Origin of the sequence: Streptomyces sp. NPDC008121 (assembly GCF_042957155.1) — a bacterium.
Classification (GTDB): domain Bacteria; phylum Actinomycetota; class Actinomycetes; order Streptomycetales; family Streptomycetaceae; genus Streptomyces.
Map to the genome: position 1 here is coordinate 56,752 of NZ_JBIBHT010000007.1, position 111,664 is coordinate 168,415.

The 111,664-nt window shown below is 72.6% G+C and carries 107 protein-coding genes and 2 tRNA genes (2 of these 109 running past the window's edge); 38 read left to right on the plus strand and 71 right to left on the minus strand.

Annotated elements, in window-relative coordinates; translation table 11 throughout:
• A protein-coding gene (locus ACFZBD_RS22955) for a molybdopterin-dependent oxidoreductase (protein WP_391142362.1) crosses the window boundary here: on the plus strand, positions 1 to 1,818 show its 3' portion. 312 nt of this gene lie to the left of the window's left edge; the window shows 1,818 of its 2,130 coding nt (coding positions 313-2,130); its start codon lies off the left edge, out of view; its stop codon occupies positions 1,816 to 1,818.
• On the opposite strand, the gene ACFZBD_RS22960 is transcribed toward ACFZBD_RS22955, so the two are convergent.
• The 5 genes from ACFZBD_RS22960 to ACFZBD_RS22980 form a co-directional block, all read right to left on the minus strand.
• Complete coding sequence (locus tag ACFZBD_RS22960) at positions 1,772 to 2,242, minus strand: gamma-glutamylcyclotransferase (protein ID WP_391142365.1); 471 nt, start codon at positions 2,240 to 2,242, stop codon at positions 1,772 to 1,774. The two genes, ACFZBD_RS22955 and ACFZBD_RS22960, sit on opposite strands and share 47 nt — an antisense overlap.
• The gene (gene cutA / locus ACFZBD_RS22965; protein ID WP_391142367.1) at positions 2,239 to 2,562 is read right to left on the minus strand and encodes a divalent cation tolerance protein CutA; all 324 of its coding nucleotides are present in this window, start codon (positions 2,560 to 2,562) and stop codon (positions 2,239 to 2,241) included. The genes ACFZBD_RS22960 and cutA overlap by 4 nt, the downstream gene beginning before the upstream one ends.
• Positions 2,563 to 2,669: 107 nt before the next feature.
• Positions 2,670 to 4,646 (minus strand): ABC transporter transmembrane domain-containing protein, encoded by a 1,977-nt coding sequence (locus tag ACFZBD_RS22970; protein WP_391142380.1) that lies wholly within the window; start codon positions 4,644 to 4,646, stop codon positions 2,670 to 2,672.
• On the minus strand, positions 4,643 to 6,376 hold the full coding sequence (locus ACFZBD_RS22975) for an ABC transporter transmembrane domain-containing protein (protein WP_391142382.1): 1,734 nt from the start codon (positions 6,374 to 6,376) through the stop codon (positions 4,643 to 4,645). Before ACFZBD_RS22975 ends, ACFZBD_RS22970 begins: the two co-directional genes overlap by 4 nt.
• Before the next feature lie 16 nt (positions 6,377 to 6,392).
• The gene (locus tag ACFZBD_RS22980) at positions 6,393 to 7,007 is read right to left on the minus strand and encodes an NAD(P)H-dependent oxidoreductase (RefSeq protein ID WP_391142384.1); all 615 of its coding nucleotides are present in this window, start codon (positions 7,005 to 7,007) and stop codon (positions 6,393 to 6,395) included.
• Between the two features lie 90 nt (positions 7,008 to 7,097).
• Between ACFZBD_RS22980 and ACFZBD_RS22985 the strand changes: the two genes are divergently transcribed.
• From ACFZBD_RS22985 to ACFZBD_RS22995, 3 genes are all read left to right on the plus strand, one after another.
• Positions 7,098 to 7,856 (plus strand): aminotransferase class IV, encoded by a 759-nt coding sequence (locus ACFZBD_RS22985; protein ID WP_391142386.1) that lies wholly within the window; start codon positions 7,098 to 7,100, stop codon positions 7,854 to 7,856.
• A gap of 231 nt (positions 7,857 to 8,087) precedes the next feature.
• Entirely contained in the window at positions 8,088 to 8,594 is a 507-nt protein-coding gene (locus ACFZBD_RS22990) for a hypothetical protein (RefSeq protein WP_391142388.1), read from the plus strand.
• A 211-nt stretch (positions 8,595 to 8,805) separates the two neighbouring features.
• Positions 8,806 to 9,435, plus strand: a complete 630-nt coding sequence (locus tag ACFZBD_RS22995; RefSeq protein ID WP_391142391.1) for a class F sortase — start codon at positions 8,806 to 8,808, stop codon at positions 9,433 to 9,435.
• Here ACFZBD_RS22995 and ACFZBD_RS23000 read toward each other — a convergent pair.
• Complete coding sequence (locus tag ACFZBD_RS23000) at positions 9,430 to 10,209, minus strand: TSUP family transporter (protein WP_391142394.1); 780 nt, start codon at positions 10,207 to 10,209, stop codon at positions 9,430 to 9,432. The two genes, ACFZBD_RS22995 and ACFZBD_RS23000, sit on opposite strands and share 6 nt — an antisense overlap.
• Before the next feature lie 187 nt (positions 10,210 to 10,396).
• On the opposite strand from ACFZBD_RS23000, the gene ACFZBD_RS23005 reads away from it, so the two are divergent.
• The 5 genes from ACFZBD_RS23005 to ACFZBD_RS23025 all read left to right on the plus strand — a co-directional run bounded on the left by ACFZBD_RS23005 (position 10,397) and on the right by ACFZBD_RS23025 (position 16,057).
• The gene (locus tag ACFZBD_RS23005; RefSeq protein ID WP_391142397.1) at positions 10,397 to 11,650 is read left to right on the plus strand and encodes an FAD-dependent oxidoreductase; all 1,254 of its coding nucleotides are present in this window, start codon (positions 10,397 to 10,399) and stop codon (positions 11,648 to 11,650) included.
• 1 nt (position 11,651) lies between these two features.
• Entirely contained in the window at positions 11,652 to 14,189 is a 2,538-nt protein-coding gene (gene nirB / locus ACFZBD_RS23010) for a nitrite reductase large subunit NirB (protein WP_391142399.1), read from the plus strand.
• Between the two features lie 5 nt (positions 14,190 to 14,194).
• Positions 14,195 to 14,572: a nitrite reductase small subunit NirD gene (nirD, locus tag ACFZBD_RS23015; RefSeq protein WP_391142402.1), complete on the plus strand. Its 378-nt coding sequence runs from the start codon at positions 14,195 to 14,197 to the stop codon at positions 14,570 to 14,572.
• 37 nt (positions 14,573 to 14,609) lie between these two features.
• Positions 14,610 to 15,194, plus strand: a complete 585-nt coding sequence (locus tag ACFZBD_RS23020) for a TetR family transcriptional regulator (protein ID WP_391142404.1) — start codon at positions 14,610 to 14,612, stop codon at positions 15,192 to 15,194.
• Between the two features lie 101 nt (positions 15,195 to 15,295).
• Positions 15,296 to 16,057: a glucose 1-dehydrogenase gene (locus ACFZBD_RS23025; RefSeq protein ID WP_391142407.1), complete on the plus strand. Its 762-nt coding sequence runs from the start codon at positions 15,296 to 15,298 to the stop codon at positions 16,055 to 16,057.
• Positions 16,058 to 16,119: 62 nt separating this feature from the next.
• Here ACFZBD_RS23025 and ACFZBD_RS23030 read toward each other — a convergent pair whose 3' ends face one another.
• Positions 16,120 to 16,530, minus strand: coding sequence for a VOC family protein (locus ACFZBD_RS23030; RefSeq protein ID WP_391142410.1), 411 nt, complete (start codon positions 16,528 to 16,530; stop codon positions 16,120 to 16,122).
• A 327-nt stretch (positions 16,531 to 16,857) separates the two neighbouring features.
• Between ACFZBD_RS23030 and ACFZBD_RS23035 the strand changes: the two genes are divergently transcribed.
• Positions 16,858 to 18,015, plus strand: a complete 1,158-nt coding sequence (locus ACFZBD_RS23035; protein ID WP_391142413.1) for an alkaline phosphatase PhoX — start codon at positions 16,858 to 16,860, stop codon at positions 18,013 to 18,015.
• Here the strand turns inward: ACFZBD_RS23035 and ACFZBD_RS23040 are convergent.
• From ACFZBD_RS23040 to ACFZBD_RS23060, 5 genes are all read right to left on the minus strand, one after another.
• The gene (locus ACFZBD_RS23040) at positions 17,985 to 19,007 is read right to left on the minus strand and encodes a helix-turn-helix domain-containing protein (protein WP_391142415.1); all 1,023 of its coding nucleotides are present in this window, start codon (positions 19,005 to 19,007) and stop codon (positions 17,985 to 17,987) included. The two genes, ACFZBD_RS23035 and ACFZBD_RS23040, sit on opposite strands and share 31 nt — an antisense overlap.
• Before the next feature lie 540 nt (positions 19,008 to 19,547).
• Positions 19,548 to 22,259 carry a pyruvate, phosphate dikinase gene (gene ppdK / locus ACFZBD_RS23045; protein WP_391142418.1) on the minus strand — a complete coding sequence of 904 codons (2,712 nt, stop codon included), beginning with the start codon at positions 22,257 to 22,259 and terminating at the stop codon, positions 19,548 to 19,550.
• A gap of 419 nt (positions 22,260 to 22,678) precedes the next feature.
• Complete coding sequence (gene dusB, locus ACFZBD_RS23050) at positions 22,679 to 23,815, minus strand: tRNA dihydrouridine synthase DusB (protein ID WP_391142421.1); 1,137 nt, start codon at positions 23,813 to 23,815, stop codon at positions 22,679 to 22,681.
• Positions 23,816 to 24,379, minus strand: a complete 564-nt coding sequence (locus ACFZBD_RS23055; RefSeq protein ID WP_391142423.1) for a hypothetical protein — start codon at positions 24,377 to 24,379, stop codon at positions 23,816 to 23,818.
• Between the two features lie 139 nt (positions 24,380 to 24,518).
• Complete coding sequence (locus ACFZBD_RS23060) at positions 24,519 to 24,719, minus strand: DUF6243 family protein (protein WP_391142426.1); 201 nt, start codon at positions 24,717 to 24,719, stop codon at positions 24,519 to 24,521.
• A 269-nt stretch (positions 24,720 to 24,988) separates the two neighbouring features.
• Here ACFZBD_RS23060 and ACFZBD_RS23065 point away from each other — a divergent pair, with 269 nt between their 5' ends.
• Positions 24,989 to 26,023, plus strand: a complete 1,035-nt coding sequence (locus ACFZBD_RS23065; RefSeq protein WP_391142429.1) for an aldo/keto reductase — start codon at positions 24,989 to 24,991, stop codon at positions 26,021 to 26,023.
• 31 nt (positions 26,024 to 26,054) lie between these two features.
• Positions 26,055 to 26,645 (plus strand): TetR family transcriptional regulator, encoded by a 591-nt coding sequence (locus ACFZBD_RS23070; RefSeq protein WP_391142431.1) that lies wholly within the window; start codon positions 26,055 to 26,057, stop codon positions 26,643 to 26,645.
• Positions 26,646 to 26,714: 69 nt separating this feature from the next.
• On the opposite strand, the gene ACFZBD_RS23075 is transcribed toward ACFZBD_RS23070, so the two are convergent.
• Positions 26,715 to 28,097, minus strand: a complete 1,383-nt coding sequence (locus ACFZBD_RS23075; RefSeq protein WP_391142433.1) for a glycine--tRNA ligase — start codon at positions 28,095 to 28,097, stop codon at positions 26,715 to 26,717.
• Positions 28,098 to 28,284: 187 nt separating this feature from the next.
• Between ACFZBD_RS23075 and ACFZBD_RS23080 the strand changes: the two genes are divergently transcribed.
• From ACFZBD_RS23080 to ACFZBD_RS23095, 4 genes are read left to right on the plus strand one after another with little or no spacing between them, the layout of a single operon-like run.
• Positions 28,285 to 29,286 carry a metal ABC transporter solute-binding protein, Zn/Mn family gene (locus ACFZBD_RS23080; RefSeq protein WP_391142435.1) on the plus strand — a complete coding sequence of 334 codons (1,002 nt, stop codon included), beginning with the start codon at positions 28,285 to 28,287 and terminating at the stop codon, positions 29,284 to 29,286.
• Positions 29,287 to 29,315: 29 nt separating this feature from the next.
• Positions 29,316 to 30,080 carry an ATP-binding cassette domain-containing protein gene (locus tag ACFZBD_RS23085; RefSeq protein ID WP_391142438.1) on the plus strand — a complete coding sequence of 255 codons (765 nt, stop codon included), beginning with the start codon at positions 29,316 to 29,318 and terminating at the stop codon, positions 30,078 to 30,080.
• Between the two features lie 10 nt (positions 30,081 to 30,090).
• Positions 30,091 to 30,990, plus strand: a complete 900-nt coding sequence (locus tag ACFZBD_RS23090; protein WP_391143313.1) for an iron chelate uptake ABC transporter family permease subunit — start codon at positions 30,091 to 30,093, stop codon at positions 30,988 to 30,990.
• A gap of 47 nt (positions 30,991 to 31,037) precedes the next feature.
• Positions 31,038 to 31,448: a transcriptional repressor gene (locus ACFZBD_RS23095; protein ID WP_391142441.1), complete on the plus strand. Its 411-nt coding sequence runs from the start codon at positions 31,038 to 31,040 to the stop codon at positions 31,446 to 31,448.
• A 94-nt stretch (positions 31,449 to 31,542) separates the two neighbouring features.
• Here ACFZBD_RS23095 and ACFZBD_RS23100 read toward each other — a convergent pair whose 3' ends face one another.
• The 4 genes from ACFZBD_RS23100 to ACFZBD_RS23115 all read right to left on the minus strand — a co-directional run bounded on the left by ACFZBD_RS23100 (position 31,543) and on the right by ACFZBD_RS23115 (position 33,681).
• Positions 31,543 to 32,388, minus strand: coding sequence for an isoprenyl transferase (locus tag ACFZBD_RS23100; RefSeq protein ID WP_391143317.1), 846 nt, complete (start codon positions 32,386 to 32,388; stop codon positions 31,543 to 31,545).
• A gap of 19 nt (positions 32,389 to 32,407) precedes the next feature.
• Complete coding sequence (gene recO, locus ACFZBD_RS23105) at positions 32,408 to 33,157, minus strand: DNA repair protein RecO (RefSeq protein WP_391142444.1); 750 nt, start codon at positions 33,155 to 33,157, stop codon at positions 32,408 to 32,410.
• A 132-nt stretch (positions 33,158 to 33,289) separates the two neighbouring features.
• Complete coding sequence (locus tag ACFZBD_RS23110; protein ID WP_391142446.1) at positions 33,290 to 33,505, minus strand: hypothetical protein; 216 nt, start codon at positions 33,503 to 33,505, stop codon at positions 33,290 to 33,292.
• Positions 33,502 to 33,681, minus strand: a complete 180-nt coding sequence (locus tag ACFZBD_RS23115) for a hypothetical protein (protein ID WP_391143321.1) — start codon at positions 33,679 to 33,681, stop codon at positions 33,502 to 33,504. The genes ACFZBD_RS23110 and ACFZBD_RS23115 overlap by 4 nt, the downstream gene beginning before the upstream one ends.
• A gap of 171 nt (positions 33,682 to 33,852) precedes the next feature.
• Here ACFZBD_RS23115 and ACFZBD_RS23120 point away from each other — a divergent pair, with 171 nt between their 5' ends.
• The 4 genes from ACFZBD_RS23120 to ACFZBD_RS23135 all read left to right on the plus strand — a co-directional run bounded on the left by ACFZBD_RS23120 (position 33,853) and on the right by ACFZBD_RS23135 (position 38,101).
• Positions 33,853 to 34,686 (plus strand): Scr1 family TA system antitoxin-like transcriptional regulator, encoded by an 834-nt coding sequence (locus tag ACFZBD_RS23120; protein WP_391142448.1) that lies wholly within the window; start codon positions 33,853 to 33,855, stop codon positions 34,684 to 34,686.
• A complete protein-coding gene (locus ACFZBD_RS23125; protein WP_391142450.1) occupies positions 34,668 to 34,937 on the plus strand; it encodes a DUF397 domain-containing protein in 270 nt (89 codons plus the stop codon). The genes ACFZBD_RS23120 and ACFZBD_RS23125 overlap by 19 nt, the downstream gene beginning before the upstream one ends.
• 158 nt (positions 34,938 to 35,095) lie before the next feature.
• Positions 35,096 to 36,475, plus strand: coding sequence for an FAD-dependent oxidoreductase (locus tag ACFZBD_RS23130; RefSeq protein WP_391142453.1), 1,380 nt, complete (start codon positions 35,096 to 35,098; stop codon positions 36,473 to 36,475).
• Between the two features lie 132 nt (positions 36,476 to 36,607).
• Positions 36,608 to 38,101: a LuxR family transcriptional regulator gene (locus ACFZBD_RS23135; RefSeq protein WP_391142456.1), complete on the plus strand. Its 1,494-nt coding sequence runs from the start codon at positions 36,608 to 36,610 to the stop codon at positions 38,099 to 38,101.
• Positions 38,102 to 38,103: 2 nt separating this feature from the next.
• Here the strand turns inward: ACFZBD_RS23135 and ACFZBD_RS23140 are convergent, their stop codons facing one another.
• On the minus strand, positions 38,104 to 38,796 hold the full coding sequence (locus tag ACFZBD_RS23140) for a TerB family tellurite resistance protein (RefSeq protein WP_391142459.1): 693 nt from the start codon (positions 38,794 to 38,796) through the stop codon (positions 38,104 to 38,106).
• Between the two features lie 287 nt (positions 38,797 to 39,083).
• A complete protein-coding gene (gene leuA, locus ACFZBD_RS23145; protein WP_391142462.1) occupies positions 39,084 to 40,841 on the minus strand; it encodes a 2-isopropylmalate synthase in 1,758 nt (585 codons plus the stop codon).
• Positions 40,842 to 41,133: 292 nt separating this feature from the next.
• Between leuA and ACFZBD_RS23150 the strand changes: the two genes are divergently transcribed.
• Together ACFZBD_RS23150 and ACFZBD_RS23155 are read left to right on the plus strand one after the other, a co-directional pair.
• A complete protein-coding gene (locus ACFZBD_RS23150) occupies positions 41,134 to 42,228 on the plus strand; it encodes a M4 family metallopeptidase (RefSeq protein ID WP_391142465.1) in 1,095 nt (364 codons plus the stop codon).
• A 47-nt stretch (positions 42,229 to 42,275) separates the two neighbouring features.
• Positions 42,276 to 42,539, plus strand: a complete 264-nt coding sequence (locus ACFZBD_RS23155) for a protealysin inhibitor emfourin (RefSeq protein ID WP_391142467.1) — start codon at positions 42,276 to 42,278, stop codon at positions 42,537 to 42,539.
• A 29-nt stretch (positions 42,540 to 42,568) separates the two neighbouring features.
• Here ACFZBD_RS23155 and era read toward each other — a convergent pair whose 3' ends face one another.
• The 7 genes from era to ACFZBD_RS23190 all read right to left on the minus strand — a co-directional run bounded on the left by era (position 42,569) and on the right by ACFZBD_RS23190 (position 48,818).
• Positions 42,569 to 43,519, minus strand: a complete 951-nt coding sequence (era, locus tag ACFZBD_RS23160) for a GTPase Era (RefSeq protein ID WP_391142470.1) — start codon at positions 43,517 to 43,519, stop codon at positions 42,569 to 42,571.
• A gap of 21 nt (positions 43,520 to 43,540) precedes the next feature.
• The gene (locus ACFZBD_RS23165; protein WP_391142472.1) at positions 43,541 to 44,482 is read right to left on the minus strand and encodes a WxL protein peptidoglycan domain-containing protein; all 942 of its coding nucleotides are present in this window, start codon (positions 44,480 to 44,482) and stop codon (positions 43,541 to 43,543) included.
• 28 nt (positions 44,483 to 44,510) lie between these two features.
• Positions 44,511 to 45,845: a beta-xylosidase gene (locus ACFZBD_RS23170; RefSeq protein WP_391142474.1), complete on the minus strand. Its 1,335-nt coding sequence runs from the start codon at positions 45,843 to 45,845 to the stop codon at positions 44,511 to 44,513.
• Positions 45,846 to 46,086: 241 nt separating this feature from the next.
• Positions 46,087 to 46,560 (minus strand): hypothetical protein, encoded by a 474-nt coding sequence (locus ACFZBD_RS23175; RefSeq protein ID WP_391142476.1) that lies wholly within the window; start codon positions 46,558 to 46,560, stop codon positions 46,087 to 46,089.
• 196 nt (positions 46,561 to 46,756) lie between these two features.
• The gene (locus ACFZBD_RS23180) at positions 46,757 to 47,119 is read right to left on the minus strand and encodes a cytidine deaminase (protein ID WP_391142479.1); all 363 of its coding nucleotides are present in this window, start codon (positions 47,117 to 47,119) and stop codon (positions 46,757 to 46,759) included.
• Positions 47,120 to 47,146: 27 nt separating this feature from the next.
• On the minus strand, positions 47,147 to 47,878 hold the full coding sequence (locus tag ACFZBD_RS23185; RefSeq protein WP_391142481.1) for a hypothetical protein: 732 nt from the start codon (positions 47,876 to 47,878) through the stop codon (positions 47,147 to 47,149).
• 118 nt (positions 47,879 to 47,996) lie between these two features.
• Entirely contained in the window at positions 47,997 to 48,818 is an 822-nt protein-coding gene (locus ACFZBD_RS23190) for a helix-turn-helix domain-containing protein (RefSeq protein ID WP_391143324.1), read from the minus strand.
• A gap of 157 nt (positions 48,819 to 48,975) precedes the next feature.
• Between ACFZBD_RS23190 and ACFZBD_RS23195 the strand changes: the two genes are divergently transcribed.
• Positions 48,976 to 50,382, plus strand: a complete 1,407-nt coding sequence (locus ACFZBD_RS23195) for an MFS transporter (protein WP_391142484.1) — start codon at positions 48,976 to 48,978, stop codon at positions 50,380 to 50,382.
• A 98-nt stretch (positions 50,383 to 50,480) separates the two neighbouring features.
• Here the strand turns inward: ACFZBD_RS23195 and ACFZBD_RS23200 are convergent, their stop codons facing one another.
• The 5 genes from ACFZBD_RS23200 to ACFZBD_RS23220 all read right to left on the minus strand — a co-directional run bounded on the left by ACFZBD_RS23200 (position 50,481) and on the right by ACFZBD_RS23220 (position 54,944).
• Positions 50,481 to 50,834, minus strand: a complete 354-nt coding sequence (locus ACFZBD_RS23200) for an MmcQ/YjbR family DNA-binding protein (protein ID WP_391142487.1) — start codon at positions 50,832 to 50,834, stop codon at positions 50,481 to 50,483.
• Positions 50,831 to 52,117 carry a CNNM domain-containing protein gene (locus tag ACFZBD_RS23205; protein ID WP_391142489.1) on the minus strand — a complete coding sequence of 429 codons (1,287 nt, stop codon included), beginning with the start codon at positions 52,115 to 52,117 and terminating at the stop codon, positions 50,831 to 50,833. Before ACFZBD_RS23205 ends, ACFZBD_RS23200 begins: the two co-directional genes overlap by 4 nt.
• 16 nt (positions 52,118 to 52,133) lie before the next feature.
• On the minus strand, positions 52,134 to 52,631 hold the full coding sequence (gene ybeY, locus ACFZBD_RS23210) for an rRNA maturation RNase YbeY (protein ID WP_391142500.1): 498 nt from the start codon (positions 52,629 to 52,631) through the stop codon (positions 52,134 to 52,136).
• Positions 52,632 to 52,643: 12 nt separating this feature from the next.
• On the minus strand, positions 52,644 to 53,666 hold the full coding sequence (locus ACFZBD_RS23215; protein ID WP_391142502.1) for a PhoH family protein: 1,023 nt from the start codon (positions 53,664 to 53,666) through the stop codon (positions 52,644 to 52,646).
• A gap of 165 nt (positions 53,667 to 53,831) precedes the next feature.
• Positions 53,832 to 54,944 carry a PfkB family carbohydrate kinase gene (locus ACFZBD_RS23220; RefSeq protein ID WP_391142505.1) on the minus strand — a complete coding sequence of 371 codons (1,113 nt, stop codon included), beginning with the start codon at positions 54,942 to 54,944 and terminating at the stop codon, positions 53,832 to 53,834.
• 321 nt (positions 54,945 to 55,265) lie between these two features.
• Between ACFZBD_RS23220 and ACFZBD_RS23225 the strand changes: the two genes are divergently transcribed.
• Both ACFZBD_RS23225 and ACFZBD_RS23230 read left to right on the plus strand, forming a co-directional pair.
• Positions 55,266 to 56,603 (plus strand): MFS transporter, encoded by a 1,338-nt coding sequence (locus tag ACFZBD_RS23225; RefSeq protein ID WP_391142508.1) that lies wholly within the window; start codon positions 55,266 to 55,268, stop codon positions 56,601 to 56,603.
• Between the two features lie 128 nt (positions 56,604 to 56,731).
• On the plus strand, positions 56,732 to 57,070 hold the full coding sequence (locus tag ACFZBD_RS23230; RefSeq protein ID WP_391142510.1) for a hypothetical protein: 339 nt from the start codon (positions 56,732 to 56,734) through the stop codon (positions 57,068 to 57,070).
• A gap of 36 nt (positions 57,071 to 57,106) precedes the next feature.
• Here ACFZBD_RS23230 and ACFZBD_RS23235 read toward each other — a convergent pair whose 3' ends face one another.
• The 11 genes from ACFZBD_RS23235 to hrcA all read right to left on the minus strand — a co-directional run bounded on the left by ACFZBD_RS23235 (position 57,107) and on the right by hrcA (position 68,512).
• Positions 57,107 to 57,835 carry a DUF4232 domain-containing protein gene (locus ACFZBD_RS23235; protein WP_391142511.1) on the minus strand — a complete coding sequence of 243 codons (729 nt, stop codon included), beginning with the start codon at positions 57,833 to 57,835 and terminating at the stop codon, positions 57,107 to 57,109.
• Between the two features lie 228 nt (positions 57,836 to 58,063).
• On the minus strand, positions 58,064 to 59,068 hold the full coding sequence (locus tag ACFZBD_RS23240) for an adenosine deaminase (RefSeq protein WP_391142513.1): 1,005 nt from the start codon (positions 59,066 to 59,068) through the stop codon (positions 58,064 to 58,066).
• A gap of 4 nt (positions 59,069 to 59,072) precedes the next feature.
• Positions 59,073 to 59,975, minus strand: a complete 903-nt coding sequence (locus tag ACFZBD_RS23245) for a ribonuclease Z (protein ID WP_391142515.1) — start codon at positions 59,973 to 59,975, stop codon at positions 59,073 to 59,075.
• A gap of 12 nt (positions 59,976 to 59,987) precedes the next feature.
• Complete coding sequence (locus ACFZBD_RS23250) at positions 59,988 to 60,347, minus strand: HIT domain-containing protein (protein WP_391142517.1); 360 nt, start codon at positions 60,345 to 60,347, stop codon at positions 59,988 to 59,990.
• A gap of 98 nt (positions 60,348 to 60,445) precedes the next feature.
• Complete coding sequence (locus ACFZBD_RS23255; RefSeq protein ID WP_391142520.1) at positions 60,446 to 61,762, minus strand: low temperature requirement protein A; 1,317 nt, start codon at positions 61,760 to 61,762, stop codon at positions 60,446 to 60,448.
• A 63-nt stretch (positions 61,763 to 61,825) separates the two neighbouring features.
• The gene (locus ACFZBD_RS23260) at positions 61,826 to 62,914 is read right to left on the minus strand and encodes a tetratricopeptide repeat protein (RefSeq protein ID WP_391142522.1); all 1,089 of its coding nucleotides are present in this window, start codon (positions 62,912 to 62,914) and stop codon (positions 61,826 to 61,828) included.
• Positions 62,911 to 64,305, minus strand: coding sequence for an AAA family ATPase (locus ACFZBD_RS23265; protein WP_391142526.1), 1,395 nt, complete (start codon positions 64,303 to 64,305; stop codon positions 62,911 to 62,913). Before ACFZBD_RS23265 ends, ACFZBD_RS23260 begins: the two co-directional genes overlap by 4 nt.
• 88 nt (positions 64,306 to 64,393) lie before the next feature.
• Positions 64,394 to 65,137, minus strand: a complete 744-nt coding sequence (locus ACFZBD_RS23270) for a 16S rRNA (uracil(1498)-N(3))-methyltransferase (protein WP_391142529.1) — start codon at positions 65,135 to 65,137, stop codon at positions 64,394 to 64,396.
• Entirely contained in the window at positions 65,134 to 66,219 is a 1,086-nt protein-coding gene (locus ACFZBD_RS23275; RefSeq protein WP_391142532.1) for a nitronate monooxygenase, read from the minus strand. Before ACFZBD_RS23275 ends, ACFZBD_RS23270 begins: the two co-directional genes overlap by 4 nt.
• A 133-nt stretch (positions 66,220 to 66,352) precedes the next feature.
• A complete protein-coding gene (gene dnaJ / locus ACFZBD_RS23280; protein ID WP_391142535.1) occupies positions 66,353 to 67,492 on the minus strand; it encodes a molecular chaperone DnaJ in 1,140 nt (379 codons plus the stop codon).
• Complete coding sequence (gene hrcA / locus ACFZBD_RS23285) at positions 67,493 to 68,512, minus strand: heat-inducible transcriptional repressor HrcA (protein ID WP_391142538.1); 1,020 nt, start codon at positions 68,510 to 68,512, stop codon at positions 67,493 to 67,495.
• Positions 68,513 to 68,826: 314 nt separating this feature from the next.
• Between hrcA and ACFZBD_RS23290 the strand changes: the two genes are divergently transcribed.
• Together ACFZBD_RS23290 and ACFZBD_RS23295 are read left to right on the plus strand one after the other, a co-directional pair.
• Complete coding sequence (locus ACFZBD_RS23290) at positions 68,827 to 69,552, plus strand: MBL fold metallo-hydrolase (RefSeq protein ID WP_391142540.1); 726 nt, start codon at positions 68,827 to 68,829, stop codon at positions 69,550 to 69,552.
• 10 nt (positions 69,553 to 69,562) lie between these two features.
• Complete coding sequence (locus ACFZBD_RS23295; protein ID WP_391142542.1) at positions 69,563 to 70,366, plus strand: DUF3097 family protein; 804 nt, start codon at positions 69,563 to 69,565, stop codon at positions 70,364 to 70,366.
• 28 nt (positions 70,367 to 70,394) lie between these two features.
• On the opposite strand, the gene hemW is transcribed toward ACFZBD_RS23295, so the two are convergent.
• The 3 genes from hemW to lepA form a co-directional block, all read right to left on the minus strand.
• Complete coding sequence (gene hemW, locus ACFZBD_RS23300; RefSeq protein ID WP_391142545.1) at positions 70,395 to 71,627, minus strand: radical SAM family heme chaperone HemW; 1,233 nt, start codon at positions 71,625 to 71,627, stop codon at positions 70,395 to 70,397.
• A gap of 66 nt (positions 71,628 to 71,693) precedes the next feature.
• Positions 71,694 to 73,568, minus strand: coding sequence for an AMP-binding protein (locus tag ACFZBD_RS23305; RefSeq protein ID WP_391142548.1), 1,875 nt, complete (start codon positions 73,566 to 73,568; stop codon positions 71,694 to 71,696).
• A gap of 304 nt (positions 73,569 to 73,872) precedes the next feature.
• Complete coding sequence (lepA, locus tag ACFZBD_RS23310; protein ID WP_391142550.1) at positions 73,873 to 75,744, minus strand: translation elongation factor 4; 1,872 nt, start codon at positions 75,742 to 75,744, stop codon at positions 73,873 to 73,875.
• Positions 75,745 to 75,930: 186 nt separating this feature from the next.
• Between lepA and rpsT the strand changes: the two genes are divergently transcribed.
• Entirely contained in the window at positions 75,931 to 76,197 is a 267-nt protein-coding gene (gene rpsT, locus ACFZBD_RS23315; protein ID WP_391142553.1) for a 30S ribosomal protein S20, read from the plus strand.
• A 299-nt stretch (positions 76,198 to 76,496) separates the two neighbouring features.
• Here the strand turns inward: rpsT and holA are convergent, their stop codons facing one another.
• Positions 76,497 to 77,483 (minus strand): DNA polymerase III subunit delta, encoded by a 987-nt coding sequence (gene holA, locus ACFZBD_RS23320; protein WP_391142555.1) that lies wholly within the window; start codon positions 77,481 to 77,483, stop codon positions 76,497 to 76,499.
• A 71-nt stretch (positions 77,484 to 77,554) separates the two neighbouring features.
• Between holA and ACFZBD_RS23325 the strand changes: the two genes are divergently transcribed.
• A complete protein-coding gene (locus tag ACFZBD_RS23325) occupies positions 77,555 to 77,797 on the plus strand; it encodes a hypothetical protein (protein WP_391142557.1) in 243 nt (80 codons plus the stop codon).
• 52 nt (positions 77,798 to 77,849) lie between these two features.
• Here ACFZBD_RS23325 and ACFZBD_RS23330 read toward each other — a convergent pair whose 3' ends face one another.
• From ACFZBD_RS23330 to leuS, 8 genes are all read right to left on the minus strand, one after another.
• Complete coding sequence (locus ACFZBD_RS23330) at positions 77,850 to 79,118, minus strand: MFS transporter (protein ID WP_391142559.1); 1,269 nt, start codon at positions 79,116 to 79,118, stop codon at positions 77,850 to 77,852.
• Positions 79,119 to 79,121: 3 nt separating this feature from the next.
• Positions 79,122 to 79,814, minus strand: a complete 693-nt coding sequence (locus ACFZBD_RS23335; RefSeq protein WP_391142561.1) for a helix-turn-helix domain-containing protein — start codon at positions 79,812 to 79,814, stop codon at positions 79,122 to 79,124.
• Positions 79,815 to 79,857: 43 nt separating this feature from the next.
• Positions 79,858 to 82,407, minus strand: coding sequence for a ComEC/Rec2 family competence protein (locus tag ACFZBD_RS23340; protein WP_391142564.1), 2,550 nt, complete (start codon positions 82,405 to 82,407; stop codon positions 79,858 to 79,860).
• The gene (locus ACFZBD_RS23345; protein ID WP_391142566.1) at positions 82,404 to 83,261 is read right to left on the minus strand and encodes a helix-hairpin-helix domain-containing protein; all 858 of its coding nucleotides are present in this window, start codon (positions 83,259 to 83,261) and stop codon (positions 82,404 to 82,406) included. The genes ACFZBD_RS23340 and ACFZBD_RS23345 overlap by 4 nt, the downstream gene beginning before the upstream one ends.
• Before the next feature lie 208 nt (positions 83,262 to 83,469).
• On the minus strand, positions 83,470 to 83,637 hold the full coding sequence (locus ACFZBD_RS23350) for a hypothetical protein (RefSeq protein WP_391142567.1): 168 nt from the start codon (positions 83,635 to 83,637) through the stop codon (positions 83,470 to 83,472).
• Between the two features lie 150 nt (positions 83,638 to 83,787).
• Positions 83,788 to 84,633: a DegV family protein gene (locus ACFZBD_RS23355; RefSeq protein ID WP_391142569.1), complete on the minus strand. Its 846-nt coding sequence runs from the start codon at positions 84,631 to 84,633 to the stop codon at positions 83,788 to 83,790.
• Between the two features lie 202 nt (positions 84,634 to 84,835).
• Entirely contained in the window at positions 84,836 to 85,666 is an 831-nt protein-coding gene (locus tag ACFZBD_RS23360) for a hypothetical protein (RefSeq protein WP_391142571.1), read from the minus strand.
• Positions 85,667 to 85,832: 166 nt separating this feature from the next.
• Positions 85,833 to 88,721, minus strand: coding sequence for a leucine--tRNA ligase (gene leuS, locus ACFZBD_RS23365; RefSeq protein WP_391142573.1), 2,889 nt, complete (start codon positions 88,719 to 88,721; stop codon positions 85,833 to 85,835).
• 594 nt (positions 88,722 to 89,315) lie between these two features.
• Here leuS and ACFZBD_RS23370 point away from each other — a divergent pair.
• Both ACFZBD_RS23370 and ACFZBD_RS23375 read left to right on the plus strand, forming a co-directional pair.
• Positions 89,316 to 90,587, plus strand: a complete 1,272-nt coding sequence (locus ACFZBD_RS23370; protein WP_391142575.1) for a hypothetical protein — start codon at positions 89,316 to 89,318, stop codon at positions 90,585 to 90,587.
• Positions 90,584 to 92,161, plus strand: a complete 1,578-nt coding sequence (locus ACFZBD_RS23375; RefSeq protein WP_391142577.1) for a ferredoxin — start codon at positions 90,584 to 90,586, stop codon at positions 92,159 to 92,161. The genes ACFZBD_RS23370 and ACFZBD_RS23375 overlap by 4 nt, the downstream gene beginning before the upstream one ends.
• Before the next feature lie 124 nt (positions 92,162 to 92,285).
• Here the strand turns inward: ACFZBD_RS23375 and ACFZBD_RS23380 are convergent.
• Positions 92,286 to 92,358, minus strand: a tRNA-Ala gene (locus tag ACFZBD_RS23380).
• 121 nt (positions 92,359 to 92,479) lie between these two features.
• Between ACFZBD_RS23380 and ACFZBD_RS23385 the strand changes: the two genes are divergently transcribed.
• The gene (locus ACFZBD_RS23385; protein WP_391142579.1) at positions 92,480 to 93,697 is read left to right on the plus strand and encodes a glycosyltransferase 87 family protein; all 1,218 of its coding nucleotides are present in this window, start codon (positions 92,480 to 92,482) and stop codon (positions 93,695 to 93,697) included.
• Here ACFZBD_RS23385 and ACFZBD_RS23390 read toward each other — a convergent pair.
• The 8 genes from ACFZBD_RS23390 to ACFZBD_RS23425 all read right to left on the minus strand — a co-directional run bounded on the left by ACFZBD_RS23390 (position 93,666) and on the right by ACFZBD_RS23425 (position 98,324).
• Positions 93,666 to 93,899, minus strand: coding sequence for a hypothetical protein (locus tag ACFZBD_RS23390; protein ID WP_391142581.1), 234 nt, complete (start codon positions 93,897 to 93,899; stop codon positions 93,666 to 93,668). The two genes, ACFZBD_RS23385 and ACFZBD_RS23390, sit on opposite strands and share 32 nt — an antisense overlap.
• A gap of 3 nt (positions 93,900 to 93,902) precedes the next feature.
• The gene (locus ACFZBD_RS23395) at positions 93,903 to 94,094 is read right to left on the minus strand and encodes a hypothetical protein (protein ID WP_391142583.1); all 192 of its coding nucleotides are present in this window, start codon (positions 94,092 to 94,094) and stop codon (positions 93,903 to 93,905) included.
• A gap of 165 nt (positions 94,095 to 94,259) precedes the next feature.
• Positions 94,260 to 94,332 (minus strand) — tRNA-Ala (locus tag ACFZBD_RS23400).
• A gap of 95 nt (positions 94,333 to 94,427) precedes the next feature.
• Positions 94,428 to 95,081 (minus strand): histidine phosphatase family protein, encoded by a 654-nt coding sequence (locus ACFZBD_RS23405; RefSeq protein ID WP_391143327.1) that lies wholly within the window; start codon positions 95,079 to 95,081, stop codon positions 94,428 to 94,430.
• Positions 95,078 to 95,515 carry a ribosome silencing factor gene (rsfS, locus tag ACFZBD_RS23410; RefSeq protein WP_391142586.1) on the minus strand — a complete coding sequence of 146 codons (438 nt, stop codon included), beginning with the start codon at positions 95,513 to 95,515 and terminating at the stop codon, positions 95,078 to 95,080. The genes ACFZBD_RS23405 and rsfS overlap by 4 nt, the downstream gene beginning before the upstream one ends.
• Before the next feature lie 114 nt (positions 95,516 to 95,629).
• Positions 95,630 to 97,432, minus strand: a complete 1,803-nt coding sequence (locus tag ACFZBD_RS23415; protein WP_391142589.1) for a LytR C-terminal domain-containing protein — start codon at positions 97,430 to 97,432, stop codon at positions 95,630 to 95,632.
• A 19-nt stretch (positions 97,433 to 97,451) separates the two neighbouring features.
• The gene (nadD, locus tag ACFZBD_RS23420) at positions 97,452 to 98,072 is read right to left on the minus strand and encodes a nicotinate-nucleotide adenylyltransferase (protein WP_391142592.1); all 621 of its coding nucleotides are present in this window, start codon (positions 98,070 to 98,072) and stop codon (positions 97,452 to 97,454) included.
• Between the two features lie 90 nt (positions 98,073 to 98,162).
• Positions 98,163 to 98,324, minus strand: a complete 162-nt coding sequence (locus ACFZBD_RS23425) for a hypothetical protein (RefSeq protein ID WP_391142595.1) — start codon at positions 98,322 to 98,324, stop codon at positions 98,163 to 98,165.
• A 203-nt stretch (positions 98,325 to 98,527) separates the two neighbouring features.
• Here ACFZBD_RS23425 and ACFZBD_RS23430 point away from each other — a divergent pair, with 203 nt between their 5' ends.
• The gene (locus ACFZBD_RS23430; protein ID WP_391142598.1) at positions 98,528 to 99,676 is read left to right on the plus strand and encodes a M48 family metalloprotease; all 1,149 of its coding nucleotides are present in this window, start codon (positions 98,528 to 98,530) and stop codon (positions 99,674 to 99,676) included.
• Positions 99,677 to 99,805: 129 nt separating this feature from the next.
• Here ACFZBD_RS23430 and ACFZBD_RS23435 read toward each other — a convergent pair whose 3' ends face one another.
• The 8 genes from ACFZBD_RS23435 to rfbA form a co-directional block, all read right to left on the minus strand.
• On the minus strand, positions 99,806 to 100,894 hold the full coding sequence (locus ACFZBD_RS23435; RefSeq protein WP_391142600.1) for a hypothetical protein: 1,089 nt from the start codon (positions 100,892 to 100,894) through the stop codon (positions 99,806 to 99,808).
• A 115-nt stretch (positions 100,895 to 101,009) separates the two neighbouring features.
• Complete coding sequence (locus ACFZBD_RS23440) at positions 101,010 to 101,600, minus strand: hypothetical protein (RefSeq protein WP_391142603.1); 591 nt, start codon at positions 101,598 to 101,600, stop codon at positions 101,010 to 101,012.
• A 147-nt stretch (positions 101,601 to 101,747) separates the two neighbouring features.
• Entirely contained in the window at positions 101,748 to 103,031 is a 1,284-nt protein-coding gene (locus tag ACFZBD_RS23445; protein ID WP_391142606.1) for a glutamate-5-semialdehyde dehydrogenase, read from the minus strand.
• Positions 103,032 to 103,118: 87 nt separating this feature from the next.
• A complete protein-coding gene (locus ACFZBD_RS23450) occupies positions 103,119 to 103,616 on the minus strand; it encodes a hypothetical protein (RefSeq protein WP_391142609.1) in 498 nt (165 codons plus the stop codon).
• Positions 103,617 to 103,777: 161 nt separating this feature from the next.
• The gene (proB, locus tag ACFZBD_RS23455; RefSeq protein ID WP_391143330.1) at positions 103,778 to 104,884 is read right to left on the minus strand and encodes a glutamate 5-kinase; all 1,107 of its coding nucleotides are present in this window, start codon (positions 104,882 to 104,884) and stop codon (positions 103,778 to 103,780) included.
• A gap of 176 nt (positions 104,885 to 105,060) precedes the next feature.
• A complete protein-coding gene (gene galE / locus ACFZBD_RS23460; RefSeq protein ID WP_391142611.1) occupies positions 105,061 to 106,038 on the minus strand; it encodes a UDP-glucose 4-epimerase GalE in 978 nt (325 codons plus the stop codon).
• A gap of 120 nt (positions 106,039 to 106,158) precedes the next feature.
• Positions 106,159 to 106,767 carry a dTDP-4-dehydrorhamnose 3,5-epimerase gene (gene rfbC, locus ACFZBD_RS23465; protein ID WP_391142614.1) on the minus strand — a complete coding sequence of 203 codons (609 nt, stop codon included), beginning with the start codon at positions 106,765 to 106,767 and terminating at the stop codon, positions 106,159 to 106,161.
• A gap of 58 nt (positions 106,768 to 106,825) precedes the next feature.
• Complete coding sequence (gene rfbA / locus ACFZBD_RS23470) at positions 106,826 to 107,695, minus strand: glucose-1-phosphate thymidylyltransferase RfbA (RefSeq protein WP_391142617.1); 870 nt, start codon at positions 107,693 to 107,695, stop codon at positions 106,826 to 106,828.
• Between the two features lie 103 nt (positions 107,696 to 107,798).
• On the opposite strand from rfbA, the gene rfbB reads away from it, so the two are divergent.
• From rfbB to ACFZBD_RS23495, 5 genes are all read left to right on the plus strand, one after another.
• Positions 107,799 to 108,788 (plus strand): dTDP-glucose 4,6-dehydratase, encoded by a 990-nt coding sequence (gene rfbB / locus ACFZBD_RS23475; protein ID WP_391142620.1) that lies wholly within the window; start codon positions 107,799 to 107,801, stop codon positions 108,786 to 108,788.
• Positions 108,785 to 109,669, plus strand: a complete 885-nt coding sequence (gene rfbD / locus ACFZBD_RS23480) for a dTDP-4-dehydrorhamnose reductase (protein ID WP_391142622.1) — start codon at positions 108,785 to 108,787, stop codon at positions 109,667 to 109,669. The genes rfbB and rfbD overlap by 4 nt, the downstream gene beginning before the upstream one ends.
• A complete protein-coding gene (locus tag ACFZBD_RS23485) occupies positions 109,666 to 110,934 on the plus strand; it encodes a lipopolysaccharide biosynthesis protein (RefSeq protein WP_391142624.1) in 1,269 nt (422 codons plus the stop codon). The genes rfbD and ACFZBD_RS23485 overlap by 4 nt, the downstream gene beginning before the upstream one ends.
• A gap of 155 nt (positions 110,935 to 111,089) precedes the next feature.
• Positions 111,090 to 111,503: a DUF2304 family protein gene (locus ACFZBD_RS23490; RefSeq protein WP_391142626.1), complete on the plus strand. Its 414-nt coding sequence runs from the start codon at positions 111,090 to 111,092 to the stop codon at positions 111,501 to 111,503.
• Positions 111,500 to 111,664, plus strand: partial view of a glycosyltransferase gene (locus tag ACFZBD_RS23495; protein WP_391142628.1) — the beginning only. 567 nt of this gene lie beyond the right edge of the window; only the first 165 of its 732 coding nucleotides appear in the window; its start codon is at positions 111,500 to 111,502; its stop codon lies off the right edge, out of view. The genes ACFZBD_RS23490 and ACFZBD_RS23495 overlap by 4 nt, the downstream gene beginning before the upstream one ends.

The window sequence follows — 111,664 nt, forward strand, 5'->3', positions numbered from 1 at the left end:
GGGCCGGACGCCGTGGGCGTCTTCGGCGGTGGCGGCCTCACCAACGAGAAGGCGTACACCCTCGGCAAGTTCGCCCGGCTCGTCCTCGGCACCTCGCAGATCGACTACAACGGCCGCTTCTGCATGTCGTCGGCCGCGGCCGCCCACACCAGGGCGTTCGGGCTCGACCGGGGCCTGCCCTTCCCGCTGGAGGACGTCCCGCGCACCGGCTGCGTCATCCTGGTCGGCTCCAACCTCGCCGAGACCATGCCGCCGGCGCTGCGCTACCTCACCGAGCTGAAGGAGAACGGCGGGAAGCTGATCGTCGTCGACCCGCGCCGCACCAGGACCGCCGAGCAGGCCGACCTCCACCTCGCGCCCCGCCCCGGGACCGACCTCGCGCTCGCGCTCGGGCTCCTCCACCTCGTCGTGGCCGAGGGCCGCACGGACGAGGCGTTCATCCGGGACCGTACGCAGGGGTGGGAGGCCGCGCGGGCCGGGGCGATGGCCCACTGGCCGGAGCTGGTCGAGCGGATCACCGGAGTGCCGGTGCCGCTGCTGCGGGACGCCATGCGGATGTTCTGCGACGCCGAGAACGGGATGGTGCTGACGGCGCGCGGACCCGAGCAGCAGTCCAAGGGCACCGACACGGTCGGCGCGTGGATCAACCTGTGCCTGGCGACCGGTCGGGCCGGGCGCCCGCTGAGCGGTTACGGCTGCCTCACCGGCCAGGGCAACGGCCAGGGCGGCCGCGAGCACGGCCAGAAGGCCGACCAGCTCCCCGGCTACCGCAAGCTGGACGACCCCGCCGCCCGGGAGCACGTCGCCCGGGTGTGGGGCGTGGAGCCGGAGTCGCTGCCCGCGCCGGGCCGCAGTGCGTACGAACTCCTCGACGCGCTCGGCGGTGACGTGCGGTCCCTGCTCGTCATGGCCTCCAACCCGGTGGTCTCCGCCCCGCGCGCCGCCCATGTCGAGGAGCGCCTGCGCTCGCTCGACTTCCTGGCCGTCGCGGACGTGGTCCTGTCCGAGACCGCCGCCCTGGCCGACGTGGTGCTGCCCGTCACGCAGTGGGCGGAGGAGACCGGGACGATGACCAACCTGGAGGGCAGGGTGCTGCTGCGGCAGCGGGCGATCACCCCGCCGCCCGGGGTCCGCAGCGATCTGGACGTGCTGCACGCGCTGGCCGGGCTGCTCGGCTGGGAGAAGGGCTTCCCGACGGACCCGGAGGAGGTCTTCGACGAGCTCCGCCGCGCGTCGGCGGGCGGGCCCGCGGACTACTCGGGCATCAGCTACCGGCGCATCCGGGAGGAGGACGGCGTCTTCTGGCCGTGCCCGGACCTCACCGGGAGCGCCGGCCCGGAGGGCGTCCACCCCGGGACGCCGCGGCTCTTCCTCGACCGGTTCGCCACCCCCGACGGGCGGGCGCGGTTCGCCGCCGTCGTCCACCGGGAGGCCGCCGAGGAGACGGACGAGGCGTACCCGATCGTGCTGACGACCGGGCGGGTCGTCGCCCACTACCAGTCGGGGGCCCAGACCCGGCGCGTCGACGAGCTGAACGCCGCCGCTCCCGGCTCCTTCGTGGAGCTCCACCCGCGGCTCGCCGAGCGGCTGGGGGTGGCCGAGGGCGAGCGGGTCGCGGTGGTCTCGCGGCGCGGCAGGTCGGTGGTGCCCGCGCGGATCACCGCGGCCATCCGGCCCGACACCGTCTTCATGCCCTTCCACTGGGCGGGCGAGGGCCGGGCCAACACGCTCACCAATCCGGCGCTCGACCCGGTCTCGCGGATGCCGGAGTTCAAGGTGTGCGCTGTGCGTCTCGAAAGGGAGCGGCCGTCCGCGTGACCCAGTCGCCGCCCGGGATGAGCGGCCCGGGCAGGGCGGCCGGCGCGGCGAGATAGACCCAGGCCGGCACGGCGGCCCCGTCCCGGACGCGGACGACCGGCCGCTCCACCCGCTCGTAGAGGTTGCGCGGGTGCCCGGGCCCTTCGTACTCCTCCAGGCGGTCCAGTACGCCGAGCAGTTCGCCGTACGCGCCGGGCGCCGCGGTCACCAGTTCGCCGACGATCCCGCTCCCGGCCTTCCCGGCGTACGGGCCGGGGTCCTGCACCGCGTACGGATAGCCGGGCCCGTCGTGCAGCCGCGTGCCCGGCAGGAGGGCGGGTTCCTCCCGTGCCGTGCGGCCGCGCAGGAAGAGGTCGTGGTTGTACTGGCCGGGGCGCAGCGTCCCGTACACGAAGAACGGCAGCTCGGGCGGGGTCGCGGTCATGGCGCGATCGTCTCCTGCGCGAGCCAGGCGAGATAGCCGGCCGTGCCCCGGACGACCGGGGTGGCGATGATCTCCGGCGTCGCGTAGTCGTGCGCGGCCAGGAGATGGGCTTCGAGGGCGGTGTAACAGGCGTCCGTCGTCTTGAAGAGCACCTGCCACTCCTCGCTCGTCTCGATCGCCCCCTGCCAGTGGTAGACGGAGGTCACCGGCCCGGAGACCTGGGCGCAGGCGGCGAGCCGCGCCTCGACGGCTCCGCGGGCGAGCGCCTCGGCCTTCTCGGCGCTGTCGGTGGTGGTGAGTACGGTGAGTGCGAGGGTCACTCCCTCACCGTACCGACGCTCCCGGCGCTCCGGGGCCGCCGTCCGCACCGGCCTTGTGCGGCTCGGTTCGCCTCCGGGGCGCTTCGTGCGGCCCTTCGGCTCACTCGTCAGGCGGCGGGGGCGAACTGCGCGGCGTGCAGCCGGGCGTAGGCGCCGTCCCCGGCCAGCAGCTCGGTGTGGGTGCCCTGTTCGACGATCGAGCCGTCCTCCATCACCAGGATCACGTCCGCGTCCCGGATGGTGGAGAGCCGGTGCGCGATGACGAAACTCGTCCTGCCCTCGCGGAGCGAGGACATGGCGCGCTGGATCAGGAGCTCCGTGCGGGTGTCGACGGAGCTGGTCGCCTCGTCCAGGACCAGGATCCGCGGCTCGGACAGGAACGCCCGGGCGATGGTGATCAGCTGCTTCTCGCCGGCGCTCAGTCCGGCGCCGTCCTCGTCGAGCACGGTGTCGTAGCCGTCGGGGAGGGTGCGGATGAACCGGTCGGCGTGCGCGGCCATGGCGGCTTCGACGATCCGTTCGCGGGTGGCCTCGCCGGGCGCGCCGTAGGCGATGTTGTCGGCGATGGTCCCGCCGAAGAGCCAGGTGTCCTGGAGGACCATGCCGATCCCGGAGCGCAGCTCGTCCCGGGACATGCGGGCCACGTCGACACCGTCGAGGGTGATCCGGCCGCCGGTCACTTCGTAGAACCGCATCAGCAGGTTCACCAGCGTCGTCTTCCCGGCGCCGGTCGGGCCGACGATCGCGACCGTCCGGCCGGGCTCCACCGTCAGCGACAGATCCTCGACGAGCGGCCTGTCCGGCTCGTAGCGGAAGGAGACCTTCTCGAAGGAGACGCGTCCGGCCCGTCCGGTGGCCCTCCCCCGGCCTCCGGCGCGCTGCTGCTCCGTCCCGTCCGGCCGCGTCCCGCGGTCGGCGGCGGACGGGGCGGGGGACTCCTCGTCCGCGTCGAGCAGGTCGAAGACGCGCTCGGCGGAGGCGACTCCGGACTGGAGCAGGTTCGCCATGGCGGCGATCTGGGTGACCGGGCCGTTGAAGTCGTAGGAGTACTGGATGAACGCCTGGACGTCGCCGATCGACAGCGTGCCCGACGCCACCCGCAGACCGCCGACGACCGCGATCAGGACGTAGTTGAGGTTCCCGACGAGGGTGAGGGCCGGCTGGATGAAGCCGGACATGAACTGGGCGCGGAAGCTCGCCGCGTACAGCTCCTCGCCCAGTTCGTCGAAGCGCGCCACGGCCTCCTCGCGCCGCCCGAAGGCGACGACCTCGGCGTGGCCGGTGAACATCTCCTCGACGTGGCTGTTGAGACGCCCGGTGACGGCCCACTGCCGGACGAACTGCGGCTGGGCGCGCTTGCCGATCCGCGCCGCGACGAGCACGGACACCGGCACGGTCGCCAGCGCGACGAGCGCGAGGAGCGGGGAGATCCAGAACATCATCAGCAGTACGCCGACGAGGGTGAGGAGCGCCCGGACCATCTGTCCGAAGGCCTGCTGGAGGGTCTGGGTGATGTTGTCGATGTCGTTGGTGGTGCGGCTGAGGATCTCGCCGCGGGCCTGCCTGTCGACGTACGACAGGGGCAGCCGGGAGAGCTTTCCCTGGGCGCCGGCTCGCAGCCGGTGGCCGGCCCGTTGCACGACCGTCGTCGCGAGCCGCTGCTGGAGCCAGTTCAGCGCGGCGGAGCCGACGACCAGGGCCATCGCCAGGGTCAGGGCCCGGGCGACCGCGGGGAAGTCGACGCCCGCCTGGCTCGCCGCGCCGGAGACGACGAGGTCGGTGGCGCGGCCCAGGATCAGGGGGCTGAGGACGGCGAGGGAGACGGCGCCGATGGCGGCGACGAGCATGCCGAGGAGCAGCGGGCGTTCGGGCGCCATCGTGCGCAGCAGGCGCAGGCCCGAGGAGCGGAAGTCCAGGGACCGTTCGAGGGCCGGGGTGTTCAGTCCGGGCCCGCGCTGCGGGAGCGCGGGCCCCCGGCGCTCGGGGGTACGGGCGGGGGCGGTGCGGGAGGCGCCCCGGAAGCGGTGGCGGGCGGGGGCCGGGTCGCCGGGAGCGACCTCGTTCGTCGGCCGGGTGTCGCTCATGCCGCTTCCTCCTCGGTGAGCTGGGAGAGGACGATCTCCCGGTAGGTGGGGTTGTCCCGCATGAGTTCCTCGTGGGTGCCGCTGCCGACGGCCCGGCCCTGGTCGAGGACGACGATCCGGTCGGCGCCGCGGATGGTGGAGACGCGCTGGGCGACGATGACGACGGTCGCCCCGGCCGTCTCCCGTGCCAGTGCCTCCCTGAGTCGCGCGTCGGTGGCGGGGTCGAGGGCGGAGAAGGAGTCGTCGAAGAGGTAGAGCCGGGGGCGGGCGACGAGGACCCGGGCGATCGCGAGCCGTTGGCGCTGGCCGCCGGAGAGGTTGGTGCCGCCCTGGGCGACCGGGGCGTCGAGCCCCTCGGGGAGGGCGCGGACGAAGTCGGCCGCCTGGGCCACCTCCAGCGCCTGCCACAGCTCCTCGTCTCTCGCCTCGGGCCTTCCGTACCGCAGGTTGTCCGCCACCGTGCCGGAGAAGAGGTACGGCTTCTGGGGGACGATGCCGACCGTGCGGGAGAGCAGGGTGCGGTCCATGGCGCGGACGTCGACGCCTCCGACGCGGACCTCGCCGCCGGTCGCGTCGAAGAGGCGCGGGACGAGCCCGAGGAGGGTGGTCTTGCCGCTGCCGGTGGAGCCGACGACGGCGGTGGTACGGCCGGGCAGGGCGGTGAGGTCCACCCCGCGCAGGACGGGTTCCTCGGCGCCGGGGTAGCTGAAGTCGACGCCCCGGATGTCGAGCCGGCCGGGTCCCGCCAGCTCCCGGACGGGGTCGGCGGGCGCGGTGACGGAGGGTTCGGTGGTGAGGATCTCCTGGATGCGTTCGGCGCTGACCTCGGCGCGGGGCATGTGCATCAGCAGGAACAGGACCATCATCACCGCCATGAAGATCTGGAGCAGATAGCCGAGGAAGGCGATCAGCGAACCGGCCTGGATCGCCCCGGAGTCGAGCCGGTGGGCGCCGACCCACAGGATGCCGACGGTGGCCAGCTCCCAGACGATCAGGACGATCGGGAACATCAGGGCCTGCAGGCGTCCGGCGCGCATGCCCACCGCGCGCAGTTCGTCGTTGGCGGCGGCGAACCGGCGCTGCTCGTGCCGGTCGCGGACGAAGGCCCGGACGACCCGGATGCCGGTGATCTGCTCGCGCATCACGCGGTTGACCCCGTCCACGCGCTCCTGCATGCCGCGGAAGAGGGGCCGCATCCGCACCACGACCGCGCCGACGGCGCCGGCGATCAGCGGGATGAAGACGAGCAGCAGCAGGGCGAGCGGGAGGTCCTGGTCGAGGGCCATGACGATGCCGCCGACGCACATCAGGGGCGCGGCCACCAGCAGCGTCAGGACGAGGACGGCGAAGGTCTGGATCTGCTGGACGTCGTTGGTGGTCCGGGTGATCAGGGAGGCGGTGCCGAAGCGGCTCATTTCCCGGGCGGAGAAGTCCTGGACGCGGCGGAAGACGGTGGCGCGCAGGTCGCGGCCGACGCCCATGGCGATCGTGGCGCCGACGTAGACGGCGCCCGCCGCCGCGGCGGCCTGGAGAAGGGTGACGGCGATCATCAGGCCGCCGCCGGAGAGGACGTGCGCGGTGTCGCCGCGCAGGACGCCGTTGTCGATGACGTCGGCGTTGAGGGTGGGCAGGGTGAGGGAGGCGAGGCTCTGGAGGAGCTGGAGGAGGATGACCAGGGCGAGGGTGCGCCGGTGGGGCCGGAGCCGGCCGGCGACGAGCCGCAGCAGCATGGGTGGGCGCTCCCGCTCAACCGGTGTAGGCGCGGACGGACTTGGCGTCGCGCAGGGCGCGCGCCCACCAGGCGGTCTGGTCGAGCATGGTCTTGGCGGCGGTGTCGGGGCCGGTGGGGTCCTTGTGCCGGCCGTCCTCGCCGAACTGTCCGTGCACGTAGGGGAAGGCGACCGAGTCGCGCATCGTGACCGCGTGCAACTCGGCGTAGATCTGCCGCAGTTGCTCGACGGCCCGCAGGCCGCCGGAGATCCCGCCGTAGGAGACGAATCCGACCGGCTTGGCCTGCCATTCGACGTAGTGCCAGTCGATGAGGTTCTTGAGGGCGGCGGGGAAGGAGTGGTTGTACTCGGGGGTGAGGACGACGAAGGCGTCGGCGGCGGCCAGGACCGGGGAGACCTTGGCGAGTTCGGCGCGCACCTCGGGGCCCGGGGAGTGCGAGAGGGAGGTGGGCAGGTCGGTCTCGGCCAGGTCCACGACGTCGACGGTGAAGTCCTCGCGCTCGGCGACCCTGGCGAGGAACCAGTCGGCGACGACGGGGCCGAACCGGCCTTCACGGTTGGAGGCGATGACGACGGCGAGCTTGAGCGGCATGACGGAGTCGGTGGACTCCGTGGAGTTCGTGATGTCCATGCCGATGATCGTGGTACCTCAAGTTTGGTTGAGGTCAAGCGCCGTTCCGCGGCCCGTTCCGCGGTCCGTCCCCGGCATACGGTGGGGGCCATGACGACGGCCCCCGTACACGTCGAGACCGACGGCGTCCCCGCACCCGACCCGGAAGCCCTCGCCGCCCTGATGAGCGGCTACGGCCACTTCACCGCCGCGCAGGTGCGCGACGGGCGGGTGCGCGGTCTCGGACTCCATCTGGACCGGCTCGACCGCGCGACCCGCGAGCTGTTCGGCCGGCCGCTCGACGGCGGGCACGTCCGCACCCTGCTCGCCGGCGCCCTGCGGACGGCGGGGCGGCGGGACGCGGCGGTCCGCGTCCACGTCCACGAGGGCGCGCGCGTCACCGTGACCGTCCGGGCGCCGGCCCCGATGCCCCGCACCCCGCAGAGCCTGATGGCGGTCGACTATCTGCGCCCGGCCGCCCACATCAAGCACCTGGGCGGCTTCGGCCAGCGCTTCCACGGCGACGCGGCCCGCCGGGCCGGCTTCGACGAGGCCCTGCTGACGGGTCCGGACGGCGAGATCGCCGAGGGGGCGGTCACCAACATCGCCTTCTGGGACGGCGCGGCGCTGGTCTGGCCGTCGGCGCCGAGCCTGACCGGGATCACGATGGCCCTGCTGGAGGCGCGGCTGGACTCGCTGCGGCGCCGGGTCACGCGGGCGGACCTGCCGGAGTTCCGCGCGGCCTTCGTGACGAACTCGCGCGGCATCGCCCCGGTGGAGCGGATCGACGCGGTCCGGTTCGAGGTGGACGAGGAGCTGATGGAGCGGGTGTACGCGGCGTACGGATCCGTGCCCTGGGAGACCGTCTGACCCGTCCGGCCCGGACGCCGTCACCCGTTCGGCGCGGAGCCCGAGCTGACGCCTCGTAACCCACTCTGACCTGCGCGAACGCGGCCCGCACAAGCCGACACACCGCACCGGACGGCGTAATTCTGACCCCCCATCAGCAGGCGCGTGGCGCGCCACGGCTCTTACCTCGGACAAGAGGAGACGGCTCGCAACGGCCGCTCGGAAGACCGCTCGCGCGCCACGGAGGACCCCATGCGCACCACTGCCCGCCTGCTCACCGGTACCGCGTTGTCGGTCGTCGCGATCGGCGCCTTCGCCGTACCGGCGGCGTACGCCGGGGACTACCACACCCTGGAGGTGTACCCGTCCTCCGCGACGCCCGGCACGACCATCACCGTCAACACCCTCGCGTGCGGCCACAAGGGCCACGGCATCGGCGACGCGCAGTCCCTCGGGGCGGGCGACTTCCAGCTGAACCCGAGCACGCACAAGGAGGTCGTGGTCGGTCAGTTCACGGTCCCCCACCACGCCAGGCCCGGCACCTACGGCATCAGCGTGGCCTGTGACAACGGCAAGACGGCCCGCGGTGACCTCGTCGTCAAGCACCGCAGCCCGAGCGGGCACGTCCAGACCGGCGTCGGGGGCAGCGTGGGCCCCGACACCGCCCAGGTCGCGGCGGGCGCGGCGGTGCTGGCCGCTACCGCCGTCGGCGGTACCTGGCTCCTGCGCCGCCGGGCGAGCGGCGCGCAGGGCCGCTAGGCCGTGTCCGGAAAGCCCCGGCCCTCCCCTGCGGGCGGACGGCGCTGCTTTCCGGACCCGACCTGGGCGTACCGCACGTCCTGCCCCCGCCGCGCGCCCGCATACGGCCCGGCGGGGGCAGGGCCACATCCGGCCCCGGCCCCGCTCCGCGCGGGCGCACCGGGGCCCGCGCACCGTCCCCCACGCAGCCGAGAAGGGAGACCCGAGCACCGTGAGCAACAGGAGCAAGGGCTGGGGCATCGCGATCGCCGCGTGCGTCGGCGTCTGGCTCGTCCAGAACGGGTCGGAGAACATCACCCCGCCCGTCCCCTCCGCCGCGCAGGCCTTCGCCGCGGGACCCAACGCGTACACCGACGCCGCCGCCGACCCGCTGCCCCCCTCCGCGCCGGTCCGGCTGCGCATCCCCGAGATCGACGTCGACACCCCGATGACCGGGCTCGGCCTGAGTGCGAAGGGCACGCTGGAGGTGCCGCCCGCGAGCGACCGCAATCTCGCCGGCTGGTTCCGGGAGGGCACCACGCCCGGCGCCGAGGGCACCGCGATCGTGGCCGGCCACGTCGACAACGCGAAGGGGCCGGCGGTCTTCTACGCCCTCGGGGCGCTCAAGAAGGGCGACCGCGTCGAGGTGGACCGCGAGGACGGGCGGACCGCCGTCTTCACCATCGACGCCATCGAGGTCTACGACAACGCGGACTTCCCCGACCGGAAGGTCTACGGCGAGCGGGACAGGGCCGAGCTGCGCCTGATCACCTGCGGCGGCGGCTTCTCCGAGAAGTCCGGCTACCAGGGGAACGTGGTGGCGTTCGCCCATCTCATCGGAGTGCGCGGGGCGTCCTCATGACCACTGGTCGAAGGCGAGCTTCGCGATGAGGGAGAGCACGACGACGAGCAGCACCCCGCGGACGAAGCCGGTGCCCTTCCGCAGCGCCATCCGCGCCCCGATCATCCCGCCCGCCAGGTTGAAGACCGCCATGATCGCGGCCAGCTGCCACAGCACGGTGCCCTGGTAGGCGAACATCGCGAGCGCCCCCGCGTTGGTGCAGACGTTGACGATCTTGGCGGTGGCGGAAGCGGTCACCAGGTCGAGGTGGAGGACGGCGGAGAGCGCCAGGACCAGGAAGGTGCCGGTGCCGGGCCCGAAGAGGCCGTCGTAGAAGCCGATCCCGCCGCCGACGACCACGATCGCGGTGACGACCCTGGCCCGCCCGACGGGCGCCGTGTCCTCGCCCCGGGCGCCGAAGGACGGCCGCAGCACCACGAACGCCGCCACGCCCAGCAGGACGACCATGATGACCGGGCGCAGGACGTCGCTGCTGATCCCGGCGGCGAAGAAGGCACCGCCCATGGACCCGGCGAGGGCCGCGAGACCGATCCGTACCGCCGTCTTCACCCGCACCGGCGCCTTGCGGACGTAGGTGACGGCGGCGCCCGAGGTGCCGACGATCGCGACGGCCTTGTTGGTGCCGAGGACGTGCGCGGCCGGCACGTGCGGCAGCCCGAGCAGCAGCGCGGGCAGCAGGAGCAGCCCGCCCCCTCCGACCACGGCGTCGATCCAGCCGGCCACGAGGGCGGCGGCGCAGAGCAGCAGGAGCGCGGTCAGGGATATGTCAGGCATGATCGCGAGCCTAGGCAGGAGACGGATGGACCGTCCACGGCCCCCGGGAGAGCTGAGCTACATCTGAGGTTGGCGCCCGTGGGCGGCGCGCGCCTCACAGCGCCCTCACCCGAGGACTGAGATCAGCGTTCCGTCCGGGAAACAGTCGGGATGCCGACGGGTAACACCCGCCCCGCACTCTTCGAGCATGAGTACACGGATCGTGGTGGTCGGAGGCGGAACGGCGGGCGCCCGGCTCGCCCAGCGCCTGCCCGTCACCCTCCTCGGCGAAGAGCCGCACGCGCCGTACAACCGGGTGCTGCTAGCGGACGTCCTCGCCGGGCGGTACGCGCCGGAGGTGATCGCGCTGCCCGCTCCCCTGGAGCCGGTGCGGCGCGGTGTGCGGGCGGTACGGATCGACCGCGCCGCCCGGGTCGTGCACTGCGAGGACGGCACGGCGGTCGGCTACGACCGGCTGGTCCTGGCGACCGGCTCCAACCCCGTGCTGCCGCCGCTGCGCGGACTGCGCGGCGCGCGGCTGCCGTCGGGCGTCCACCCGTTCCGTACCCTCGACGACTGCCTGGAGCTGCGCGCGCTGGTACGTCCCGGGGTCCGCGCGGTCGTCGTCGGCGGCGGGCTCCTCGGGGTCTCGGCCGCCCGTGCGCTGGCCGCGCTGGGCGCCGAGGTGGTGCTGACCCAGCAGGGCGAGCGCCTGATGGAGCGGCAGCTGGACGAGCAGGCGTCGGCGCTGCTGCGCGCGCACATGGAGTCGCTCGGGGTGGAGGTGCACACCGAGTGCCGGGTCAGCGGGCTGCGCCAGGAGGGCGGCGCGGTGACGGCCGTCGAGCTCGCCGACGGCTTCGTGCTGGACGCCGGGGTCGTGGTGCTGGCCTGCGGGGTCAGGCCGCGCACCGGTCTCGCCCGCGACGCGGGCCTGGCGGTCCGCACCGGCGTCGTCGTCGACGACGAGCTGCGGACCTCCGACCCGTTCATCCACGCCATCGGCGACTGCGCCGAGCACGACGGCCGGGTGTACGGCCTGGCGGGCCCGGCCCTGGAGCAGGCGGACGCCTTGGCGGGCGTCCTGCTCGCCACGGCGACGGGGCCGACGGCGGGCACGGGGACGGCGCCCGCCGCCCGGCCCCCCGAGGCCGCGCCCGCCCCCTTCGCCCCGTACACCGGCACCCGGGCCCTGACCCGTCTCACCCTCGGCGGGGCCGAGGCGCTCGATCTCGCCGCCTTCGGCGAGGCCACCCCCCTGCCGGGCGACGACGTCGTCCAGCTGACCGACGCCACCCGCCGCGCCTACCGCAAGGTCGTCGTCCGCGGCGACCGCCTGGTCGGCGGCGTGCTCCTCGGCGACCTCGCGGCGGTCGGGGCGCTCGCCCGGGCCTGGGAGGGCGACGAAGCCCTTCCGCCCGCTCCCCTGCTCCACCTGCTCACCCACGACGGAGGCTCCTGAGATGTCGACCAAGCCCGCGCACACCCCCACTGTCGTCCTGGTCGGCCACGGAATGGTCGGCCAGCGCTTCCTGGAGGCACTGGCGGACCAGGGCGTCACCGAGCGCGCCCGGATCGTGGTGCTCTGCGAGGAGCCGCGCCCCGCCTACGACCGCGTCCACCTCACCTCGTACTTCGACGGCCGCACCCCCGACGACCTCTCCATGGTCGAGACCGGCTTCATGGAGCGCCACGGCATCGAGCTGTACGTCGGCGACCCGGCCGAGTCGGTCGACCGCGCGGCCCGTACGGTCACCGCCCGCTCCGGACAGGTCTTCGCGTACGACACGCTGGTCCTGGCCACCGGCTCGTACCCCTTCGTGCCTCCCGTCCCCGGCAAGGACGCCCGCGGCTGCTTCGTCTACCGGACGATCGAGGACCTGCTCGCCATCGAGGAGTACGCGAAGACCGCGACGACCGGCGCGGTCGTCGGCGGCGGGCTGCTGGGCCTGGAGGCGGCCGGCGCGCTCAGCGGGCTCGGCCTCGACACCCACGTCGTGGAGTTCGCGCCCCGGCTGATGCCGGTGCAGGTCGACGAGGGCGGCGGCGCGGCGCTGCTGCGCACGATCGAGCAGATGGGGCTGAGCGTCCACACGGGCACCGGCACCCAGGAGGTCGTCACCCAGGACGGCGTGGTCACCGGGATGCGCCTGTCGGACGGGTCGGAACTGGCCGTCGACATGGTGGTGTTCTCCGCCGGCGTACGCCCCCGGGACCAGCTGGCCCGGGAGTGCGGGCTCGACGTCGGCGAGCGGGGCGGCATCGCGGTCGACGAGCAGTGCCGCACCTCCGACCCGGCGGTCTTCGCCATCGGCGAGTGCGCCCTGGCCTCCGACGGCCGGGTGTACGGCCTGGTGGCGCCGGGCTACGAGATGGCGCTGACCGCCGCCGCCACGATCGCCGCCGCCGGGGAGCTCTCCTTCACCGGTGCCGACATGTCGACGAAGCTGAAGCTGCTCGGCGTGGACGTGGCCTCCTTCGGCGACGCGCACGGCACGGCCGAGGACTGCCTCGACGTCGTGTACTCCGACTCCCGCTCCGGGGTCTACAAGAAGCTCGTGATCGACCGGGAGGGCAGGCTCCTCGGCGGTGTGCTGGTCGGCGACGCCGACTCGTACGGCATGCTGCGGCCGCTCACCGGCTCCGTGCCGCCCGTCCCGCCCGAGCAGCTGGTGCTGCCGGCGGGCGCCGGGGCGCCGGTCGCGCTCGGCCCGCCCGCGCTGCCGGACGACGCCGTCATCTGCTCCTGCCACAACGTCACCAAGCACGCGATCACCCAGTGCGCGACGCTGCCGGAGGTGAAGAAGTGCACCAAGGCCGGTACGGGCTGCGGCAGTTGCGTCAAGCTGATCGGCCAGCTGCTGCCGACGGCCGCGGACAAGGGCCTGTGCGGCTGCTTCTCGTACACCCGCAGCGAGCTGTACGAGATCACCCGCACGCTGCGGCTGACCTCCTTCGCCGAGCTGATCGACTCGCACGGGCGGCCCGAGGCGCGCGGCGGTGAGGGCTGCGAGGTCTGCAAGCCGACCGTCGGCTCGATCCTCGCCAGCCTCGCCCCGGCGCTGGAGCTGGGCGGTTACATCCTCGACGGCGAGCAGGCCGCCCTCCAGGACACCAACGACCACTTCCTCGCCAACATGCAGCGCAACGGCTCGTACTCCGTGGTGCCCCGCATCCCCGGCGGTGAGATCACCCCGGAGAAGCTGATCGTGATCGGCGAGGTGGCCCGCGACTTCGGGCTCTACACCAAGCTCACCGGCGGCCAGCGGATCGACCTCTTCGGCGCGCGCGTCGACCAGCTCCCGGCGATCTGGACCCGGCTCGTCGACGCCGGTTTCGAATCGGGGCACGCCTACGGCAAGTCGCTGCGCACGGTGAAGTCCTGCGTCGGGCAGACCTGGTGCCGCTACGGCGTCCAGGACTCCGTGAAGATGGCGATCCAGCTGGAGCTGCGCTACCGCGGCCTGCGCTCCCCGCACAAGCTGAAGTCCGCGGTCTCCGGCTGCGCCCGGGAGTGCGCGGAGGCCCAGTCGAAGGACTTCGGCATCATCGCGACGGCGAGCGGGTGGAACCTCTACGTCGGCGGCAACGGGGGCGCGACCCCGCGCCACGCGGACCTGCTCGCCCAGGACCTCTCGGACGCCGAACTGGTGCGGCTGATCGACCGGTTCCTGATGTTCTACATCCGCACCGCCGACCGTCTGGAGCGCACCTCGACCTGGCTGGAGCGCCTTGAGGGCGGGCTCGACCACCTCAAGGACGTGGTGGTGCACGACTCGCTGGGGCTTTGCGACGAGCTGGAGGCGCTGATGGCGGCGCACGTCGACGACTACCAGGACGAGTGGGCGCAGACCCTGGACGACCCGGACCGGTTGCGCCGCTTCGTCTCCTTCGTCAACGCGCCGGACGCGCCGGACCCCTCGGTGAAGTTCGTGCCGGAGCGTGACCAGATCAAGCCGGACCTGACGGTCCTCACCATCGGATCTCTGGAAAGGGTCTGAAGCCGATGAACCTCGAACTCTCCCACGACGTGACCGCCGACGCATGGACGGTGATCTGCGAGGAGTCCCGGCTGACGCCGGGCCGGGGCGTGGCGGCGCTCCTCCCGGACGGCCGGCAGGCCGCGCTGTTCAAGGACCGGTCGGGGCGCGCGTACGCGATCGACAACCGCGACCCGTTCACCGGCGCGCAGGTGCTGTCCCGGGGTCTGGTGGGGTCGGCGGGCGGGCGGCCGTTCGTGGCCTCGCCGCTGCTGAAGCAGCGCTTCGATCTGGAGACCGGCCGGTGCCTGGACGACGACGACGTGACGGTGACGGTGTACCCGGTCCGTACGAGCCGGGAGGCGCACGCGCCCCGGACGGTGGCAACCGAGGCCCTCGCGTAGTTGACCGTACGTTCCAGATCGATCTAGGGTCCTCGGTGTGGCCAGGACCAAGGAGTTCGATCCGGAGGCCGCGCTCCAGGCGGCACTTGAGCTGTTCTGGAGGCGCGGGTACGAGGCGACGTCGATGGCGGACCTCGTCGAGCACCTCGGGATCGGCCGCGCCAGCCTCTACGCCACCTTCGGCAACAAGCACGAGCTGTATCTGAAGGCGATGGACCGCTATCTCCGGACGCGTGACCCGCAGATGACCGAGGAGCTGTCCCAGCCGGGGCCGGCGCTGCCGGCCGTGCGCACGCTCGTGCGGCGGTTCGCCGCCGAGGCGGGGAGCGAGGACACCCGGTTGACCGGGTGTTTCATCACCAACTCGGCGGCCGAGCTGAGCCCGCGCGACGACACCGTGGCGCGCCGGGTGGAGTTGAGCTGGGAGCAGATCGAGACCCTGCTGCACGCCTCGCTCGTCCGGGCCCGGGCTCAGGGCGAGCTGCCCGTGGACCGCGATCCGCGGGCGCTGGCGCGGATGCTGCTGGTCCTGATGCAGGGGATCCGGCTGGTCGGCAAGGCCTCGACGGACCCGGCGAGGGTCCGGGACGCGGCGGAGCAGGCGCTGGCGCTGCTGGACTGATCACGGAGGAGAGGGCGCCCTGGGCGCCCTTTCTTTCGGCCCGAATTCTGGAACGTACGGTCAAATAAACATCCGTTTCCTCATCAGGGAGTCGTCACCGCATGTCCGCTCGCTTCACGCACAGGACCGTCCTCGTCACCGGCGCCGGCAGCGGCCTCGGCCGGGGCATCGCACGCGCCTTCGCCACCGAGGGGGCAAGGGTGGTCGTCTCCGGCCGTGGCGCCGCCGCGCTGAACGAGACCGTGGCCCTGATCGAGGCGGCCGGTGGCACCGCGGCCGCCGTCACCGCCGACGTGTCCCGGGCCGAGGAGGTCCGCGCGCTGGTGGCGCGGACCGTCGAGACGTTCGGCGGTCTCGACGTCGCCGTGAACAACGCCGGGATATTCCGGGGCGGGCACGCGGCCGCCGACTTCCCCCTCGACGACTGGCAGGCGCTGCTGGACGTCAACGTCACCGGCGTCCTGCACGCGCTGCAGGCGGAGGTCGCCCACATGCGGGCCCACGGCGGAGGCGCCATCGTCAACATCTCGTCCAACCTCGGCGCGCACGTCCGCGTCCCGGGCGTCTTCGGCTACCAGGTCTCCAAGGCCGCGGTCTCCGCGCTCACCCGGGCCGCCGCCCGCGACCACATCGCCGACGGCGTCCGGATCAACGCCGTCAGCCCCGGCGCCGCCGAGTCCACGATGTCGCTGCACCCGGGCGAGACCGAGGCCGAGCGGGAGGTCCGGATGAAGGACCAGTCCCCGCTCGGCCGCATCTCGTCGGCCGCCGAGGTCGCGGCCGCCGTGCTCTACCTCGCCTCGGAGGACGCCGGTTCGGTCGTGGGCGCGGACCTGGTGATCGACGGCGGCGTCTCGGCCTGACGGCCGGGGCGCGGGGCTCCGGCGGCCGGGCGGGGGCTCAGCCCTGGGTGGCGGCCGGGGGCTCAGCCCTGGGTGGCGGCCGGGTCCATCCAGACGACCTCCCAGTGGTGGCCGTCGGGGTCCGTGAAGGAGCGGCCGTACATGAAGCCGTGGTCCTGCGCCTCGGTCGCCGCGGACCCGCCGCCGGCCAGCGCCGCGTCGGCCAGCCGGTCGACCTCCTCGCGGCTGTCGGCGCTGAGCGCGAGCAGCACCTCGGAGGTCCTGCCGGCGTCGGAGATCTCCTTGCCCGGCTTGAGGAAGTCCTTGAAGCGGGGCTCGGTCATCAGCATGGCGAAGATCGTGTCGCTGAAGACCAGACAGGCGGTGCTCTCGTCGCTGAACTGCGGGTTGAAGGAGAAACCGAGCTTGCTCCAGAAGCTCTTCGTGGTCTCGAGGTCCTTCACCGACAGGTTGACGAAGATCATCTGGGGCATGGCGGTCTCTCCTCTGTCCGGCGTTGGTGCCGTCCGCTCCGTCGCGGCGCTATCAAGAGGTAAGACGGTGGGGCGGGGCGGAACTCATCGGCGCTCCGAAGATTTTCTCGGAGATTTTTTCGAGCCGGGCGCCGAGGCGCGGCGCCCGCGCCCGCACCCGCTCCCCCGGCCCGCGGCCGGCCCCCGCCGAGCCATCAGGCACCCGCCGCTTCCCCTTCACCGATTGTTGCTGCACAGTCAATTTGGCACCTCTAGCTTCCGGAAGCGCGCGACCCCGCCGCCGTCCGGGCGGTGGGGCGGTTTTCACCACCCCCTCTGGAGTGAGACGTGGAGCGACGCAGTTTCCTGCGTGGAGCGGTCATCGGCACGTCGGCCGCCGCCTTCGGCGGCACCCTGATGCGCGGGGCCGCCTACGCCGCCCCCGCCCAGCCCGGCGCCGGCCCCTACGGGCCCCTGGGCACCGCCGACGCCAACGGCATCCTGCTGCCCAGCGGTTTCACCAGCCGGGTGATCGCCCGGTCCGGCCAGCAGGTCGGCAGCACGTCGTACACCTGGCACAACGCCCCCGACGGCGGCGCCTGCTTCGTCGCCGGCACCGGCTGGATCTACGTCTCCAACTCGGAGATCAACCCCGGCGGCGGCGCGGGCGCGGTGAAGTTCGACGCGTCGGGCAACGTCGTCGGCGCGTACCGCGTCCTCTCCAACACCCGCCAGAACTGCGCGGGCGGCAAGACCCCCTGGAACACCTGGCTCTCCTGCGAGGAGGTCAGCCTCGGCTACGTCTACGAGACCGACCCGTACGGCGTGAACGCCGCCGTCCGCCGTGACGCGATGGGCCGGTTCAAGCACGAGGCCGCCGCCGCCGACCCCGTCCGCAAGGTGATCTACCTGACCGAGGACGAGACCAGCGGCTGCTTCTACCGCTTCATCCCCACCACGTGGGGCAACCTCTCCTCCGGCACGCTCCAGGTCCTGGTCGCCGGAACGGCCACCTCCGGCTCCTTCACCTGGCGGAACGTCCCGGACCCGGACGGTTCGCCGACCGCCACGCGCAGCCAGGTCTCCGGAGCGAAGAAGTTCAACGGCGGCGAGGGCTGCCACTACGCCAACGACACCGTCTGGTTCACCACCAAGGGCGACAACCGCCTCTGGCAGCTCAACCTCGCCACCGGCACCTACGAGCTGGCGTACGACGACTCGCTGGTCTCCGGCGGCGCCCCGCTGACGGGCGTCGACAACGTCACCGGCTCCTCCTCGGGCGACCTGTTCATCGCCGAGGACGGCGGCAACATGGAGATCTGCGTCATCACCCCCGACGACGTCGTCGCCCCCTTCCTGCGGATCAACGGCCAGTCCGGCTCCGAGATCACCGGACCGGCCTTCTCCCCCGACGGCCGGCGGCTGTACTTCTCCAGCCAGCGGGGCACGAGCGGCAGCTCTTCGGGCGGCATCACCTACGAGGTGACGGGGCCGTTCCGCGCGTAACACCGCTCCTCCGCGCGCCGTTGGGCGCTGCCCAGCAGGGCGGCGCCCAACGGCGTCAGTGTGTGCAGGACGGCGTTGCCGTGGCGCAGGGTGGAGACGAGCCCCGCCTCGCGGAGGACGCCCGCGTGCTGGCTCGCGGAGGCGAGGGAGACCCCCGCCCTGCGGGCCAGTTCACTCGTGGTGCCGCCGTCGCCGATGGCGTGCAGGACCGCGGAGCGGGTGTTGCCGACGAGCTTGGCCAGGGAGGAGCCGCCCGGCGCGCGGACGGTCGGCGCCTCGCAGTGCGTGACCGGGTAGACGAGGACCGGGGGCAGCGCGGGGTCGCGCAGCACCACCGGGGTGCCCCGGCAGAAGTACGAGGGCTGGAGCAGCAGCCCGCGGCCGTCGAGGTGGAGATCGCGGTCGACGGGATAGTCGGCCTCCAGGACCGGTGCGCGCCAGCGGAGCATCGGCGGCAGCGAGGCGAGCAGTTCGTCGGCTCCGCCGTCGAGCAGGGCGCGGCCGCGCACGGCACGGTCCGCCTCCACGCGGGCGCGGACATCGGGCCAGTACGGCTCGATGGCGGCCCGGTGATAGCTGCGCAGGGCCCCGATGAGCCGGTCGAACGGTTCCGCGCCGCCCTCGGCGAGGGCGCGCAGCGAGTGCGGGACGGACCTGCCGCCGGCCCGGTCGGCGCCGAGCAGGGCGAGTTCGGCCCGCAGTCGGGCGTCCGGGGTCGCGCGGATCGCCTCCAGGCCGTCGTCGAGGCCGCTGACGCCCTCCGCGGGGGTCAGGAAGTCGGGGAAGTAACCGCGACTGGGAACGAGCGCGGCGAGCAGTCGCGTCTCACCGTTGAGCCGTGTGCGGGTTTCCGAGCGCCATTCTCCGTAGACGACGGGGCCGCGCCGGTCCCTTAAACGGTGAAAACTGAGAATCGTTTCCCATAGAACATCCGGCCGGGCGGCCATACGCACGCCCGCCAAGTCGTTTCCTGTGAAATGAATCCGGAGCATCGAACCCCCACCTGTGCACTCGCAACCACCCCCTTCAATGAGTATGCACAGCATCACTGCACGTTACCAGGGTGTTTCAGCCACACTTGAAAAGCATCGCGGAGGACGGGGGCAAACCGAAAGGCTGTGCGTGTCGGGCAGGAAACCTTCAGGACCGAGGTGACGCGACGAAGACCGTGGGGGGCTTCGCGCGTCCGGCGGCGGTCGGCGAGGTTGTGGCTCACCTGCCTGGCACGGGTAAACGGGCGCGGCCACCGGGTGGGGATCCGGTGGCCGCGCCCGACTCGTTCTTTGCGGTACCAATCGTGAAAACGTTCAACAGCGAATATTTCAACCGCGCTCGATTGAACATGAACTCACATCGGTCCGAACATCCGGGAACGGCCGAACCGACATCGGTGCGCGGACGAAATGCGACGGGGCGGACACCTCCGCACAAGGTGTCCGCCCCGTCTCTCTTGCGACCCGGAGCCGCCGCCCGTCGGTGAGGGTGGTGGTGACCGACGGCGGCTCCGGTGGCCTTTGCTACTGAACGGAGGGTCAGCGGCTGTCGCTGCCGCTCGACTGCGCCGCCGCGCGGCCCGCCTCCAGGCGCGCCACCGGGATCCGGAACGGCGAGCAGGAGACGTAGTCGAGGCCCACCTCGTGGAAGAAGTGCACCGACTCGGGGTCGCCGCCGTGCTCGCCGCAGACGCCGAGCTTGAGGTCCGGGCGGGTGGCCCGGCCGGCCTCGACCGCGCTGCGGACGAGAGAGCCGACGCCGTCCTTGTCGATGGTCTCGAACGGCGAGACGCCGAAGATGCCCTTCTCCAGGTACGCGGTGAAGAAGCTGGCCTCCACGTCGTCCCGGGAGAAGCCCCACACCGTCTGGGTGAGGTCGTTCGTGCCGAAGGAGAAGAACTCGGCGGCCTCGGCGATCTGTCCGGCGGTCAGCGCGGCGCGCGGCAGCTCGATCATGGTGCCGAGCGCGAGCTTCAGCTCGACGCCGGTCTGCGCCTGGACCTCGGCGATGACGCCCTCGGCCTCCTCGCGGACGATCTCCAGCTCCTGGACGGTGCCGACGAGCGGGATCATGATCTCGGCGCGCGGGTCGCCCTTGGCGTCGATCCGCTGGGCCGCGGCCTCGGCGATCGCCCGGACCTGCATGGCGAAGAGACCGGGGATGACCAGGCCGAGGCGGACGCCGCGCAGACCCAGCATCGGGTTCTGCTCGTGCAGCCGGTGCACGGCCTGCAGCAGCCGCAGGTCGTTCTCGTTGGCGTCCTTGCGGGACTCGGCGAGGGCGACGCGGACCGACAGCTCGGTGATGTCGGGCAGGAACTCGTGCAGCGGCGGGTCGAGCAGCCGGACCGTGACGGGCAGCCCGTCCATCGCCTCGAACAGCTCGACGAAGTCCTGCTTCTGCTGCGGCAGGAGGGCCTTCAGGGCCTCCGTGCGCTCCTCGTCGGTGTCGGCGAGGATCAGCTTCTCGACCATCTCGCGGCGCTCGCCGAGGAACATGTGCTCGGTGCGGCACAGGCCGATGCCCTGGGCGCCGAAGCGGCGGGCCCGCAGGGCGTCCTCGGCGTTGTCGGCGTTGGCGCGGACCCGCAGCCGGCGCACGCGATCCGCGTAGGCCATGATCCGGTGGACGGCGGAGACCAGCTCGTCGGCGTCGTCGGCGCCGGCGTGCATCCGGCCCTCGAAGTACTCGACGACCGGGGAGGGCACGACCGGGACCTCGCCGAGGTACACCTTGCCGGTGGAGCCGTCGATGGAGACGACGTCGCCCTCCTCGACGACCTGGCCGCCCGCGGTGGTCATCCGGCGGCGCTTGGTGTCGACCTCGAGCTCCTCGGCGCCGCAGACACAGGTCTTGCCCATGCCGCGGGCGACGACGGCGGCGTGCGAGGTCTTGCCGCCGCGCGAGGTCAGGATGCCCTCGGCGGCGATCATGCCGTCCAGGTCGTCCGGGTTGGTCTCACGGCGGATGAGGATGACCTTCTCGCCGGAGCGCGACCACTTGACGGCCGTGTACGAGTCGAAGACGGCCTTGCCGACGGCCGCGCCGGGGGAGGCGGCGATGCCGCGCCCGATCTGCTCGACCTTGGCGTTCTCGTCGAACTTGGGGAACATCAGCTGGGCGAGCTGGGCGCCGTTGACGCGCTGGAGCGCCTCGGCCTCGTCGATCAGGCCCTGGTCCACGAGCTGGGTGGCGATCCGGAAGGCGGCACCGGCGGTGCGCTTGCCGACACGGGTCTGCAGCATCCACAGCTGACCGCGCTCGATCGTGAACTCGATGTCGCAGAGGTCCTTGTAGTGGGTCTCCAGGGTCTCCATGATCTGCATCAGCTGGTCGTACGACGTCTTGTCGATCGACTCCAGCTCGGCGAGCGGCACGGTGTTGCGGATGCCCGCGACGACGTCCTCGCCCTGCGCGTTCTGGAGGTAGTCGCCGTAGACGCCCTGGTGGCCGGAGGCGGGGTCGCGGGTGAAGGCGACGCCGGTGCCGGAGTCCGGGCCGAGGTTGCCGAAGACCATCGAGCAGACGTTGACGGCGGTGCCGAGGTCGTGCGGGATGCGCTCCTGGCGGCGGTAGAGCTTGGCGCGGTCGGTGTTCCAGGAGTTGAAGACGGCCTCGATGGCGAGGTCCATCTGCTCGCGCGGATCCTGCGGGAAGTCGCGGCCGGCCTGGGCCTTCACGATCTTCTTGAACTGCTTGACGAGCTTCTTGAGGTCGGCGGCGTCGAGGTCGGTGTCGACGGTGACCTTCTTGGCGGCCTTGGCGTCGTCCAGGGCCTCCTCGAACAGCTCGCCGTCGACGTCGAGGACGGTCTTGCCGAACATCTGGATGAGGCGGCGGTACGAGTCCCAGGCGAAGCGCTCGTCCCCGGCCTGGGTGGCGAGCCCGGCCACGGACTCGTCGGAGAGGCCGATGTTGAGGACCGTGTCCATCATGCCGGGCATGGAGAACTTGGCACCGGAGCGTACGGATACGAGCAGCGGGTCGTCGGCCTGGCCGAGCTTCTTGCCCATCTTGCGCTCGAGGGCGTCGAGGTGCGCGCTGACCTCGTCGCGGAGCTCGGCCGGCTCGGTGCCGCTGTCGAGGTAGACCTTGCACGCCTCGGTGGTGATCGTGAAGCCGGGGGGAACCGGGAGGCCGAGGTTGGTCATCTCCGCCAGGTTCGCGCCCTTGCCACCGAGCAGGTCCTTCAGGTCCCTGTTGCCCTCGGTGAAGTCGTACACGAACTTCTGATCTTTGTTTTCCGACACGTGTCTCGACTCCTCGAGGACTCGGTGGCTGCCCTGACGGCGAGGAACATACCCAGATCGAAGGCTTCTGGGGAGGTACGCCTAGCGGTCATCAGGCCTTAACCACCCGTCCGCCACCAGATCGAAAGTAACTGACGGGTAGCTTCCGCTTTCAGGGCTCGAAGCCCGCTTGACTCAATGTTGCACTTAGGCGCTCGGATGAGCGCGCAGACCGGCATCCGTGTTCAACTCTTGAACGCAAGAGGGGTGGCACCCAGTGCCACCCCTCCAGGAGTCCAACGCCCCGCAATCCGCTCATCTGAGCAGACCCCCTATCAAGGGTGGCGAGGATCACGCCGTGAAAACGGCCGGTTTCCCATCATCCGGACGGGGCGCGGCCGCTCCGTGGACGGCTCCGGACCCGGCCGGACGGACCGGCATCAGCCCCCTGACGTGTCCAGTTCCGCTTCTTCGCCGACGCCCGCGCAGTCGTACGGGTCCTTGAGCCAGCCGTCCGGGAGGACGACCCGGTTGTTGCCCGAGGTGCGCCCGCGCGGGCCGTCCGCACCCGCCGGCCACGGCTGATCCAGATCCAGCTCGCTCAACTGAGCGCTCAGCTCGTCCAGGGACGAGGTGATCGCCAGCTTCTTGCGCATCTCGGAGCCGACCGAGAAGCCCTTCAGGTACCACGCCACGTGCTTGCGGAAGTCGATGACACCGCGTGCCTCGTCCCCGAGCCACTCGCCGAGCAGGCGCGCGTGCCGGACCATCGCCTCCGCGACCTCCCGCAGCCCGGGCCGGGCGTAGGAGCCCGTGCCCTCGAAGCCGGCGACGAGATCGGCGAAGAGCCAGGGCCGGCCCAGACAGCCGCGGCCCACGACCACACCGTCGCAGCCGGTCTCGCGCATCATCCGCAGCGCGTCGTCGGCCGACCAGATGTCGCCGTTGCCCAGCACCGGGATCTCCGGGACGTGCTCCTTGAGACGCGCGATCGCGTCCCAGTCCGCCGTGCCGCCGTAGTGCTGGGCCGCCGTCCGCCCGTGCAGCGCGATGGCCGTGACGCCCTCCTCGACGGCGATGCGCCCGGCGTCGAGGAAGGTGATGTGGTCGTCGTCGATGCCCTTGCGCATCTTCATGGTGACCGGCAGGTCGCCCGCCCCGGTCACGGCCTCGTGCAGGATCGCGCGCAGCAGGGGCCGCTTGTACGGGAGGGCGGAGCCGCCGCCCTTGCGGGTCACCTTGGGCACCGGGCAGCCGAAGTTCAGGTCGATGTGGTCGGCCAGGTCCTCGTCCACGATCATCCGCACGGCCTTGCCGACGGTCACCGGGTCGACGCCGTACAGCTGGATCGACCGCGGCTTCTCGCTGTCGTCGAAGCGGATGAGCTGCATGGTCTTCTCGTTGCGCTCGACCAGCGCCCGCGTCGTGATCATCTCGCTGACGAACAGCCCCTTGCCGCCGCTGAACTCGCGGCAGAGGGTGCGGAAGGGGGCGTTGGTGATGCCGGCCATGGGGGCGAGCACCACCGGCGGCTGCACGATGTGCGGCCCGATGGCGAGAGGGGAGAACGCGGTCATTCAGCCATTGTCGCGCACCGCCGGAGCGTTCGGCCCGGCCGCCTTCGCGGTACGACCCCGCGGGCGCGCGGGCCCTCGGTGCCGCCGGATGTACGACCAGGTCACCGCGGTCATCAGGACGGGAATCGCCGCCAGCGGGGCGAAGGCGAAGCCCCAGACGGTCTCGGCGGCACCGCTCGACAGGTACGTCCGGCTCTCGACGGTGAACGCGACCACGGTCTGCCACAGGGCGACCAGCACGAGGCCGGCCGAGGCGGTCCGGGCCAGGGCCGCGAGGGTCCGGGGGGACAGCGGCCGCCACCGGTCGCTGACGAGGAGCAGCGGGAACAGCGCCGCCAGTTCGCCGAGGACGGAGAGTCCCACGACGTACGCGATGCCCCAGCCGGGGATGTCGAAGACCTCGCGCAGGGTGCGGTCGCTGTAGCCCACCGGGACACCGCACGCCATGGCGATGCGCCAGAGCCCTGACGGCACGGCGCACAGGGCGATGGCGTGGGCGGCGCGGCGGGCCCAGCGGGGTGCGGGGGCGGGAAGGGAGGCGGGCGTCGTGGACATGGCACCCATGCTCGTTCCGGCCCTGCCCGCGGCGCGTCACCCGCGGCGCCGGTCCCTCTCCGCCGCGCGGGGGAACCGGCGTCCGCCCTGCGGAGACGCGAAGGGCCCGGGTCGCGGCTGCGACCCGGGCCCCTGGCCTAGGGCGTGCCTACTCCTCGCCGCCCGTGGCGGCGTCGGTGCTCTCCGCGCCGAGTGCGCGCTCGCGCATCTTCCTCAGCAGGTCCTGCTTCTGGTCGACCGACGCCTTGCGGTCGGCGTTGCTGTTCTGGACGGCGCCCTGCTGGTCGGCGCGGGACAGCTTCTTGCGCTGTCCGCCGACGCCGAGGAGGTTGTTGCGGCCCTTGGACATGGGGGTTCTCCCGTCAGTGAGAAATGCGGTGGTCGAATCGGCCGGCGCTGCGCGGGAATCGGGTCCCGCGGCGCTCTCACTCGTAGATCTGGAAGAACGAAGACATGCCGCAGACGGTACCTCCCCCTTCACCCGCGGTCACACCATTTCCTGCCCCGGAGCCTCCCCACGGACGAGTGAATGACAAACATTGAAATCTGTCAGTCGTCATGCCATAGTTGTCGTGTGCCGCTCCCCCGGCGCTCCGACTCCCTCCCGAGGAGACCTCCATGACCTCCGCCCGCACCCTCCCCACCCGCCCCCTCGGCGCCACCGGCCCCCTGGTCTCCGCCCTCGGCCTCGGCTGCATGGGCATGTCCGCGCTGTACGGCGAGAGCGACCGCGCCGAGTCGATCGCCACCCTCCACGCCGCACTCGACGCGGGCGTCACGCTCCTGGACACCGGCGATTTCTACGGCATGGGGCACAACGAACTGCTGATCAACGAAGCCCTGCGGACCGCCCCCGCAGCCGCCCGCGAGAAGGCGCTGACCAGCGTGAAGTTCGGTGCTCTGCGCACGGTCGAGGGCGGCTTCGCCGGCTATGACGGCCGACCGGCGGCGGTGCGGAACTTCGCCGCGTACTCCCTCCAGCGCCTCGGCACGGACCACATCGACATCTACCGCATCGCCCGCGTCGACCCCGACGTCCCGATCGAGGAGACCGTCGGCGCGATCGCCGAGCTGGTCGAGGCCGGCCATGTCCGGCACATCGGCCTCTCCGAGGTCGGCGCGGACACCCTGCGCCGGGCGGCGGCCGTCGCCCCGATCTCCGACCTCCAGATCGAGTACTCCCTGATCTCCCGCTCCATCGAGGAGAAGATCCTCCCGACCGCCCGCGAGCTGGGCATCGGCATCACGGCGTACGGCGTGCTCTCGCGCGGTCTGATCAGCGGCCACTTCTCCCGCGACCGGGAGCTGGCGCCGGGCGACTTCCGCGGGATGAGCCCGCGCTTCCAGGGCGACAACCTCGACCGGAACCTGGACCTGGTGGACCGGCTGCGGGCCGTCGCCGAGGCCAAGGGCGTCACGGTCGCCCAGATCGCGATCGCCTGGGTCCTCGCCCAGGGCCCCCGGCACGGCGCCGACATCGTCCCGCTCATCGGCGCCCGCCGCCGGGACCGGCTCGCGGAGGCGCTCGGCTCCCTGGACGTCACGCTGGACGCGGCCGAGCTGGCCGCGATCGAGGAGGCCGTTCCGGCGGGCGCGGCGGCCGGCGAGCGCTATCCCGCGGCCCAGATGGCCCACCTCGACAGCGAGCACTGACCGCCCCGCGGCTGACAGGTACTGTCACCCCATGGCCACCGAGACCCTGACCGCAGAGCGCATCCTGGAAGCCACCGAAGAGGTGCTCCGGCGCTATGGCCCGGCGAAGGCCACGGTGGTGGACGTGGCCCGGGTCCTCGGCGTCAGTCACGGCAGCGTCTACCGCCACTTCCGTACGAAGGCGGCGCTGCGCGAGGCGGTGACGGAGCGCTGGCTCTCCCGGACCGAGGCCGCCCTCGCGGATCTGGTCGCCGCGCCGGACCGGCCGGCCCCGGAGAAGCTGCGGGCCTGGCTCGCCACGCTCTTCGAGGCCAAGCGCCACAAGGCGGGCGACGACCCCGAGCTGTTCGCCACGTACCAGGTGCTGCTCGGCGAGAGCAGCGGTGTGGTCGAGCAGCATCTCGCGGTCCTCGTCGACCAGGTCCGGCACATCGTCGAAGAGGGCTCCCGCCAGGCGGAGTTCAGCGCCGCCGACCCCGACGCCACGGCCCGCGCCGTCTTCGACGCGACCGCCCGCTTCCACGACCCGGCCTACGCCCCGGAGTGGCGACGCCCCACGATCGAGGCCGAGTTCGACGCGGTCGTCTCCCTCCTGCTGCGCGGCCTGCACCCGCAGACCTGACCCGGGACAGGGCGAAGCCCCCGGTTCCTCCTTCGGAGCCGGGGGCTTCGCCGTGCGCGACCGGGTGGGTCAGCAGCCGAGCAGGCGGCTGCCGAGGTAGCCCTGGATCTGGTCCAGGGAGACGCGCTCCTGCTTCATGGTGTCGCGCTCGCGCACGGTCACCGCGTTGTCGTCCAGGGTGTCGAAGTCGACGGTGACGCAGAACGGCGTGCCGATCTCGTCCTGGCGGCGGTAGCGGCGGCCGATGGCGCCCGCGTCGTCGAACTCGATGTTCCAGTTCTGGCGCAGGTCGGCGGCGAGGCCCTTGGCCTTCGGCGACAGCTGCGCGTTGCGGGAGAGCGGGAGGACCGCGACCTTGACCGGCGCGAGGCGCGGGTCGAGGCGCATCACGGTGCGCTTCTCCATGACGCCCTTGGCGTTCGGGGCCTCGTCCTCGTTGAACGCGTCGAGCATGAACGCCAGCATCGCGCGGCCGACACCGGCCGCCGGCTCGATGACGTACGGCGTCCAGCGCTCCTGCGCCTCCTGGTCGAAGAAGACCAGGTCGTTGCCGGAGGCCTTGGAGTGCGCGCTCAGGTCGTAGTCGGTGCGGTTGGCGACGCCCTCGAGCTCGCCCCACTCGCTGCCGCCGAACTGGAAGCGGTACTCGATGTCGGCGGTGCGCTTGGAGTAGTGGGAGAGCTTCTCCTGCGGGTGCTCGAACCAGCGCATGTTCTCCTCACGCATGCCCAGGCTCGTGTACCAGTTCCAGCGCTGCTCCATCCAGTATTCCTGCCACTGCTCGTCCTCGCCCGGCTTGACGAAGAACTCCATCTCCATCTGCTCGAACTCGCGCGTGCGGAAGATGAAGTTGCCCGGAGTGATCTCGTTCCGGAAGGACTTGCCCATCTGCGCGATGCCGAACGGCGGCTTCTTGCGCGAGGTCTGCAGCACCTGGCCGAAGTTGGTGAAGATGCCCTGGGCGGTCTCGGGACGCAGGTAGGCGACGGAGCCGGAGTCCTGGGTCGGGCCGAGGTGGGTGGAGAGCAGGCCCGAGAACTGCTTGGGCTCGGTGAACGTGCCCTTGTTGCCGCAGTTGGGACAGTTGAGGTCGGTGAGGCCGTTCTCGGGGAGACGGCCGTGCTTCTCCTCGTACGCCTCCTCCAGGTGGTCGGCGCGGTAGCGCTTGTGACAGGAGGTGCACTCGGTCAGCGGGTCCGTGAAGGTGGCGACGTGACCGGAGGCCTCCCAGACCTCGGTGGCCAGGATCACCGACGAGTCGATACCGACGACGTCCTCGCGCGCGGTGACCATGTAACGCCACCACTGACGCTTGATGTTCTCCTTCAGCTCGACACCCAGCGGGCCGTAGTCCCAGGCGGCCTTCTGGCCGCCGTAGATCTCACTGCACGGGTAGACGAAGCCACGGCGCTTGCTCAGGCTGACGATGGTGTCGATCTTGTCGGCGGCCACGGTGCTCTCTTCATTACGACGACGAAGTGCGAAGCCCTCAGATTACCGGCGCCGCCACCCCCTGTATCAAATCGGTTCGGCCTCCGGGCCCGCCCCGAGCCCGCCCGCGCACGCCGCCGGAGCCCGTGGGCGGGAACACAGGGAACACAATTGACAATCGTTTCCAGTTTTGTTGAAAATGAGTGTCATGAACGTACGCCGTCTGATACCCGCCACCGCCGTCGCCGGAGCCGTCTCCCTCGGCCTCGTCACGCTCTCCGCCTGCGCCGGGACCTCGGGCGCCGCCGACAAGAAGAGCGACGGGAAGCTGAGCGTGGTGGCGTCGTTCTACCCCATGCAGTACCTGGCCGAGCAGATAGGCGGGGAGCACGTCTCCGTCGACACCCTCACCAAGCCGGGCGTCGAGCCGCACGACCTGGAGCTGAAGCCGAGGCAGATCGGCGAGCTCGGCGAGGCCGACTACATCCTCTACCTCAAGGGCGTCCAGCCCGCCGTCGACGAGGCGATCACGCAGGCCGGGGTGCGGCACACCGTCGACGCCGCCACCCTCACCACCCTCGAGAAGCACGGCACCGGCGCCGGTCAAGAAGGTCACGAAGGCCACGACCACGGCGCCGGGGACACGGCGCACGCCGACGACCACGGCCACGACCACGGCTCCGAGGCCGGCACCGACCCGCACATCTGGCTCGACCCGGTGAAGTACGCCGAGGTCGCCAAGGGTGTCGGCGCCTCCCTCCAGAAGGCCGACCCCGACCACGCCGCCGCCTACGCGAAGAACACCGACGCCCTGGTGAAGAAGCTCGGCGCCCTGGACACGGCGTTCGAGACCGGCCTGAAGAACGCCACCACCAGAACCTTCATCACCACGCACTCCGCCTTCGGCTACCTCGCCGAGCGCTACGGCCTGGAGCAGGAGGGCATCACCGGCGTCGACCCCGAGTCCGAGCCGAGCCCCGCCCGGATCAAGGAGCTGCAGACCGTCGCGCGGAAGGACAAGGTCTCCACCGTCTTCTTCGAGACCCTCGCCAGCGACAAGACCGCGAAGACCCTCGCGAAGGACACCGGCCTCAAGACCGACGTCCTGGACCCGCTGGAGGGAATCACGGACGCGTCCCGGGGCGATGACTACATCGAGGTCATGACCTCCAACCTCGCCGCGCTGAAGAAGGCGCTCGGCGCCAAGTGACAGCCACGCACGCATCGGAGGCACGAGCCATGGGCATGGACCCCGTCATTTCCGTCCGCGGAGCCACGGCCGCCCTCGGCGCGCGCCCCGTCCTGCGCGGCATCGACCTCACCGTGGGCCGCGGCGAGGTCGTCGCGCTGCTCGGCGCCAACGGCTCCGGCAAGTCGACGGCCGTCCGCGCCGTCATCGGCCAGGTGCCGCTGACCGGCGGTTCCATCTCCCTGTTCGGCACGGAGCAGAAGCGGTTCCGCGACTGGGCCCGCGTCGGCTACGTCCCGCAGCGCACCACCGCCGCCAGCGGTGTGCCCGCCACCATCCGCGAGGTCGTCTCCTCCGGCCGGCTCTCCCGCCGGAGGCTGGGCTGGCTGGGCAAGGCCGACCGGGCCGCCGTCGAGCGGGCGATCGAGCTGGTCGGCCTCGCCGACCGCGCCAAGGACTCGGTGAGCGCCCTCTCCGGCGGCCAGCACCAGCGGGTCCTGATCGCCCGCGCCCTCGCCTCCGAGCCGGAGCTGCTGATCATGGACGAGCCGATGGCCGGCGTCGACCTCGCCAGCCAGGAGATCCTGGCCCGCACCCTGCGCGAGCAGGTCGCCGGCGGCACCTCCGTCCTCCTCGTCCTGCACGAGCTGGGCCCGCTGGAGCCGCTGATCGACCGGGCCGTGGTCCTCCGCGACGGCTGCGTCGTCCACGACGGCCCGCCGCCGAAGGCGGTCGGCCAGCACGCCCTGCCCGGCCACGACCACGTCCATCCGCACGCGGCCGACGAGCCGCTCCGCACGGGTCTGCTGACCTGAGGAAGCTGACCTGACCATGGAATTCCTCGAACCCGCCTTCATGCAGCGGGCGCTCCTCGCGGCCGTCCTCGTCGGCATCACCGCCCCCGCCGTCGGCATCTACCTCGTCCAGCGCCGCCAGGCGCTGATGGGCGACGGCATCGGCCATGTCGCCATGACCGGTGTCGGCCTCGGCTTCCTGCTCAACAGCAGCCCGGTGTGGATGGCGACGCTGGTCGCCGTCGCCGGTTCGGTGGCGATGGAGCTGATCAGGGCGTACGGCAGGACCCGGGGCGACCTCGCGCTCGCGCTGCTCTTCTACGGCGGCATGGCCGGCGGTGTCCTGCTGATCAACCTGTCGCCGACCGGTTCCAACGCCAACCTCAACTCCTACCTCTTCGGCTCCCTGTCCACGGTCTCCGCCGAGGACGTGACGGCGATCAGCGTCCTCGCCGCGTTCGTGATCGCGGTCACGGTCGGCCTGCGCCGCCAGCTCTTCGCGGTCAGCCAGGACGAGGAGTTCGCCCGGGTCACCGGCCTGCCGGTGCGCGCCCTGAACCTCCTCGTCGCGATCACGGCGGCCGTGACGGTCACGGTCGCGATGCGCGTCGTCGGCCTGCTGCTGGTCAGCGCGCTGATGGTGGTGCCGGTCGCGGCGGCGCAGCAGCTCTCCCGCTCGTTCCGTACGACGTTCGCGCTCGCGGTCGTGATCGGCACCGGCGTCACCCTGGGCGGCACCGTCACCTCGTACTACCAGGACGTGCCCCCGGGCGCGACGATCGTGCTGCTCGCGATCGCCGTCTTCATCGGCCTCACGCTCCTCGCGACGCCCCTGGCCAGGCGCCGCGCCAGGGCCGCGGAGGCGGCGCCGGCGGAGTGCGACATGGCGGTTCCGGTCAGCCGCCGCCCGACGGACGACGTCCGGCTGTAGCGGCCTGGCAGAATGACGGGGGCAACGGAGACAACAAGGAGGCCCCTGTGGCGACGGCAGGACCCCCCGTACGCGGTCGCTCGACCAAGCAGCGGGCCGCTGTGTCGGCCGCTCTGAACGAGGTCGACGAGTTCCGCAGCGCCCAGGAGCTGCACGACATGCTCAAGCACCGCGGTGACTCGGTCGGACTGACCACGGTCTACCGCACGCTCCAGTCCCTGGCGGACGCGGGCGAGGTCGACGCGCTGCGCACCAGCGACGGCGAGACGGTCTACCGCCGCTGCTCGACCGGCGACCACCACCATCACCTGGTGTGCCGGCTGTGCGGCAAGGCGGTCGAGGTCGAGGGCCCGGCGGTGGAGCAGTGGGCGGAGACGATCGCCTCCCAGCACGGCTTCGTGAACGTGGCGCACACGGTCGAGATCTTCGGCACGTGCGCGGAGTGCGCGGCGAAGTAGCCGAAGCAGCCGGACGTCCGGCCGGTACGACGAAGCCCCACCGGAGGGATCCGGTGGGGCCTTTTCGCGTACGGGGGCGGCTCGCGCCCCGGGGTCAGGCTCCCGGCCCCTGCTGCGGCACCGTGCCCATGGCCTCCCGGTCCGCCGCCGGGATGGCGCCGAAGCGGCGGTCGCGCGAGGCGTACTCGACGCAGGCCCGCCACAGGTCGCGCCGGTCGAAGTCGGGCCACAGGACGTCCTGGAAGACCATCTCGGCGTAGCTGCTCTGCCAGATCAGGTAGTTGGAGGTGCGCTGCTCGCCGCTGGGGCGCAGGAAGAGGTCGACGTCCGGCATGTCCGGGTAGTACAGGTACTTCTGGAAGGTCTTCTCGTTGACCTTCGACGGGTCCAGCTTCCCGGCCGCCACGTCCCGCGCGATGGCCTGCGCCGCGTCCGCGACCTCCGCCCGGCCGCCGTAGTTCACGCAGAAGTACAGCGTCATGGCGTCGTTGTCGACGGTCTGCTCCTGGGCGACCTGGAGCTCCTGGACGACCGACTTCCACATCTTCGGCATCCGGCCGACCCAGCGGATCCGGATGCCCAGCTCGTCCATCTCGTCACGGCGGCGCCGGATGACGTCCCGGTTGAAGTTCATCAGGAAGCGGACCTCCTCGGGGGAGCGCTTCCAGTTCTCGGTGGAGAAGGCGTAGAGCGACAGGTTCTTGACCCCGAGCTCCAGGCAGCCCTTCAGGACGTCCAGGACGACGCCCTCGCCGACCTTGTGCCCCTCGGTACGCGGCAGGCCGCGCTCCTGGGCCCAGCGGCCGTTGCCGTCCATCACACAGGCGACGTGGTTCGGCACCAGCTCGGCGGGAAGCTTCGGCGGGCGCGCGCCGGACGGGTGCGGCTCCGGGGACGTGTACTCCCGGATCTTCCGCCCGAGGATTCCGCGTCGTGCGATGGCCATGCGATGGGTCTCCCTAGCTCTTCTCTACGTACCGCAGCGAGCGCAGCCCGCGCTCCAGGTGCCAGTGCAGATAGGCGGACACTAGTCCGCTGCCCTCCCTGACGTGACGCGGCTCGCACGCGTCCGCCGTCGCCCAGTCGCCGGTGAGCAGCGCGCTGAGCAGGCCGATGGCCTCCGGAGAGGGTACGACGCTTCCCGGCACCCGGCAGTCGCCGCATATGACTCCGCCGGCCGCGACGGAGAAGAACCGGTTGGGTCCGGGCAGACCGCACTTCGCGCAGTCGTCGAAGCTGGGGGCGTAGCCGTTGACGGCGAGCGAGCGCAGCAGGAACGCGTCCAGGATGAGGTGCGGCGCGTGCTCGCCCCGCGAGAGGGTCCGCAGCCCCCCGACGAGCAGCAGGTACTGCTGGACGGCCGGCTCGCCCTCGTTGTCCGTGAACCGCTCGGCGGTCTCCAGCATCGCGGTCCCGGCGGTGTAGCGGGCGTAGTCGGTGACGATGCCGCCGCCGTACGGGGCGATGGTCTCGCTCTGGGTGCACAGCGGCAGTCCGCGTCCGACGAGGTCGCTGCCCCGCGCGAAGAACTGCACGTCCACGTGGGAAAAGGGCTCCAGCCTGGCCCCGAACTTCGACTTCGTCCGCCGCACCCCTCGCGCTACGGCGCGTACGCGGCCGTGACCGCGGGTGAGGAGGGTGATGATGCGGTCCGCTTCACCCAGCTTCTGGGTGCGCAGCACGATGCCGTCGTCGCGGAACAGACTCATGGGCCCATTCTCCCGTACGGCGGGAGCGCCCCGGGGCGGTCCGCGGAAGGCCGCCCGCCGGATGGGCGGCGAGCGGCCGCGCCATCCGGACATGCGCCGTGGCCGTCCGTACGTACGGACGGCCACGGCGGCCTACGGCACCTCGCCCCGGCTCCGGGCGTTCACGTGCGCCGTCGCGGCGCTCAGCCGCTCCCCCGAGGTCGCCTCGCGGACCCCTTCCGGCTCCGCGTCCCACTCCCGCCCGCCGCCGAGCGGTCTCAGCTGGAGGTACGGGCCTTCGTGTCCCATGACCGTGCCGACCCTTCCGGTGCGGATGTCGACGACGTACGAGCCGATGGGCGGTTTCACGACCGTCCCCCTTCCCGTGGAAGCACGGCGGCCAGTCGGCGCGCCGTCTCCACCGTGCAGCGTCCCAGTTCGATGAGCGGTCGAGGGGGATCGGCGGAGAGGGTGACGGCGTCGAGCCCCAGTGAAGGCAGGATGATTCCCGCCCCGGCGAGCGCGTCGCGCAATTCCTCGGCCACCTCCTGTGCCTCTCGTACGGTCCTTGTTCCCGGCCGCTCGTGTTCTTCCTTCACCCACACATCCCTTTCCGAATCCATTTCTCGTATACCGCATCCAGGGTGACGTCCCCTCTCTAGAATCGGCAGATGCGCAGGTCCTACAACTGCGGCGTAGGACAAGGGGGTTAATCCATGGCCAGAGGTCGGCGTCAGGACACGTGGGAGTTCTTCGGCGAGCTGCTGAAGGAACTACGGGAGACGGCGGGGCTTTCCCAGGGGCAACTGGGAACACAGGTGTTCGTGTCGGGTGGATACATCGGTCAGTTCGAGCAGGCGATTCGCAAGCCGCAGGTGGATGTGGCCCAGCGAATCGACGAGGTGCTACAAACCGGCGGTATTTTCGAACGGACATGTCGCAAACTCATCGACCGATCGCCGTACGCCTCGTATTTCCACGCGGTGGCGGAGCTGGAGGCGGTGGCGACGAAAATCTGCGAGTTCGCGCCGACGGTCGTGCCGGGCCTGCTGCAGACGGCGGCGTATGCCCGGGCGGTGACGATCGCGGCGAACCCGTTCGAGAGCGACGACTACGTCGAGGAGAAGGTCGCCGCCCGGCTGGAACGGTCGCTGATCCTGCAGGGCGCCGCGCGGCCGGAGTACTGGGTCGTCCTGCACGAGAACGCGATCCTCACGCCGGTGGGCGGCCCGGCCGTCATGGCGGCGGCACTCGACCACATCGCGGCGCGGATACGAGCGCGGACGGTGCTGGTGACCGTCCTGCCACGAGCGGCCGGCGCACACGCCTCCATGAGCGGCATGCTGACCCTTATGGAGTTCGCGGACGCACCGCCAACGGCCTATACAGAGACGTCGTTTTCGGGGACGCTCCTCGACGATCCGGCGGTGGTGAAGCGGGCGCAGCGCGCCTACGATCTGCTCAGGGTCGCCGCGCTGTCGCCGGAGGCGTCCCTGGCCCTGATCGAGTCGGCGGCGGAGGACTACAGACGATGCGCGAGCACTCCCTGAGCAACGCCCGGTGGTTCAAGAGCTCTTACAGCAACGGGTCGGGCGGCGACTGCGTCGAGGTGACGTACGACCTCGCGGGCGCCGCCTGGCGCAAGTCGTCCTACAGCAACGGCGAGGGCGGCAGCTGCGTCGAGGTCCTCGACCACATCCCCGGTGTCGTCCCCGTCCGGGACTCCAAGAACCCCGCCGGCCCCGCCCTCCTGGTCCCCGCCCCCGCCTGGGCCGCGTTCGTCGCCGGGCTGAAGGTCTGACCTGGGCGTTCTCCCCCAGCACTCCCTTGGGGAAGTCATAAGGTCGGCTTATGGGGTCATAGACAGGGGGCGGGTACCGCTACGCTACGGCGATTAATTAGGGTGACCTAAGTGACGGCAGTCCTCGCCGTCGCGTCGCTTGCGAAGGGAACCCTGACATGCCCCGCCCTCTCCGGGTCGCGATCGTCGGCGCCGGCCCCGCCGGAATCTACGCCGCCGATGCGCTGCTGAAGTCCGAGGCCGCCGCCGAGCCGGGCGTGTCGATCGACATCTTCGAGCGGATGCCGGCTCCCTTCGGCCTGATCCGCTACGGCGTCGCCCCCGACCACCCCCGGATCAAGGGCATCATCAACGCCCTGCACCAGGTGCTCGACAAGCCGCAGGTCCGCCTCTTCGGCAACATCGACTACGGCACCGACGTGCACCTGGACGACCTGCGGGCGTTCTACGACGCGGTGGTCTTCTCGACCGGCGCCATGGCCGACCGCGAGCTGCGCATACCCGGCGTCGAGCTCGACGGCACCTACGGCGCCGCCGACTTCGCCTCCTGGTACGACGGCCACCCGGACGTGCCGCGCACCTGGCCGCTGCACGCCGAGAAGGTCGCCGTGCTCGGCGTCGGCAACGTGGCCCTCGACATCGCGCGCATCCTCGCCAAGACGGCGGACGAGCTGCTGCCGACCGAGATCCCGCCGAACGTCTACGACGGCCTCAAGGCCAACAAGGCCGTCGAGATCCACGTCTTCGGCCGCCGGGGCCCCGCGCAGGCCAAGTTCAGCCCGATGGAGCTGCGCGAGCTGGACCACTCGCCGAACATCGAGGTCATCGTCAACCCCGAGGACATCGACTACGACGAGGGCTCGATCGCCGAGCGCCGCAAGAACAAGCAGACCGACATGGTCGCCAAGACGCTGGAGAACTGGGCGATCCGCGACGTCGGCGACCGCCCCCACAAGCTCTTCCTGCACTTCTTCGAGTCGCCGGCCGAGATCCTCGGCGAGGACGGCAAGGTCGTCGGACTGCGCACCGAGCGGACCGAGCTGGACGGCACCGGCAACGTCAAGGGCACCGGCACCACCACCGACTGGGACGTCCAGGCCGTCTACCGCGCCGTCGGCTACCTCTCGGACGAGCTGCCCAAGCTGCCCTGGGACACCATCTCCGGCACCGTTCCGGACGAGGGCGGCCGGGTCATCGAGGAGAGCGGCGCGCCCATGCCGTCGACGTACGTCACGGGCTGGATCCGCCGCGGTCCCGTCGGCCTCATCGGCCACACCAAGGGCGACGCCAACGAGACGGTCGCGAACCTGCTCGACGACTTCGCGAACGGCCGGCTCCTCACCCCCGAGACCCCGGAGACGGACGCGGTCGTCGCCTTCCTGGAGGGCAAGGGCCTCACGTACACGACGTGGGACGGCTGGTACGCCCTGGACGCCGCCGAGAAGGCGCTCGGCGAGGCCGAGGGCCGCGAGCGCGTGAAGATCGTGGAGCGCGAGGACATGCTCCGCGCGAGCAACGCGGTCACCCCGCCCCAGTAGCGGCACCCCACCTGACGGCCGGTCCGGGCCCGACACGTACGCGCAGGCGACGGGTCGGGCCCGGACCCGTGTGAGGGGCGCGGGCCGGCGGGCGCTCCTACCCTGGGAGGACGGGAAGGGAAGTGAGCGGCGATGGCCGTCCCCGTCGACGAGGTGCCGGTCCTGGAGCGGGCGCGGGGCGCGGGGGCCCGGGAATCCTGGGCCGAGGCGTACGCCCTGCTGCGCGAGGCCGACCTCCACCCGTCCGCCGCCCTCGGCCCGAACGACCTGGACGTCCTCGCCGACGCCGCCTGGTGGACGGGGCGCGTCGACGAGTCCGTCGCGGCCCGGCTGCGGGCCCAGGCGGGGTACGCGGCGGCCGGTGACCGGCGGGGCGCGGGGCGGGCCGCCTGGTGGCTCGCGTACGCGTACCGCAGGATGGGACGGCCCGCGGCGGCGGCCGGCTGGCTGCACCGCGCCCGCCACCTCCTGGAGGAGGCCTCGGACGGCCCCGAGCAGTGCTATCCGGCGTGGAGCGACGCGGAAGAGGCGCAGGCGCACCACGACCCGGCCGCCGCGCTCGCCGCGGCGCGGCGGATGGAGCGGGCCGCCCGCCGTTCCGGCAGCCCGGACCTGATCGCCCAGAGCCTCCGGGTCCACGCGGCGGTCCTGCTGGTGAACGGCCGCAGGGCCCGCGGGCTGGCGCTCCTGGACGAGGCGATGGGCCCGGTGACGGCGGGCGCCCTGTCCGGCCTCACCACCGGCCGGCTCTACGCTCTCGCCCTCACCCACTGCCTCCAGGCGGCGGACCTCCCGCGCGCGATGCGCTGGACGGACGCGGCGATGGCCTGGTGCTCCTCCCCCGGGCCGCCCCCGGCCCCGGAAGGGGGCGGCGTGGGGGCGGGCCGGGTGGTCAATCCGTTCCGGGGAGTCTGCCGGGTGCGGCGGGTGGAGGTGCTCGACCTGCTCGGGGAGTGGGGGCTCGCCGAGGCGGAGGCCGGGCGGGCCTGCGCCGAGGTGCTGCCGGACGAGGCGGAGGCCGCCGCCGCGGCCCACTACGCCGCCGGGGAGATCCGGCGTCGGCAGGGGCGGCTCGACGACGCCGTCATGGCGTACTCCCACGCCCACGACCTGGGCCGCGTCCCCCAGCCGGGGCTCGCGCTGCTCCGGCTGGCGCAGGGCAGGACGGACGCGGCGGTGGCCGGGCTGCGGCTGGCCGAGGCCTGCCGGGAGGTGCCGCTCCACGACCTCCTCGGCCGGGCCGGGCTGCTCGCCGCGCGGACGGAGGTGGCGCTCGCCGTCGGGGACCCGGCCGACGCGGCGCGGGCGGCCGCCGAGCTGACGGCCCTCGCCGACGGCGCGCCGCTCCTGGTCGCGATGGCCGGGACCGCCCGCGGCGCCCTGGCCCTGGCCCTCGGCGAACCCGCGCTGCCGACGCTGCGCCGGGCCCTCGCCCGGTGGCGGGAGCTGCCCGTGCCCTACGGGACCGCGCGGGCCCGGATGCTGCTCGCCGCCGCCGAACGCGCGGCGGGTGACGAGGAGGCCGCCCGCCGGCAGCTCACGGCCGCCCGGAGCACCTTCGAGGCCCTCGACGCCGTCCCGGACGCGGCCCGGGCGGCCGCCCGCCTCGGAGAGGCGGGCGCCTGAGGTCAGAGCAGGGTGCGTGCCGTCGTCAGCAGGCGGGCCGTGTCGTCCGCGCACAGGGCCAGGGCGTTGCCGACCGTGCAGAGCACGTCCCGCTCCGCCGGGCTGTACGCCCCGTCGGCGAGGGCGATCCGGGCGCCCTGGAGCAGGATCGTCTCGCGGCCGGAGGCGGCCAGGTGCGGGGTGAGGGGCTCCAGGGCCTCGTGCAGCTCGATGGCGAGCGCCGCGCCCCCGCTGCCCACGTCCGGCAGGAAGCGGCCGGTGTCGGCGGCCAGCGCCTCGACGAGGTCGGTGAGCTGGGTGGCGGTGCACTCGTCGAACCCGGCGGCGCGGACCGCCGAGACCGCGGTGTCCACCGCCGTACGGGAGGAGGTGCCGCCGGCGGCCAGGACGGCGAGGGCGACGGTGTGCACGGCGTCCCGCAGCATCGCGGAGAAGCGGCTCGTCGTCGGGTGGTCGAGCACCTCCGTACCGAAGTGGGTGTGGCAGGCGGCGCACTCCACGACCGGGCCGGTGTGCCCGCGGGGCAGCACCGGGACTCCCAGGACCGCGAACCGCCGACGGCCGGTACGGCGCCGGTAGTTGCGGTCGCCGCCGCACTCCTCGCAGAAGAACTCGCCGTCCCCGACGGTGTTCCAGGAAGTACGAATGCCGCAGACGCCCACTTTGCGACCACGTGACTCTCGGACAGACCGCACGTCGCACCTCCCTTAACGACACGGCAACACTGCCGACGTGGGCGTGATGTTAGCCACATCCGTGATGTGACGTCAGCACCTCGTCGGCAGATCGCCGACGACATGGCCGAGACGCGCCACGGGCCCCGCCCGCCCCGAAGGGGCGCACGAGGCCCGGAACAGGCGCTCCACCGACCGCTTCCCGGTCACCCGCCCGGCCGCCGGCCAGGCCCGGCGGGCCGGGAGGACCTGCGGCGCCGCACAGACCTGGCCGGATTCGATCGGTGCGCGGCGGCCCGTACGGAGGGTCAGCGCGCGGCGCGGTTGACGGCCGAGATGACCGCCTTCAGGGAGGCGCGGGTGGTGTTGGCGTCGATGCCGATGCCCCACAGGACCTGGCCGTCGATGGCGCACTCGATGTACGAGGCGGCCTGCGCGGAGGCGCCCTCGCTCATCGTGTGCTCCTGGTAGTCCAGCAGGCGGGCGTCCACGCCGATCGCCTGCAGGGCGGCGAAGAAGGCGGAGATCGGACCGTTGCCGGAGCCGGTCAGCACGGTGTCGACGCCGTCCACGACCGCCTCGACGGTCAGGGTGTCGGTGCCGTCCGTGTCGGAGGTGGTCTGGCCGGAGCGCAGCTGGATGCGGCCCCAGGCGTTGTCCGGGTTCGGCAGGTACTCGTCCTGGAAGACCGACCAGATCGCGGCCGGGGTGACCTCGCCGCCCTCGGTGTCCGTCTTCTGCTGGATGATCTTCGAGAACTCGATCTGCATCCGGCGGGGCAGGTCCAGCTTGTGGTCGTTCTTCAGGACGTACGCGATGCCGCCCTTGCCGGACTGGGAGTTGACCCGGATCACGGCTTCGTAGGAGCGGCCGACGTCCTTGGGGTCGATGGGCAGGTACGGCACCGCCCACTCGATCTCGTCGACGGTCTTGCCGGCGGCGGCCGCGTCGGCCTCCATGGCGTCGAAGCCCTTCTTGATGGCGTCCTGGTGGGAGCCGGAGAAGGCGGTGTAGACCAGGTCGCCCGCGTAGGGGTGGCGCGGGTGGACCTCCATCTGGTTGCAGTACTCGGAGGTGCGCCGGATCTCGTCGATCTGCGAGAAGTCGATCTGCGGGTCCACGCCCTGCGAGAACAGGTTCATCCCCAGGGTCACCAGGTCGACGTTGCCGGTCCGCTCGCCCTGGCCGAACAGGCAGCCCTCGATGCGGTCGGCCCCCGCCATGATCGCCAGCTCGGCTGCGGCAACCGCCGTACCGCGGTCGTTGTGGGGGTGCACGGACAGACAGATGTGCTCGCGGCGCGTCAGGTTCCGGGACATCCACTCGAACCGGTCCGCGTGCGTGGACGGCGTCGAACGCTCCACGGTGGCGGGCAGGTTCAGGATGATCTCGCGGCCCTCCTCGGGCTGCCAGACGTCACAGACCGCCTCGCAGACCTCCAGGGCGAAGTCCAGCTCGGTGTCGGTGAAGATCTCCGGGCTGTACTGGTAGCCGAAGACGGTCTCGTCGCCCAGCAGCTTGTCGGCGTACTCCATCACCAGGCGGGTGCCGTCGACGGCGATCTGCTTGATCTGCTCCTTCGAGCCGCGGAAGACGACCCGGCGGAAGGTGGGGGCGGTGGCGTTGTACAGGTGGACGGTGGCGCGCTTGGCGCCGACCAGGGACTCCACGGTCCGCTCGATCAGGTCCTCGCGGGCCTGGGTCAGGACGGAGATGGTGACGTCGTCCGGGATCGCGCCCTCTTCGATGATGGAGCGCACGAAGTTGAAGTCGGTGTCGCCGGAGGACGGGAAGCCGACCTCGATCTCCTTGTAGCCCATGCGCACCAGCAGGTCGAACATCTCGCGCTTGCGGGCGGGGCTCATCGGGTCGATCAGCGCCTGGTTGCCGTCGCGCAGATCGGTCGACAGCCAGCGGGGGGCCTCGGTGATGCGCTGCTCGGGCCAGGTGCGGTCGGGGATGTGGACGGCTTCGTAGCGGCCGTACTTGTGGATCGGCATCCCGGACGGCTTCTGCATCCGGGTGGCGTTGGTGACGGGCGTCGGGCGGCCGACGGGCTGAGACATGGCGCGGGGCTCCTCGGGGTCCAGCGGGGGACGGCCGACTGTCGAACGCAACACCAGGTCCCGCGGGGAGGGGGTCGGCCTACGACTACAGGCCCTCGCCGCGGCAGCTAAGGAGAAGCAGCCCGAAACGCATGATGTGCCGCAGCCTAGCTCAGGGACGGTGGAGGCGGACGTCCCGTTTCAGTATGCGGGACGGTCGGGGCGTCAAGCCCAAAGAGTGACCATCATCCCATTTCGCCAATCATCGTCTCACCTCGTGACAGTGAGGTCACGGAGTGCGACATTGCGGGGTATGACCAGCCCCGCGCAGACCCACGCGCAGCACCGCCCCGTCTTCTGCCCGATCGTGCCCCCGCACCTTCTGGAGAAGCTGGCCCGCAGCGAGAACCCCGCCGTCGCGAGCGCCGCCCGCCACACCCTCATGGCGGACGCCCGGCACCGCACCGGCCGCGGCCTGACCGCGAACCTCACCTCCCCCGCACCCCCCGCCCCCAGTGAGTCCGCACCGCCGGCCGTGCGGCCCCGGCCGCGGCGCACGGTGTACGACGCGCAGCGCCGCACCGCCCTTCCGGGCGTCGAGGTGCGCGGCGAGGGCGGCGAGGCGACCGCCGACGCCACCGTCAACCGCGCCTACGCCGGACTCGGCGCCACCTTCGGTCTCTTCCTCGACGCCTTCGGCCGCGACTCGATCGACGGCGCCGGCCTGCCGCTGCTCGCGACGGTCCACTACGACGAGAACTACGGCAACGCCTTCTGGAACGGCGAGCAGATGGTGTTCGGCGACGGGGACGACGAGATCTTCCTCGACTTCACGCTCCCCGTGGACGTCATCGGCCACGAGCTGACCCACGGCTTCACGCAGTACACCGCCAACTTGGAGTACTTCGGCCAGTCCGGCGCGCTCAACGAATCCGTCTCGGACGTGTTCGGTTCGCTGGTGAAGCAGTACACCCTCGGCCAGAGCGCCGCGGACGCCGACTGGCTGATCGGGGCGGGCCTGTTCCACCCGGACGTCCAGGGGACCGCGCTGCGCTCGATGAAGGCGCCGGGCACGGCGTACGACGACGACGTGCTGGGCAAGGACCCGCAGCCGGGCCACATGGACGACTACGTCCGCACCAGCCAGGACAACGGCGGGGTGCACATCAACTCCGGCATCCCGAACCACGCCTTCTATCTGACGGCGACCGAGCTGGGCGGCCACGCCTGGGAGCGGCCGGGGCAGATCTGGTACGACGTGATGACGGGCGGGGGGCTCACCCCCGAGACGCGGTTCGGCGAGTTCGCCCGCGCCACCGCGAAGGCGGCGAAGGCGCGGTACGGCGACGGGCCGGAGATCCAGGCCGTCCTGAAGGCGTGGACGGCCGTGGGCGTGCCGACGGAGTGACGGGCGGACCGGCGGACCGGCGGCGCGCGGACTGGTAGACAGAACGCATGCGGATTCGAGTGCGGCGTACCGGCGGCTTCGCGGGCATCGAGCGGGCGGCCGAGGTGGACACCTCGGCCCTGCCCGACGCGGTGGAATGGCACACCCTGGCCGTCGCGGTCCTCGGCGGGGACACGGACGACGGCCGGGGGGTGCCGGACGGTTTCTCGTACGAGATCACAATCGACGGCGAGACGGTCCGGTGCGGGGACCCGCACGTGACCGAGGCTCAGCGCGCCCTCATCAGGAGGGTCCTGAAGGAGGGCGCCTGACGCCTTCGCCGCGGGCCGTAGCAGGTGCCCTAGAAGCCGAGCTTGCGCAGCTGCTTCGGGTCCCGCTGCCAGTCCTTGGCGACCTTGACGTGGAGGTCGAGGAAGACCGGGGTCCCGAGGAGCGCCTCGATGTGCTTGCGGGACTTCATGCCGACCTCCTTCAGCCGGCTGCCCTTCGGGCCGATGATGATGCCCTTCTGGCTGGGGCGCTCGATGTAGACGTTCGCGTGGATGTCGAGCAGCGGCCGGTCGGCGGGGCGGTTCTCCCGGGGGATCATCTCCTCGACCACCACGGCGATCGAGTGCGGCAGCTCGTCCCGTACGCCTTCGAGCGCGGCCTCGCGGATCAGCTCCGCGACCATCACCTGCTCCGGCTCGTCCGTGAGGTCGCCCTCGGGGTAGAGCGGCGGGGACTCGGGCAGCAGCGGGATCAGCAGGTCGGCGACGAGCTGGACCTGCTGACCGCCCAGGGCGGAGACCGGGACGATCTCCTGCCACTCGAAGCCCAGCTCCTTGCCGAGCTGGTCGATGGCGATGAGCTGCTCGGCGAGGGTCTTCGAGTCGACCAGGTCGGTCTTGGTGACGATCGCGACCTTCGGGGTCTTCTTGATCCCGGCCAGCTCCTTGGCGATGAAACGGTCGCCGGGGCCGAGCTTCTGGTCGGCGGGCAGACAGAAGCCGATCACGTCGACCTCCGCCCACGTCGCGCGCACGACGTCGTTGAGGCGTTCGCCGAGGAGCGTGCGCGGCTTGTGGAGACCCGGCGTGTCCACCAGGATCAGCTGGGCGTCCGGGCGGTGCACGATGCCCCGGACGGTGTGCCGGGTGGTCTGGGGCCGGTTGGAGGTGATCGCCACCTTCTGGCCGACCAGAGCGTTCGTGAGAGTGGACTTGCCCGCGTTGGGGCGGCCTACGAAGCAGGCGAAGCCGGCCCGGTGGACGGCTTCGGATTCTGGGTTACGAGCGCTCATGGAGGCCATTCTCCCCGATGCGGGAGCCCGTCACGTACGCGGAGCCCGCCGGCGTCGCAGCCACAGCGCCCACAGCGCGGCCGCTCCCCCGGTGAGCACGGTCGCCGCGGCGAGCCACGGCAGCGCGAGGAAGGAGACCCGCGCCGACTCCCGGACGTCCTTCGCCGTCGCCGTCAGCGTCACCTCGCCCCAGTCGAGCTGCGGCGATCCCGTCCACCGCTCGGTCAGGCGGATCTTCTGCCGGGGCAGCAGCTCGGCGGGGATCCGCGCCAGGTCGCGGTCGAGCAGGGTGCGGCCGAAGAGCCCCTCGGCGCGCAGCGCGACCCGCGGGTGGAGGGTGACATTGCCGCGGTTGTGCAGGGTGTACGAGACGAGGGCGCTGCTCGGGCCGGCGCCGGGGATCAGGGGCCGGTCCTGGGCGAGGGTGACGTCCTCGACGGCGAGGGCGGGGACCGTGGGGCCGGTGACCCGGAGGTAGACGCGCGCCGCGACGGCCCGCCGCACCCCGACCGCGACCCCGCCGCCGGCGGCGGCGATCCGCTCGTCGAGGGCGACGACGGCGCCGGGATGGTCGCCGGGTTCGGCGTCGGCGGGGACGGTGAGGGTGTAGGGCACGGTCACGGAGGAGCGGGCCGGGACGGTGATCCGGGTGCGCCGGGGGGTGATCCAGGCGCCGGGGCCGGTCTGCTTCTCCTGCTGGGTGCGGACGGCGAAGCCGCCGTCGCGTTCGGTGTTGTAGGCGTCGGCGCCGTAGATCCGGAAGGTGAGCGGGGCGCCGGTCTTGTTGGAGACGGTGACCTGGTCGGTCACCGTGGTGCCGGGGTCGGCGGAGAGGTAGAAGTAGGGGCGGCTGCCCAGCCGGGAGGCGGCCGGGTAGACGGCCCACTCGCCGTTCTCGGCGGCCTGGGCGGGGACCTGGCCGCCGAGCGTGAGCAGCACGGCGGCCAGGAGGAGTACGTACAGCTTGCGCACGGTGCGGAACTCCTTGTCTCGCCCGGGGTCAGGACAGGGTCAGCGTCAGGACTCCGGAGTAGGCGCCGGGGGCGGTGAAGGCCGGGACGTCCAGCGAGAGCTTGGCGTCGACGGTGAACTCGCCGCCGGTGAGCGCGCCGTTCGGGGTGGAGGCGAGGGTCGCCCCGCCGCCGCCGACGGTGCCCGCCGAGCCGGGGACACAGGTGCTGGGGCTGCCCGCCTTGGTGGTGCAGGCGGGGGTCCAGCTGAGGGCTCCGGCGCCGAGGGAGCCGCCGGGGCCGGTGAAGTCGGTGACCTTGCCGGTCAGGGACCAGCCCGCGGGGCCGCCGCGGAAGTCCTTCACCGTCACCGTCCGCAGGTCGCCGGTGGCCGCGCCGCCCCGTCCGAAGTCGACGGACGACAGCTGCACGGCGTCCCCGGCCTGGGTCATCGACAGTTCGCCGGCGGTGACCGCCGCCGTCAGCCGCTGGCTGTTCGGCGGTTGCGGGGTGTCGTCGACGACGGTGTACGCGGCCGGTCCTGCGCCCTTGTCCGGGTCCCAGGCCGTGCCCTCGTACGCCACGATCCCCGTGGTGGCCTTGTCGTTCACCTTCAGGCGGGCGGCGAAGCCGCCCTCGCTGTCGGTGGTGACGGTCATCCGGTCGGCGGTCTCCGCCGCTCCGGCCCGGCCGACGACCGTGACCTCGGCGAGCGGGGAGAACTTGGCGCCGGTGACGGTCACCCGGACTCCGGGCGCGCCGGAGGCGCTGTCGAGCTGGAGGTTCCGTTCGTTGGCCCCGGGCTGGGTGCTCGCCGTGATCGTCTCGGAGACGGGGGCGGGCGGGTCGGTGACCGTGCAGGGGGTGTCCAGCTCCATGAGGTAGCTGGTGTGGATGTTGTAGTCGCCGGGCGAGAGGGTGATCGAGCCGGGCGCGGTGACCGTGAACGTGCCGGTCATCGAGAACGGCGGGAAGGCTCCCTTGCCGGGGACGGGGTCGTTCTTCTTGGGGCCGGTGACGGTGACGGCGCCCGTCTGGGCGCCGCCGAGGACGACCTTGCCTGACGGGGTCATGATGTCGGCGGGGAGGGCCAGGTCGACCGGGTTGGAGGCGGCCGGCTTGGTGACCTTGTAGGTGACGGTGACCGTGTCGCCGACCTTGGGCGTGGGCTTGTCCACGGTGATCTGGGCGGTCGTGGTGCCGTCGATGGGCGGGATGCCGGCGATCGGCGGCGGGACGCAGTGCGTGGGGAAGTCCACCGCCTGGGACGCGGTCGCCAGGGCGCCGGCGGGGGCGGCCAGCGCCCCGCCGGTGGCGAGCGCGAGGGCGATGACGCCGACGGCGGCGGTCCAGCGCCGTCTTCGGGTCCGGGTGTGACATGCCATGGGGCCCCTCCTGAGGGATGAGAGGGCGCCATTGACGGCCGCGCGCCGAGAGAAGTCAAGGGAAGCGCGACGCATCGCCTGATGACCCATCAGTTCCTGTCAAGATCGGTGCGTGGGGACCCGTTCGAGCAGGTCAACACAGGTACCGGCGCCGCCTGGGGCGACGCCGGTGGGGGGCGGGCGGTGGTGCTCCGGATGGCGCTCCGGGGTGGTGACCCGGGTGGTGGCCCGGTTGGTGGCGCTAGAAGACGAACGGGCCGGGCGATTGCGAGGTGACCGCGTCGCAGTTCACCGTCATGCCGAAGATCGTCATCGTGAGGGCGGTGCCGGCGAAGTACGAGTTGAGGCTGTCACCGGTGGCCACGGTCCCCGCGAGGGGGCCGATGGTGACGGCCTGGCCGGCCCCGAGTGCCGGGTTCTTCTTGCCGCTGAAGACGCGGGTGCCGCCGCCCGCCTTGGCCATCGTCAGCTTGGCGTTGATCTGGTCGACGCCGACCGCGACCGGCGTGGTGACGGCCGAGGTGAGCGTGATCGTCGCGGCCGTGCCGCTCTGCGTGGCCTGGAGGGTGGCGAGACCGCCGCCCCAGAACCCGCAGTCGTACGTGGCGGTCGCGGTGCCCGGCGTCACGGCGGCGGCCGCCGGGGCGAAGGCGAGTCCGGTCACCGCGAGAGCTCCCGCGAGGACCGCGCCGATTCCTAAGTTGCTGCCTCTCATGAGGGCGTACCCCTTCCCGATGGAGCACGCAGGGGTGCGGGCGCTGCGTGAGGACGAAGAACTGACGGTCCGTCGGTCGGACCGCTGTTCATTGATGCGCAACGGGCCGGGGAAGGCAAGAGAATGTCCGGTGATTCTTCACAAGCGCGCAAAGAGGGCCCGGCATCACGCCGGGCCCTCTCCTCGCACCTCGGCCTCAGCCCGCGGTGACCGCCACGCGCAGGTGCCCGTCCGGGCCGGCGAGCAGGACCGGGGTCTCGGGCCCGCCGAGGTCCCGTACCGCCGCGCGGTCCGCGTCGGAGGCGGCGTCGGCGGTCGAGACGACGGCGGCGGCCTCCAGCGACCGGGCCCCGCTGGCCACCGCCATGGCGACCGCGGTCTGCAGCGCGCTCAGCCGGAGCGACTCCAGGGCCACGGTCCCGGCGACGTACGTCCGCCCGGTCTCGTCCCGTACCGCCGCGCCCTCCGGCACACCGTTGCGGGCGCGGGCGCTGCGCGCCAGCGTGATGATCTTGAGGTCCTCGGCGCCGAGGTCGCCGTGCTCGCGGTTGAGTGTCATGCCCCGAGCATAGGTCGGGGGACGGGGTCAGCTCTGCGCACCCTTGACGAACTTGTCGGCGGCGAGCTTGGCCAGGCCGTCGAAGTCCTTGTGGCCGGAGGCGTTCGCCGGCACGTGGACGATCTTGGCGACACCGGTGCCCTGCCGGACGACCATCATGTTCGACTCGACGGTCATGGCGACGGTCGCCAGCTTCATCTTCAGCCGGAAGGCGTGCGACTCCTCACCGGCCTTCGGGCCGGCGAGCTTCTCGAACGTGACGTCCATCTTCATGCCCTGGAGGTCGGCGGCGAACCCCTTGCAGGTGTCCAGCGAGGTGCCGATGGACGTGACGAAGTCGCGGGCGCCGTCGGCCGGGTAGGTGAAGACGTCCGTGCTGAGCACGCTCTCGGCGTTGCCGCGCTCGAAGTCGGGGGACGGACCCATCGTCGCTCCGGAGATCTTCTGGGCGACCACACCGGCCAGCGGCTGGCACTCGGGCTTGTCCGCCTTCGGCTCGGGGGTGTCCGGGCCGGCGGAGGTTCGCCAGCCGGACGGGAGGTCGGTCAGCGCCAGCGTCGCGGCCTTCATCTGCGCGGCGGTCAGGGGCACGGCGGCGGCAGGCGCGGTGGGCTCGGCGGACGTGGTCTGCCCGGCCGAGGGCTTGTCCGCCGCCTTCTTGGTGTCGTCCTTGGCCTCGCCGCCACCGCACGCGGCGGTGAGGGAGAGCGCGGAGACGGCGAGGACCGCGGCGAGGCCGTGGCGAAGGCGAGTGCGCATGAGGAAGTACCCCTTGGGGTGACGAGGGTGAGCGGAGGATCCCGTATCACCGCGCCGCGATGATCGGACCGGTGGAGAATATACGGATCATGTGAAATTCCTGTGCGCGGGTCGCCGTTCAGCCCGCCAGCGGGAACATCGCCCCCCGACGGCCCTCCGGGGAGACCAGCCACTCCAGCTTCGCCTCCGTGTCCGCCTCCGCCAGCGGCGTGTGCATCACGATCACCAGGTCCGGCCGGGCCGGGACCCTGAGCTGGGTCGACTCGACCACCAGCGTGCCGACCAGCGGATGTTCCAGCTCCTTGCGGACCTGGCCGCCCGGCATGACGTCCCGCCGCTCCCACAGGGCGGCGAACTCGGGACTCGCCTCCTTCGCCTCCTCGACCACCGCGCGGAAGCCGTCGTCCTCCGGACGGTCCGAGCAGGCGGCCCGGTACTGCGCGACGACCCGGGGCGCGAGCCGCTCCCAGCCGCCCATCCGCGACCGGTACAGCGGGTCGGTGAAGAAGGCGATCAGGCAGTTCTGCGAGATCCCCGGCCGCATCCCGAGCACGATCGCCGCGGCGTCGTTGTACATGACCGTGTTCCAGTACGCGTCCATGATGTGCGCCGGGAACGGCATCCACGCGTCGATCAGCCGCCGCAGCCCCTGGCACATGTCCCGGGCCTCCGGATCGGCCTCCGGCGCGGGCGGGTTGAGCGCGGCCAGGGCGTACAGATGGCGGCGCTCCGCCGGGGAGAGCCGCAGCACCCGGGCGACGGCGTCGAGGACCTGCGGGGAGACGGTGATGTCCCGGCCCTGTTCCAGCCACTGGTACCAGGAGACGCCCACCCCCGCCAGGACGGCGACCTCCTCACGGCGCAGGCCGGGCGTGCGGCGCCGGGCACCGCCGTCCGGAAGGCCCGCCTCCGCGGGGCTGATCCGGACCCGACGGCTCATCAGGAACCCGCGCAGTTCGGCGAGTCGCCGCGTCTTGGCGTCGGTGCCCTCCACCGCAGTGGCCACGTCTGCTTCCTCCCCCGGAACGCCTGGTGGTACGACCAACAGGATAAGTACCCGCTCCCCACCGTTGTTCCCGCGCGCCGAGGGTGGGGCCATGACCACCCTGACCCCGTCCCCGGCCGCCCCGCCACGACCCGCCGCGACGCCCCCGGCGCTGACCGGCCGCTCCCGGCTGATCCTCTTCGTCCTCTGCGCCGCCCAGTTCATGGTGGCGCTCGACTTCTCCGTTCTGAACGTCGCGCTGCCGGTGCTCGGCGCGGACCTCGGCCTCGGCCGCTCCGCCCTCACCTGGGCGGTCACCGCCTTCGCCCTGCCGGCGGGCGGCTTCCTGCTGCTCTTCGGCAGGATCGGCGACCTCTACGGCCGCCGCCGGCTGTTCCTCGGCGGGCTGGCGCTCTTCGGCGCGGCCTCGCTGCTCGCCACCCTCGCCTGGGGCCCGGGCGCCTTCCTCGCCGCCCGCGCCCTCCAGGGCCTGGGCGCGGCGGCGATCGTCCCGGCCGGCATGTCGCTGCTGACGACCACCTTCCCCGAGGGGCCGCTGCGGGACCGGGCGCTCGGCATCTCCGGCACCCTGCTCTCGCTGGGCTTCACCGTCGGCATGCTCCTCGGCGGGGTCATGACCGACACGCTCGGCTGGCGCTCCACGATGGGTCTGCTCGCCCTCTTCGCCGCGGTCGTGCTGCCGCTGGCGCCGGGCCTGCTGCCCGAGTCCCGCAACCCCGAGCGGCCCCGGCTGGACGTGCCGGGCGCGGTGACCGTCACGGGCGGACTGCTGGCCCTGATCTACGCCCTGTCGACGGCGGCGGAGCGCGGCTTCGGCGGGGCGGACGTCCTGGCCGCCCTGGTCGTGGGGGTGCTGCTGCTCGTGGCGTTCGGCATGGTCGAGTCGCGGCACCCGGCCCCGCTGGTCTCGCTGCCGATGCTGCGGCGGCGGACGATCGCCTTCGGCAACCTCGGCGGTCTGGTCACCTTCTCGATGATGTCGGCGGTCGTCTTCGTCCTGACGCTGTACCTCCAGGAGACGCTGGGGCTCTCCGCCTTCGCCACCGGCCTCGTCTTCGGCGTGCAGGGCGCGCTGTCGGTCCTGGCCGGAACCCTCGCCCCGAAGGTGATCGGCCGGCTCGGCGCCCGCCGCACGCTCGTCGCCTCCCTCGCCGGTCAGGGCGTCCTGACGGCCGCCCTCCTGGGCATCGGTACCGGCTCGGGCGTGGTCCTGGCGACCGTCGCGGTCTCGCTGGCGTCCATGTGCCACCTCGGCGCGATCATCTCGTACGGCCTGACCGTCACCTCCGGCGTCCCGGACAACGAGCAGGGCCTGGCGACGGGCCTGGTGACCACGACCCAGCAGGTCGGCCTCACCATCGGCATCCCGCTCCTCGGCTCCCTCGCGACGGCCGGCGGGGAGCTGTACGGGGGTGTCCGTACCGTCCTCGCCGTCGACGCGGCGGTCGTCCTGGCGACGGCCCTGCTGGTGGCGGCGGGCCTGCGCCGGCGGGCGTAGCGGGGCCGCCTCCCGGAGGCGGCCTCGGGCCCGGGCGGGACCTTCCGGTGCTAGGGGGTGTGCCGATCAGACACCGGCAAGATCGACACAAACGCCCCCTAGGGCCGGTCCAGGCGGAGGCGGGCCGCCTTGGGGAGGCCGGCGACCACCAGGTCGTAGGAGTCCTCGACGAGCTCCCGGACCATCCGGTCCGGCAGCCCGCCGACGGTCACCGTGTTCCAGTGGCGCTTGTTCATGTGATAGCCGGGGACGACGGCGGGGTGCTCCTCCCGGAGCCGTTCCGCCTCCTCCGGTTCGCACTTGAGGTTGATCCGCAGCGGCTCCGCGTCCAGCGCCGAGAGCGCGAACACCTTCCCGGCGACCTTGAAGACGGAGGTCTCCGGGGTGAAGGGGAACTCCTCCGTCGCGTCGTTGAAGTCCAGGCAGAAGGCGCGCAGCTCGTCGGGGGTCATGCCGGACTCTCCTCCGGTTCCACCAGGACGGTGACGATCTTGTTCCGGCGGCCCGCAGGGGACTCGGCGGTCAGCCGCAGCGAGCGGCCGTCGGGGAGCTTCACGGCCGCCTTGGCGCCGGCGATCGGCACCCGGCCCAGGGCCTTGGCGAGGAGGCCGCCGACCGTCTCCACGTCCTCGTCGTCGTACTCGTCCGCGCCGAGGCCGTACAACTCGCCGAGGTCGCCGATGTCGAGGCGGGCGGTGACGCGGTAGCGGTCGTCGCCCAGCTCCTCGACCGGCGGCAGCTCGCGGTCGTACTCGTCGGTGATCTCGCCGACGATCTCCTCCAGGATGTCCTCGATGGTGACGATCCCGGCCGTGCCGCCGTACTCGTCGATGACGACGGCGACGTGGTTGCGCTCCTGCTGCATCTCCCGCAGCAGGTCGCCGGCGTTCTTGGTGTCCGGCACGAACGCGGCCGCCCGCATCGCCGTCGAGACCAGATCGGCCTCCGCGTCGCGGTTGATGTGCGTCTTGCGGACCAGGTCCTTCAGATACACGATGCCGACGATGTCGTCCTCGTTCTCGCCGGTGACCGGGATCCGCGAGAAGCCCGAGCGCAGCGCGAGGGTGAGGGCCTGGCGGACGGTCTTGAACCGCTCGATGCAGATCAGGTCGGTCCGCGGCACCATCACCTCGCGGACCAGGGTGTCGCCGAGCTCGAAGACGGAGTGCACCATGCGGCGCTCGTCGTCCTCGATGAGCGACTCCTGCTCGGCGAGGTCGACCATGGCCCGTAGCTCCGCCTCGGAGGCGAAGGGGCCCTTGCGGAAGCCCTTGCCGGGGGTGAGGGCGTTGCCGATGAGGATCAGGAGCTGCGGGATCGGGCCCATGATCCGGGCCAGCGGCAGCAGGACGTACGCGGCGGCGGTCGCCGTGTTCAGCGGGTGCTGGCGGCCGATGGTGCGGGGCGAGACGCCGACGGCGACGTACGAGACCAGCACCATCACGCCTATGGCGATGAGCAGCGCCTCCCAGGTCCGGGGGAACTCCTCCAGGCAGGCGTAGGTGACGAGGACGCCGGCCGCCATCTCGCAGGAGACGCGCACGAGGAGCGCGACGTTGAGGTAGCGGGTGGGGTCGGAGGCGACCTGGGTGAGCTTGTCGGCGCCGCGCCGGCCGGACCGTACGGCCTCGGCGGCGCGGAAGCTGGAGACGCGGGCGATGCCCGCCTCGGCGCAGGCGGCGAGCCAGGCGACGATGACGAGGGCGACGGCGCCGAAGATCAGCGAGGCGTTCATCGGATACCGCGCGGCCTCAGGAGACGGTCGGGGCGGGGGACGGGCCGGTGAGGCCCTTCTCCGCGCGCCAGCCGTCGACGATGGCCGCCTGGAGACCGAACATCTCGGCCTTCTCGTCCGGCTCCTCGTGGTCGTAGCCGAGGAGGTGCAGCACGCCGTGGACGGTCAGCAGCTGCAGCTCCTCGTCCATGGAGTGCTGGGTGGGGGCGTCCTCGCCCTGCTTCTTGGCGACCTCGGGGCAGAGCACGATGTCGCCGAGGAGCCCCTGCGGGGGCTCCTCGGTGTCCTTCGACGGCGGACGCAGCTCGTCCATCGGGAAGGACATGACGTCCGTGGGCCCGGGGAGGTCCATCCACTGGATGTGCAGCTGCTCCATGGCCCCTTCGTCCACGACGATCACCGAGAGCTCGGAGAGCGGGTGGATGCGCATCCGGGCGAGGGCGTAGCGGGCGATGTCGAGGATCGCCTGCTCGTCGACCTCGGTTCCGGACTCGTTGTTGACGTCGATCGACATGGTGCGGCTGGTCTACTTCCCGTTGCGGCTGTCGTACTGCTCGTACGCGTCGACGATACGGCCGACGAGCTTGTGCCGGACGACATCGTGGGACGTGAGCCGGGAGAAGTGGACGTCGTCGAGGCCTTCGAGGATGTCCTGCACCTGCCGCAGACCGCTCTTGGTGCCGCCGGGGAGGTCGACCTGGGTGATGTCGCCGGTGATGACGATCTTCGAGTCGAAGCCGAGCCTCGTCAGGAACATCTTCATCTGCTCGGGGCTGGTGTTCTGCGCCTCGTCCAGAATGATGAACGCGTCGTTCAGGGTGCGACCACGCATATAGGCCAGGGGCGCCACCTCGATCGTGCCCGAGGCCATCAGCTTCGGGATCGAGTCGGGGTCCAGCATGTCGTGCAGGGCGTCGTAGAGCGGCCGCAGGTACGGGTCGATCTTCTCGTAGAGCGTGCCGGGGAGGAAGCCGAGGCGCTCGCCGGCCTCGACGGCCGGGCGGGTCAGGATGATCCGGGTGACCTGCTTGGACTGCAGGGCCTGGACCGCCTTGGCCATCGCCAGATACGTCTTGCCGGTACCGGCCGGGCCGATGCCGAAGACGACCGTGTGCTTGTCGATGGCGTCGACATAGCGCTTCTGGTTGAGCGTCTTGGGGCGGATGGTGCGGCCGCGGCTGGAGAGGATGTTCTGGGTGAGCACCTCGGCCGGAGTCTCCTGGCCTGCCTCCGTCGAGCCGTTCTCGCTCGCCCTGAGCATGGCGATCGAGCGTTCCACTGCGTCCTCCGTCATCGGTTGCCCGGTGCGGAGCACCAGCATCATCTCGTCGAACAGTCGCTGGATCAGCGCGACTTCCGCCGCCTCGCCGACCGCGCTGATCTGGTTGCCCCGGACGTGGATGTCGGTCCGGGGGAAGGCGTTCTCGATCACGCGCAGGAGCGCGTCACCGGAGCCGAGGACGGTCACCATCGGATGCTTGGCCGGGACGCTGAAGTGGGCGCGGGCCTCGCCCGGCGCGCCATTGCGGGATGTGGGTGTCTGAGTCATGGGCCGGCACTGTGGCCTGCACATACCTCCCGTTGCAGGGTTCTCGCCGCTCGACAACCTCTGGAGACCAAGCCTACGACTTGGGGGTGACAAGGCCGAAGCCTTTTCTCCGGGCGGTGCGCCGGGCCGGGAGGACGCCGGGGCCGCGCGGGCCGCCCGCGCAGGTCAGGCGCTGCGGCGGAAGCCGATCGTGGGGACCGCGCGGCGCAGGGGCCAGGGCCGGGCGGTGGCCGGGAGCAGCCGTTCGAGGAAGGCGTAGCGGCCGCGCAGCGCCTCCGGGTCCTGGCAGACGTGGCCCTGGACGTGCTGCCACCAGGCGGCGACCTCGCCCCAGCCGGGCGCGGAGAGCGAGCCGCCGAACTCCTGGACGGAGAGGGCGGCGGTCAGTCCGGCGAAGGCCAGGCGGTCGGCGAGCGGCCAGTCGGCGAGGGTTCCGGTGACGAAGCCGGCCACGAAGACGTCGCCGGCGCCGGTGGGGTCGAGGGCGGAGACCTGGATGGCCGGGACCTCGGCGGTCTCGCCGGTGGCGCCGTCGACCGCGTAGGCGCCGTCGGCGCCGAGGGTGACGACGGCGTAGCGGACCTTGTCGGCGAGGGTGCGGGCGGCGGCGCGCGGGCAGTCGGTGCGGGTGTAGCGCATCGCCTCCTGGGCGTTGGGCAGGAACGCCTCGCAGTGCTCCAGGTCGGTCAGCCCGGCGAGGTCCCAGCGGCCGGTGTCGTCCCAGCCGACGTCGGCGAAGACCTTGGCGCCGCCGCGGGCGGCCTGGGCGACCCATTCCTCGGCGCGTCCCGGAACGAGGGAGGCGACGGCGGCGCGGGCGTGGGGCGGGTAGGCGGGCAGGGCGCCGTCCAGGGGCGGGGCCTCGTGGCCGTGGGAGACCATCGTGCGTTCGCCCTCGTAGGCCATGGAGACGGTGACCGGGGAGTGCCAGCCGGGGACGGTGCGGGAGAGCGAGAGGTCGATGCCCTCGCCCTGCTCCAGGGCGTCCCAGCAGTACTCGCCGTAGTGGTCGTCGCCGAAGGCGGCGGCGAGGGAGGTGCGCAGGCCGAGGCGGGCGAGGGCGGTGGCCATGTTGGCGACGCCGCCGGGGCTGGAGCCCATGCCCCGGGCCCAGGACTCGGTGCCGCGGACGGGGGCGCTGTCGAGGCCGGTGAAGATGATGTCGAGGAAGACCGTTCCGGTGAGGAAGACGTCGCAGTCGGGATCGTCGGGCTGGCGCAGGCCGACCAACGGGTCGACTCCGGCGTCGTGTTGCTGGTCTCCCCTTGCTGTGGTCACGGCAGGCTCCCCGGTCGTGGTGCGGATCAGCTCAGTGTGCCTGATGGGGGTCGGGTGGCGGGGGTGACGGCGCCAGGAACGGGCCGGAGGACGCCGTCCGCCGTCGGGGCCGAGGAAGGGGGGAAACGCCTCCTGTGAGCATCGGGAAAACGGGCACGCCTACCCCTCGAACAGACCACCAAACCCATTGTGACTCAGATCACACACCGGGAGAGTGGTCCCGGCTTCTCCCGGGCCTCGGTCCCTTGGTTACATAGGTCCGCGATCCCGTGCAACACCGGGCGCTCCACCCCCCCTTCTTCTTCCTTTCCTGGAACGCCCATGTTGTCGCGCCCGCGCGCCCTGGGGCCTCTCGTCGCCCTGTTCACGGCCGGTTACCTCGCTCCGTACCTGCTGCCGACCGTCGTCGGCCGGCTCTCCGCCGGTCTCGGTCTCACCCCCGCCCAGGCCGGTCTGGCGGGCTCGGTCCTGCTGCTCGCCTCCGCGTGCGCCGGGTTCACGCTCGCCGCGCGCGTGGAGCGGATCGGCCCGCGCCGTGGGGCGCGGATCGGCCTGCTGGCCATGGCCGTCGGCTACGGCACGGCCGCGCTCACCGCCACCGTCCCGCTGGTGGTCGGCGGTGCGATCGTCGGCGGCTTCGGCTCCGGTACGGCGACGGCGGTGGCCGCGACCGGCATCGCCGCCCGGCGGGACCCGCACCGCGCCTCGACGCTGGGGCTCCTGTCCGTCTCGGCGGCGGCAGGCGCGCTCTACCTCACGCTGCCCCACCTCGGCAGCGGCCACGCGCTGCCGTTCGCCGCGATCGCCCTCGCGGCCGTGCTGGTATGGCCCCTGACGGCGGGTCTGGCGAGCGGGCCCCGCCGGGGCGCCGCCCGCGCCACGGTGCCGGTGGCGGACCCGGCCGGCTCGCCGCTCCCCCACCGGCGCTCGGGCCTGGTGCTCGCCGTGGGCATCGTCCTCTGGTCGATGGCCCAGAACGCCCTGTGGGGCGTGAGCGGCCGGATCGGGCTCACCCAGGCAGGGCTGAGCGAGGTCACCGTCGGCGCCGTCTTCGCCGTGGCGCTCGGCGCCGGTCTCCTCGGGGTCACGGCGGCGGGCGCGCTGGGTGCGCGGCTGGGCCGCGCGGTGCCGATCGGGGCCGGTACGGCGATCATCGCGTGCTGCGTCCTGCTGAGTTCGGCGGCCGGCAGCCTGCCCGCCTTCGCGACCGGCGAGGTCCTCTGGAACCTCTTCTACCCGGTGGTCCTGTCGTATCTGCTGGGCCTGGCCGCCTCCCTGGACCCGCGCGGCCGCTGGGCGGTGCTGGTCGGCTCCGCGTCCTCGCTCGGGGTGGCCTGCGGGCCGGTCGTCGGCAGCGTCCTCTCGGAGGCGGCCGGGTATCCGGGCATGGGGCGCGTGCTGTGCGTGGTGCTGCTGCTGGTCGCGGCCCCGATGACGGCGGTCGCCCTGCACACCTCGGGCCGGCCGCTGGTGCCGGGCTCCGTCCGCCGCCGTGGTGGCGCCCCGGCGGCGGTGGTCGCGGGCACCACGACCGCCTCCACGGGCCTGCTGCCCCAGATCGGCGCCCCGGAACAGGAGGTCGCGGAAGTCGCCGTACCGGCCGCCCGCCGGGCCGGCCAGCGCTCCTTCCGGCTGGCCCGCCCGTCCGACCGGGGCTAGCGCCGGTGGGGCGCTTGTGTGACGAGATGGGATAGGGGACATCCGGGTGGTGAACGGGGCCCGCCGCAACCGCCGTCGGCCGCCCCGTACTCCTCCTCACCAGTCGCACGACACCTGAGGAGGCATTCATGAACGGGCTCCAGACCTTCCCCATGGCCCCGACCGCGCTCTCGGACCTCGACCCCTACCGCTTCCCCGCCGTGCTCGCCCATGACGACTCCGACGACCCCCGCACGGTCCTCGGGACCATGGAGCCCCTGGAGTACCCGCTGCCCGCGCCGGCCCCCGCCAGTCGCCTGCGGATGGTGCTGGAGCCGGAGGACCGGCGCCGTCTCGACCTGCACGCGGCGCTCACCACGGCCGGCATCGCGCCCCTGCCGGGGGATCTCGCCGCGATCGAGGCGCTGTGCCGGCTCGACGACGCGACCCACCTCACGCTCCAGCGGTGGATCGCCGGTCTCCGGTGATCCACCGCCGTGGCGGGCGTACGCGGGACCTGCGGATCAGAAGTCGTCCGCGCCGTCGCGCAGCTGGGGCGTCCAGTAGCCGGTCGCCCACGCCGCCGGGTCGACGGCGATGCCCCCCGCGCCCGGCGCCCGCACCGCGATCACCTCGTCGCTTCCCCGGAGCGTGACGGAGAAGGCGGTCACCGGCTCGTTGTGCTCGTCCACACCGCCGTCGGAGAGCCGCACCCGGGCGTAGGCGGGGGCGCCGGCGGTCAGGACGACGGGGGCGGCGGGCTTGCTCGCGGCGACCGCCGGGACATTCTCCCGGTGGCTCTCCAGGAACTGGATCTCCGGGTAGCCGTCCAGCCGGCAGCTCTGGCGGGAGGTGTTCCGCGCCGTCAGGACGAGGTGGGTGTAGGGCGGTCCGTCGTCCAGGGTGGCGCTGACCGTGACGTCCCGGGGCGTGCAGACGCGCGTCGTCGCGGCGTCGGCGGAGTTCCGCGCGCCGGAACCCTGCGCGGTGCGCTTCCCGGTGGCGGTGTGCTGCCCGGCGGTGGCGGCGCCGCCCGTCGACGTCCCGCCGCCCGTCGCCGTGCCACCCGTCTCCGTACCGCCGCCCGCCGTCGGCGCGGGGGCCGGGGCGGCGGCCGACGGGGAGGCGGGGAGGGAGGCCGGGCCGGCCGCCTTCGGCGCGGATCCGTCCCCTCCGCAGGCGGTGAGCGTCAGGGTGAGGACGGCGCTCGCGGCGGTGGCGAGGACGGCGGTGCGGCTGCGGAACGTACGCATGGGTGTTCCCCCGTGGCTGGTGGCGTCGGATCTGTCCGGCGCCGCCGGGTGCTCCCCGGTGGCGCCGGACAGAACGGTGCCGGGCGGACCACCGCCACCGCCAGCTTTCCCGGCCGACGTGGGACGCGGGGACGTTCCACCCCAGGTGACCTGCGCGAACGCCTCTTCCTGGAACGCCGGAACGGGACGGCGAGCCCCTCGCCACCCGCTCGGCCGCCGCGGCGGCGGCTACTCCGCGTCGAAGTCGTACGCCTCGACCTCGGCGAGGTACCGCCGCCTGCGCTCCTCGTCGTCGTCCAGGAACGACGCCTCGAAGGAGTTGCGGGCCAGCGTCCGCAGCTGGTCCCGGCTCAGCCCGAGGGCGCCGCGCACGGCGGCGAAGGTGTCCCCGACGTACCCGCCGAAGTAGGCCGGGTCGTCGGAGTTGACCGTCACCATCAGACCGGCGTCCATCATCGAGGCCAGCGGATGGTCCTCCAGGACGTCGATCGCCCGCAGCCGTACGTTCGACAGCGGGCAGAGCGTCAGCGGGATCCGTTCCCGGGCGAGCCGTTCGACCAGCTCCGGGTCCTCCATCGCGCGCAGACCGTGGTCGACGCGTTCCACGCCGAGGACGTCCAGCGCCTCGCGGATGTAGGCCGGCGGGCCCTCCTCGCCCGCGTGGGCGACCTTGCGCAGCCCCAGCGCCTCGGCCGCCGCGTACACCTCGCGGAACTTCGACGGCGGATGGCCGACCTCGGCCGAGTCCAGGCCGACGCCGGTGATCCGGTGCAGGTACGGCTTCGCCGCCTCCAGGGTCGCCATCGCCGACTCGGCCGACTCGTCGCGCAGGAAGCACATGATCAGCCGGGTGGAGACGCCGTACCGCTCCTCCGCGCCGTCCAGCGCCGCCGCCAGACCCTCCACGACCGTGCCGATGTCCACGCCGCGCGCCGTGTGCGCCTGCGGGTCGAAGAAGACCTCGGCGTGCCGCACCCCCTGGGCCGCGGCCCGCCCCAGATAGGCGTCGGCGAGTTCGGTGAAGTCCTCGGCGGTGCGCAGCACCGCCATCAGCCCGTAGTAGAGGTCGAGGAAGGACTGCAGGTCGCTGAAGAGGTACGCCTCGCGCAGCCGCTCGGTGTCGGCGTACGGCAGGGTGACGCCGTTGCGGGCGGCGAGGGCGAAGGCCAGCTCCGGTTCGAGGGTGCCCTCGATGTGGAGGTGCAGCTCGGCCTTGGGGAGGGGATGGGGCATGGATCTATCTTTTCGGTAGGGGAACCCTCATGAGGTCCCGGGCGATGGTCAGCTCGCCCTCGAACCCGGCGGCCCGCGCCTGGCGTTCGAACTCCGCCGGGTCGTCGTAGCGCTGCGAGAAGTGGGTCAGCACGAGATGGCGCACCCCCGCCTCGCGCGCCACGTCGGCGGCCTGTCCGGCCGTCAGGTGGCCGTGGTCGGTGGCGAGCCGGACGTCCTCGTCCAGGAAGGTCGACTCGATGACGAGCATGTCGGCGCCGTCGGCGAGCACCCGCACACCGTCGCAGAGCCGGGTGTCCATGACGAACGCGAAACGCTGGCCGCGTCGTGTCTCGCTGACCTCGTCGAGGGTGACGCCGTCGAGGACGCCCTCGCGCTGGAGCCGGCCGACGTCCGGGCCCGCGATCCCGCGCTCGGCGAGCTTCGCGGGCAGGATGCGGCGCCCGTCCGGCTCGGTCAGCCGGTAGCCGTACGACTCGACGGGGTGCGAGAGCCGGTGGGCGTCGAGGGTGTACGCGTCGGTGACGGCGAACGGGCCGTCGGCGGCGAGGGGGACCTCGGCCAGGCGCACGGTCTCGCGGTAGGCCGTGGCGTACCGCAGCCGGTCGAAGAAGCGCTGTCCGCTCGCCGGGTAGTGCGCGGCGACCGGGTGCGGGACCTGGTCGAGGTTGATCCGCTGGATCACCCCGGCCAGGCCGAGCGAGTGGTCGCCGTGGAAGTGCGTCACACAGATCCGGTCGATGTCGTGCGCCGCGACCCCGGCCCGCAGCATCTGGCGCTGGGTGCCCTCACCGGGGTCGAAGAGGATGCCCTCGCCGTCCCAGCGCAGCAGATAGCCGTTGTGGTTGCGGTGCCGGGTGGGGACCTGGCTGGCCGTGCCGAGGACGACCAGTTCGCGTACGGACACGACCGGTTCTCCTTATCCGGGGGGCCAGTTGAGGCCGCGGCCGCCGAGCACGTGGGCGTGGGCGTGGAAGACGGTCTGGCCCGCGCCGGCACCGGTGTTGAAGATGATCCGGTAACCGCTGCCGTCGACCTTCTCCTGCGCGGCGATCTCCCCGGCCTCGCGCAGCACGTCGGCGGCCACGGTCGGCGCGGCGGCCGCCAGGGAGGCGGCGTCGGGGTAGTGGAGGCGCGGGATGACGAGGACGTGCGTGGGCGCCTGCGGGTTGATGTCCCGGAAGGCGAGGGTCGTCTCCGACTCCCGGACGATCGTCGCCGGGACGTCCCCTTCCACGATCTTGCAGAACAGGCAGTCGCTCTGCGGCTCTCCGGCCATGGCCCGGGCCTCCTCGCCTTCGATGATCAGTACAACGGCATCGTATCGGCCGCGCGGGCGGCCGGGGCGGGGGCGTACGTCGACGAGCGGGCGTTCCGTCAGATCGCCGGGCGCCGGCCGGACCACAGGACGGGCCAGAGCAGGGTGAGGACCGCCAGGCCGGTGACCGCCCCGGTGTGCTCCGGCCACGAGGTGGCGGCGGGAACGACAGCCACGAGCAGCGGCGGGCCGACGGCGGCCGTCGTCCACCAACGGCCCCGGCCCGAGGCCAGCGCGCCGACGGCCGCCACCAGCAGGATCACCACCAGCGCACCGCCCATCAGGAGCCGCGCCGGGGAGGGCAGCGCCTCCTCGGCCTCCCCCATCGCGCGGCCGAGCGCGGCGGCGAGGGCGGCGACGGCTCCGGTGAAGACGCAGTGCAGCGGCAGTACGCGCCGGACCGGCAGCGCCCCCGGTGCCAGCAGGGGCAGGCCGGAGGAGCCGGAGCGCAGCGTCAGGGACCAGAGCAGGACGAGGACGGTGAAGACGGCGACGCCGACCGTGCGCAGCGGCCGGTCCCACACCGCCTCGCCGGCCGCGTCCACCGACTGCACGAGCCCCTCGCCGAGCACGATCAGGGTGAAGAGGCCCAGCCGCTCGGCGAGATGGGGCACGTCCGCGCTCACGATCCGCGGCTTGGCGCGGGCCGCCGGCGTACGGTCCCCGGGGGCGGGGCCCGGCGGTGCGGGGGCTTGCGGGGCGGAGGGCCGTTCGGCGGGGCCCTGGGCGCCGGGGTCCGGAGCGGCCGCGTCCGGGGTGGCGGGGCCGCGTCGGGCGTGCCGCCGCTCCTCGTGCGTCCAGTCCTCGTCGATCTCGCGCTGCAGCGTGGTGCGCGAGACCTTGACCATCACGAACATGTCGATCGTCAGGCCCACCCCCCACAGCCACAGCCGGTCGTCGCCGTCGGCCCACAACGACACGATCCAGGGGACGAGCCCACCGCCGAGCCTGACCACCGGCAGATCCGCGAGGACCTGGCCGCGGGCCTGCCAGACGCGCGAGGCGGCCACCCGCACCAGGACGAAGGCGAGCGCGAAGGCGAAGGCCCGGTCATCGGACCCGCTCACGCCGGGGACGGCCGCGGCCATCACGGACATGCCGAACATCCCGGCGACCATCGGCAGGAGCCGAGTCCCCTCCCCGGCGATGTTGCCGTACATGGTGAAGAGGGCCCAGGTGAGCCAGAACGCCAGGAAGAGCAGCACGTACTCGGCGAGGTCCGGGCCGGTCGGCCCGGTGTGCAGCAGATGGGCGATCTGCCCCACCCCGGCGACGGCGATCAGGTCGAAGAACAGCTCGAGCCAGGAGGCGTGGCGTTCGCCGGCCGGCAGCGGCTCGGGGACGCGTACCGCCGCTTCCTCGGGAGATGCGGGCATACCGGAATTATTCGGGCCCGACCGGGTCAGGCGACCGCACCGACACCCGGGGGCGCGGTGCGATCAGCTCTTGGGGGCGCGGCGCTGGAGCGCGGCGCGGCTGACCCAGTAGGTGATCACGACGACCCAGAACAGCGGGAAGCCGAGCGCGCCGACGGCAGCCGCGTCCGTCGGCCAGAGCGCCACGGTCACCACCGAGTGCAGGCCGAGCAGCCCGACGGCGACGCCCATCGCGACCACCGGGCGGCAGTTGCGCGCGACCAGGCGGAGCGGGCGGCGCAGCCGTGGCGGGACGCGCCGGGCCATCCACAGCGCCCAGCCGCCCCACCCGCCGAGGATGACGGCCATGCCGACCAGGAGCGGGACGAGCGCCTCGCCCGCGCTCGCGCCGGGGTCCACGGCCGCCGAGCCGACGGCCGACGCGACGAAGCCGAGGAAGGCGACCCAGCGGGCGCCCGCGACGGTGCCCCAGGCCATGGCCTCCAGGTTGTAGCGGGCCTGCCGGTCGTTCAGGTCGAGGGCGGCGGACTCGACGAAGCCCTCGGCCGCCTTCGTCCAGGCTCCGGGCCGCAGCCAGCGGCGGCGCAGGTGGATCAGGGAGAGGTTGTTGTGCGCCTCGCTGCTCTCGGGGTCGAGGCGCAGCGCCGTCTCGTAGGCGCGCTGGGCCAGCCGGTGGTCGCCGACGCGGTGGGCGGTGAGTCCGACGAGGAAGTGCGCGTCGCTCTCCTCGGGCGCGAGGGAGACGGCGGTGCGGGCCGCCTGGTAGGCCTCCAGCTTGCGTTCCCTGCGCACGGAGCGGTCGAGGACGCTGCCCAGGGCGTAGTGGCTCCCCCAGTACTGGGGGGCGAGTTCGACGCAGTAGCGGGCGGACCGCTCCGCCTCCTCGTACTGCTTCATCGCGAGCAGGACGTGCGTGCGCATCAGCCAGCCGCCGAGCGAGTCGGGTTCGGCGAGCAGGGCCTGTTCGACGGCGTCGAGGGCCTCCTCCTCGCGGCCCAGGCGGTGCCGGCAGCGGGCGAGCAGGACGAGCGCGGCGGCGTCCTGCGGGGCGTCGGCGAGGTGCCGGGCGGCGAGGGCGGCGGCCTGCTCGTACCGGCCGGTGTCGAAGAGCGCGTCGGCCCTGGCCAGGGCGGGGCTCGTCGGTCCGGTCACAGCTTCCGCTTCCGCTTCAGATAGGCGAGGAGGTCGTCGTAGGTGCCGCCGTCGTTGGCGAACATGGCGACGTTGCGGGCGGCGGCGAACCAGGACTCGCTGGACGGCTTGATCTGCTTGGCCGCCCCGAGGAGGTCCTTCATCCCGATCATGCGGACGGTGCCGGTACGGGCGGAGTCGAGGAGCGCGGACTCGGCGGCGGTCTCGCAGAGATGGGCGAGGTCGGCGCCGGAGAAGTCCTCGGTGACCTTGGCCAGTTTGCCGAGGTCGACGGCTTCGATGGGGCGTTCGCGCAGGTGGTAGCGGAGGATCGCCTCGCGGGCCGGGGCGTCGGGCGGCAGCACGAGCAGGGTGCGGTCGAGCCGGCCGGGGCGGCGCAGCGCGAGGTCGACGTCCCAGGGGACGTTGGTGGCGGCGAGCACGAAGACACCGTCGTTGCCCGGGCCGCTGTCGACGCCGTCGAGTTCGGTGAGGAGCTGGTTGACGACGTTGCGCAGGCCGCTGTGGTGGGTGCGGGACCGCTTGGCGCCCAGGGCGTCCAGCTCGTCGAGGAAGACGACGCAGGGCGCCTGGCGGCGGGCGGTCTCGAAGATGTCGTGGACGTTCTTCTCGGACGTGCCGATGTACATGTCCAGGATGTCGGAGAGCGAGACGGACAGGAAGCTCGCGCCGAGTTCGCCGGCGACGGCGCGGGCGATGAAGGTCTTGCCGCAGCCGGGAGGGCCGTAGAGGAGCAGTCCGCCGCGCAGCGACTTGCCGTAGAGCCTGCGCAGTTCGGGGTTGCGCATGGGGGCGAGGAAGGCGGCCTCCAGGCGGTCCTTGACCTGCTGCATGCCGCCGACGTCGGCGAGGCGTACGGATCCGGGGGCGTCGACGTCCCAGGCGGACGCGTCGCCGGGGTCGCCGCTCCCGTCGGCGGTCAGCGGCCGCTCCAGACCGCCGCCGCCGTCCCCGTCGGGGCCGCTCTCCACGAACCGCGGGCCGACGACGTCCCCGACCTCGCGCTCGGCGGCGTCCCAGTCGAAGGGGGCGGGTGCGGCGGGTGGGGCGGTGGGGGCGGGTGGGACCTCAGGGGCGTCCGGGGCCTCAGGGGCGGGTGGGACCTCCGGGGCCGCCGGGGCTGCCGGGGCGTTGTCCGGGCGCTCGGGAGCCGCCGAAACCTCCGGGGTCGCCGGGCCGGTCGCGGGCAGGCCCATCGCGCGGGCCATCACGGCGCGGGCGGCCGCGTCCCCCGGGGCGTGCTGGAGCGCGACGGCCGCCTCCGCCACGGCCTCGTCGTTCCGCCCCTCGGCGAGGAGGAGTTCGGCGACGTGCAGCCGCAGGGGTACGTCTCCGGGGGCGGCGGCGACCGCGGCGCGCAGACTACGGATCAGAGGGGATTCGTCGGCCATGCCAGCAGCCTAAGGAGCCCGCCCCCGCCCCTGTCCACCGGGCCGGGCCACGACGGAGGCCGGACCGGCCGCCGCGGCGGGCGCCCGCTCAGGACCAGCGGCCGGTGCGGCCCAGCAGCAGGGCCGTGGCCGCCGTGCCGGCGGTGGAGGTGCGCAGGACGCTGTGGCCCAGACGGTACGGCTTCGCGCCCGCCTCCTCGAAGAGGGCCAACTCCTCCGGGGAGACGCCCCCTTCGGGCCCGACGACCAGCACGATGTCGCCGTCGGCCGGAAGCGGGGCGTCGGCGAGGGCCCCGCTCGGGTGGGCGCGGTCCTCGTGCAGGACGGCCGCGAAGTCCGCGCGCGCGAGCAGCGCAGCCACCTGCTTGCCGGTCATCGCGTCGGCGACCTCGGGAAAGCGGGTACGGCGGGACTGCTTGCCGGCCTCGCGGGCGGTGGCCCGCCACTTGGCGAGGGCCTTGAGCCCGCGGTCGCCCTTCCACTGCGTGATGCAGCGGGAGGCGGCCCACGGGACGATCGCGTCGACGCCGGTCTCCGTCATGATCTCGACGGCGAGTTCGCCCCGGTCGCCCTTGGGCAGGGCCTGGACGACGGTGATCCGCGGCGCCGGCTCCGGGTCCCGGTGGACGGCCTCGACCTCGACGGTCAGCCGGTCCTTGCCCTCGGCGGCGGTCACCGCGCACGCGGCCCAGGCGCCGCGCCCGTCGGTGAGGACGAGTTCCTCGCCCGCCCGCAGGCGCTTCACGGAGACGGCGTGCCGGCCCTCGGGGCCGTCGAGCACGAAGGCGCCGGGGCCGGGTACGGCGTCGACGACGAAGACGGGGGCGGTCATGTCACATTCCTCTGGGCGGTCGCGGAGAGCGCGCGGAGCGCGGTGTCGAGTTCGGCGGCCAGCACCTCCACGAGCTGGCCGGCCGGGAGTTCCCGGGCGAGGCGGTGGCCCTGGCCGGCCCACAGGGCCATGCCCTGCGCGTCTCCGGCGGTGGCGGCGGCCTTCCGCAGGGGGGCGGTGAGGTGGTGGACCTCGGGATAGCCGACGGGGGCGTACGGCCCGTGCTCGCGCACGAAGCGGTTGACGAGCCCGCGCGCCGGACGGCCGGAGAAGGCGCGCGTCAGCTCGGTCCTGGCGAACAGCGGATGGGTCATGGCCTGCTTGTGCAGCGGGTGCGCGCCCGATTCCGGGCAGACGAGGAAGGCGGTGCCGAGCTGGGCGGCGCCGGCTCCGGCGGCGAGCACGGCCGCGATCTGCGCCCCGCGCATCAGTCCGCCGGCCGCGACGATCGGCAGCTGGACGGCCTCCTTGACCTGGGTGACCAGGCTGAGGAGTCCGGTCCCGGCGTCGGCTTCCGGATCGTCGCGGTGGGTCCCCTGGTGCCCGGCGGCCTCGACGCCCTGGACGCACACCGCGTCGGCGCCCGCCCGCTGGGCGGCCTGGGCCTCCTCGGCGGAGGTGACGGTGACGATCGTGAACGTACCGGCGCGGGCGAAGGCTTCGAGGGTGTCGCCGCCGGGGCAGCCGAAGGTGAAGGAGACGACGGGGACCGGGTCCTCCAGGAGGATGGCCAGCTTCGCGTCGTACGCGTCGTCGCGGCCGCTGTCCGTGTCGCCGAGGGCCGTCTCGTACCAGGTCGCCTCGCCGGCGAGCTGATGGCGGTACACCTCGACGGCGGCGGGGTCGGCGGGCTGCCCGCTCTGCGGCATGAAGAGGTTGACGCCGAAGGGCTGCCCGGTCAGCCCGCGCACCTGTTTGATTTCCTGGTACAGGCCGCCCGCCGTCTTGTAGCCGGCGGCCAGGAAGCCGAGCCCGCCGGCCTCGCAGACCGCTCCGACCAGCTGCGGACAGGAGGCGCCACCCGCCATGGGGGCCTGCACGATCGGGTATCGGGACAGATCGCTCAGTGCGGTGGTGGACATGCAGGCATCGTGTCATGAGCGGGCCGGGTGACCGAAACGCCGCGGGGCGCCGCCCGCGGTGTGCGGACGGCGCCCTGCGTACGTACGGCTCCGGCGGTGTGCCGGCCTGGGCCGGGTGGTGGTGCCGGCCGGGCTACCGGCCGTTGAAGGCGTCCTTCAGGCGCGAGAAGAGGCCCTGCTGGCCGGGCTGGAACTGGCCCGTCGGGCGCTCCTCGCCGCGCAGCTTGGCCAGTTCGCGCAGCAGGCGCTCCTGCTCCGGGTCCAGCTTGGACGGCGTCGTGACCTCGACGTGCACGATCAGGTCGCCGCGTCCGCCGCCGCGCAGGTGCGTGATGCCGCGCCCGTGCAGCGGGATCGACTGGCCGGACTGGGTGCCCGGCCGGATGTCGATCTCCTCCACGCCGTCGAGCGTCTGCAGCGGCACCTTCGTGCCGAGCGCGCCGGCCGTCATCGGGATGGTGACCGTGCAGTGCAGGTCGTCGCCGCGCCGCTGGAAGGTCTCGTGCGGGACCTCGTGGATCTCGACGTAGAGGTCGCCGGCGGGGCCGCCGCCGGGGCCGACCTCGCCCTCGCCCGCGAGCTGGATCCGCGTGCCGTTGTCGACACCGGCCGGGATCTTGACCGTGAGCGTACGGCGCGAGCGGACCCGTCCGTCGCCCGCGCACTCCGGGCAGGGGGTCGGGACGACCGTGCCGAAGCCCTGGCACTGCGGGCAGGGGCGGGAGGTCATGACCTGGCCCAGGAAGGACCGCGTGACCTGCGAGACCTCACCGCGGCCGCGGCACATGTCACAGGTCTGGGCGGAGGTGCCGGGCGCGGCGCCCTCGCCCGAACACGTCGTACAGACGACGGCCGTGTCGACCTGGATGTCCTTGGTGGTGCCGAAGGCGGCCTCGTTGAGGTCGATCTCCAGCCGGATCATGGCGTCCTGGCCGCGGCGGGTGCGCGAGCGCGGCCCGCGCTGCGACGCCGTGCCGAAGAACGCGTCCATGATGTCGGAGAAGTTTCCGAAGCCGCCCTGGCCGAAGCCGCCGGCCCCGCCCGCGCCGCCCGAGGCGGACAGCGGGTCGCCGCCGAGGTCGTAGACCTGCTTCTTCTGCGGGTCCGACAGCACCTCGTAGGCGGCGTTGATCTCCTTGAAGCGCTCCTGCGTCTTCGGATCGGGATTGACATCCGGGTGCAGCTCGCGGGCGAGCCGCCGGAATGCCTTCTTGATCTCGTCCTGGGAAGCGTCGCGGCGCACGCCGAGTACGGCGTAGTAGTCCGTGGCCACTTACGACTCCGCCAGGATCTGTCCGACGTAACGTGCCACTGCGCGTACCGCTCCCATCGTTCCGGGGTAGTCCATGCGGGTCGGTCCGACCACGCCGAGTTTGGCGACTGCCTCGTCGCCCGAACCGTAGCCGACCGCGACGACGGACGTGGAGGTGAGGCCCTCGTGGGCGTTCTCGTGCCCGATCCGTACGGTCATGCCCGAGTCCTTGGCCTCGCCGAGCAGCTTGAGGAGCACGACCTGCTCCTCCAGCGCTTCGAGCACCGGCCTGATCGTGAGGGGGAAGTCGTGCCCGAAGCGGGTGAGATTGGCGGTGCCGCCGATCATCAGCCGTTCCTCGTGCTCTTCCACCAGGGTTTCCAGCAGGGTCGCGAGCACCGTCGACACGGTGCCCCGGTCCTCCGTCTCCTCGAAGGACTCCGGAAGATCCTGCACCAGTTGCGGCACGTCCGCGAAACGGCGGCCGACGACCCGGCTGTTGAGCCGGGCCCGCAGGTCCGCCAGCGAGGCCTCGCCGAACGGCGCCGGGCAGTCGATCACCCGCTGTTCGACCCGGCCGGTGTCCGTGATGAGCACGAGCATCAGCCGGGCGGGGGCCAGCGCGAGCAGTTCCACGTGCCGGACCGTCGAACGGGTCAGCGAGGGGTACTGCACGACCGCGACCTGGCGGGTCAGCTGCGCGAGCAGCCGGACCGTGCGGCCCACGACGTCGTCGAGGTCGACGGCGCCGTCGAGGAAGTTGTGGATCGCGCGCCGCTCGGGCGTCGACAGCGGCTTGACGCCGGCCAGCCGGTCGACGAAGAGGCGGTAGCCCTTGTCGGTCGGGATGCGTCCGGCGCTGGTGTGGGGCTGGGCGATGTAGCCCTCGTCCTCCAGGACGGCCATGTCGTTGCGCACGGTGGCGGGCGACACGCCGAGCTTGTGGCGCTCCGTGAGCGCCTTGGAGCCGACCGGCTCCTCCGTCCCGACATAGTCCTGGACGATGGCGCGCAGCACCTCGAGTCTGCGTTCGCTGAGCATGGCGCACACCTCCAGCTGTCGATCGGTCGTTCGTTCCGGTTGCTCCGTGTTTGGCACTCGCCCTGTCCGAGTGCCAGGAAACCCCCGGCAAGTGTACGGCGGCGGGCGTCGATCCTGGCAAGGAGGCCGCGTCCGAGCCGCTGTGTGGCCACCCCGTGGCCGCGCTGTGGTCTCGCTGTGGTCTCGCCGTGTCCGGGTCGTGTCCGCGCCGTGTCCGCGCCGCAGCGGGGCCGTCGCCGGTCGTCGTCGGTCGTCGCCGCGCTCGGCGGCCGGGGGCCCGCACGGGCTCTCGCCGTAGCGGATAGCGTCGCCGTATGGACGTCGATTGGGAAGAGTTCGGCTGGGAGCGGCTCGCGGACGGGGTCGGGCGGAGGCGGCTGCCCGGATGGGACGCGACGGTGGGTCTGGTGCTCGGCGAGAGGTCGGTCCTCTTGTACGACACGGGTTCCACGCTCCGGGAGGGCGGGGAGCTGCGGGGCCAGGTCGAGGCCATGACCGGGCGCAAGGTGACGCACATCGCACTGAGCCACCCCCACTTCGATCATGTCTTCGGCACGGCGGCGTTCTCCGGGGCGGCGGTCTTCGGCGCGGTGGGCGTCGACGACACGATGCGGCGGGACCGGCACGGCCTGCGGCTGGACGCGGTACGCCAGGGGGTCGACGAGGACGCGGCGACGGAGGCCGCCGACACCCTGGTCCTGCCCCGCCACACCGTGTCCGGCGAGTGGACGCTGGACCTCGGCGGCCGTCAGGTGCTGTTGGCCAATGTGGGCCCCGGCCACTCGGGGCACGATCTGGTGCTCCTGGTCCCCGGCGACCCTGACCCGGAGATCGTGTTCTGCGGCGACCTGGTGGAGGAGTCGGGCGAGCCGCAGGCGGGGCCCGACGCGGTCGGCTCGCAGTGGCCGGCGGCGCTCGACCGGCTGCTGCGGCTGGGCGGCGAGGACGCGGTGTACGTGCCGGGGCACGGGGCGGTGGTGGACGCGGCGTTCGTACGGACGCAGCGCGATGAGCTGGCACGGCGCTTCGGAGTGTCATAACGTCGCGCGAATGCGGAGCTACAACCCGGATCTGACGCCCCCTTGGAAGAAGTCGGCCCCCGTACCGGAGGTGCCGGCGGACGTCGACCTCGTCGTGGAGGAGGTGGCGACGGGCTTCTGCGGGGCGGTGATCCGCTGTGAGGCGGGCACGGTGACCCTGGAGGACCGCTTCGGCAAGCACCGGGTCTTCCCGCTGGAGCCGCGCGGCTTCCTCCTGGAGGGGCGCGTGGTCACTCTGGTGCGCCCGTCCGCCGGGGGGCCGGCGCGGCCCACCCGTACGGCCTCGGGGTCGATCGCGGTCCCGGGCACCCGGGCCCGGGTGGCGCGCGCGGGCCGGATCTACGTGGAGGGCCGCCACGACGCCGAGCTGGTGGAACGGGTCTGGGGCGACGACCTGCGCATCGAGGGCGTGGTCGTGGAGTACCTGGAGGGCGTCGACGACCTCCCCGCCATCGTCGCCGAGTTCGCCCCGGCCCCGGACGCGCGCCTCGGCGTCCTGGTGGACCACCTGGTGGAGGGCTCGAAGGAGTCCCGCATCGCCTCCCGCGTCTCCTCGCCGGACGTCCTGGTCGTCGGCCATCCGTACATCGACATCTGGGAGGCGGTGAAGCCGTCGTCGGTGGGCATCCCCGCCTGGCCGTCCGTCCCCCGGGAGCAGGACTGGAAGACGGGCGTCTGCCGCGCGCTCGGCTGGCCGGAGAACACCGGCGCGGCCTGGCAGCACATCCTCTCGAAGGTGCACTCCTACAAGGACCTGGAACCGTCCCTGCTGGGCCGGGTGGAGGAACTGATCGACTTCGTGACGGCGCCGTAGCCCCCGCGGGGCCGCCCTCCGGGCGCGATCAGTCCACCAGGTCCCTCACCACCGCGTCCGCGAGGAGGCGACCCCGCAGGGTGAGGGCCGCGCGGCCTGCGGCGTACGGCTCGGCGGCGAGGAGGCCGTCCGCCAGGGCCTCGCGGGCCGCGGCGAGGCCGGCGGGGCGCAGGAGGGCCAGCTCGACGCCCTCCCGGAGCCGCAGCTCCAGCAGCACCCGCTCCACCCGCCGGTCCTCCGCCGCGAGGACCTCGCGTCCGGCTCCCGGGGAGCGCCCCTCCGCCAGCGCCGCCGCGTACGCGCCCGGGTGCTTCACGTTCCACCACCGCACCCCGCCCACGTGGCTGTGCGCGCCCGGCCCCGCGCCCCACCAGTCGGCGCCGCGCCAGTACAGCTCGTTGTGCAGGCAGCGCCCGGCGTCGGTGGTGGCCCAGTTCGAGACCTCGTACCAGTCGTAGCCGGCCTCGGCGAAGACGGCGTCGGCTATCAGATACCGGTCCGCGTGCACGTCGTCGTCGGTCATCGGCACCTCGCCGCGCCGGATCCGCCGCGCCAGCTGCGTGCCCTCCTCCACGATCAGGGCGTAGGCGCTGACGTGGTCGGGACCGGCGCCGATCGCCGCGTCGAGCGAGGCCCGCCAGTCGTCGTCGGTCTCCCCGGGCGTGCCGTAGATCAGGTCCAGATTGACGTGCTCGAAGCCGGCCGCCCGCGCCTCCGCGACGCACGCCTCGGGGCGCCCGGGCGTGTGCGTGCGGTCCAGCACCTTCAGGACGTGCTGCCGCGCGCTCTGCATCCCGAAGGAGACGCGGTTGAACCCTCCCTCGCGCAGCTCGGCGAGATACGCCGGGTCCACCGACTCCGGGTTCGCCTCGGTCGTCACCTCGGCGTCGTCGGCGAGCCCGAACTCCTCCCGGACCGCCCCCAGCATCCGCACGAGATCGCCGGCGGCGAGCAGGGTCGGCGTCCCGCCGCCGACGAAGACGGTCCGCACCGGCCGGGGGTCGTTGCCGAGGACCTTGCGGGCGAGCCTGATCTCCTCGACGACCTGCTCGGCGTAGTTGTCCCGGGACGCGAGGACGCCTCCGGTGCCGCGCAGCTCGCTCGCGGTGTAGGTGTTGAAGTCGCAGTAGCCGCAGCGCGTCGCGCAGTACGGCACGTGCAGATAGAACCCGAGGGGCCGCTCGGCCGCCCCTTCCAGGGCGTGCGCGGGCAGCGCCCCGGTCTCGGGCATGGGCTCACCATCGGGCAGTACGGAAGGCATGAGCCCATTGTCCCGTACCGCCCGAGGTGAGCCGCCGGCCTGTGGATAACCCCCGGCCCGGAGCTCTCAGGCCTCGCGCGACCCCGCGTACATGTCCTCGATCAGGTGCTTGTACGTGCGCTCCACGACGGGCCGCTTCATCTTCAGGCTCGGCGTGAGTTCGCCGTGCTCCACGTCGAGGTCGCGCGGCAGGAGACGGAACTTCTTGATCGTCTGCCAGCGCTGGAGGCCCTCGTTGAGGCGGTCGACGTACCCCTGGACGAATTTCTCGGTCTCGGGGGCGGCCACGACCTCCGCGTACGTCTTGCCGCCGAGGCCCTGCTCGGCGGCCCAGCCGAGGATGGCGGGCTCGTCGAGGGCGATGAGCGCGCTGCAGTAGTTCCGGTCGGCGCCGAGGACCACGATGTTGGAGACGAACGGGCAGACGGCCTTGAACTGGCCCTCGACCTCGGTCGGCGCGATGTACTTCCCGCCCGACGTCTTGAAGAGGTCCTTCTTGCGGTCGGTGATCCGCAGATAGCCGTCGGCGGACAGCTCGCCGATGTCCCCGGTGTGGAACCAGCCGTCCGCCTCCAGGACCTCGGCCGTCTTCTCCGGCAGCCCGTGGTAGCCCTCCATGATGCCGGGGCCGCGCAGCAGGATCTCGCCGTCGTCGGCGATCCGGACCTCGCAGCCGGGCAGCGGCTTGCCGACGGTGCCGGTGCGGTAGGCCTCGCCGGGGTTGACGAAGCTGGCCGCGCTGGACTCGGTGAGGCCGTACCCCTCCAGGATGTGGATGCCGGCGCCGGAGAAGAAGTAGCCGATCTCGGGCGCCAGCGCGACCGAGCCGGAGACGGCGGCGCGCAGCCGGCCGCCGAACGCCTCGCGCAGCTTCTTGTAGACCAGCGCGTCGGCGATCTTGTGCTGGGCGGTGAGGCCGAAGGGGGCGGAGGCGGTGCCGGTGCGGCGGAAGTTGTCCTGGGTGACCTTGGCGTACTCGCGGGCGACGCCGGCCGCCCACTGGAAGATCTTGTACTTCGCGCCGCCGCCCTCGCGGGCCTTGGCGGCGACGCCGTTGTAGACCTTCTCGAAGATCCGGGGCACGGCGGCCATGTACGTCGGCTGGACGATCGGCAGGTTCACGATGATCTTGTCGATGCGGCCGTCGACGGCGGTGACGTGGCCGACCTCGATCTGGCCGGAGGTCAGCACCTTGCCGAAGACGTGCGCGAGCGGCAGCCAGAGGTACTGCACGTCGTCCTGGGTGACCAGACCGGTGGAGGCGATCGCCTTGGCCATGTACGACCAGTTGTCGTGCGGGAGGCGGACGCCCTTGGGGCGGCCCGTGGTGCCCGAGGTGTAGATCAGGGTGGCGAGCTGGTCGGCGGTGATCGCCGCAACCCGCTCCTTGACCGCCTCGGCGTGCTTCTCCAGGTACGCCTTGCCGCGCGCCTCCAGGTCGGCGAGGGTCAGGACCCACTCGTCGGTCTCGACGCCCGTGGGGTCGATGACGACGACGTGGTGCAGGCCGGGCAGCTCGGCGCGGCGCTCGCGGGCCTTCGCGACCTGGGCCGCGTCCTCGGCGATGAGGACCTTGGACTCGGAGTCGGAGAGGATGAACGCCGACTCCTCGGCGTTGGTCTGGGGGTAGACCGTGGTGGTCGCGGCGCCCGCGCACATCACGCCGAGGTCGGCGAGGATCCACTCGACCCGGGTGGCGGAGGCCAGGGCGACCCGCTCCTCGGAGCGGACGCCGAGGTCGATGAGGCCCGCGGCGATGGCGTAGACCCGCTCGGCGGCCTGCTCCCAGCTGAGCGACTTCCAGTCGTCGGGGCCCTGCCCGGAGGCGGCCGGGACCGGGTAGCGATAGGCCTCCGCGTCGGGAGTCCGCGCCACGCGCTCAAGGAAGAGGGTCGCCACGGAGGGCGGCCGGTTCTCGATCTGGGTCAGTGTGTCGCTCACGACGTCCTCCGGGCGGCGGCGGTGCCTGCTGGTGGTGCGATCTGGCGGTGCGTAGCTAACTGGCGAGTAACCTTCGAGCCGGGTTCAGACTAGATGGCCGAAGTCCGGTGCGTAAGAGCCTGCGGGCCGCCGCTTCATACCCGGTTGATAACAGAACGAACGCCGTACCGACGCCGAACGGGCCCCCGCACGTACCGTGCGAGGACCCGTTCGATGTATCCGTCAGCTAATCGCCGGTCCGATCATCCGATCGCGGCGCGCGCCGGTCGGGACCGGGCGGGGGCGGCCGGCCGCCCCTCGGCGGTCACTTCTTGCTCTTGCCGCCCGCGGAGTCGTCGCTCGACAGCACGGCGATGAAGGCCTCCTGCGGGACCTCCACCGAGCCGACCATCTTCATCCGCTTCTTGCCTTCCTTCTGCTTCTCCAGCAGCTTCCGCTTACGGGAGATGTCACCGCCGTAGCACTTGGCGAGGACGTCCTTGCGGATGGCGCGGATGGTCTCGCGGGCGATGACCCGGGATCCGATGGCCGCCTGGATGGGCACCTCGAACGCCTGGCGCGGGATCAGCTCGCGCAGCTTGGCGACCAGCCGCACGCCGTAGGCGTACGCCGCGTCCTTGTGGGTGACCGCCGAGAAGGCGTCCACCTTGTCGCCGTGCAGCAGGATGTCGACCTTGACCAGGCTGGAGGCCTGCTCGCCGGTGGGCTCGTAGTCGAGGGAGGCGTAACCGCGCGTCTTGGACTTCAGCTGGTCGAAGAAGTCGAAGACGATCTCGGCGAGGGGGAGGGTGTAGCGGATCTCCACCCGGTCCTCGGAGAGGTAGTCCATGCCGAGCAGGGTGCCGCGCCGGGTCTGGCACAGCTCCATGATCGCGCCGATGAACTCGCTGGGGGCGAGGATCGTGGCGCGTACGACGGGCTCGTACACGTCGCTGATCTTGCCTTCGGGGAACTCGCTCGGGTTGGTGACGGTGTGCTCGCTGCCGTCCTCCATGACCACGCGGTAGACCACGTTGGGCGCGGTGGCGATCAGGTCGAGCCCGAACTCGCGCTCCAGGCGCTCGCGGATCACGTCGAGGTGGAGCAGGCCGAGGAAGCCGACGCGGAAGCCGAAGCCGAGCGCGGCGGAGGTCTCCGGTTCGTAGACCAGCGCGGCGTCGTTGAGCTGGAGCTTGTCGAGGGCCTCGCGGAGGTCCGGGTACTCCGAGCCGTCCAGCGGGTAGAGCCCCGAGAAGACCATGGGCTTCGGGTCCTTGTAGCCGCCGAGCGCCTCGGTGGCGCCCTTCGACAGGGAGGTGATCGTGTCACCCACCTTGGACTGGCGGACGTCCTTCACACCGGTGATGAGGTAGCCGACCTCGCCGACCCCGAGGCCGTCGGACGGTGTCATCTCCGGCGACGAGACGCCGATCTCCAGCAGCTCGTGGGTGGCGCCGGTCGACATCATCCTGATGCGCTCGCGCTTGTTGAGCTGCCCGTCGACGACACGGACGTACGTGACGACACCGCGGTACGAGTCGTAGACCGAGTCGAAGATCATCGCGCGGGCGGGGGCGTCGGCGACGCCGACCGGGGCCGGGACGTTCTCCACGACCCGGTCCAGGAGCGCCTCGACGCCCAGGCCCGTCTTGGCGGAGACCTTCAGCACGTCCTCGGGCTGGCAGCCGATGAGGTTGGCCAGCTCCTCGGAGAACTTCTCCGGCTGCGCCGCCGGCAGGTCGATCTTGTTCAGTACGGGGACGATGGTGAGGTCGTTCTCCATCGCCAGGTACAGGTTCGCGAGGGTCTGCGCCTCGATGCCCTGGGCCGCGTCCACGAGCAGGACCGTGCCCTCGCAGGCGGCGAGGGAGCGGGAGACCTCGTACGTGAAGTCGACGTGCCCGGGGGTGTCGATCATGTTGAGGATGTGGGTCCTGCCCTGCCCCGCGCCCTCGGTGGGCGCCCAGGGAAGACGGACCGCCTGGGACTTGATCGTGATGCCGCGCTCGCGCTCGATGTCCATCCGGTCGAGGTACTGGGCGCGCATCTGCCGTTGGTCGACGACACCGGTCAGCTGGAGCATCCGGTCGGCGAGGGTCGACTTGCCGTGGTCGATGTGCGCGATGATGCAGAAGTTGCGGATCAGCGCCGGGTCGGTACGGCTCGGCTCGGGCACGTGTGGAGGAGTCGCGGGCACGCAGGGTCTCGTCTCGGGGCGGTGTCGGATCGATACGTAGGCTCCATGGTCCCACGAGTGCGGTGCGGCGCTCGGTTTGGGCGGCGCCGAGGGCGCCTGATACCGTGGACAGCTGTGTCTCGTACGCCCTCTCAGCGACGGGGTCACACACTCAGAAACATCATCGAACCTGAAAAGGCTCTTTTCGTGGCGAACATCAAGTCCCAGATCAAGCGGAACAAGACGAACGAGAAGGCGCGCCTGCGCAACAAGGCCGTCAAGTCCTCGCTCAAGACCGCGATCCGCAAGGCCCGCGAGGCCGTCACCGCGGGTGACGTCGAGAAGGCCGTCGTGGCTTCTCGCGCCGCCGCCCGCGCGCTCGACAAGGCTGTCTCGAAGGGCGTCATCCACAAGAACGCCGCCGCCAACAAGAAGTCGGCGCTGGCCACCAAGGTTGCCGCTCTGCAGGGCTGAGCCCCTCTGATGTAGCGCCGGACGGGACTCAGCGGGCCCTCTCTCCCGCTCCCGACCGGCACCCCGGACTCGTGCGCGATACGCGTTCGCCACGCGTGCACGAGCCCACCCGTCTCACGCCGAAGGCCCCGCACCTCTCCTTCCCCAGGAGAGAGCGGGGCCTTCGCCGTACCGTCGCACGGGGGTGCGGTTTCAGCGTCGGAGGCGGGCGGGACGTGCCGGGGGTGCGGGGCGCCGCACCGGGCGGGACGTGCCGGGGGGGGCGCCGCGCCCGGGCGGGACGCGTCGGGGTGCGGGTCCTAGCGTCGGAGGCGGGCCGCGCGGGCCACCGCGACGACCGCCTTCTCCAGGGCGTACTCCGGGTCGTCCCCGCCGCCCTTCACTCCCGCGTCCGCCTCCGCCACCGCGCGCAGCGCCAGCGACACCCCGTCCGGCGTCCAGCCCCGCATCTGCTGGCGGACCCGGTCGATCTTCCACGGCGGCATGCCCAGCTCCCTGGCCAGGTCGGCGGGTCGGCCGCCGCGCGCCGAGGACAGCTTGCCGATCGCGCGGACGCCCTGGGCGAGGGCGCTGGTGATGAGGACCGCCGGGACGCCGGTGGAGAGCGACCAGCGCAGCGCTTCGAGCGCTTCCGCGGCCCGGCCCTCCACCGCCCGGTCGGCGACGTTGAACGAGGAGGCCTCCGCCCGGCCGGTGTAGTACCGCCCGACGACCTCCTCGTCGATCGTGCCCTCCACGTCCGCGGTGAGCTGCGAGACGGCCGAGGCCAGCTCCCGCAGGTCGCTGCCGATGGAGTCGACCAGCGCCTGGCACGCCTCGGGCGTGGCCGACCGCCCCAGCGAGCGGAACTCCTGCCGTACGAACGTCAGCCGCTCCGCCGGCTTCGTCGTCTTGGGGCAGGCCACCTCCCGGGCGCCCGCCTTGCGCGCCGCGTCGAGCAGCCCCTTGCCCTTGGCCCCGCCCGCGTGGAGCAGCACGATCGAGATCTCCTCGATCGGGTCGTCGAGGTAGGCCTTGACGTCCTTGACCGAGTCGGCGGAGAGGTCGTGGGCGTTGCGCACGACGAGGACCTTGCGCTCGGCGAAGAGCGAGGGGCTGGTCAGCTCCGCGAGCGTGCCGGGCTGGAGCTGGTCGCTGGTGAGGTCGCGGACGTCCGTGTCGGCGTCGGCGGCCCGGGCGGCCGCCACCACCTCCTGGACGGCGCGGTCGAGGAGCAGGTCCTCCTGACCCACGGCGAGCGTCACGGGGGCGAGGAGGTCGTCGGTCGAATTCTTCCTGGGTGCCATCGCGTCCCAGCATCCCACGGGCCACCGACACCCCCGCCCGGGCGCCGGGCGCCGTACCGGAGAATGGTCCGGTGAGCGAACGACACGTACTCGTCCTGCCCGACCGCGACGCCGCCGAGGAGGTCGCCGAGGAGCTGCCGGCCCGTTTCTCCGTCGCGGAGGAGCCTCAGCTCGTCAGGGACGCCCTGGCGGGTGAGGACGACGCGGAGGACGCCCAGTGGCTGGTCGTGGTGGAGGACCCGGAGAGCCGTCTGGACGCCTCGGCGCTCGACGCGCTGGCGGCCGAGTACGAAGGCTGGCTGGAAGCGCCGTAGGCAGCCGGGGCGGCCGGGGTGACCGGGGCGTCTGGGACCTGCGGGCCTGGGCCTAGGAGACGGTGACGGTGCCGGTCTCGTCGGCCGGGGCGGGCAGGTCGCGGGTGCGGGGCAGCGGCGACGGCAGCAGCCACAGGACGGCGAACACCGCTCCGGCGGTCGCGATCCACAGCGTGGGGCGCAGCCCGATCGCCGTGCCCAGGAAACCGCCGGCGAGCGCGCCGAGCGGCCGGAAGCCGTGGTTGAGGGTGCGGAACGCGCCCAGAACCCGCGCCCGGACGGCCTCGGGTATCAGCGCCATCTGGAAGGATCCGGCGGCGATGTCGACGACCATCACCCCCACGCAGGAGAGGAACTCGGCCCCGAAGAGCAGGGCCACGACCACGGCGGTGGGGCCTTCGGCGAGCGGGATCAGCAGCAGGGGCAGGGTGAAGCCGAGGAAGCCTCCCATGATCGAGGGCCCGATCCCGAACCGTCGTACGACCGTCCCGGCGCACGCGGCTCCGATCAGCCCTCCGACGGCACCCGCGCCGAGCACCGCGCCGAGGACGCCCGCACTCAGGCCGAGTTCGGCCGTCACGTACAGCACGAACAGCGTGTGGAACATGTAGTTGAAGAACTGCACCGTCCCGGAGGCCGCGAACAGCGCCCGCATGGAGGGGTTCCGCACGACCCAGCGCAGCCCGGCGGTGAAATGCCCTTTCCCGACCGGCGCGGGCGGGGGCTCGACGGGGTCGATCCTGGTGAGGTAGGCGGCCGAGAGCAGGAAGGTGAGGGCGTCGGCGAGCAGCGCGAAGGGCGCGGTCAGGATCTGCACCAGCACGCCGCCGGCACTGGGGCCCGCCAGCCAGGCCGCCGAACGGGCGCCGTTGACGAGCGAGTTGGCCTGGACGTAGCGCTCGGTGGGGACGAGGGCCGCGAAGAGCGTGACGTTGCAGGCCTCGAACAGCACGCTCAGTGCCCCCACCCCGAACGCGACGGCGTAGAGCTGCCCGAGCGTGAGGGCGCCGAGCAGGTGGGCGACGGGCAGTGTCACCAGGAGCGCCGCCCGGCCGAGATCGGCCGCGATCATGGCGCGCCGCCGTCGGGGCTGCCGGTCGGCCCAGGCGCCGAGCGGCAGGTTGAGCAGCAGCGCCGGCAGGAGTTCGGCCGCCTTGAGCCAGCCCATCTCGGCCGCGTCCGCGCCCAGGACGAGCACGGCGGCGAGCGGGATCGCGATCAGCGAGATCTGGTCACCGACGAGCGAGACCGTCTGCCCGGTCCAGTAACGCCGGAAGGACCGTTCGCGCAGCAGCACCGGTATGTGAGCGGCGGCTCCCATCCCTCACTCCTCGCCCTGGTCGGCACGCCCGCCGGGAGCGTCCTGCTCGCCGCGGTCGTCGCCGTGCCCGGCGGGCACGTCGTGGTCGGTCGTGTCTGCCGGGGGGATCTCGCGGTCGAGGAACGCGATCCGCAGCAGGCTGACGGGCCTCGCCCCTTCGGGCCGCAGGGACGCGTCGGCTCCGCGCTCCTCGTAGGGCCGCAACAGCTCCTCCACCCGTTCGCCGAACGCGGTCAGCTCGGCGGGCGTGAGGTAGAGGAGCGAGTCGCCGAGCTGCTCGGCCTCCCGCCACTCCTTGGGCGTGTTGCGGCGGTCCCCCATGGCCCGCAGGAACCGCCGGAAGTACTGCTCGGCGGCCGCCGTACTCAGCGCGTCGACAGCCTCGGCGACCGACGCGTCCTCGCTGTCCGCCGGCCAGTCCGTGTACCGCGCCGTCGCCCGCCACGGCTTCTCCCGCCCCCGCCCGCCCGGCGCCTCCTCCACCAGCCCGTACTTCGCGAGTATCCGCAGGTGGTACGAGCAGCTGGCCACCGATTCCCCGGTCAGCTCGGCGGCCCGGGTGGCGGTGAACGGCCCGCTCTGCCGGAGCAGGCCGACAAGCGTCATACGGGTCGGGTGGGCGTACGCCCTGAGGGCGCGGGGGTCCGTGAGACGGATACTGCGGGGCTGTTCCGGCCCTTCTTCCTGCTTCTCCATGATGTAAAGCTAGCTTTAGAAAGACTCCTTTACAAGCATTCCTTTACATCGAATCCCCTCTCGGCAGGGCGTGCAGGCCGGCGCCCGCCCCCGCGACCGCGATCGCTCCGTCCCGGTCCGTCCTGAGCACCCTCGCTCCCCCGGCCCGCAGCGCGTCCACGGTCCGGGGCGAGGGGTGCCCGTACGGGTTGCCGCTCCCCGTCGACACCAGCGCGAGCCTCGGCCGGACGGCCCGTATCAGCCCGGGGTCCTGGTGCGCCGAGCCGTGGTGGGCGACCTTGAGCACGTCGACGCGGGGCAGGTCCGGCCGGGCGCGGGCCAGGCCGCGCTGGGCGGGCGGTTCGAGATCCCCCAGGAGGAGCAGGGTCAGGCCGCCCGCCGTCCGCACCAGCAGCGTGACGCTGGCGTCGTTCGGCCCGGACTCCTCCGCGCCCACCGCACCCGGCGCGCTCCTGGGCCACAGCACCTGCCACTCCAACGGCCCGAGGCGCCGTCGCTCACCGGGCGTCGCCCGGACGAGCGGGATGCCCGCCGCGGCGGCCGTGCGGCGCACGGCGGCGGCCTGGCCCGGCGGCTCGTCGAGGCCCGTCGTCTGGATCGCCCCCACGGACCGGCCGCGCAACACGCCCGCCAGCCCGGCGACATGGTCGGCGTGGAAGTGCGTGAGCACGATCAGGGGGACCCGGCGGACTCCTAGGTCGCGCAGGCACCGGTCCACCAGCGCCGGGTCGGGCCCGGCGTCCACCACGACGGCCGTGTCGCCACCGGCCGCGAGAACGGTCGCGTCCCCCTGCCCGACCTGGCACATCGCGAACGCCCAGTCCGGCGGCGGCCATCCGGTGACCAGCCGGGTCAGCGGCGCCGGCCGGACGACCGCCAGGAGCAGCAGGACGGCGCACCCGGCCCCGATCCCCCGGCGGTACGGCAGCTTCCGCGCCCCGAGCACCACCATCGCGCCGACGGCGGCCAGGAACAGCCCTCCCCACCAGCCGCCCGGCCACTCCATCTCCGCGCCGGGCAGCGCCGCTCCCGCGCGGGCCACGGTCGCGACCCATTCGGCGGGCCAGGCCGCCACCCGCGCGACCAGCTCCGCCACCGACGGGGAGACCGGGGCCAGCGCGAGCACGGCGAACCCGAGCACCGTCGCGGGCGCCACCGCCGGCTCCGCGAGGAGGTTGGCCGGGATGGCGACCAGGCTCACCCGGGCGGCGAAGACCGCCACCACGGGCGCGCAGACCGCCTGGGCCGCCAGGGCCGCGGCCAGTGCCTCCGCGAGGCGGCCCGGGACCCCGCGCCGCCGCAGCGCCTCGCTCCAGCGCGGGGCGAGGGTCAGCAACGCCCCGGTGGCGAGCACGGAGAGCAGGAAGCCGTAACTCCGCCCCAGCCACGGGTCGTACAGCACCAGCAGCAGGACCGCCGCGGCGAGCGCCGGAAGGAGTGATCTGCGCCGGCCGGTGCCGATGGCCAGCAGCGCGACCAGGCCACAGGCCGCCGCCCGGAGCACGCTCGGTTCGGGCCGGCAGACGATGACGAAGGCCAGGGTGAGGCCCCCGCCGAGCAGCGCCGTGGCACGCAGCGGGAGGCCGATCCGGGGCGCGAGCCCCCCGCGCTCCGCGCGCAGCGCGCTGCCCGGGCGGCCGATCAGGAGCAGCAGGACGATGGTCAGGTTGGATCCGGAGACCGCCAGGAGGTGAGTGAGGTCCGTGGCCTGGAAGGCGTCGCTGAGCTCGGGCTCGATCCGCGAGGTGTCCCCGACGACCAGGCCCGGGAGCAGCGCCCGGGCGTCCGGCCCGAGGCCCTCGGTCGCCCGTCGCAGACCGGCACGCAGCTTCCCCGCCGTCCGCTGCGGGGCGCTGGGCGGGCCGGTGACCCGCGGTGGGCCCGCCGCGTCGATCCGCAGCACCGCCGTCATGGGCTCCCCCGGACGGGCGGGCGGGGCGAGACGGCCCTCGGCCCGCAGCCGGGTGGAGGGCAGCAGTCGCAGCCACCGCTCCCGGCCCTCCCCCGCCGGGACGATGACGAGCACCGGTGTCCTGGTCCGGTGCGCCGCCCGGTCGGCTGTCTCGATCCGGGTCACCTCCGCGGGCAGGACAACGGAGAGAGGAGCCGCGTGGTCGCCCCGGACCCGGGGCCGGGTGAGACGCGGATCGGCGGTGACCGTCAACTCGGCACTCACCCGGGCGTACTCACTCGCGAGAGCCGGCACCGGTCCGCGGGTCAGATCCGCCGCGTGCAGCCCTCCGGACGCGGCTCCGGCCGCCGCGCAGAGCAGCGCCGCCGCCCCCGCCGTGGCCCTGAGCCGCCACGCCCCTTGTCGCCGCCCCCGCCGTCCCGTACCGGTCCACAGCAGCGCCACCGCCCCCGCGACACAGGTCAGCGCTCCGGCGAGCGCCCACCACCCGGGGGCACCGACGGCGAGCGCGGCCGCTCCCCAGGCCGCCAACGCCGGTGGCACCAGCCGCAGATCGGCCGGCCCTTCGTCATGGGGAAAGCGCCGGTCACGGGTCCTGTCGGAGGCCGCCCCTCCCGGAGTGCCCGGAGGGTCCGGGGCGCGCAGGCCGGCCGGGCCCGCCGCCTCCCCTTGCCGGTTCACGGCCGGACCAGAGGTTCGAGGTCTGCGAACCGACGGTCGCCGATGCCGTTGACCTCGCGCAGCTCGGCGACCGAGCGGAACCCGCCGTGTTCCGCGCGGTGGTCGATGATGTGCTGCGCCAGCACAGGACCGACGCCGGGCAGGGTGTCGAGCTGTTCCACGGTCGCCGTGTTGAGGCTCAGGGGCATCGCCCGCGTCCCCGCCGCCCCGCCACCGCCCGCGCCCGTGCCCCCGTACGCGGCCGAACCCCCAGGGGCGCCGGGGCCCGGGGGCGCCGGGAGGCCGACGACGACCTGCTCGCCGTCCATGAGGACCCGGGCCCGGTTAAGGCCGGTGACGTCCGTCCCCGGCCGGACTCCGCCGGCCGCCCGCAGGGCGTCCGCCACCCTCGATCCGCCCGGCAGGGTCAGGACCCCGGGGCGCAGCACCTTGCCGCTGACGTCGACCACGACCTCCGTCGGGGGCGACCCCGACGTCGGCGGCGGCGCTGTGCCCAGGGAAGACGCCCGGGAAGACGCCCCGCTCTCGGGCGGCGGCGCGGCCCGCACGATCTCCGGGGCGCGGACCGCCTCGGGCCGCCCCACCCAGAAATACCGCCCGGCGAACCCCGCGGCTACCACCAGCACCACCGCCAGGGCGGCCAGCGTCCTCGGTTCGAGGCCGCACCTCGCCTGCACCCACAGCGGCAGCCGCTCCCGGCACGCGAGCCCCAGCCGCTCCCACCGCCCCGCCCCGGCCCGCTCCCGTACCGGCTCGACCGGCTCCACCGGCTCCACCGGCTCGACGGGCGCGACCGGCTGGACGGGAGGCGGGGTGTCGGCAGGCGGGAAGAGGGCGTCGCCCCGGTCCCGCACGGCCGAGCCGGCCGCCGCGAGCGCGTGCCTCCGGCGAGCCCGCCGGGTTCGCCCGGGAGCAGAGCCGCGCCCGCCGCCCCGGTCCCGGCCGTCCGACCCGGGCGCCCTCCCGGGACCGCTGGTCGCGCCGGACCTCCTCACCCGTGTCCCGCCCGCGGGCACGGAAGGCGGCGCCCCCGGCGCCACCGCCGCAGTCGTTGCCGCCGGCCTAGCCCCAGGGGTCGAGGACCGAGCGGACGCGGAGACCGGCGTGGAGGCGGCGGACGCGGCCGACACGTCGGTCGCCGAAGCCGCCGAAGCCGAAGCCGAAGCCGTCGCCGCCGAAGTCGTCGCCGCTGCGGAAGGTGAGTCGAGAGATGTGCGAAGAGCCATGCACGAGACGGTAGGGACGTCGCGGTCCCCGTGCCGCGATGCCCCGAATCCGGTGCACAGCACCCGGGTTGTGGATAACTCAGCCACTCACACGAGTGAACGGGGACGGGCCATCAAGGACGGGCGGGCGGCGCCGGGGATCAGCGGCGCCGCGTCAGCGGGGCGACACCACCACGGCGAGAAGCCCCGGTCCGGTGTGGGCGCCGATCACCGCACCCACCTCGCTGACCTGGAGATCCTCCACGCCCGACAGCCGCTCACGCAGCCGGTCGGCCAGAACGGCGGCCCGCTCGGGGGCGGCGAGATGGTGGACGGCGACATCCACCGGTCCGTTCGCGGCCCGCTCCACGGCGATCTCCTCCAGCCGGGCGATGGCCTTGGACGCCGTGCGCACCTTCTCGCGCAGCTCGATGCGCCCGCCGTCGAGTTCGAGAAGCGGTTTCACGGCGAGCGCGGAGCCGAGCAGCGCCTGGGCGGCGCCGATGCGCCCTCCCCGGCGGAGGTACTCCAGGGTGTCGACGTAGAAGAACGCGGAGGTGCCGGCGGCCCGTTTCTCGGCGGCCGCGACGGCCTCGTCGAGCGAGCCGCCCGCCTCCGCGACCTCGGCCGCCGCCAGCGCGCAGAAGCCGAGCGCCATCCCCACCATGCGGGTGTCCACGACCCGTACGGGCACGGGGGCGTCCCTGGCCGCCAGCACGGCGGCGTCGTACGTCCCGGAGAACTCGCCGGAGAGGTGGAGCGAGACGATGCTCCGCGCGCCGGAGTCGGCCAGCGAGCGGTAGGTGGCCGCGAAGACCTCGGGGCTGGGCCGCGAGGTGGTCACCGACCGTCGTTTCTGGAGGGCCTGAGCCAGGGAGCGCGCCGAGATCTCGGTGCCCTCCTCGAGCGCCCGGTCACCGATGACGACCGTCAGCGGGACCGCTGTGATGCCGTGCCGCTCCATCGTCTGGGGTGGCAGGTAGGCCGTGGAATCGGTGACGATCGCGACATGCCGGGACATGAGCGGGAGGTTACCCGCCATGAGCGCCCCTAGGCAGCCCGGCCCCGGTCGTCGTCCGTCCGCGTCGCCCCGCCACGGGCCCCGGCATCGCCCCGCCGCGACCGCCTGCGCCGCCCCGCAGCGGGCCTCCGCGCTCCTGCCGCCACGTAAGGCCCCGTCAACTCCAGGCGCCGCCAGGGTCGTTCCCCCGGGACGCCGCAGGTCAGGTGGTGGTCTCCGGGCGGGCGGACTTCTCCCACGGATGGCCCGCCTGCCGGGGATCGCGCGCCGTGATCGCGGGCGGCGGCTGCTGCCCCCGCTCCCGGCCGGCGGCGCCGGCCGTCCCGGACCCGCCGGGTGCCGCACTGCCGTGCTCCGCTTCGGCTTCCGCGGGCCACACCTGTTCCCGCTCGGCCTCCGGCCCGGCCGTCCCCGCCTCGGGCCACGAGAAGTCGGCCGCGTCGCGGCCCTGGCCGTGCGTCCCGGCACCCGCGCCCGTCCCCGCATCCGGGCCCGCCCAGTGGCGCAGCGCCCCGGCCTCGAGGTCGATCTGCGCGCTGAGCGAGGACAGGTCGTCCTCGGCGAACTTCTGTGCCCGGTCCCGGGCCGCCCAGCGCAGCGAGTCCGCGGACCGCGTGATCTGTTCCGTGCGCTCGCGCAGCTCGGTGAGCTGTCCGGCCACCCTCACCCGGTCCGGCTCCCGCTCCAGGCGCTTGAGCTCGCCGTCCAGCTCCTGCCCGTGGGCGCTGAGCCGGTGGAAGAGGTCGAGGGTCTCCTTCAGCGAGGCGTCCTCGGCGACACCGGCCCGCAGCGCCTCCTGCGTGGCGCGCATCGAGGTGCGCAGCGACAGCCGCAGCTGGGCCAGCTCACCGGCGACGCCGACCTGGCCGAAGCTCTTGGCGCGCAGCGTCGTGTCCTCGACCGTGCGCCGGGCCTGCGTGATCGTCCGGTCGACGCCGCGCTTGGCGGCCTTCACGACCTTCACGGTGGCGTACACCCCCAGCGCCACGAAGGCGAAGAAGAGCAGCGCCATGATCACAATCGCGGCTTCCATGGGCGCCCCTCCGGCGGTGGTCGAGTCCTCGGTTGTCGAGTTCCCTCGACTGTCGTTCCTCCACGGTAAACGGAAGGGGCAGGCCGAGGGTTCCATCGGAACCCCCAACCTGCCCGTAGGGGATGCCCCCCATGCCTCGCGGCCGACCGCGGACAGCGGTGGCCGGTCAGCCGGCCACGATGTTGACCAGCTTCGGGGCACGCACGATGACCTTGCGGATCTGCGCCCCGCCCAGCGCGGCGACGACGTGCGCGTCGCCCAGCGCCAGCGCCTCCAGCTCGGCGTCGGTGATCGACGGCGAGACCTCCAGGCGCGCCTTGACCTTGCCCTTGATCTGGACGACGCAGGTCACCGTCTCGTCCACGACGTAGGCCGGGTCGGCGACCGGGAAGTCCTGGTGGACGACCGAGTCGGTGTGGCCCAGCCGGCGCCACAGCTCCTCGGCGATGTGCGGGGCCAGCGGGGCGACCAGCAGCACCAGCTGCTCGGCGACCGTGCGGGAGACCGCGCCGCCCGCCTTCGTCAGGTGGTTGTTCAGCTCGGTGACCTTGGCGATGGCGGTGTTGAAGCGCATGCCCGCCATGTCCTGCGAGACGCCGTCGATGGCCTTGTGCAGGGCGCGCAGCGTGTCCTCGTCGGGCGCGCTGTCCACGACGGTGACCTCGCCGGTCGACTCGTCGACGATGTTGCGCCACAGCCGCTGCAGCAGCCGGTACTGGCCGACCACCGCGCGCGTGTCCCAGGGACGGGAGACGTCCAGCGGGCCCATCGCCATCTCGTACAGGCGCAGGGTGTCGGCGCCGTACTCGGCGCAGATCTCGTCCGGGGTGACGGCGTTCTTCAGGGACTTGCCCATCTTGCCCAGGACGCGGGAGACCTTCTCGCCGTGGTACCAGAAGCCGCCGTCACGCTCCTCGACCTCGGCCGCCGGGACGGCGATCCCGCGCGCGTCGCGGTAGACGAAGGCCTGGATCATGCCCTGGTTGTACAGCTTGTGGAACGGCTCCGCGGAGGAGATGTGCCCCAGGTCGAACAGCACCTTGGACCAGAACCGCGCGTACAGCAGGTGCAGTACGGCGTGCTCGGCGCCGCCGACGTACAGGTCGACGCCGCCGGTCGGCATGGACTCGCGCGGGCCCATCCAGTACTGCTCGATGGCCGGGTCGACCAGCTTCTCGGAGTTGTTCGGGTCCAGGTAGCGCAGCTCGTACCAGCAGGAACCGGCCCAGTTGGGCATGGTGTTGGTCTCGCGGCGGTACTTCTTCGGGCCGTCGCCCAGGTCCAGGGTGACGTACACCCAGTCCTCGTTGCGCGACAGCGGCGTCTCGGGCTGGGTGTCGGCGTCGTCCGGGTCGAAGGTGCGCGGGGAGTAGTCCTCGACCTCCGGCAGCTCCAGCGGCAGCATCGACTCGGGCAGCGAGTGCGCGACGCCGTCCTCGTCGTAGACGATCGGGAAGGGCTCGCCCCAGTAGCGCTGGCGGCTGAACAGCCAGTCCCGCAGACGGAAGTTGACGGTGCCCTCGCCGATGCCGCGGTCGGCCAGCCAGGCGGTGATCCTCTCCTTGGCGTCGACGACGCCCAGGCCGTCCAGGGAGACGTCCGCGCCGGCCGAGTTCACCAGCTTCGCCTCGTACGAGGAGAAGGCGTCGTCCCAGGTGGAGGGGTCGGTGCCGCGGTCGTCCGACGGCTCGACGACGCAGCGCATCGGCAGCTCGAAGGCGCGCGCGAAGGCGAAGTCCCGGGAGTCGTGCGCGGGGACGGCCATGATCGCGCCGGTGCCGTAGCCCATCAGGACGTAGTCGGCGATGAAGACGGGGACCTTCTCGCCGCTGACCGGGTTGACGGCGTACGCGCCGGTGAAGACGCCGGTCTTGTCCTTGGCCTCGGCCTGGCGTTCGACGTCGGACTTGGAGGCGGCCTGCTTGCGGTAGGCGTCGACGGCCTCGGCGGGGGTGGCGTGGCCGCCGGTCCACACGTCGTGGGTGCCCTCGGGCCAGGCGGCCGGGACGATCTTCTCAACCAGGTCGTGCTCGGGGGCCAGGACCATGTAGGTGGCGCCGAACAGGGTGTCCTGGCGGGTGGTGAAGACGGTGATGGCGCCGGCGTCACCGACCGGGAAGTCGACGCGGGCGCCCTCGGAGCGGCCGATCCAGTTCCGCTGCTGCAGCTTGATGGCCTCGGGCCAGTCCAGCGCGTCCAGGTCGTCCAGCAGGCGGTCCGCGTAGGCGGTGATGCGCATGTTCCACTGGCGCAGCTTGGCCTTGAAGACGGGGAAGTTGCCGCGCTCGGAGCGGCCGTCGGCGGTGACCTCCTCGTTGGCCAGGACGGTGCCCAGGCCGGGGCACCAGTTGACGGGCGCGTCGGAGGCGTACGCCAGGCGGTACTCGCCCAGGACGTCGGAGCGCTCGGCGGCGCTCAGCTCGCTCCACGCGCGCGTGGAGCCGGCGGTCTCGCGGGCGCCGGGGACCTCACGCGTGCCGTTCTCGAACTGCTCGATCAGCTCGGCGATCGGGCGGGCCTTCCCGGCCTCCCGGTCGTACCAGGAGTTGAAGATCTGCAGGAAGATCCACTGCGTCCACTTGTAGTACTCGGGGTCGATCGTGGCGAACGACCGGCGCTTGTCGTGGCCCAGGCCCAGCCGGCGCAGCTGGACCTTCATGTTCTCCATGTTGGCCTCGGTGGACACGCGCGGGTGCGTGCCGGTCTGCACGGCGTACTGCTCCGCCGGCAGGCCGAAGGCGTCGAAGCCCAGGGTGTGCAGCACGTTGTGGCCGGTCATGCGCTGGTGGCGGGCGAAGACATCGGTGGCGATGTAGCCCAGCGGGTGGCCGACGTGCAGGCCCGCACCCGAGGGGTACGGGAACATGTCCATGATGAACTTCTTGGGGCGGGCGGCAACCTCCGGGTCGCCCGCCAGGTCGCCGGTGGGGTTCGGCGCCTCGTAGGTGCCCTCGGCGTCCCAGAAGTCCTGCCAGCGTGCCTCGATGTCGGCGGCCATGACCGCCGTATAACGATGCGGGGCCGCCGTCTCGGCAGCCGAATTCATCTCGCTCATGATCCTTGAAGCTCCATCGATCGTCTCTGCCGACTGCCGCGCAATGGCGCGAAATGAAAAAGCCCCTCGCACAGGAGGGGACGCCGCGCCGATTCCGACCGGATCTTTCATCCGTCGGGACTGATCAGCGCGGCTCGCTAAGCAGAAGGCGTACGGCACGCATGGCGTCAGGGTACCGCAGGGCCCGAGCGGCCCGCACCGGCGTTCCACGCTCCGGTCGAACACCGGCCGCACCGGCGTTCCCACCCGGGCCGGACCCCGGCCGGACACCTCCCGGACCGGCGCTCCGCACCCCGGCGGGCGCTCTCCGCGCCGGTCCGACCCCCTCCCCGGCGCGCGCCACGGGCGTGGACACGGGAGCCGGGCTGGCCCACCGCCCACGGAAGCGGCTCAAGTTACTCCGCGTAACGACCCTATCCGGGGCAACCCCAGAGTCAGTTGGCCTTCGAACGCCCCGTAAACCAGCAAACCACCTACTGCCTGGTATGGAGCGACTTAGCATGCGGCAACGGGACCGCTTATCCGCACCATTCCGGAGTCGCCCCCATGAACCCTCATCGCAAGATCCGTTCTACTCCCGTCACGCGAACCGGTATGAGCCGGCCGGTTCGGGGCGGACTTTCGGTCGCGGCACTGGTGATCATTCCGCTGCTCGCCATCGGCGGCAGCGACGCTTTCCGCGCCGCGCTCGATTTCACCACCGGCGTGCTCTCGCTGGTCTCCCTGACGGCCTCGATCGTCTGGGGTCTCATAGCCAGCGACCGCCTGCTGCTCTCCACCCGCCACCGGCTGATCGCCCAGGGCGTGCACCGCGCCACCGCCGTCGCCTCCCTCGGCTTCCTGCTGCTGCACGGCACGGTCAAGGTCTCGCTCGGCCACGTCGAACCGATCGGGGCGCTGATCCCGTTCGGCCTCGGCATGACCGGCGCGGCCGGTCTCATCGGCTTCGGCTCGCTCGCCGGGCTGCTCATGGTGATCGTCGCCGCGACCGGCGCCCTGCGGAGCACCCTGGCCGGCCGGAGCCGGTTCGCGGCCCGCTGGCGTCCGCTCCACATGCTGGCCTACCCCGCCTGGTGCTTCGCGCTGGTCCACGGCCTCTACGCGGGCCGGCAGGCCGCCACCTGGGTCGTCGTCATGTACTGCCTGGCCCTGGTCTCGGTCGCCGCCGCCTTCTCGCTGCGGCTGTTGCCCGCCCCCACGCAGCGCGAACTCGCCGAACGGCTCGCCGCGCTCCTCGCCGCCGTCGAAGGGCGCCGGCGCGCCCGGCCCGCCGGGCAGCACGCGGCGACCGGCCCGGCCGCGTCCTCCCCCTCCTCCCCTTCGTCCACCGCCGCCGCGTCCCCCGGCGAGCGGGAGCGAGGCTTCGGGGAGGAGAGCCGTGACGAGGCCCCCACCCTGTCCGCCGAGTGGCTGGACCGCCCCGTCGCACGCCCCCCGTTGAACACACCGCTCCCTCCGCCCGTACCGCAGTTGTACGAGGCCACGCCCGAGCTGTTCGAGACGGCGCCGCCCCGCTACGAGGCGACGCCACCGCGTTACGAGGCGGCGGAGCCGTACGAGGCCGCGCCGCCGCCGCGCGGGGGCGCCGGATTCTCGGCCGCCTACCGGGCGGTCTCGCGCAGTCCCTTCCCCGCCCCGGGGGCGCCCGACCCGGGCGCATCCGACCCCGGCGCGTCCGGCGCCCCGCTCGCCGAACGCGTCCCGATGACCGAGGAGCTTCCCGTCGTCCCCGATCTGCCACTCCGCGATCCCGCCCAGCGCCCCGGCTACTGGCCGACGCCGTCGCCGCCGATGCCGACGCCGACCTACGCGAGTCCGCCTCCGGCGGGTGAGCCGTGGACGGCGCCGGGAGGGGACCGCCTGTGAACATCCCGCTTCCCGACGTCCCCGAGGTCCGCGTGGTCGGGCTGCCGCAGCTCACCCAGGGCTTCGACCTGGTCGAGCGGCTCGACCTGTCCATGCACCTCAAGGTGCACGGGCCGCTGGAGCCCATGGGCGGCGAGCGGCTGGCCCAGCTCGCGGACGACATCTCCCTGCACGGGCGCGGTGGCGCCGGTTTCCCCTTCGGCCGCAAGCTCAGGGCGGTCGCCAAGGCGGCGATCCGCCGGGGGGTGCGGCCCGTCGTGGTCGTCAACGGCAGCGAGGGGGAGCCGGCCTGCCGCAAGGACACGGTGCTGCTCAACCGGGCCCCGCACCTGATCCTGGACGGGGCCCTGCTGGCCGCCGAGGCCCTCGGCGCCCGGACCCTGATCGTCGCCGTGACCCGTAACTCCACGGAGATATCGATCCGTTCCGCGCTGGCCGAGCGAGGCCTGTCGGACCGTCGGGGCCAGCCGCTCCGCGCGCGGGTCGTGCGGACTCCGGAGCGGATGGTCTCCGGCGAGGCGTCCGCCGTCATCCGCGCGGCCGGCGGTGGCCCGGCGCTGCCGCAGGGCCGCCGTGAGCGGGCGGCGGAGTCGGGGGTGGGCGGGGCGCCGACGCTGCTGTCCAACGCGGAGACGTTCGCGCAGCTGGCGATCGCCGCCCGGATCGGGCCCCGCCGCTTCGGCCACTCCGGTCTGGACACCGAGCCCGGCACCGTCCTGCTGACGCTGTCCGGCGCCGTCGCGCGCCCCATGGTGGTCGAGGTCCCGACGGGCGTCCCGCTGCGGTACGTGCTGATGCTGGCCGGGGCCCCGCAGGTGCCGCAGGGCGTGCTCACGGGCGGGTACCACGGCAACTGGATCGACTCGACGGCCGTCCACAACGCCGTCGTCTCGCGCGCCTCGATGGCGGCCGTGGGCGGCGCCCTGGGCGCCGGGGCGATCCTGCCGATCGGTCCCGAGACCTGTCCGCTGGGCGAGTCGCTGCGCGTGGCGAACTGGCTGGCGGCGGAGACGGCCGGCCAGTGCGGTCCGTGCCGGCTCGGGCTGCCCGCGGCGGCCGGGGGTCTTTCGGACGTGCTGAACGGCGGGGGCCCGGCCGCGCTGGAGGCGCTGCGGGAGGTGACGCAGGCGGTGAAGGGACGCGGGGCGTGCAAACACCCCGACGGCTCGGCCCGCTTCTTCGCCTCGACCCTGTCGGCGTTCACGGACGATCTGGCCGCCCATGTCCTCGACGGGGGCTGCGGCCGCCCGACGGTCGGGGTGCTGCCGTTGCCCTCGCCCGGCTACCAGGACGCGGAGGAGTCGATTCCGAGCGGCGAGAAGCTGGCCGTGGACTGGACGCTGTGCCAGGGCCACGGGCTGTGCGCGGATCTCGTGCCGGAGCTGATCAGGCTGGGCCCCGACGGTTTCCCGGTGTTCGCCGACGCCTCGGTGCCGATGCACCTGCGGGAGCGCGCGCAGCGGGCCGTACGGCGCTGCCCGGCACTGGCGCTGCGGATCGAGGCGCCCCCTCGCGAGGCGCCCGCCCTGCCGCCCGCGACGGGCCGCAAGGCGCTGGGGTCCGGCCGGGGTTGACCGGTGGCGGCCCGGGGGGATCCCCCGGGCCGCCGTCGCCGTACGCGCGGAGACCGCACACGAAGAGCGGAGACCGCACACGAAGAAGCGGGCCATCCGATTCGGATGACCCGCTTCTCTTCTGTGGAGCTAAGGAGAATTGAACTCCTGACCTCCTGCATGCCATGCAGGCGCTCTACCAACTGAGCTATAGCCCCTCGCTGTCGGCCCGCGCTCCGGGTTCCCCCCGCGGCGACAGACAGAACATTAACCGGCCTCCCGTGGGATCACCAAATCGTTTCCCTGGGGGTCCGAGAGCGGCGGGTAGGGTCCCCCTCTGTGACCGCGTCCGTCCTCATCCGAGCCCGTGCCCGCCAGTGGCCCCTCGCCACCGCCGCCGCGGTGTGCCTGATCTCGTTCGTCGCCTTCTGGGTGGCGCAGCGCCTCGCCCACGTGAACATGCTCGACGTGATGGTCTATCGCGCCGAGGGCGAGACGGTCCGGGCCGGTGGCGACCTCTACGCGATGCGCGCCACCTCGGCGAACCTCGCCATGACCTATCCGCCGTTCGCCGGGCTGCTGTTCGTCCCGCTGACGCTGGTCGGCGTGCCGCTGATGCGGACGCTGACCACCGCGGGGAACCTCCTCCTCGTCGTCGCCCTGGTGCAGCTCTCGCTGCAGCTGGTCCGCCCGGCTCTGACGCGTGAGGAGCTGTGGCGCAGGACGTTCTGGGTGGCCGCGGTCGTGGTCTGGTGCGAGCCGGTGTGGACGACGCTGCGGTACGGCCAGATCAATCTCCTGATCGCGGTCGCGGTGTTGTGGGACGTCACCCGGCGCGCCGGTCACCGGTGGGCCGGGGTCGGGATCGGTCTCGCCACTGCGGTGAAGCTCACACCCGGGCTGTTCGTGGTGCTGCTGCTGGCCGCCGGGGTGCTGCTGTGGCGCCGTGAGCGCGGGTGGAACCCGTGGCTGCGCACGGCCGCCACGGCCACCGCGACGTTCCTCACAGCGACCCTGGTCGGCGCGCTGGTCCTGCCGTCCGACTCGTGGCGCTTCTGGACGGGGACGCTGTTCGAGAGCGGCCGGGTCGGCTTCGCCGAGGAGACCGCCAACCAGTCGTTGCGCGGGGTCCTGGCGCGGGTGATGCACACAGACGACCCGGGGATGTGGTGGGCGGTCGCCGCCGCCGTCCTGGGGGGTGCGGCGATGGTGCTCGCGGTACGGGCGGCGCTGCGCGGGGACAAGGCGCTGGCCGTGGTGGTCTGCGCGGTGACGGCGCTGATGATCAGCCCGATCTCCTGGTCCCACCACTGGGTGTGGTGCGTTCCGCTGCTGCTCCTGCTCGTGGAGCGGGTGCGGCCGGCGTGGCCGGTCCTGGCGCCCGTGGCCCTGGCCTTCGCCTCGTTCGCGCTGTGGTGGGTGCCGCACGACCCGGGGCGGCCCGAGCTGGACCAGAATCCGGTGCAGATGGTGCTGTCCGCCGTCTATCCGCTGACCGTGACGGCGCTGTTCGTGGGGTACGGCGTCAGGCGGTGGCGAAGGAGTAGAACCGCTTGAGGGTGCAGTGCTCGTCGAGGAGCCGGCCGTAGATCGGCTCGCCCTCCAGCTCGCGGTAGGTCTCGATCGGGTCGCCTTTTATGATCAGCGCCCGCGCGCACTCCTCGCACCAGTACTGGTACGAGGCGTTGACCGGGTCCATGTCCCGCACGATGGGCGTACCGCTGCCGCACCAGTCGCACTTCCGCCTGTGGGCACCCATCACTCAGCTCCAGCTGTGGCCGCAGGACGTGCACACATAGGACACTCCGCCGTTGTCACCGAGTACTTGGGCGATCCGCGCGGAGCCGCAGGCGGGACAGCCGAGGGGTGCTCCGGCGCCGTCGGCGCCGCTGTGGTCCTCGACGGGCTCCGCGACGCCGTCGACTTCGGCATCCTCGGCACCGCTCGCGACCATCGCACGCTCCCTCCCGTCCGGGCCGTCGTCCCCCTCCGGCCGTCCGATTCTGCCATGGCCGCGCAAGGGGGTCGGCGAGCTCGCGAGAGGGCGCGCGCGGGAGAGGGAGACGGGGGTACGGAACGACGAATCCCGCCCCCTGATGGGGACGGGATCCGGTGTCTGTGGAGCTAAGGAGAATTGAACTCCTGACCTCCTGCATGCCATGCAGGCGCTCTACCAACTGAGCTATAGCCCCTCGTGTTCTTCGCGCTCCGCGCTGCGAACAAGAAGAACTTTAGCCTGTGACCTGCCGGAAAGTGAAATCCGCTTCCGGGCCGGTCCGGCGGTGGGTCAGTCGTCGTCGCCGAGGACCGGTTCGGGCAGCGTGCCGGCGTTGTGCTCCATCAGGCGCCAGCCTCGGGCGCCCTCGCCCAGGACGGACCAGCAGCAGTTGGAGAGTCCGCCGAGGCTTTCCCAGTGGTGCGCCTCCAGGCCGAGGAGGCGGCCGATGGTGGTGCGGATCGTGCCGCCGTGGCTGACCACGACGAGGGTGCCGTCGACGGGCAGCTTGTCGACGTGCTCCAGGACCACCGGCGCGGCCCGGTCGGCCACCTCGGTCTCCAGCTCGCCGCCGCCCCGGCGCACGGGCTCGCCGCGCTTCCAGGCGGCGTACTGCTCGCCGTAGCGCGCCACGATCTCGTCGTGGGTCAGGCCCTGCCACTCCCCCGCGTACGTCTCGCGCAGGGCGGAGTCGTACGCGATGGTGTGTCCGGTCAGGGAGGCCAGCTCCCCCGCGGTGGCGGCCGCCCGCTTCAGGTCGGAGGCGATGATCGCGTCCGGCTTGAGCGAGGCGAGCAGCCGGGCGGACCTGCGGGCCTGGGAGACGCCGGTCTCGGTCAGCTCGATGTCCGTGGAGCCCTGGAAGCGGCGCTCCAGGTTCCAGGAGGTCTGGCCGTGACGCCACAGGACGATCCGGCGGCCCCTGCCGCCCTTGGTGCCGTTCAGCTCAGCTCACCGTCCGCTTCGTCGGCGCCCGTGAGCCGGGCGTGCTCCTGGGCCTTGCCGCGCGTCTGCAGCGCGTCCTCGGGCAGGGACAGCTCGGGGCAGTCCTTCCACAGCCGCTCCAGGGCGTAGAAGACCCGCTCCTCGCTGTGCTGGACGTGGACGACGATGTCGACGTAGTCCAGGAGGATCCAGCGGGCGTCGCGGTCGCCCTCCCGGCGCACCGGCTTGGCGCCGAGCTCCTTGTTCAGGCGCTCCTCGATCTCGTCGACGATCGACTTGACCTGGCGGTCGTTGGGCGCGGAGGCGAGCAGGAAGGCGTCGGTGATCGACAGCACATCACTGACGTCGTACGCGATGATGTCGTGCGCGAGCCGGTCGGCCGCCGCCTGGGCGGCGGCGTTGACGAGCTCGATGGAGCGATCCGTGGCGGTCACAAGCAGGCTTTCGTCGGCGGTCAGAGACACCTCAAGGGTCTCACGTGCCGCCGACAGCCCCGCATCCCCGACGCCGGGCGTCCCGCGGGCGGCCTTCGCGGGCCGCCCGCGGGCTCAGTCGCCGGCGCCGGGGATCTTGTAGTCCTCTCCCAGCACCACGGTGACCTCGGCGTTTCCGGCGGTCTTGCCCTTCTTCACCGCGCCGGTCGGCAGGCCGAGGGTCTTGGCGACCTCGACCGCGGTCGCCTTTCGGGCGTCGTCCGCGTAGAGGACCTGCGACTTCGCCTCGGTCCCGGTGCCGGAGCCGCCCGCGTAGGTGAAGCCTCCGTTGATCAGGACGATCCGGGCGGCCTCGGTGGCGGCGTCCTCGCCGGTGCCGTTGCGCAGCGCGACGCGGGCCGCCGCGCCCTGCTCGGGGGCGCTGACCTTTCCGCCGAGGATGTCCTTGACGACGCTGTCGGCGGCGCTCTCGCCGAGCGAGCCGTCCTGCTCCACCGGGAGCAGGGCCGTCTTGTGGTCGCCGACCTTGGCGTGCTCGGCCAGCTTGGCGAGCGAGGCGCCGAGGTCCTTCTCGGGCAGCGAGGGGTCGAGGATCTGGGCGAGCGTCTCGACGGTGACGGTGGCGGCCTTCGGGTCGTCGGAGATCTTCCGCAGCACCCCGTACAGGACCTGCCCGAAGCGCTGGAGCTGCTTGGCCTCGGCCTCGCCGGGCGCGCGGTGGGTGGCGTAGGCGACGGCGGCGCGGCCGTTGAGTGTCTGGTTCTCGCCCTTGGCGACGAGCGGCGGGTCGCCCTTCTTCGCGCCGGGCACCTCCGCGTCGGTGGTGACCTCGATGTTGCTGACCAGCTCGACCAGGTTCTCCAGGTACGGCGTGTCGAGCCGCCAGGTGCCGGTGATCCGGGCGCCGAGGAGGTTGCCGATCGCCTCGCGGGTGCCGCTGGAGCCGTCGTCCTCGACGGACTTGCCGAGCGTGGTGGTGGCGCCTTCGTCGTCGGCGACCGAGAGGGCGTTGGGCAGCAGGACGGTGGTGCCCTGCTTGGTCGTGGTGTTGTCCACGAGCAGGGCGGTGGAGGTGCCGCCGCCCTTGGTGTCGTGGAGGTGGACGACGATCACGTCGCGCTTCTGCGGGCCGGTGGCGTCGTTCCGCGGCTGCTCGTCGCCGGAGGTGCCGGGGAGCCTGCCCGCGGACCAGAGGTAGCCGACGCCGCCGACGGCGGCGAGGACGAGGACCACGACGAGGGCGACGATCCGGTTGCGGCCGCGGCGGCGGGCCTCCTCGCGACGCTCCGAGCGGCTCTCGGTGAATTTCAGCCAGTCGATGACGTCTTCGGAGTCCTCGTCGGGCTCCTCGATGAACGAGAACTGCTCGGTGCGGTATTCGCGCTCGTCGCCGTCGCGGTCGGCGGGGACCCGGTCGTCGGCGGGCGCCGGGCGCTGCCCGGGGACTCCGGCGGGGGCGGCCACCGGGGCGGGGCCGGGCTGCTCGGCCCGTACGGCCCACTGCTGCCCGGTCTGCTGCCCGGCCTGCGGGTGCGGGACGTGCGGCTGCCCGCCGGTGTCGTACGCCTGCGGGCCGGCCGGCGGCTCGGCCTGCGGGTAGCCGTAGTCCGGCTGCTGCTCCTGGTACCGCTGCGGCTGCTCCTGGCGGGCGTACGGGTCGTACGGCTGGGCCACCGGCTGCCCGTAGGCGTCGTAGCCGTAGCCCTGCTGCTCCCCGCCGTACTGCTGCTGGTCCTGGCCGTACTGCTGCCGGCCGTGGTGCTGCTGGTCCTGGGCGTAGCCCTGCTGGGCGTAGGGGTCGTACGACTGCTCGGCCTGCGGCGGGACCTGCTGGTACACCGGCTGTCCGTACTCGTCGTAGCCGATGATCTGCGGCTGCGGCTGGTACGGGTCGTACGGATGCTGCTGATCGTTCACCGGTGCCCCTCTCCGAGGCTCACTCGCCGCGGTACAGCTGGCGCTTGTCGATATAGCGCACGACACCGTCCGGCACGAGGTACCAGACCGGGTCGCCCTGCGCGACTCTCGCCCGGCAGTCGGTGGAGGAGATCGCGAGCGCGGGGATCTCGACCAGCGAGACCCCGCCCTTGGGCAGGCCGTCGTCCGTGAGGTCGTGGCCCGGGCGGGTGACGCCGATGAAGTGCGAGAGCGAGAACAGTTCCTCGGCGTCACGCCAGGTGAGGATCTGCGACAGCGCGTCGGCCCCGGTGATGAAGAAGAGGTCCGCGTCGCTGTTGAGGGAGCGCAGGTCCCGCAGGGTGTCGATGGTGTACGTCGGCCCGCCGCGGTCGATGTCGATCCGGCTGACCGAGAACTGCGGGTTCGACGCGGTGGCGATGACCGTCATCAGATAGCGGTCCTCGGCCGCCGAGACGGCCTTGTGGCTCTTCTGCCACGGCTGCCCGGTCGGTACGAACACCACCTCGTCGAGGTGGAACAGAGCGGCCACCTCGCTGGCGGCCACCAGGTGTCCGTGGTGGATCGGGTCGAACGTCCCGCCCATCACGCCGAGTCGGCGCTTGCCGCGACTGCCAGTAGGCACTTCCTGCTCTCCCATGCGTGCAGAGCCTACTGGCACGGCGACGAAGGCCCGATCCGCGGTCCGGTTCCCCGGCCCCGCTCGTCGGTCGCGGCTCGGCGGTCCGGCTCAGCGGTCGCGGTTGAACCGGGTGGTGATCCACAGCAGCAGCATCAGCGCGCCGAACGCGCCGAAACCGGTGAGGTAGGGGCTGAGGCTTTCGTGGTTGCCGCCGTGCTCGGCGCCCTCGGCGAGCGTGACCAGGTTGGCGGCGGTGCTGTGGAGGCTCATCTTCGGCAGGACCTATCGATCGGGGATGGGAGCGAGACTTCGCCCACATCGTATGCGGGCGGTCCGGGCACGCTCACGCCGACTCAGTCGTTGGCGCTGTTGTCGTCGGCCTCGGAATCCACAGGCCCGGGTGGCGCGCGTCACCCCCTAGGCTGGGCTCCGTCCGGGGGACGAGCAAGGTCTCGTACGAACAGGGGGCATCCATGACAGAGAACTCCGACAACCGTGCCGGAAGCGTGCCGAGCAGGCAGCGCAGGCGCTTCCCCGGCATCTCCTCACGCGCCTACGAGCATCCGGCGGACCGCTCGGCGCTGGTCGCCCTGCGCCGGCTGACCGGCTTCGACACGGTCTTCAAGGCGCTCAGCGGACTGCTGCCGGAGCGCAGCCTGCGACTGCTCTTCCTCTCCGACTCCGTGCGGGTGAGCGACGCCCAGTTCACGCACCTGAACGACATGCTCAGGGACGCCTGTTACATCCTGGACCTGGAGAAGGTCCCGCCGATGTACGTCACCCAGGACCCGCGGCCGAACGCGATGTGCGTCGGCCTGGACGAGCCGATCATCGTGGTCACCACCGGCCTCGTGGAGCTGCTCGACGAGGAGGAGATGCGGGCCGTCGTGGGCCACGAGGTGGGCCACGCCCTCTCCGGGCACTCGGTGTACCGCACGATCCTGCTCTTCCTCACCGGCCTGGCGCTGAAGGTGGCCTGGATCCCGCTGGGGAACATCGCGATCACGGCGATCGTGACCGCGCTGAAGGAGTGGTTCCGTAAGTCGGAGCTGTCGGCCGACCGGGCGGGGCTGCTCGTGGGCCAGGACCTCCAGGCCTCGATGCGCGGACTGATGAAGATCGCCGGCGGCAACCACCTGCACGAGATGAACGTGGACGCGTTCCTCGCCCAGGCGGACGAGTACGAAAAGGGCGGTGACCTGCGCGACTCTGTGCTGAAGATCCTGAACGTCCTGCCGCGTTCGCACCCCTTCACCACGGTCCGCGCGGCCGAGCTGAAGAAGTGGTCGGAGTCCCGCGACCACCAGCGGATCATGGACGGGCACTACGCCCGGCGCGATGAGGACAAGGACACCTCGGTGACCGACTCCTTCCGTGAGTCGGCCGGGCACTACGCCGACTCGGTGCGCACCAGCAAGGACCCGCTGATGAAGCTGGTCGGGGACATCGCGGGCGGCGCGGGCGACCTCGCGGGCGACCTGGGCGGAAAGTTCCGCAGCCGCTTCGGCGGCGGCGCCGCCCGGGGCGACGGCGCCGACGGCACGGGCGCCGGCGGAACGGACGGCACCGACGGTACGGGCGGGGAGGACGGCTCCGGAAAGGCGGCCCCGAGCGCGGGCTGAGCCGCCCTGGGCCCTGGGCCCCGGCCCGGGGCTCAGGGGCTCAGGGCCGGGGCTCAGGCCCCTGGGTCCAGGGTCCACGGCTGGCCCCTGGTCGCAGGGCGCCACGGCTCAGGGCCCCGGGCTCGGCCCTCAGGGCTCGAGTGCGGGCTGGGCCTTCGGGTCCAGGGCGCCGCACAGCGACGAGACGGCGGGCCGGCCCGTGGCGTACGGATCGGTGACCGCGGGGCCGCCGGAGTCGGGGGCCCGCTCGCCCGCGAGCAGGGGCCGCAGGGACCCGTCCGCGTCGGTGCCTGCGCACGCCTGCGGGCCCGCCTGCACGACGCTGGTCAGCAGCTCGGCGCGGTGCATGCGCAGGTCCTCGCGGTCGAAGCGCAGCCGCAGCTCGCGGTGGACCGTGAAGAGCGAGGCGGGGGCCGTCGGCCCGGCCCCGGAGGCCGCGGGCCGCAGGGCGTAGGTGAAGGTGTGGTCCGCGGTCACCTCCAGGACGTCCGTGTTCGTCTCCGCGAAGCGGAGGGTGCCCTCGACCCGGGTGCTCGGGTCGGCCAGGGCCACCTCCGCCGGGTCGAAGCGCACCAGCCAGCCCGCGACCGCGTGCCGCCCGTCGTCCCGGGAGGCCTCCACGCTCTCGTCGAACTGCGCCAGCTGGTCCGGGTCCAGGAGCAGCCGCACGGGCCGTACGGTCACGCCGCCGAGCACGTCCGGGTCCATCGAGGAGGCCACGAGGTAGTCCTTGGCGATGCTCAGGGCGGCCACCACCTGGCTCTCCGAGAAGTGGCTGGTGCGCCCGGTCGCCGGGAAGGTGATGCCGCCCGCGCCGGTGCGGTGCGGGGCGGCCGGGCTGCGGGCGAGGAGCCGGCCCGGCGTGCCGCCGGGCACCGCACCCTCGGGTGCCAGGGGCACGACGGTGATCCGCAGGGGTTCCGCCCGCTGGTCGGCGGGGGGCATGTAGGGGTTGCGGACGCCGAGGTAGATGGCGGTCCCGAAGGCCAGGAGGATCAGCAGCACCAGCAGGACGGCCTGGCGGGAGCCGCTCCTGGGCTGCCGGCCGGGGCGGCTGCGCACCGCCAGGGCGTGCTCGCCCATGCGCTCCTCGGCGGAGTACTCCTGGAGTCGGGCAGCCCGGATGAACGACTCGTCGAAGACGACGGATCGGTACTCGTCCTCACCACCGCCGGGGTCGGGTACCGGCCCCTCAGGCGGGTCGCCATGCCCTGCCATACCTTCAGAGTAGGTCCGACGGGGCTTCGGTAAACGCCGAGCCGATCCCCGGGTGGCCAAACCTCCCGGCGCCGGTTCTCGCGTGCCTCGGCCGGGCCGGGACCCGGCCCGCGCATCAGCCCGCGGGGGTGGTGGCCGGTACGGGAGGCGGGGAGTACGCGGCGGACGCGGAGGGGGCCGTGACGGCGGGCGGCACCGCGCGCGGCTTGTCGATGCCGGTCGTGGCGGGAGCCGGGACCTGGTCCTGCCGGTTGGCCGAGGCGCCGCGGTAGACGGCGGTGAAGGCGAGGGCGACCATCCCGACGCCCATCACGAGGGCGAGCACCCAGGCGACCGGGCGGTGCCAGCGGGCGCTGCCGCGGTAGGGGCGCAGGGCGCCGCCGTGGGGGCCGTACGGGTCGAGTCCGTCGTGTGGGTCGAGGTCCCAGCCGTCGGCGTGACGCCCGCCGTAGGGGCCGTCGGGGTGGTGGTCGTCGCCGTGCGGGTCGTCCGGGGGCCCGCCGGCCCTGGCCCGGGCGGCCTCGGCCTCGGCACGCGCCTGGGCGGCCGCGAGCAGCCGCTCCACGGCGGTCGGTTCGTGGACCCGGGCGGCCCGGACGAAGTCCTCGTCGAAGACCACGGTGGCGTAGTCCTCGTCCGCGCCCCCGCGGTCGTCGTCAGGCTCCCAGCCGTCCGGGAACGGCTTGCCCCCCACGTCGTCCGGCACGTTTGTCAGAGTAGACCCGGGAGGTCGCTTTGGGCAGGGAGAATGCGAAGTGTGCCCGCCCGTCCGGCTCACCCGGGGCCCCCGGCCGTCCCCCGTCCGGCGCCGCGGGAGCGGCGCGGACGCTGGACCGGACGAGGGAAAACGGCGTTACCGCGTGTGACCGTCGCCGGTGACGATGTACTTCGTGGAGGTCAGCTCCGGCAGGCCCATCGGGCCCCGGGCGTGCAGCTTCTGCGTCGAGATCCCGATCTCCGCGCCGAAACCGAACTGACCACCGTCGGTGAAACGGGTGGAGGTGTTGACGGTGACGGTGGTGGAGTCGACCAGCTGGGTGAAGCGGCGGGCCGCGGCCTGCGAGGTGGTGACGATCGCCTCGGTGTGACCGGAGGACCACAGCCGGATGTGGGCGACGGCCGCGTCCAGCGAGTCGACGACGGCGGCGGCGATGTCGTACGAGAGGTACTCGGTCTCCCAGTCCTCGGTGGTGGCCGGGACGACGGTCGCCTTGGAGCCCTCGGCGTGGGCGAGGACCCGCTCGTCGGCGTGGACGGTGACCCCGGCCTCGGCGAGCGCGGAGAGCGCGCGCGGCAGGAAGGCCTCGGCGATGTCCCGGTGGACGAGGAGGGTCTCGGCGGCGTTGCAGACGCTGACCCGCTGCGCCTTGGAGTTGACCAGGATGGAGACGGCCATGTCGAGGTCGGCCTGCGCGTCGACGTAGACGTGGCAGTTGCCGGTGCCGGTCTCGATGACCGGGACGGTGGACTCCTCGACGACCGTGCGGATGAGGGAGGCGCCGCCGCGCGGGATCAGGACGTCGACCAGGCCGCGGGCCCGCATCAGCTCCCGTACCGACTCGCGGGACTCGCCGGGCACCAGCTGGATCGCGTCGGCGGGCAGTCCGGCTCCTCCGACGGCGTCGCGCAGGACCCGCACCAGGGCGGTGTTGGAGGAGTACGCCGAGGACGAGCCGCGCAGCAGGACGGCGTTGCCGGACTTCAGGCAGAGGGCGGCCGCGTCGACGGTGACGTTGGGGCGGGCTTCGTAGATGATGCCGACGACCCCGAGGGGGACGCGGACCTGGCGCAGGTCGATGCCGTTGGGCAGGGTCGAGCCGCGCACGACCTCGCCGACCGGGTCGGGCAGGGCGGCCACGTCACGGACGTCGGCGGCGATGGCCCGGACGCGGTCGGGGGTGAGGGTGAGCCGGTCGATGACGGACTCGCTGGTGCCGGCCTCGCGGGCGCGGGTGACGTCCTCGGCGTTGGCCTCGACGATCTCGGCCGTACGGACCTCGAGCGCGTCCGCGATCGCCAGCAGGGCGTCGTCCTTCGCCGCGCGCGGAAGTGGCGCGATTTCGGCGGCGGCGGAGCGGGCGCGGTAGGCGGCCTGGGCGACCGGGGACAGATTGTCGAGGGGCGTGAGCGAGGTCATGCCCGCAGGGTACTGGCACCTCTGCGGACATCCCTCACGATTCCCGACCTCGTCCCGTACTCCGAGACGCCTGTCTCGAAACCCGCGTCAGTAGGGGTGTACGCCCACCGGGGCGGCCGGCGGCGGGCCGTAGCCCTCGGCGATCCGCTGGTGGTAGGTCTCCCGGTCGATGACCTCCAGGCCGACGATCTCCCAGGGCGGCAGCTTGGCACTCTGCCGGTGTTCGCCCCACAGCCGCAGCGCGACGGCCGCCGCGTCGTGCAGGTCACGGGCCTCTTCCCAGTAGCGGATCTCCGCGTGGTCGTCGGCGTAGCGGCTGGTCAGCAGGAAGGGGTGGTCGTGGGCCAGCTGTTCCAGGCCCCGGCGGACCTCCTTCAGCGGCGCCCGCGCGCCCGAGACGCTGAGCGTGATGTGCCAGAGCTTGGACACCTCCCGCTCCTCGCCGCGTGTCTCGCGGGTCGTCTGCTCCGGTCCCCGGACCTCGGTCCCGTTCTCCTCCACGTCGAAGTCGGCTCCGGCCTCGACACTCGTCAGGGCGCGTTCGGCCGTCCCCCGGGGCACTGCCCCTGGGCGCGCTCGTCTCACCGGCGGCCTCCTGTTTGATGCGTGTGGTGCTGTACCCCGCCTTGTCTTGCCCCCGAGACAAAGTTGACCAGCCCGGGGCGGTACGTGGGGCGGTTTTGGTGAAGGTCTCCACGGGATGACCGGACTTTCGGCCGTTTCCTCGCGGGATCCCCACGACTGCGTCAGGGGCGGACCACGACGAGGTCGTCGCGGTGGACGACCTCCCGTTCGTACTCCGGTCCCAGCTCCTTGGCGAGTTCGCGGGTGGAGCGGCCCAGCATGCGGGGCATCTCCTTGGCGTCGAAGTTGACCAGGCCGCGGGCGACGGGCCGGCCGGCGGTGTCCCGCAGTTCGACCGGGTCGCCGGCCGTGAACTCCCCCTCGACGGCGGCGACTCCGGCGGCCAGCAGCGATTTCTTGCCCTCGACGACGGCCCGTACGGCTCCGTCGTCGAGGGTCAGGGACCCCTGCGGGGTGGAGGCGTGGGCGAGCCAGAGCAGCCGGTCGGCGGAGCGGCGGCCGGTGCGGTGGAAGTACGTACCGGTGTCACGGCCGCCGAGGGCGTCCGCGGCGCGGCTGGCGGAGGTGAGGACGACGGGGATGCCGGCGGCGGCCGCGATCCGGGCCGCCTCGACCTTGGTGACCATGCCGCCGGTGCCGACGCCCGCCTTGCCAGCCGAGCCGATCTCGACGTGGGCGATGTCCGCCGGGCCGGTGACCTCGGCGATCCGGGAGGTGCCGGGCTTGGCGGGGTCGCCGTCGTAGAGCCCGTCGACGTCGGAGAGCAGCACCAGCAGGTCGGCGCGGACGAGGTGGGCGACGAGGGCGGCGAGCCGGTCGTTGTCGCCGAAGCGGATCTCGTCCGTGGCGACGGTGTCGTTCTCGTTGACGACCGGCAGGGCGCCCATGGCGAGGAGCTGGTCCAGGGTGCTGTAGGCGTTGCGGTAGTGGGCGCGGCGGCTGGTGTCGTCGGTGGTAAGGAGCACCTGGCCGACGCGGACGCCGTAGCGGGCGAAGGAGGCGGTGTAGCGGGCGACGAGGAGGCCCTGGCCGACGCTGGCGGCGGCCTGCTGCCGGGCGAGGTCCTTGGGGCGGCGGGTGAGGCCGAGCGGGGCGAGGCCGGCGGCGATGGCGCCGGAGGAGACGAGGACGACCTCCTTCTCGCCGCCGCCGCGGACCTTGGCGAGGACGTCCACGAGGGCGTCGACCCGGTCGGCGTCGAGGCCGCCCGAGGCGGTGGTCAGCGAGGACGAACCGACCTTGACGACGACCCTGCGGGCTTCCGTCACGAACTGCCTTGCCACTGTCACCTGCGTCGTCCTCACTCGTCTTTCCGCACGGCGCCGCGCGGAGGCCGCCGCGCACCGCCTCGGCGCGTCACCGCGTCGCCGTACGCCGTTCGCGCCGCACGCGTGCTGCCGCGGCTGCCAGGCAATCTACGCGAGCGGTGTCGGCGCCCGCCCCGCTATTCCGCTGGGTGGACGCGGCTCTCCCAGGCGGAGGCGATCATGGAGCGGACGTCGTGGCGGGCCTTCCAGCCCAGCTCCGCGGCGATCCGCTCGGCCGAGGCGACGACGTTGGCGGGGTCGCCGGGGCGGCGGTCGACGATCTCGGGTGTCGCGTCGAGGCCGGTGACCTCGCCGATGAGGTCGATCATCTCGCGGACCGAGACGCCCTCGCCGCTGCCGATGTTGAGGGTGAGGTCGCCGCCGGAGCCGGCCCGGGCGCGCTCGTCGAGCCGGCGGGCCACGGCGAGGTGGGCGTCGGCGATGTCGGCGACGTGGATGTAGTCCCGGACGCAGGTGCCGTCGGGCGTCGCGTAGTCGTCGCCGAAGATCCGGGGCGGCAGTCCGGCGGCGAGCCGCTCGAAGACCATCGGTACGAGGTTGAAGACGCCGGTGTCGGCGAGGGCGGGCGCGGCGGCGCCGGCGACGTTGAAGTAGCGCAGGCAGGCGGTGGACATGCCGTGGGCGCGGCCGGTGGCGCGGACCAGCCACTCGCCGGCGAGCTTGGTCTCGCCGTACGGGCTCAGCGGGCGGCACGGCGTCTCCTCGGTGACGAGGTCGACGTCGGGGGTGCCGTAGACGGAGGCCGAGGAGGAGAAGACGAAGGAGCGGACGCCGGCGTCGGCGGCGGCCGCCAGCAGGACCTGAAGGCCCGTCACGTTCTCGTGGTAGTAGAAGAGGGGGCGCTCGACGGATTCGCCGACGGCCTTCTTCGCGGCGAGGTGGACGATGCCGTGGACGGCGTGCTCGCGCAGGACGCGGTCGAGGAAGGGGCGGTCGAGGACGGTGCCCCGCTCCAGCGGGACGTCCTCGGGGACCCGGGCGGGGTCCCCGCCGCTGAGGTCGTCCACGACGACGACCCGCTCGCCCGCCTCCCGCATGGAGGCGATGACATGGGAACCGATGTAACCGGCGCCGCCGGTGATGAGCCAGGTCATCCGGGCAGCCTAACCCGGACGCGAACGGCCCGGGGGCCCCTTGCGGGGGCCTCCGGGCCGTCGTCGTACGCGCGTCCGATCAGTCGCACACCGGCGCGAGCACCGGTGCCGATGCCGGGTTCAGGCGCCCGTGGTGCCGAGGGAGCGGCGGAACGCCAGGCACTCCTCGTAGACCGGCAGGATGCCGGCCTCGCGCGCCTCGGCGAGCGTGGGACCCTGCGCGTCCTTGGCGGACAGCTCGGGCTCGCCGGTCACCGGCCACTCGATGCCGATCGCCGGGTCGAGGGGGTAGACGGTCCGCTCGCGCTCGGGGGCGTACCCCTCGGAGCAGAGGTAGGCGACGGTCGCGTCGTCGGTGAGGGCGCAGAAGCCGTGGCCCAGGCCCTCGGAGAGGTAGACGGCGTTGCGCTCCTGGTCGTCGAGGCGCACGCCCTCCCACTGGCCGAAGGTCGGCGAGCCGACCCGCACGTCGACGATCACGTCGAGCACGGCGCCGCGCACGCAGGTCACGTACTTGGCCTGGCCGGGCGGGACGTCGGCGAAGTGGATACCGCGCAGGACCCCGGCGGCCGAGACCGACATGTTGGCCTGCTTCAGTCCGAGCGGGTGACCCACGGCCTCGGCGAGCCGGTCCGCCTTGTACCACTCCAGGAAGAGACCGCGGGCGTCCCCGTGCTGCTGCGGGACGAATTCCCAGGCACCCTCGATGCCAAGGGGATTGACCTTCATTACGGAAGTCCTTATATCGGTGCGATATCCGTGCGGTGACGCCTCGAATACGGAGCGGTTATGCCTCGTACGTCAGCAGGTTCAGGAGATAGTCGCCGTAACCGCTCTTGGTCAGCGGCTCCGCGAGGGCGCGCAGCTGGTCGTCGTCGATGAACCCGGCCCGCCAGGCGGCCTCTTCGAGGCAGCCGATCTTCAGGCCCTGGCGCTCCTCGACGACGCGCACGAACTCGGAGGCCTGGACGAGGGACTGGAAGGTTCCGGTGTCGAGCCAGACGGTGCCCCGGTCGAGGACGGAGACTTGGAGCTCCCCGCGGTCGAGGTAGTACTTGTTGACGTCCGTGATCTCCAGCTCGCCGCGGGCGCTCGGCTCGAGGCCCTTGGCGACCTCCACGACACGGCTGTCGTAGAAGTAGAGGCCGGGGACGGCGTAGCGGGACTTGGGCTGGGCGGGCTTCTCCTCGATGGAGCGGGCGCGGCCCTGCTCGTCGAAGTCCACCACGCCGTACGCGGTCGGGTCGGAGACGGCGTGGGCGAAGACCACACCGCCCTCGGGACGCTGGAAGTCGGCCAGCTGCCGGCCGAGGCCGACGCCGTGGAAGATGTTGTCGCCGAGGATGAGCGCGACGGGCTCGTCGCCGATGAACTCCTCGCCGATGACGAACGCCTCGGCGATGCCGGCGGGACGGTCCTGCGTGGCGAACTCGATGTTCAGACCCCAGTCCGAGCCGTCGCCGAGCAGCCGCTCGAACTGCGGGCGCTCCTCCGGGCCGGTGATGACCAGGATGTCCCGCAGGCCGGCCATCACGAGGGTCGACAGCGGGTAGTAGATCATCGGCTTGTCGAAGACCGGCATCAGCTGCTTCGACACGGCTCGGGTGATCGGCCAGAGCCGGGAGCCGGTACCACCGGCAAGCAAAATTCCACGCATGGTCCCGCAGCCTACGACAGCCCCGGGGTCCCCGCCGCCACCGCACCGGTGACACCCGCCACTGAACGGCGGGCAACGGGGAGACCATAGAATGGCGCCCCTTATGAAGATTCTCGTCACCGGCGGCGCCGGCTTCATCGGTTCTCAATTCGTGCGGGCACTCCTTCTCGGAGAACTGCCCTCGGGCGAAAACGCCCATGTCACGGTCCTGGACAACCTGACCTATTCGGGCAACGAGGCGAACCTCGCGCCGGTGGCCGACAAGGCGGGTTACACCTTCGTCCACGGCGACATCCGCGACCCCGGAGTCGTCGACGACGTGATGCGCGGCCAGGACGCCGTCGTGCACTTCGCCGCCGAGTCCCACGTGGACCGCTCGATCATGGACTCCTCGCCGTTCGTCACCACGAACGTGCTGGGTACGCAGGTGCTCCTGGACGCCGCCAAGCGTCACGGCGTCGGGCGTTTCGTGCACGTCTCCACCGACGAGGTCTACGGCTCCATCGCCGAGGGCTCGTGGACGGAGGACTGGCCGCTCGCGCCGAACTCCCCGTACTCCGCCTCCAAGGCCGGCTCGGACCTGCTGGCGCTCTCGTACCACCGCACGCACGGCATGGACGTCGTCGTCACGCGCTGCTCCAACAACTACGGGCAGTACCACTTCCCCGAGAAGATGATCCCGCTGTTCACCACGAACCTGCTGGACGGGAAGAAGGTCCCGCTCTACGGCGAGGGCCTGAACATCCGCGACTGGCTGCACGTGTCCGACCACTGCCGGGGCATCGAGATGGTGCTGCGCGGCGGCCGGGCGGGTGAGGTGTACCACATCGGCGGCGGCACCGAGGTGACCAACAAGGAGCTGACCGGCATGCTCCTCGACGCCTGCGGCGCCGGCTGGGACATGGTCGAGCACGTCGAGGACCGCAAGGGCCACGATCTGCGCTACTCCCTCTCGATCGCCAAGATCCACGAGGAGCTGGGCTACTCCCCGCTCGTCACCTTCGAGCAGGGCCTGGCCGACACCGTCGCCTGGTACCGCGAGAACCGCTCCTGGTGGGAGCCGCTCAAGGCGAAGGCGGCGCTGTCCGCATGACGCGCTGGCTGATCACGGGCGCGGCCGGGATGCTCGGCCGCGACCTCACCGAGGTCCTGCGGGAGAGCGGGGCGGCCACCGTCACCGCGCTGACCCGCCGGGAGCTGGACATCACCGACCCGGAGGCGGTCCGCGCGGCGGTCGCCGGGCACGACGTCGTGGTCAACGCGGCCGCCTGGACCGATGTCGACGGCGCCGAGGCCGACGAGGCGGCGGCGACCCGGATCAACGGCGAGGGCGTCCGCGTGCTCGCCGGGGCCTGCGCCGAGCAGGGCGCGGCGCTGCTCCAGGTCTCCACGGACTACGTCTTCCCCGGGGACGCCGACCGGCCCTACCCGCACGACGCCCCGACCGCGCCGGTGAACGCCTACGGCCGGAGCAAGCTGGCGGGCGAGCGGGCGGTCACCGAGCTGCTCCCCGAGCGCGGCTACGTGGTGCGCACGGCGTGGCTGTACGGCGCGCACGGCCGCAACTTCGTCTCCACGATGCTGGGGCTCGCCGAGACCCGCGAGACCGTCGACGTCGTCGACGACCAGCGCGGCCAGCCGACCTGGACCCGCGCGCTCGCCCGTCAGCTGCGGGACCTGGGCGAGGCGGCGGTGGCGGGCAAGGCCCCGGCCGGCGTCTACCACGGCACGGCGACGGACACGGCGACCTGGTTCGACCTGGCGCGGGCGGCGTACGAGCTGTCCGGCCTGGACCCGGAGCGGGTGCACCCGACCACCTCGGAGAAGTTCGTACGGCCGGCGCGCCGCCCCTCGTACAGCGTGCTCGCGCACGAGCGGTGGGCCGAGGCCGGCGTCGCCGCGCAGCCGCACTGGCGCGACCAGCTCGCCGAGGCGCTGCGGGCCATGGCCTCCGGCGGACGGCCGAGCGTGTGAGCCTGCTGGATCGCATCACCACGGCGCTGCCCCAGGGCACGGCCTTCGTCGGAGCGGGCACCGCCGTCCTCGGGATCGCCAGCTACGTCCATCTCGCGGCGGCGGGCCACACGCTCGCCGTCGACGACATGGCGAGCTTCTCCGTGCTGTGGACGGTGGTCTTCTCCATCGGCCTGGGTCTGTTCTTCCCGATCGAGCAGGAGATCACCCGGGTCGTCGCCTCGCGGGTGGTGGCCGGCGACGGAGCGCTGCCGGTGCTGCGCCGGGGCGCGGTGCTGTCCTTCGGGCTGCTCGCGGTGGTGCTGCTGCCGCTGTCGCTCTTCGGGCGGCGGCTCGCTGACCTCTTCTTCCACGGTGACATCGGCCTGGTGTACGCCCTGGGCGGTGCCTTCGCCGCGCTGGCCTTCGCGCACGTCACCCGTGGCGTGCTGGCCGGACTCGGCCGGTTCCGGGCGTACGGCGTCCAGCTCGGCCTCGACGGCGGGCTGCGGATCGTGATGTCGCTGGCGCTGGCGCTGGCGGGCGTCCGCTCGTCCTTCGCCTTCGCGGCGGTGCTGACGGTCGCCCCGCTGCTGGCGGTGCTGGTCACGCTGCGGCCGGTGTTCCAGGGGGCCCGGCCGGGCTCCGCAGCGCACTGGCGCGAGCTGATAGAGCACCTGGGCCTGCTGGTCGGTTCGACACTGCTGGCCCAGCTCCTGGTGAACATCGCGGTGATCAGTACGAAGCTGATCGCGACGGACGACAACGCGCTGGTCACGGCGCTGCTCTCGGCGCTGGTGCTGGCCCGGGTGCCGCTCTTCGTCTTCGGCGCCTTCCAGGTGTCGCTGCTGGCGGGGCTCTCCTCGGCGGCCGCCGAGGGGGACACGCAGGGTTACCGGCGGCTGCTCCTGCGGGCGGCGTCGATCACCGCGGGTCTGGGCGTGGCCGGGGGGGTGTGCGCGGTGGCCCTCGGGCCCCTCATGCTGCCCGTCCTCTTCGGGGCGCCGGACGTCCTCGGACCGCTGGACTTCGCGTGGCTCTCGCTCGGGACGACGCTGTACATGCTGGCCATGGTGCTGGGGCAGGCACTGCTCACGAGCGGTGGCGCACGGCAGCAGCTGGTGGCATGGATCGTGGGGACGGTCTTCCTGGTGGCGGTCACTCTCAGTCCGCTCGAGCTGCGCACGAGGGTCGAGATCGCCTACGCCGTGGGGTCGCTCGCGGTCGTCACCAGCATGATTCTCGCCCTTCGCTCTCGTGTAGGCTACCGTTCGGTGCACTCATAGGAATGATCACCATTCCCTCACTCTCCGTAACCATCGCGGCGGACAGTGGACTGCAATTCAAGCGGCGCATTTTCTCCCAGCCGCTCAGCCCGGAAGAGTAGACAGGCCCTTTCCATGAGTCGTCCGATACACCGGAGTCCGGCATGAAGTTGTGGATGCTGACTTCGGTCACCGGAGTCATTCTGGTCGCGTGCATCGTCGAGCTGCTGCGTCGGCGCAAGCTCAAGGAGAAGTACGCGTTCCTCTGGGTGATCACCGGACTGGTGATCATTCCGCTCGGATTCTTCCCGAGGGTGCTCGACTCCGTCGCCCGCGCCGTGGGCGTCGCGTCGGGTGTCAGCCTCATCCTGTTCCTGAGCGTGGCGTTCCTGTTCATCGTCTGCCTCCAGCTCAGCTGGGAGGTCGGCCACCTCGAGGAGGAGGGCCGGACGCTCTCGGAGGAGGTCGCGCTGTTGCGACTGGACGTGCAGGAGCTGCGGTCGCAGGCAGCGGCCGCCCAGGAGACGCCGACCGCGCAGACGCGCGCCGGGGAGACGGCCGACTCGGCGGAGCAGGGAGGCGGCAAGTGATCGACGGCAAGCGCGTACTGATCATCATGCCCGCGTGGAACGAGGCCGACGGCGTCGCCGACGTCGTCAAGGAGGTCCACACCACGCTGCCGGGCGTCGACGTCCTGGTCGTCGACGACGGCTCCGCCGACAACACCTCCGCGGTGGCCCGTGCCGCCGGC

Coding starts and splice junctions, on each gene's coding strand:
- ACFZBD_RS22960 (WP_391142365.1), bottom strand. CDS start 2,242: ATGACCGCGACCCCGCCCGAGCTGCCGTTCTTCGTGTACGGGACGCTG.
- ACFZBD_RS22970 (WP_391142380.1), bottom strand. CDS start 4,646: ATGAGCGACACCCGGCCGACGAACGAGGTCGCTCCCGGCGACCCGGCC.
- ACFZBD_RS22975 (WP_391142382.1), bottom strand. CDS start 6,376: ATGCTGCTGCGGCTCGTCGCCGGCCGGCTCCGGCCCCACCGGCGCACC.
- ACFZBD_RS22980 (WP_391142384.1), bottom strand. CDS start 7,007: ATGGACATCACGAACTCCACGGAGTCCACCGACTCCGTCATGCCGCTC.
- ACFZBD_RS22985 (WP_391142386.1), top strand. CDS start 7,098: ATGACGACGGCCCCCGTACACGTCGAGACCGACGGCGTCCCCGCACCC.
- ACFZBD_RS22990 (WP_391142388.1), top strand. CDS start 8,088: ATGCGCACCACTGCCCGCCTGCTCACCGGTACCGCGTTGTCGGTCGTC.
- ACFZBD_RS23000 (WP_391142394.1), bottom strand. CDS start 10,209: ATGCCTGACATATCCCTGACCGCGCTCCTGCTGCTCTGCGCCGCCGCC.
- ACFZBD_RS23005 (WP_391142397.1), top strand. CDS start 10,397: ATGAGTACACGGATCGTGGTGGTCGGAGGCGGAACGGCGGGCGCCCGG.
- nirB (WP_391142399.1), top strand. CDS start 11,652: ATGTCGACCAAGCCCGCGCACACCCCCACTGTCGTCCTGGTCGGCCAC.
- nirD (WP_391142402.1), top strand. CDS start 14,195: ATGAACCTCGAACTCTCCCACGACGTGACCGCCGACGCATGGACGGTG.
- ACFZBD_RS23025 (WP_391142407.1), top strand. CDS start 15,296: ATGTCCGCTCGCTTCACGCACAGGACCGTCCTCGTCACCGGCGCCGGC.
- ACFZBD_RS23030 (WP_391142410.1), bottom strand. CDS start 16,530: ATGCCCCAGATGATCTTCGTCAACCTGTCGGTGAAGGACCTCGAGACC.
- ACFZBD_RS23040 (WP_391142415.1), bottom strand. CDS start 19,007: ATGCTCCGGATTCATTTCACAGGAAACGACTTGGCGGGCGTGCGTATG.
- dusB (WP_391142421.1), bottom strand. CDS start 23,815: ATGACCGCGTTCTCCCCTCTCGCCATCGGGCCGCACATCGTGCAGCCG.
- ACFZBD_RS23055 (WP_391142423.1), bottom strand. CDS start 24,379: ATGGGTGCCATGTCCACGACGCCCGCCTCCCTTCCCGCCCCCGCACCC.
- ACFZBD_RS23060 (WP_391142426.1), bottom strand. CDS start 24,719: ATGTCCAAGGGCCGCAACAACCTCCTCGGCGTCGGCGGACAGCGCAAG.
- ACFZBD_RS23065 (WP_391142429.1), top strand. CDS start 24,989: ATGACCTCCGCCCGCACCCTCCCCACCCGCCCCCTCGGCGCCACCGGC.
- ACFZBD_RS23070 (WP_391142431.1), top strand. CDS start 26,055: ATGGCCACCGAGACCCTGACCGCAGAGCGCATCCTGGAAGCCACCGAA.
- ACFZBD_RS23080 (WP_391142435.1), top strand. CDS start 28,285: ATGAACGTACGCCGTCTGATACCCGCCACCGCCGTCGCCGGAGCCGTC.
- ACFZBD_RS23085 (WP_391142438.1), top strand. CDS start 29,316: ATGGGCATGGACCCCGTCATTTCCGTCCGCGGAGCCACGGCCGCCCTC.
- recO (WP_391142444.1), bottom strand. CDS start 33,157: ATGAGTCTGTTCCGCGACGACGGCATCGTGCTGCGCACCCAGAAGCTG.
- ACFZBD_RS23120 (WP_391142448.1), top strand. CDS start 33,853: ATGGCCAGAGGTCGGCGTCAGGACACGTGGGAGTTCTTCGGCGAGCTG.
- ACFZBD_RS23125 (WP_391142450.1), top strand. CDS start 34,668: ATGCGCGAGCACTCCCTGAGCAACGCCCGGTGGTTCAAGAGCTCTTAC.
- ACFZBD_RS23130 (WP_391142453.1), top strand. CDS start 35,096: ATGCCCCGCCCTCTCCGGGTCGCGATCGTCGGCGCCGGCCCCGCCGGA.
- ACFZBD_RS23135 (WP_391142456.1), top strand. CDS start 36,608: ATGGCCGTCCCCGTCGACGAGGTGCCGGTCCTGGAGCGGGCGCGGGGC.
- leuA (WP_391142462.1), bottom strand. CDS start 40,841: ATGTCTCAGCCCGTCGGCCGCCCGACGCCCGTCACCAACGCCACCCGG.
- ACFZBD_RS23150 (WP_391142465.1), top strand. CDS start 41,134: ATGACCAGCCCCGCGCAGACCCACGCGCAGCACCGCCCCGTCTTCTGC.
- ACFZBD_RS23155 (WP_391142467.1), top strand. CDS start 42,276: ATGCGGATTCGAGTGCGGCGTACCGGCGGCTTCGCGGGCATCGAGCGG.
- era (WP_391142470.1), bottom strand. CDS start 43,519: ATGGCCTCCATGAGCGCTCGTAACCCAGAATCCGAAGCCGTCCACCGG.
- ACFZBD_RS23170 (WP_391142474.1), bottom strand. CDS start 45,845: ATGGCATGTCACACCCGGACCCGAAGACGGCGCTGGACCGCCGCCGTC.
- ACFZBD_RS23175 (WP_391142476.1), bottom strand. CDS start 46,560: ATGAGAGGCAGCAACTTAGGAATCGGCGCGGTCCTCGCGGGAGCTCTC.
- ACFZBD_RS23180 (WP_391142479.1), bottom strand. CDS start 47,119: ATGACACTCAACCGCGAGCACGGCGACCTCGGCGCCGAGGACCTCAAG.
- ACFZBD_RS23185 (WP_391142481.1), bottom strand. CDS start 47,878: ATGCGCACTCGCCTTCGCCACGGCCTCGCCGCGGTCCTCGCCGTCTCC.
- ACFZBD_RS23190 (WP_391143324.1), bottom strand. CDS start 48,818: ATGAGCCGTCGGGTCCGGATCAGCCCCGCGGAGGCGGGCCTTCCGGAC.
- ACFZBD_RS23195 (WP_391142484.1), top strand. CDS start 48,976: ATGACCACCCTGACCCCGTCCCCGGCCGCCCCGCCACGACCCGCCGCG.
- ACFZBD_RS23200 (WP_391142487.1), bottom strand. CDS start 50,834: ATGACCCCCGACGAGCTGCGCGCCTTCTGCCTGGACTTCAACGACGCG.
- ACFZBD_RS23205 (WP_391142489.1), bottom strand. CDS start 52,117: ATGAACGCCTCGCTGATCTTCGGCGCCGTCGCCCTCGTCATCGTCGCC.
- ybeY (WP_391142500.1), bottom strand. CDS start 52,631: ATGTCGATCGACGTCAACAACGAGTCCGGAACCGAGGTCGACGAGCAG.
- ACFZBD_RS23215 (WP_391142502.1), bottom strand. CDS start 53,666: ATGACTCAGACACCCACATCCCGCAATGGCGCGCCGGGCGAGGCCCGC.
- ACFZBD_RS23225 (WP_391142508.1), top strand. CDS start 55,266: ATGTTGTCGCGCCCGCGCGCCCTGGGGCCTCTCGTCGCCCTGTTCACG.
- ACFZBD_RS23230 (WP_391142510.1), top strand. CDS start 56,732: ATGAACGGGCTCCAGACCTTCCCCATGGCCCCGACCGCGCTCTCGGAC.
- ACFZBD_RS23235 (WP_391142511.1), bottom strand. CDS start 57,835: ATGCGTACGTTCCGCAGCCGCACCGCCGTCCTCGCCACCGCCGCGAGC.
- ACFZBD_RS23240 (WP_391142513.1), bottom strand. CDS start 59,068: ATGCCCCATCCCCTCCCCAAGGCCGAGCTGCACCTCCACATCGAGGGC.
- ACFZBD_RS23250 (WP_391142517.1), bottom strand. CDS start 60,347: ATGGCCGGAGAGCCGCAGAGCGACTGCCTGTTCTGCAAGATCGTGGAA.
- ACFZBD_RS23255 (WP_391142520.1), bottom strand. CDS start 61,762: ATGCCCGCATCTCCCGAGGAAGCGGCGGTACGCGTCCCCGAGCCGCTG.
- ACFZBD_RS23265 (WP_391142526.1), bottom strand. CDS start 64,305: ATGGCCGACGAATCCCCTCTGATCCGTAGTCTGCGCGCCGCGGTCGCC.
- ACFZBD_RS23270 (WP_391142529.1), bottom strand. CDS start 65,137: ATGACCGCCCCCGTCTTCGTCGTCGACGCCGTACCCGGCCCCGGCGCC.
- ACFZBD_RS23275 (WP_391142532.1), bottom strand. CDS start 66,219: ATGTCCACCACCGCACTGAGCGATCTGTCCCGATACCCGATCGTGCAG.
- hrcA (WP_391142538.1), bottom strand. CDS start 68,512: ATGCTCAGCGAACGCAGACTCGAGGTGCTGCGCGCCATCGTCCAGGAC.
- ACFZBD_RS23290 (WP_391142540.1), top strand. CDS start 68,827: ATGGACGTCGATTGGGAAGAGTTCGGCTGGGAGCGGCTCGCGGACGGG.
- ACFZBD_RS23295 (WP_391142542.1), top strand. CDS start 69,563: ATGCGGAGCTACAACCCGGATCTGACGCCCCCTTGGAAGAAGTCGGCC.
- hemW (WP_391142545.1), bottom strand. CDS start 71,627: ATGCCTTCCGTACTGCCCGATGGTGAGCCCATGCCCGAGACCGGGGCG.
- holA (WP_391142555.1), bottom strand. CDS start 77,483: ATGGCACCCAGGAAGAATTCGACCGACGACCTCCTCGCCCCCGTGACG.
- ACFZBD_RS23330 (WP_391142559.1), bottom strand. CDS start 79,118: ATGGGAGCCGCCGCTCACATACCGGTGCTGCTGCGCGAACGGTCCTTC.
- ACFZBD_RS23335 (WP_391142561.1), bottom strand. CDS start 79,814: ATGGAGAAGCAGGAAGAAGGGCCGGAACAGCCCCGCAGTATCCGTCTC.
- ACFZBD_RS23355 (WP_391142569.1), bottom strand. CDS start 84,633: ATGTCCCGGCATGTCGCGATCGTCACCGATTCCACGGCCTACCTGCCA.
- ACFZBD_RS23360 (WP_391142571.1), bottom strand. CDS start 85,666: ATGGAAGCCGCGATTGTGATCATGGCGCTGCTCTTCTTCGCCTTCGTG.
- leuS (WP_391142573.1), bottom strand. CDS start 88,721: ATGAGCGAGATGAATTCGGCTGCCGAGACGGCGGCCCCGCATCGTTAT.
- ACFZBD_RS23370 (WP_391142575.1), top strand. CDS start 89,316: ATGAGCCGGCCGGTTCGGGGCGGACTTTCGGTCGCGGCACTGGTGATC.
- ACFZBD_RS23390 (WP_391142581.1), bottom strand. CDS start 93,899: ATGGGTGCCCACAGGCGGAAGTGCGACTGGTGCGGCAGCGGTACGCCC.
- ACFZBD_RS23395 (WP_391142583.1), bottom strand. CDS start 94,094: ATGGTCGCGAGCGGTGCCGAGGATGCCGAAGTCGACGGCGTCGCGGAG.
- nadD (WP_391142592.1), bottom strand. CDS start 98,072: ATGGGAGAGCAGGAAGTGCCTACTGGCAGTCGCGGCAAGCGCCGACTC.
- ACFZBD_RS23425 (WP_391142595.1), bottom strand. CDS start 98,324: ATGAGCCTCCACAGCACCGCCGCCAACCTGGTCACGCTCGCCGAGGGC.
- ACFZBD_RS23430 (WP_391142598.1), top strand. CDS start 98,528: ATGACAGAGAACTCCGACAACCGTGCCGGAAGCGTGCCGAGCAGGCAG.
- ACFZBD_RS23435 (WP_391142600.1), bottom strand. CDS start 100,894: ATGGCAGGGCATGGCGACCCGCCTGAGGGGCCGGTACCCGACCCCGGC.
- ACFZBD_RS23445 (WP_391142606.1), bottom strand. CDS start 103,031: ATGACCTCGCTCACGCCCCTCGACAATCTGTCCCCGGTCGCCCAGGCC.
- galE (WP_391142611.1), bottom strand. CDS start 106,038: ATGACCTGGCTCATCACCGGCGGCGCCGGTTACATCGGTTCCCATGTC.
- rfbC (WP_391142614.1), bottom strand. CDS start 106,767: ATGAAGGTCAATCCCCTTGGCATCGAGGGTGCCTGGGAATTCGTCCCG.
- rfbA (WP_391142617.1), bottom strand. CDS start 107,695: ATGCGTGGAATTTTGCTTGCCGGTGGTACCGGCTCCCGGCTCTGGCCG.
- rfbB (WP_391142620.1), top strand. CDS start 107,799: ATGAAGATTCTCGTCACCGGCGGCGCCGGCTTCATCGGTTCTCAATTC.
- rfbD (WP_391142622.1), top strand. CDS start 108,785: ATGACGCGCTGGCTGATCACGGGCGCGGCCGGGATGCTCGGCCGCGAC.
- ACFZBD_RS23490 (WP_391142626.1), top strand. CDS start 111,090: ATGCTGACTTCGGTCACCGGAGTCATTCTGGTCGCGTGCATCGTCGAG.